This is a genomic window from Rhizobium sp. CG4, assembly GCF_023701965.1.
GTDB lineage: Bacteria > Pseudomonadota > Alphaproteobacteria > Rhizobiales > Rhizobiaceae > Agrobacterium.
In genome coordinates this window covers 301395-416737 of sequence record NZ_JABAEG010000001.1, presented here as the reverse complement: position 1 = coordinate 416737, position 115343 = coordinate 301395, and the positions used below count along the sequence as shown (strand labels likewise).

At 55.5% G+C, this 115343-nt stretch carries 100 protein-coding genes, 1 tRNA gene, 1 other RNA gene and 1 pseudogene (2 of these 103 cut by a window edge); 64 read left to right on the top strand and 39 right to left on the bottom strand.

Annotation, left to right across the window (positions count from 1 at the left end):
- On the top strand, window positions 1-14 hold the 3' end of the coding sequence (gene ypfJ, locus HGO37_RS02050) for a KPN_02809 family neutral zinc metallopeptidase (protein ID WP_250981927.1). It extends 907 nt beyond the left edge of the window; 14 of the gene's 921 nt are visible here — the last part of the coding sequence; the start codon falls outside the window, past its left edge; it ends in the stop codon at window positions 12-14.
- 3 nt (window positions 15-17) lie between these two features.
- Here the strand turns inward: ypfJ and HGO37_RS02045 are convergent, their stop codons facing one another.
- From HGO37_RS02045 to mcpU, 3 genes are all read right to left on the bottom strand, one after another.
- On the bottom strand, window positions 18-398 hold the full coding sequence (locus HGO37_RS02045; RefSeq protein ID WP_352230532.1) for an SRPBCC domain-containing protein: 381 nt from the start codon (window positions 396-398) through the stop codon (window positions 18-20).
- Between the two features lie 226 nt (window positions 399-624).
- Complete coding sequence (locus HGO37_RS02040; RefSeq protein WP_250981926.1) at window positions 625-1107, bottom strand: DUF2938 domain-containing protein; 483 nt, start codon at window positions 1105-1107, stop codon at window positions 625-627.
- Window positions 1108-1275: 168 nt separating this feature from the next.
- Window positions 1276-3366 carry a methyl-accepting chemotaxis protein McpU gene (gene mcpU / locus HGO37_RS02035; protein WP_285200440.1) on the bottom strand — a complete coding sequence of 697 codons (2091 nt, stop codon included), beginning with the start codon at window positions 3364-3366 and terminating at the stop codon, window positions 1276-1278.
- Between the two features lie 341 nt (window positions 3367-3707).
- Here mcpU and HGO37_RS02030 point away from each other — a divergent pair, with 341 nt between their 5' ends.
- Window positions 3708-5108, top strand: a complete 1401-nt coding sequence (locus HGO37_RS02030) for an MATE family efflux transporter (RefSeq protein ID WP_250981925.1) — start codon at window positions 3708-3710, stop codon at window positions 5106-5108.
- A gap of 79 nt (window positions 5109-5187) precedes the next feature.
- On the opposite strand, the gene carA is transcribed toward HGO37_RS02030, so the two are convergent.
- Complete coding sequence (gene carA, locus HGO37_RS02025) at window positions 5188-6393, bottom strand: glutamine-hydrolyzing carbamoyl-phosphate synthase small subunit (RefSeq protein ID WP_250981924.1); 1206 nt, start codon at window positions 6391-6393, stop codon at window positions 5188-5190.
- Between the two features lie 333 nt (window positions 6394-6726).
- On the opposite strand from carA, the gene HGO37_RS02020 reads away from it, so the two are divergent.
- From HGO37_RS02020 to HGO37_RS02005, 4 genes are all read left to right on the top strand, one after another.
- Window positions 6727-7176, top strand: coding sequence for a GatB/YqeY domain-containing protein (locus HGO37_RS02020; protein ID WP_192488864.1), 450 nt, complete (start codon window positions 6727-6729; stop codon window positions 7174-7176).
- A 209-nt stretch (window positions 7177-7385) separates the two neighbouring features.
- On the top strand, window positions 7386-9395 hold the full coding sequence (dnaG, locus tag HGO37_RS02015; RefSeq protein WP_250981923.1) for a DNA primase: 2010 nt from the start codon (window positions 7386-7388) through the stop codon (window positions 9393-9395).
- Window positions 9396-9793: 398 nt separating this feature from the next.
- Window positions 9794-11842, top strand: a complete 2049-nt coding sequence (rpoD, locus tag HGO37_RS02010; RefSeq protein ID WP_192488459.1) for an RNA polymerase sigma factor RpoD — start codon at window positions 9794-9796, stop codon at window positions 11840-11842.
- 159 nt (window positions 11843-12001) lie between these two features.
- Complete coding sequence (locus tag HGO37_RS02005; protein ID WP_250981922.1) at window positions 12002-13027, top strand: DUF930 domain-containing protein; 1026 nt, start codon at window positions 12002-12004, stop codon at window positions 13025-13027.
- Between the two features lie 11 nt (window positions 13028-13038).
- On the opposite strand, the gene HGO37_RS02000 is transcribed toward HGO37_RS02005, so the two are convergent.
- Window positions 13039-15594: an HWE histidine kinase domain-containing protein gene (locus tag HGO37_RS02000; RefSeq protein ID WP_250981921.1), complete on the bottom strand. Its 2556-nt coding sequence runs from the start codon at window positions 15592-15594 to the stop codon at window positions 13039-13041.
- The gene (locus HGO37_RS01995; RefSeq protein ID WP_250981920.1) at window positions 15581-15793 is read right to left on the bottom strand and encodes a hypothetical protein; all 213 of its coding nucleotides are present in this window, start codon (window positions 15791-15793) and stop codon (window positions 15581-15583) included. Before HGO37_RS01995 ends, HGO37_RS02000 begins: the two co-directional genes overlap by 14 nt.
- 86 nt (window positions 15794-15879) lie before the next feature.
- Between HGO37_RS01995 and HGO37_RS01990 the strand changes: the two genes are divergently transcribed.
- Both HGO37_RS01990 and HGO37_RS01985 read left to right on the top strand, forming a co-directional pair.
- Window positions 15880-16302, top strand: a complete 423-nt coding sequence (locus HGO37_RS01990) for a secondary thiamine-phosphate synthase enzyme YjbQ (RefSeq protein ID WP_250981919.1) — start codon at window positions 15880-15882, stop codon at window positions 16300-16302.
- 184 nt (window positions 16303-16486) lie between these two features.
- Entirely contained in the window at window positions 16487-16828 is a 342-nt protein-coding gene (locus HGO37_RS01985) for a hypothetical protein (RefSeq protein ID WP_250981918.1), read from the top strand.
- Window positions 16829-16994: 166 nt separating this feature from the next.
- Here the strand turns inward: HGO37_RS01985 and HGO37_RS01980 are convergent.
- Window positions 16995-17070: transfer RNA gene (locus tag HGO37_RS01980), tRNA-Ile, on the bottom strand.
- A 183-nt stretch (window positions 17071-17253) separates the two neighbouring features.
- On the opposite strand from HGO37_RS01980, the gene HGO37_RS01975 reads away from it, so the two are divergent.
- The 3 genes from HGO37_RS01975 to HGO37_RS01965 all read left to right on the top strand — a co-directional run bounded on the left by HGO37_RS01975 (window position 17254) and on the right by HGO37_RS01965 (window position 19306).
- Window positions 17254-18000, top strand: a complete 747-nt coding sequence (locus HGO37_RS01975; RefSeq protein WP_409515541.1) for an SIMPL domain-containing protein — start codon at window positions 17254-17256, stop codon at window positions 17998-18000.
- A gap of 205 nt (window positions 18001-18205) precedes the next feature.
- On the top strand, window positions 18206-18649 hold the full coding sequence (locus tag HGO37_RS01970) for a PACE efflux transporter (RefSeq protein WP_250981917.1): 444 nt from the start codon (window positions 18206-18208) through the stop codon (window positions 18647-18649).
- A 93-nt stretch (window positions 18650-18742) separates the two neighbouring features.
- A complete protein-coding gene (locus HGO37_RS01965; RefSeq protein ID WP_285200439.1) occupies window positions 18743-19306 on the top strand; it encodes a dual specificity protein phosphatase family protein in 564 nt (187 codons plus the stop codon).
- Window positions 19307-19368: 62 nt separating this feature from the next.
- Here the strand turns inward: HGO37_RS01965 and HGO37_RS01960 are convergent, their stop codons facing one another.
- Window positions 19369-20616, bottom strand: coding sequence for an AGE family epimerase/isomerase (locus tag HGO37_RS01960; protein WP_250981915.1), 1248 nt, complete (start codon window positions 20614-20616; stop codon window positions 19369-19371).
- A gap of 183 nt (window positions 20617-20799) precedes the next feature.
- On the opposite strand from HGO37_RS01960, the gene metH reads away from it, so the two are divergent.
- Window positions 20800-24573 (top strand): methionine synthase, encoded by a 3774-nt coding sequence (metH, locus tag HGO37_RS01955; protein WP_250981914.1) that lies wholly within the window; start codon window positions 20800-20802, stop codon window positions 24571-24573.
- Window positions 24574-24722: 149 nt separating this feature from the next.
- On the opposite strand, the gene HGO37_RS01950 is transcribed toward metH, so the two are convergent.
- The 6 genes from HGO37_RS01950 to HGO37_RS01925 form a co-directional block, all read right to left on the bottom strand.
- The gene (locus HGO37_RS01950) at window positions 24723-26054 is read right to left on the bottom strand and encodes an MFS transporter (protein ID WP_250982388.1); all 1332 of its coding nucleotides are present in this window, start codon (window positions 26052-26054) and stop codon (window positions 24723-24725) included.
- A 249-nt stretch (window positions 26055-26303) separates the two neighbouring features.
- On the bottom strand, window positions 26304-27365 hold the full coding sequence (locus HGO37_RS01945; protein WP_250981913.1) for an ABC transporter ATP-binding protein: 1062 nt from the start codon (window positions 27363-27365) through the stop codon (window positions 26304-26306).
- A 10-nt stretch (window positions 27366-27375) separates the two neighbouring features.
- On the bottom strand, window positions 27376-28158 hold the full coding sequence (locus HGO37_RS01940; RefSeq protein WP_250981912.1) for an ABC transporter permease: 783 nt from the start codon (window positions 28156-28158) through the stop codon (window positions 27376-27378).
- Entirely contained in the window at window positions 28155-29045 is an 891-nt protein-coding gene (locus tag HGO37_RS01935; RefSeq protein WP_192488472.1) for an ABC transporter permease, read from the bottom strand. The genes HGO37_RS01940 and HGO37_RS01935 overlap by 4 nt, the downstream gene beginning before the upstream one ends.
- A 97-nt stretch (window positions 29046-29142) precedes the next feature.
- Window positions 29143-30249 carry an ABC transporter substrate-binding protein gene (locus tag HGO37_RS01930; RefSeq protein WP_192488473.1) on the bottom strand — a complete coding sequence of 369 codons (1107 nt, stop codon included), beginning with the start codon at window positions 30247-30249 and terminating at the stop codon, window positions 29143-29145.
- Between the two features lie 298 nt (window positions 30250-30547).
- Window positions 30548-31426 carry a MurR/RpiR family transcriptional regulator gene (locus tag HGO37_RS01925; RefSeq protein WP_192488474.1) on the bottom strand — a complete coding sequence of 293 codons (879 nt, stop codon included), beginning with the start codon at window positions 31424-31426 and terminating at the stop codon, window positions 30548-30550.
- 178 nt (window positions 31427-31604) lie between these two features.
- Here HGO37_RS01925 and HGO37_RS01920 point away from each other — a divergent pair, with 178 nt between their 5' ends.
- The 7 genes from HGO37_RS01920 (at window position 31605) to HGO37_RS01890 (ending at window position 39623) form a co-directional block, all read left to right on the top strand.
- Window positions 31605-32396, top strand: coding sequence for an N-formylglutamate amidohydrolase (locus HGO37_RS01920; protein ID WP_250981911.1), 792 nt, complete (start codon window positions 31605-31607; stop codon window positions 32394-32396).
- A gap of 221 nt (window positions 32397-32617) precedes the next feature.
- Window positions 32618-34117, top strand: coding sequence for an amino acid permease (locus HGO37_RS01915; RefSeq protein WP_250981910.1), 1500 nt, complete (start codon window positions 32618-32620; stop codon window positions 34115-34117).
- Between the two features lie 72 nt (window positions 34118-34189).
- Window positions 34190-35560, top strand: a complete 1371-nt coding sequence (locus HGO37_RS01910; protein WP_250981909.1) for a glutamine synthetase family protein — start codon at window positions 34190-34192, stop codon at window positions 35558-35560.
- 111 nt (window positions 35561-35671) lie between these two features.
- A complete protein-coding gene (locus HGO37_RS01905; RefSeq protein ID WP_250981908.1) occupies window positions 35672-37060 on the top strand; it encodes an aldehyde dehydrogenase family protein in 1389 nt (462 codons plus the stop codon).
- A complete protein-coding gene (locus HGO37_RS01900; RefSeq protein ID WP_250981907.1) occupies window positions 37057-38202 on the top strand; it encodes an iron-containing alcohol dehydrogenase in 1146 nt (381 codons plus the stop codon). The genes HGO37_RS01905 and HGO37_RS01900 overlap by 4 nt, the downstream gene beginning before the upstream one ends.
- Window positions 38203-38216: 14 nt before the next feature.
- The gene (locus HGO37_RS01895) at window positions 38217-38597 is read left to right on the top strand and encodes a hypothetical protein (RefSeq protein WP_250981906.1); all 381 of its coding nucleotides are present in this window, start codon (window positions 38217-38219) and stop codon (window positions 38595-38597) included.
- Between the two features lie 309 nt (window positions 38598-38906).
- Window positions 38907-39623, top strand: a complete 717-nt coding sequence (locus tag HGO37_RS01890; RefSeq protein WP_250981905.1) for an AAA family ATPase — start codon at window positions 38907-38909, stop codon at window positions 39621-39623.
- A gap of 61 nt (window positions 39624-39684) precedes the next feature.
- On the opposite strand, the gene HGO37_RS01885 is transcribed toward HGO37_RS01890, so the two are convergent.
- Window positions 39685-40479 (bottom strand): AraC family transcriptional regulator, encoded by a 795-nt coding sequence (locus tag HGO37_RS01885; protein ID WP_250981904.1) that lies wholly within the window; start codon window positions 40477-40479, stop codon window positions 39685-39687.
- A gap of 105 nt (window positions 40480-40584) precedes the next feature.
- Here HGO37_RS01885 and HGO37_RS01880 point away from each other — a divergent pair, with 105 nt between their 5' ends.
- Window positions 40585-41817 (top strand): MFS transporter, encoded by a 1233-nt coding sequence (locus HGO37_RS01880; protein WP_502941365.1) that lies wholly within the window; start codon window positions 40585-40587, stop codon window positions 41815-41817.
- 82 nt (window positions 41818-41899) lie between these two features.
- On the opposite strand, the gene HGO37_RS01875 is transcribed toward HGO37_RS01880, so the two are convergent.
- Window positions 41900-43279, bottom strand: a complete 1380-nt coding sequence (locus HGO37_RS01875) for a L,D-transpeptidase family protein (protein WP_502941364.1) — start codon at window positions 43277-43279, stop codon at window positions 41900-41902.
- 155 nt (window positions 43280-43434) lie between these two features.
- Here HGO37_RS01875 and HGO37_RS01870 point away from each other — a divergent pair, with 155 nt between their 5' ends.
- The 3 genes from HGO37_RS01870 to HGO37_RS01860 all read left to right on the top strand — a co-directional run bounded on the left by HGO37_RS01870 (window position 43435) and on the right by HGO37_RS01860 (window position 45155).
- Window positions 43435-44271, top strand: a complete 837-nt coding sequence (locus tag HGO37_RS01870; protein WP_250981902.1) for an aldose 1-epimerase family protein — start codon at window positions 43435-43437, stop codon at window positions 44269-44271.
- A 138-nt stretch (window positions 44272-44409) separates the two neighbouring features.
- Window positions 44410-44748: a protein tyrosine phosphatase family protein gene (locus tag HGO37_RS01865; RefSeq protein ID WP_250981901.1), complete on the top strand. Its 339-nt coding sequence runs from the start codon at window positions 44410-44412 to the stop codon at window positions 44746-44748.
- 65 nt (window positions 44749-44813) lie between these two features.
- Complete coding sequence (locus HGO37_RS01860; protein WP_192488487.1) at window positions 44814-45155, top strand: RidA family protein; 342 nt, start codon at window positions 44814-44816, stop codon at window positions 45153-45155.
- A gap of 122 nt (window positions 45156-45277) precedes the next feature.
- On the opposite strand, the gene HGO37_RS01855 is transcribed toward HGO37_RS01860, so the two are convergent.
- From HGO37_RS01855 to HGO37_RS01835, 5 genes are all read right to left on the bottom strand, one after another.
- Window positions 45278-46042, bottom strand: coding sequence for a HugZ family pyridoxamine 5'-phosphate oxidase (locus tag HGO37_RS01855; RefSeq protein WP_250981900.1), 765 nt, complete (start codon window positions 46040-46042; stop codon window positions 45278-45280).
- Window positions 46043-46109: 67 nt separating this feature from the next.
- Window positions 46110-47762, bottom strand: coding sequence for a thiamine pyrophosphate-binding protein (locus HGO37_RS01850; protein ID WP_250981899.1), 1653 nt, complete (start codon window positions 47760-47762; stop codon window positions 46110-46112).
- Window positions 47759-48964, bottom strand: coding sequence for a succinate--glutarate CoA-transferase (gene caiB, locus HGO37_RS01845; protein ID WP_250981898.1), 1206 nt, complete (start codon window positions 48962-48964; stop codon window positions 47759-47761). Before caiB ends, HGO37_RS01850 begins: the two co-directional genes overlap by 4 nt.
- Before the next feature lie 16 nt (window positions 48965-48980).
- On the bottom strand, window positions 48981-49958 hold the full coding sequence (locus HGO37_RS01840; protein WP_250981897.1) for a DMT family transporter: 978 nt from the start codon (window positions 49956-49958) through the stop codon (window positions 48981-48983).
- A 115-nt stretch (window positions 49959-50073) separates the two neighbouring features.
- Window positions 50074-50997 carry an alpha/beta hydrolase gene (locus HGO37_RS01835; protein WP_250981896.1) on the bottom strand — a complete coding sequence of 308 codons (924 nt, stop codon included), beginning with the start codon at window positions 50995-50997 and terminating at the stop codon, window positions 50074-50076.
- Window positions 50998-51104: 107 nt separating this feature from the next.
- Here HGO37_RS01835 and HGO37_RS01830 point away from each other — a divergent pair, with 107 nt between their 5' ends.
- The 7 genes and pseudogenes from HGO37_RS01830 to metF all read left to right on the top strand — a co-directional run bounded on the left by HGO37_RS01830 (window position 51105) and on the right by metF (window position 60265).
- The gene (locus tag HGO37_RS01830) at window positions 51105-52913 is read left to right on the top strand and encodes a hypothetical protein (RefSeq protein WP_250981895.1); all 1809 of its coding nucleotides are present in this window, start codon (window positions 51105-51107) and stop codon (window positions 52911-52913) included.
- Window positions 52914-53042: 129 nt separating this feature from the next.
- Complete coding sequence (gene ettA / locus HGO37_RS01825; RefSeq protein ID WP_250981894.1) at window positions 53043-54692, top strand: energy-dependent translational throttle protein EttA; 1650 nt, start codon at window positions 53043-53045, stop codon at window positions 54690-54692.
- A 238-nt stretch (window positions 54693-54930) separates the two neighbouring features.
- On the top strand, window positions 54931-55863 hold the full coding sequence (locus tag HGO37_RS01820) for a nitrate- and nitrite sensing domain-containing protein (RefSeq protein ID WP_502941363.1): 933 nt from the start codon (window positions 54931-54933) through the stop codon (window positions 55861-55863).
- Window positions 55770-57227, top strand: a pseudogene (locus tag HGO37_RS01815) (methyl-accepting chemotaxis protein); the annotation flags it as partial. The gene HGO37_RS01820 and the pseudogene HGO37_RS01815, both read left to right, overlap by 94 nt.
- Window positions 57228-57551: 324 nt before the next feature.
- On the top strand, window positions 57552-58187 hold the full coding sequence (catB, locus tag HGO37_RS01810; protein WP_250981892.1) for a type B chloramphenicol O-acetyltransferase: 636 nt from the start codon (window positions 57552-57554) through the stop codon (window positions 58185-58187).
- Between the two features lie 168 nt (window positions 58188-58355).
- Window positions 58356-59369 (top strand): ArsR/SmtB family transcription factor, encoded by a 1014-nt coding sequence (locus tag HGO37_RS01805; protein ID WP_192488493.1) that lies wholly within the window; start codon window positions 58356-58358, stop codon window positions 59367-59369.
- Between the two features lie 2 nt (window positions 59370-59371).
- A complete protein-coding gene (gene metF / locus HGO37_RS01800) occupies window positions 59372-60265 on the top strand; it encodes a methylenetetrahydrofolate reductase [NAD(P)H] (protein WP_192488494.1) in 894 nt (297 codons plus the stop codon).
- Between the two features lie 500 nt (window positions 60266-60765).
- Here the strand turns inward: metF and HGO37_RS01795 are convergent, their stop codons facing one another.
- From HGO37_RS01795 to HGO37_RS01765, 7 genes are all read right to left on the bottom strand, one after another.
- On the bottom strand, window positions 60766-61986 hold the full coding sequence (locus HGO37_RS01795; RefSeq protein ID WP_250982386.1) for a lytic murein transglycosylase: 1221 nt from the start codon (window positions 61984-61986) through the stop codon (window positions 60766-60768).
- 145 nt (window positions 61987-62131) lie between these two features.
- On the bottom strand, window positions 62132-62917 hold the full coding sequence (locus tag HGO37_RS01790; protein ID WP_250981891.1) for a glycoside hydrolase family 25 protein: 786 nt from the start codon (window positions 62915-62917) through the stop codon (window positions 62132-62134).
- Window positions 62918-63135: 218 nt separating this feature from the next.
- Complete coding sequence (locus HGO37_RS01785) at window positions 63136-63819, bottom strand: class I SAM-dependent methyltransferase (protein ID WP_250981890.1); 684 nt, start codon at window positions 63817-63819, stop codon at window positions 63136-63138.
- Window positions 63816-65066 carry a BtaA family protein gene (locus HGO37_RS01780; RefSeq protein WP_250981889.1) on the bottom strand — a complete coding sequence of 417 codons (1251 nt, stop codon included), beginning with the start codon at window positions 65064-65066 and terminating at the stop codon, window positions 63816-63818. Before HGO37_RS01780 ends, HGO37_RS01785 begins: the two co-directional genes overlap by 4 nt.
- 77 nt (window positions 65067-65143) lie before the next feature.
- Entirely contained in the window at window positions 65144-66193 is a 1050-nt protein-coding gene (locus HGO37_RS01775; protein WP_250981888.1) for a lytic transglycosylase domain-containing protein, read from the bottom strand.
- 113 nt (window positions 66194-66306) lie between these two features.
- Window positions 66307-66942 carry a LysE family translocator gene (locus tag HGO37_RS01770; RefSeq protein WP_250981887.1) on the bottom strand — a complete coding sequence of 212 codons (636 nt, stop codon included), beginning with the start codon at window positions 66940-66942 and terminating at the stop codon, window positions 66307-66309.
- A 282-nt stretch (window positions 66943-67224) separates the two neighbouring features.
- Complete coding sequence (locus HGO37_RS01765; protein ID WP_192488499.1) at window positions 67225-68436, bottom strand: pyrophosphate--fructose-6-phosphate 1-phosphotransferase; 1212 nt, start codon at window positions 68434-68436, stop codon at window positions 67225-67227.
- 341 nt (window positions 68437-68777) lie between these two features.
- Here HGO37_RS01765 and HGO37_RS01760 point away from each other — a divergent pair, with 341 nt between their 5' ends.
- The 18 genes from HGO37_RS01760 (at window position 68778) to murB (ending at window position 88438) form a co-directional block, all read left to right on the top strand.
- Window positions 68778-69518: a J domain-containing protein gene (locus tag HGO37_RS01760; RefSeq protein WP_250982385.1), complete on the top strand. Its 741-nt coding sequence runs from the start codon at window positions 68778-68780 to the stop codon at window positions 69516-69518.
- Complete coding sequence (locus HGO37_RS01755) at window positions 69515-70282, top strand: N-acetylmuramoyl-L-alanine amidase (protein ID WP_250981886.1); 768 nt, start codon at window positions 69515-69517, stop codon at window positions 70280-70282. Before HGO37_RS01760 ends, HGO37_RS01755 begins: the two co-directional genes overlap by 4 nt.
- 248 nt (window positions 70283-70530) lie before the next feature.
- Window positions 70531-71070: a lytic transglycosylase domain-containing protein gene (locus HGO37_RS01750; RefSeq protein WP_192488501.1), complete on the top strand. Its 540-nt coding sequence runs from the start codon at window positions 70531-70533 to the stop codon at window positions 71068-71070.
- A 135-nt stretch (window positions 71071-71205) separates the two neighbouring features.
- Window positions 71206-72393, top strand: coding sequence for an NAD(P)/FAD-dependent oxidoreductase (locus HGO37_RS01745; protein ID WP_250981885.1), 1188 nt, complete (start codon window positions 71206-71208; stop codon window positions 72391-72393).
- A gap of 81 nt (window positions 72394-72474) precedes the next feature.
- The gene (locus tag HGO37_RS01740; protein ID WP_250981884.1) at window positions 72475-73671 is read left to right on the top strand and encodes an FAD-dependent oxidoreductase; all 1197 of its coding nucleotides are present in this window, start codon (window positions 72475-72477) and stop codon (window positions 73669-73671) included.
- A 94-nt stretch (window positions 73672-73765) separates the two neighbouring features.
- Window positions 73766-74162, top strand: an RNA gene (gene rnpB / locus HGO37_RS01735) — RNase P RNA component class A.
- Between the two features lie 405 nt (window positions 74163-74567).
- Window positions 74568-75008: a division/cell wall cluster transcriptional repressor MraZ gene (gene mraZ, locus HGO37_RS01730; protein ID WP_250981883.1), complete on the top strand. Its 441-nt coding sequence runs from the start codon at window positions 74568-74570 to the stop codon at window positions 75006-75008.
- A 14-nt stretch (window positions 75009-75022) separates the two neighbouring features.
- Window positions 75023-76048 (top strand): 16S rRNA (cytosine(1402)-N(4))-methyltransferase RsmH, encoded by a 1026-nt coding sequence (rsmH, locus tag HGO37_RS01725; RefSeq protein WP_250981882.1) that lies wholly within the window; start codon window positions 75023-75025, stop codon window positions 76046-76048.
- Window position 76049: 1 nt separating this feature from the next.
- Window positions 76050-76538 carry a cell division protein FtsL gene (gene ftsL, locus HGO37_RS01720; RefSeq protein ID WP_192488506.1) on the top strand — a complete coding sequence of 163 codons (489 nt, stop codon included), beginning with the start codon at window positions 76050-76052 and terminating at the stop codon, window positions 76536-76538.
- Entirely contained in the window at window positions 76538-78277 is a 1740-nt protein-coding gene (locus HGO37_RS01715) for a peptidoglycan D,D-transpeptidase FtsI family protein (protein ID WP_250981881.1), read from the top strand. The genes ftsL and HGO37_RS01715 overlap by 1 nt, the downstream gene beginning before the upstream one ends.
- Before the next feature lie 59 nt (window positions 78278-78336).
- Window positions 78337-79797: a UDP-N-acetylmuramoyl-L-alanyl-D-glutamate--2,6-diaminopimelate ligase gene (locus HGO37_RS01710; RefSeq protein ID WP_250981880.1), complete on the top strand. Its 1461-nt coding sequence runs from the start codon at window positions 78337-78339 to the stop codon at window positions 79795-79797.
- Window positions 79794-81227, top strand: coding sequence for a UDP-N-acetylmuramoylalanyl-D-glutamyl-2,6-diaminopimelate--D-alanyl-D-alanine ligase (locus HGO37_RS01705; RefSeq protein WP_250981879.1), 1434 nt, complete (start codon window positions 79794-79796; stop codon window positions 81225-81227). Before HGO37_RS01710 ends, HGO37_RS01705 begins: the two co-directional genes overlap by 4 nt.
- 24 nt (window positions 81228-81251) lie before the next feature.
- Window positions 81252-82352 carry a phospho-N-acetylmuramoyl-pentapeptide-transferase gene (gene mraY / locus HGO37_RS01700; protein ID WP_250981878.1) on the top strand — a complete coding sequence of 367 codons (1101 nt, stop codon included), beginning with the start codon at window positions 81252-81254 and terminating at the stop codon, window positions 82350-82352.
- A gap of 4 nt (window positions 82353-82356) precedes the next feature.
- Window positions 82357-83766, top strand: a complete 1410-nt coding sequence (gene murD, locus HGO37_RS01695; protein ID WP_250981877.1) for a UDP-N-acetylmuramoyl-L-alanine--D-glutamate ligase — start codon at window positions 82357-82359, stop codon at window positions 83764-83766.
- Window positions 83767-83770: 4 nt separating this feature from the next.
- The gene (gene ftsW / locus HGO37_RS01690; protein WP_192488512.1) at window positions 83771-84922 is read left to right on the top strand and encodes a putative lipid II flippase FtsW; all 1152 of its coding nucleotides are present in this window, start codon (window positions 83771-83773) and stop codon (window positions 84920-84922) included.
- Window positions 84923-84927: 5 nt separating this feature from the next.
- The gene (gene murG / locus HGO37_RS01685; RefSeq protein ID WP_250981876.1) at window positions 84928-86064 is read left to right on the top strand and encodes an undecaprenyldiphospho-muramoylpentapeptide beta-N-acetylglucosaminyltransferase; all 1137 of its coding nucleotides are present in this window, start codon (window positions 84928-84930) and stop codon (window positions 86062-86064) included.
- Entirely contained in the window at window positions 86061-87476 is a 1416-nt protein-coding gene (gene murC, locus HGO37_RS01680) for a UDP-N-acetylmuramate--L-alanine ligase (protein WP_250981875.1), read from the top strand. The genes murG and murC overlap by 4 nt, the downstream gene beginning before the upstream one ends.
- A complete protein-coding gene (gene murB, locus HGO37_RS01675) occupies window positions 87473-88438 on the top strand; it encodes a UDP-N-acetylmuramate dehydrogenase (RefSeq protein ID WP_250981874.1) in 966 nt (321 codons plus the stop codon). Before murC ends, murB begins: the two co-directional genes overlap by 4 nt.
- A 203-nt stretch (window positions 88439-88641) precedes the next feature.
- Here murB and HGO37_RS01670 read toward each other — a convergent pair whose 3' ends face one another.
- Window positions 88642-89946, bottom strand: coding sequence for an MFS transporter (locus HGO37_RS01670; protein ID WP_250981873.1), 1305 nt, complete (start codon window positions 89944-89946; stop codon window positions 88642-88644).
- Between the two features lie 624 nt (window positions 89947-90570).
- Here HGO37_RS01670 and HGO37_RS01665 point away from each other — a divergent pair.
- The 7 genes from HGO37_RS01665 (at window position 90571) to recN (ending at window position 99682) form a co-directional block, all read left to right on the top strand.
- A complete protein-coding gene (locus HGO37_RS01665) occupies window positions 90571-91497 on the top strand; it encodes a D-alanine--D-alanine ligase (RefSeq protein WP_192488518.1) in 927 nt (308 codons plus the stop codon).
- Window positions 91494-92411, top strand: coding sequence for a cell division protein FtsQ/DivIB (locus HGO37_RS01660; RefSeq protein ID WP_250982384.1), 918 nt, complete (start codon window positions 91494-91496; stop codon window positions 92409-92411). Before HGO37_RS01665 ends, HGO37_RS01660 begins: the two co-directional genes overlap by 4 nt.
- Complete coding sequence (gene ftsA, locus HGO37_RS01655; protein WP_192488519.1) at window positions 92408-93739, top strand: cell division protein FtsA; 1332 nt, start codon at window positions 92408-92410, stop codon at window positions 93737-93739. The genes HGO37_RS01660 and ftsA overlap by 4 nt, the downstream gene beginning before the upstream one ends.
- A 93-nt stretch (window positions 93740-93832) precedes the next feature.
- A complete protein-coding gene (ftsZ, locus tag HGO37_RS01650; protein ID WP_250981872.1) occupies window positions 93833-95584 on the top strand; it encodes a cell division protein FtsZ in 1752 nt (583 codons plus the stop codon).
- A gap of 263 nt (window positions 95585-95847) precedes the next feature.
- Complete coding sequence (gene lpxC / locus HGO37_RS01645; RefSeq protein WP_250981871.1) at window positions 95848-96807, top strand: UDP-3-O-acyl-N-acetylglucosamine deacetylase; 960 nt, start codon at window positions 95848-95850, stop codon at window positions 96805-96807.
- A 318-nt stretch (window positions 96808-97125) separates the two neighbouring features.
- Window positions 97126-97992: an outer membrane protein assembly factor BamD gene (locus HGO37_RS01640; protein ID WP_192488522.1), complete on the top strand. Its 867-nt coding sequence runs from the start codon at window positions 97126-97128 to the stop codon at window positions 97990-97992.
- A 16-nt stretch (window positions 97993-98008) separates the two neighbouring features.
- A complete protein-coding gene (recN, locus tag HGO37_RS01635; protein ID WP_250981870.1) occupies window positions 98009-99682 on the top strand; it encodes a DNA repair protein RecN in 1674 nt (557 codons plus the stop codon).
- Window positions 99683-99709: 27 nt separating this feature from the next.
- Here the strand turns inward: recN and HGO37_RS01630 are convergent, their stop codons facing one another.
- Both HGO37_RS01630 and HGO37_RS01625 read right to left on the bottom strand, forming a co-directional pair.
- On the bottom strand, window positions 99710-100606 hold the full coding sequence (locus tag HGO37_RS01630) for an MBL fold metallo-hydrolase (RefSeq protein ID WP_250981869.1): 897 nt from the start codon (window positions 100604-100606) through the stop codon (window positions 99710-99712).
- Window positions 100607-100622: 16 nt separating this feature from the next.
- On the bottom strand, window positions 100623-101237 hold the full coding sequence (locus HGO37_RS01625; protein WP_250981868.1) for a LysE family translocator: 615 nt from the start codon (window positions 101235-101237) through the stop codon (window positions 100623-100625).
- Between the two features lie 125 nt (window positions 101238-101362).
- On the opposite strand from HGO37_RS01625, the gene ligA reads away from it, so the two are divergent.
- Entirely contained in the window at window positions 101363-103537 is a 2175-nt protein-coding gene (gene ligA / locus HGO37_RS01620) for an NAD-dependent DNA ligase LigA (protein WP_250981867.1), read from the top strand.
- Window positions 103538-103585: 48 nt separating this feature from the next.
- On the opposite strand, the gene HGO37_RS01615 is transcribed toward ligA, so the two are convergent.
- On the bottom strand, window positions 103586-104122 hold the full coding sequence (locus HGO37_RS01615) for a GNAT family N-acetyltransferase (protein ID WP_250981866.1): 537 nt from the start codon (window positions 104120-104122) through the stop codon (window positions 103586-103588).
- Between the two features lie 258 nt (window positions 104123-104380).
- Window positions 104381-105130: an SDR family oxidoreductase gene (locus tag HGO37_RS01610; protein WP_250981865.1), complete on the bottom strand. Its 750-nt coding sequence runs from the start codon at window positions 105128-105130 to the stop codon at window positions 104381-104383.
- Between the two features lie 111 nt (window positions 105131-105241).
- Between HGO37_RS01610 and HGO37_RS01605 the strand changes: the two genes are divergently transcribed.
- Window positions 105242-106141: a LysR family transcriptional regulator gene (locus HGO37_RS01605; RefSeq protein ID WP_250981864.1), complete on the top strand. Its 900-nt coding sequence runs from the start codon at window positions 105242-105244 to the stop codon at window positions 106139-106141.
- A gap of 20 nt (window positions 106142-106161) precedes the next feature.
- Here the strand turns inward: HGO37_RS01605 and HGO37_RS01600 are convergent, their stop codons facing one another.
- Entirely contained in the window at window positions 106162-107082 is a 921-nt protein-coding gene (locus tag HGO37_RS01600) for a DMT family transporter (protein ID WP_250981863.1), read from the bottom strand.
- A gap of 182 nt (window positions 107083-107264) precedes the next feature.
- Here HGO37_RS01600 and HGO37_RS01595 point away from each other — a divergent pair, with 182 nt between their 5' ends.
- Together HGO37_RS01595 and HGO37_RS01590 are read left to right on the top strand one after the other, a co-directional pair.
- Entirely contained in the window at window positions 107265-107855 is a 591-nt protein-coding gene (locus HGO37_RS01595; RefSeq protein WP_250982383.1) for a 3'-5' exonuclease, read from the top strand.
- A 68-nt stretch (window positions 107856-107923) separates the two neighbouring features.
- Window positions 107924-108415 carry a CreA family protein gene (locus HGO37_RS01590; RefSeq protein ID WP_250981862.1) on the top strand — a complete coding sequence of 164 codons (492 nt, stop codon included), beginning with the start codon at window positions 107924-107926 and terminating at the stop codon, window positions 108413-108415.
- Window positions 108416-108451: 36 nt separating this feature from the next.
- Here HGO37_RS01590 and HGO37_RS01585 read toward each other — a convergent pair whose 3' ends face one another.
- On the bottom strand, window positions 108452-108919 hold the full coding sequence (locus HGO37_RS01585) for a chemotaxis protein CheW (RefSeq protein WP_192488531.1): 468 nt from the start codon (window positions 108917-108919) through the stop codon (window positions 108452-108454).
- 264 nt (window positions 108920-109183) lie between these two features.
- Between HGO37_RS01585 and HGO37_RS26325 the strand changes: the two genes are divergently transcribed.
- The 3 genes from HGO37_RS26325 (at window position 109184) to HGO37_RS01575 (ending at window position 111029) form a co-directional block, all read left to right on the top strand.
- Window positions 109184-109312: a hypothetical protein gene (locus HGO37_RS26325; protein ID WP_285200437.1), complete on the top strand. Its 129-nt coding sequence runs from the start codon at window positions 109184-109186 to the stop codon at window positions 109310-109312.
- A 153-nt stretch (window positions 109313-109465) separates the two neighbouring features.
- A complete protein-coding gene (locus HGO37_RS01580; RefSeq protein WP_250981861.1) occupies window positions 109466-110065 on the top strand; it encodes an SCO family protein in 600 nt (199 codons plus the stop codon).
- Between the two features lie 88 nt (window positions 110066-110153).
- Complete coding sequence (locus tag HGO37_RS01575) at window positions 110154-111029, top strand: 50S ribosomal protein L11 methyltransferase (protein ID WP_250981860.1); 876 nt, start codon at window positions 110154-110156, stop codon at window positions 111027-111029.
- 283 nt (window positions 111030-111312) lie between these two features.
- Here HGO37_RS01575 and HGO37_RS01570 read toward each other — a convergent pair whose 3' ends face one another.
- Window positions 111313-111483, bottom strand: a complete 171-nt coding sequence (locus tag HGO37_RS01570; RefSeq protein ID WP_192488534.1) for a hypothetical protein — start codon at window positions 111481-111483, stop codon at window positions 111313-111315.
- A 293-nt stretch (window positions 111484-111776) separates the two neighbouring features.
- Between HGO37_RS01570 and HGO37_RS01565 the strand changes: the two genes are divergently transcribed.
- Window positions 111777-113606 carry an aminopeptidase P family protein gene (locus HGO37_RS01565; RefSeq protein ID WP_250981859.1) on the top strand — a complete coding sequence of 610 codons (1830 nt, stop codon included), beginning with the start codon at window positions 111777-111779 and terminating at the stop codon, window positions 113604-113606.
- 11 nt (window positions 113607-113617) lie between these two features.
- Here the strand turns inward: HGO37_RS01565 and HGO37_RS01560 are convergent, their stop codons facing one another.
- Window positions 113618-113929 (bottom strand): AzlD family protein, encoded by a 312-nt coding sequence (locus HGO37_RS01560; protein ID WP_250981858.1) that lies wholly within the window; start codon window positions 113927-113929, stop codon window positions 113618-113620.
- The gene (locus tag HGO37_RS01555; RefSeq protein WP_250981857.1) at window positions 113926-114648 is read right to left on the bottom strand and encodes an AzlC family ABC transporter permease; all 723 of its coding nucleotides are present in this window, start codon (window positions 114646-114648) and stop codon (window positions 113926-113928) included. Before HGO37_RS01555 ends, HGO37_RS01560 begins: the two co-directional genes overlap by 4 nt.
- Before the next feature lie 239 nt (window positions 114649-114887).
- On the opposite strand from HGO37_RS01555, the gene HGO37_RS01550 reads away from it, so the two are divergent.
- Window positions 114888-115136 carry a DUF2164 domain-containing protein gene (locus HGO37_RS01550; protein WP_250981856.1) on the top strand — a complete coding sequence of 83 codons (249 nt, stop codon included), beginning with the start codon at window positions 114888-114890 and terminating at the stop codon, window positions 115134-115136.
- A 17-nt stretch (window positions 115137-115153) separates the two neighbouring features.
- On the opposite strand, the gene pncA is transcribed toward HGO37_RS01550, so the two are convergent.
- Window positions 115154-115343, bottom strand: the end of a protein-coding gene (gene pncA / locus HGO37_RS01545; RefSeq protein ID WP_250981855.1) for a bifunctional nicotinamidase/pyrazinamidase. The gene runs 437 nt beyond the window's last position; only the last 190 of its 627 coding nucleotides appear in the window; its start codon lies beyond the right edge, outside the window — the gene reads right to left on this strand; it ends in the stop codon at window positions 115154-115156.

The following is a 115343-nucleotide window of genomic DNA, read 5'->3' as shown; positions in this document are numbered from 1 at the left end:
ACACCAATATCTGACGGTCATTTATACATGCCTTCGCGCAGATTGATGCCGTATTCCAGATAGGCTTTCAGGGCGCACAGCATTTGTGACCAGCCCTGACAATTGCCATAGGATGCTTTCAACCCGGCTGGCGTTTCGCGCCAGCCGTTTTCTGTAATGCTGATAAGCGTCCTGTCATCACCGATCGGTTCAAAGCTGATGGTCACCGTGGTGTTGTAACTACCCGCGTCATCGATGCCCTCTTCATTGGCCTGCCATTGCAGGATGATTTGCCTGTCCTGCACGGCCCTGATGACCTCAACGGGAAATGCGCCGGGAAAATCGTGGAAATCCCAGCTGACGGTGGTACCGGTTTCAAGCCTGCCCTTGGCGCTACCCGTTGTGAAATAACCGGACAATTTCCTTGATCGGCAACTGCCTCGAAAACCTCATGAAGCGGTTTTGATATTCTTGCGGACACGGTGAATGTCAGTTCCATTCTATCCTCCCGGGTAGACACGCATTTTGCTGCAAACTCGTGAGGTGTCACCTGAGTTGCACTTTAGGGTCATGTCTCGACGGGATGACCACGTAAAAACAACCGAACCGGAATATCCGGTTCAGTTTGACGGGCCTGAGGTGTGATTACGCGGCAAGCAGCAGGGCTGACAAAAACATGCCGAGCGCAAAAATAGTATGGGCGACGAGATTCAGCACGCGCACTTTGGTCGGGTTTGGAGTTTTGGAGGCGGCCCATCCCAGGCCCAGGCCCGGTTGAAGCAGAAACCAGCCAGCACCAACGGTCACGATGCCGACGATCCACGGCTGGATGAAGTGTGGCTCAGCAAACCATAGTGGTGTCACGACCAACGCCAGAAGGATGCCATAGAGAACGCCAATGGCGTAATGCATAAACCAGCCAAGTGCCACTTCGTTTTTGTAAGGTGTCGCATTGGCGATGCTGTCGTGAAAAACCTTGCCCTTGGGCAGGTGCCAGAACCAGCGACCGGGAGGTCCCCAATTCGGAGCGGGCTGCTTGAAGACGAAATGGAGAATATAGGCCCAGATATCCATGAGGATGGTTCCGCCTATGCCCATGACCACGCCGCGCCAAATAATCTCCGACATTCCCGCTCTCCCGACTCTCTATGTCGTCTGGCAAGGTGTCGGCTTTTTTAGGGTTCGGCAAGTGCAGTTTGGAGGCTTTGCAGCTCCCGGTCATGATCTTTGAGACGAGGGTAGGAGAGCGCATAAAAAGAAGGACGTGGCCGCTTTGGGCGGCCACGTTTTGTCTGATCAGGCTGCGCGGCTGTAAGACTTGTGTTGTGTCTGCTGCATGCCCAGTCTGAACTGCGCCAACAGCTCATTGAGCGATGCCGCTTCCGAGGCAAGGCCGTGGCTGGCGGCGGTCTGTTCTTCGACCATGGCGGCATTCTGCTGTGTGCCCTGGTCGATGGTGTTGATGGCGGTGTTGATTTCCGACAGGCCGGTCGATTGTTCGCGGGTGGCAATGACAATCGCATTGATATGGAGGTTGATTTCCTGCACCTGCGTAACGATGGCTTCCAGTGCCTTGCCGGCATTATCAACCAGCGTCACACCTTCCTGTACCTGAGCGGTCGAGGTGCTGATCAGCGCCTTGATTTCCTTCGCGGCCGTCGCAGAGCGCTGCGCCAGTTCACGAACTTCCTGCGCAACCACCGCAAAACCCTTACCGGCTTCCCCGGCACGGGCGGCTTCCACACCGGCATTCAGTGCCAGCAGGTTGGTCTGGAAGGCAATCTCGTCGATGACGCCGATGATCTTGGAAATCTCGGTCGACGAATGTTCGATGCCTTCCATGGCGCGCACGGCGTCATTAACGACGTGGCCGGACTGTTCAGCATTGTTGCGGGTGCGGTCAACCAGTTTTCCAACTTCTTCGGCGCGCTGGGCAGCATCCTTGACGGTGGTTGTGATTTCCTCAAGGGCTGCTGCGGTTTGTTCAACAGACGCTGCCTGCTGTTCGGTGCGGCGGGCAAGGTCATCAGCCGAGTGGCGGATTTCCGTTGCACCGGCATCGATGGCGCGGGCATTCTGGCCAACATTGGTCAGAGCATCGTTGAGCTTGGTGATGGAGTTGTTGAAGTCTTCACGCAGACGGTCAACACGCGCAACGAATGGTGTCGAAATGCGGTATTGCAGATCGCCATTGGAGAGATGTTCAAGGCCCTTTGCCAGTGCATCAACGGCAAACTGAATGTCGGCACTGTCCTTGGCTGCAGTTCTTTCGCGCAGGTCGCGTTCTTGTTCGGACAGTGAACGGGATTCAGAGGCTTCGGTTTCCAGGCGCTGTCTTTCCAGTGCGTTGGTCCGGAACACGGCAACGGCTGCGGCCATCGAACCGATCTGGTCGGTGCGGTCCTGACCGGGAATGGTGATGGAAAGGTGGCCGGAGGCCAGGTTCTGCATGGCAGCGGTCATCTGTGTCACCGGCGTGATCACCAGTCGGCCAAGCAGGAAGGCGAGGAAACCGATCATGCCGATAACTGCAAGCGTGGTGGCAATGATTGCGGCGACACGGAACTGTGAAATCGAGGCGTAAGCAACGCCGCTATCCACAACAAAGCCGACATACCATTCAACAGATGGCAGGCCGGTGACTGGAATGAAGCTGGTGAGCTTGGCTTTGCCATCGATTGCCGTTTCGGTGATAGCAGAGGCAATGCTTGGCGTTGCTGTCGGGAACAGGTCGGTCAGCGTCTTGTTGACGAAGTTCGCGTCCGGGTGAATGAGTATCTTGCCATCCTTGCTGACCAGGAAGGCGTAACCTTCGGTGCCAACTTCAACCGACTTGATCATCGTCACCAGCGAGTTAAGCGAGAAGTCGCTGCCGGTCACACCAGCCAATTGGCCGTTGATCATGACAGGCGAGGCGGCAGTGATAATCAGGCCGCCTGTTGAGGCGTCGGAATATGGCTCTGTCAGCACGGTCTTCTGCGCTTTCACGGCATCCTGGTACCATGGGCGGGTCCGTGGATCATATCCTTCTGGCAAAGGCAGTCTCGGCCATGTGGTGAACACGCCGGTCGCGCTGTCGCCAAAATAGGTCGACATGAACTGGCCGGTCAGGACATCATTTTGCAGCACGTTCAGCTTGGCATCTTCGTCCGGTGCTTTGGCCATGGCTTTGGTGACGACATCGGTCAACATCACGCGGCCGTTCAGCCAGTTGGCGATGCTTTGCGCCGCCTGTTTGCCGGCGGCGTCAATGTTGCGGGCAACGGAAGTCGTCGTGGCTTCCCGTTGCAGCGCGTCGATATAGACGGAAAAACCGGCAAAAGCCGTCACGACAACGAGCGACGCAGCGATAATAATGCGCGTCATAAGGCTAGATTTAATAGACAAGCGCAGCTTCCCTTATAGGTATTCGCGACTTTTGGCCGGATGAACGGACCGAATTCGGAGGGGGAGACAATCATGCCGGGTAACGGCGTTGTATACACGCATCATGCGGGCCAGTTATATGTGGCTGTTTTAGCTTTTGCGTTATTTCAAAACTGTAAATGTAGTTTGACTGTAGCGTGAAATTATTTGCGAACACTCAAGACTGCTTGTCGTTTTGATTTTTGCCAGTTTTTTGTGCATTTGCATTGCTTGGTTGCATCGGTACGCCGAATATTTTATGGATTAGGCCAACGCCGTTTCCCGTTTCCGTGGAAGCGGCTTTTGTTTTGAGAAGGTGCCGCATGTCCTCGTCCGTTGTTTCAGGCAGTGTTCAAACCGGCGCGCAATCCTGGTCATCCCATCTGAGAGCCACGCTTGCGCTGGGTATCCCATTGATTGGCGCGCAGCTCGCGCAGTTGGGCATTCACACGACGGATATGGTGATTGTCGGTCAGCTTGGCGCTGAAAAACTGGCAGCCATGGTTCTGGCCGGACAGTTCTTCTTTGTGCTGTTTATCTTCGGCTCCGGTTTCTCGATTGCCGTTGTGCCAATGATTGCGCAGGCTTTCGGTCGTGGTGACGTACGTTCAACGCGCCGCTCGCTGCGCATGGGCATGTGGGTTGCCATCGTCTACTGGCTTTTGGTGCTGCCATTCTTCATGAATGCAGAGCGTATCCTGCTTGGTTTCGGTCAGAATGCCGAAGTGGCAAGGCTGGCGGGGGATTATCTCGGCATCACCAAGTACGGCCTTCTGCCGGGTCTTTTATTTTACGTGATGCGCGGTCTGGTCAGCGCCGTCGGCAAGGCCAGCGTCGTTCTTTACATCACCATCCTGACGCTCGTGGTGAATGGTATCCTCGCTTACGGTCTGGTGCTCGGGCATTTCGGCTTTCCTGCGCTTGGCATGAACGGTGCCGCAATCGTCGCCGTCATCGTGCAGACCCTCAGCTTCGTCTGCTTGGCTGCGTTTGTGCAAAGCCGCGAGGAAATGCGTCAATACGAGGTCTTTGTTCGTTTCTGGAGACCGGACTGGCAGGCGCTGCTTGAAGTGCTGCGTCTTGGTTTGCCAATCAGCGTTACCATTCTGGCCGAGGTGTCGCTGTTCAGTGCCGCGTCCATTTTGATGGGGCAGATCGGAACAACAGAGCTTGCTGCCCACGGTATCGCGCTGCAATTGGCCTCGATTGCCTTCATGATCCCGCTTGGTCTGTCACAGGCAGCAACGGTGCGGGTCGGTATTGCTTACGGGCAGGGAGATTATCCCAATCTGGTTCGGGCCGCGATCATGGTCAGCGCACTGGCATGCATCATTGCCATTGCTGGCGGCGTGCTGTTTGCCGCAGCACCGCAATATCTCAGCCGCTGGTTCCTCAATGAACACCTGCCGAATGTGCCTGCGGTTCTCGACTATGCAGCGAAGCTGGTGATCATTGCCGGTATTTTCCAGCTGATGGATGGGTTGCAGGCAATTGCCAGCGGCCTTCTGCGCGGCCTGAAAGATGCACGCGTGCCGATGATCATGGCGCTGATTTCCTATTGGCCGGTCGGCTTCCTGCTGGCCTGGGTTCTCGGTTTCCCGCTGGGGCTTGGCGGCGAGGGCGTTTGGTACGGCATTCTTGTTGGCCTGACCGTAGCTTCCATTACCCTGTCATGGCGTTTCATCGCGCTGGTGCAGCGGCAGAAACAGGCCATTGCCGTCTGAGACATCTTGAAATGCTACATAAAGAAAGGCCCGCGTGACGCGGGCCTTTTTTATATCTGTTGATTTTTAGAGAGTCGTATCAACGCTCTGCCAGAGCGGCTTCACCCTTTTTCTCGCGAACGAGATTGACGAAGCGGCGGAACAGGTAGTGGCTGTCCTGCGGGCCAGGGGATGCTTCCGGGTGGTGCTGTACCGAGAACACCGGCTTGCCAACAACGCGCAGGCCGCAGTTTGTGCCGTCGAACAGCGAAATATGAGTCTCTTCAACGCCTTCCGGCAGTGACTTCGTGTCGACTGCAAAGCCATGGTTCATGGACACGATTTCCACCTTGCCTGTGGTAAAGTCCTTGACCGGGTGGTTGGCGCCGTGGTGGCCCTGATGCATCTTTTCAGTCTTTGCACCAAGCGCCAGACCAAGCATCTGGTGGCCGAGGCAGATGCCGAAAAGCGGCAGCTCGGACTTGATCAAATCCTGAATGACAGGAACGGCATATTCTCCGGTCGCAGCCGGGTCGCCAGGACCGTTGGACAGGAACACACCGTCGGGCTTCAGAGCCAGAATGTCTTCGGCAGAGGTCTTGGCAGGAACGACAGTGACCTTGCAGTCAAGGCCGGCAAACAGGCGCAGGATGTTACGCTTTACGCCGAAGTCAACGCAGACGACGTGGTACTTGGCATCAGCTTCGCCGAGCGTGCCGTAACCTTCGTTCCATACCCAAGGTGTCTCGGTCCAGACGGAAGACTGACCGGATGTGGCTTCAATGGCGAGGTCGAGACCGACCAGACCACTCCATGCCTTGGCTTCGGTCTTCAGCGCGTCGATATCGAAAACGCCGTTCGGGTCGTGGGCGATGACGGCGTTTGGTGCACCGTTTTCACGGATCCATGCAGTCAGTGCGCGTGTGTCGATGCCGCACAGGCCGATGATGCCACGGGCCTTCAGCCACGCATCGAGATGCTTGGCGGCGCGGTAGTTGGAGGGGTCGGTGATGTCGGCCTTGAAGATAACGCCAACCGCGCCGCGGCGTGCCGCCGGTGTCAGGTCTTCGATGTCTTCATCATTGGTACCAACGTTGCCGATATGCGGGAAGGTGAACGTAACGATCTGGCCAAGGTAGGACGGATCGGTGAGGATTTCCTCGTAACCGGTCAGTGCCGTGTTGAAGCAGACTTCAGCCTGAACCTTGCCAGTTGCGCCGATGCCGAAGCCTTCAATGACTGTGCCGTCGGCAAGAACGAGCATGGCAGTTGGTTTGCGGGTGGTCCATGGAGTTGTTGCGGTCATATCCGTTCCGTTTCCGCCCTCGCGCAACCGCTCACCTCTTGAAAGGTGACGGATCAAGGGCCATCTCTGGTCGCAGGCAAGGGCGCGCGAAATCCTCGCGACAGTACCCTTGATTAAAATCTCGTGCAGGTGCCGGAAAATAGACAAAGCGACGCTGGCGGTCAACCATAGCCTTGTGGATTACGTGGAATTAAAGCCCATGAAATTCAACGGGTTGTGTAATTGATTTGCGGGGTGTTGTTCGCTCGTCTAAGAGAACGCCAAAAATAACACGGAAAAGCGGCCTGACGAGACAGGCAAAACAACGCTTTTCGAAGGAGAATTGAGACCATGATGCGCGATATTTTCGCAAATGAGCTGAAAGAATCGCTGAAGGCAAGAGATGCGCGCCGCACTGGCACCATCCGGCTTATCCAGACGGCGATCAAGGACCGTGATATCGCCAACCGTGGTGTTGGCAAAGACCCGGTCTCGGATGACGAAATCATGCAGATCCTCACCAAGATGATCAAGCAGCGTGACGAGTCTGCCACCATTTATGATGGCGCCAACCGTCCCGAGCTTGCTACGCAGGAGCGTGAGGAAATCGAGGTTATTCGCGGATTCATGCCGGAGCAGATTCCGGAAGAAAAAGTGCGTGAGCTTTGCCAGTCTGTGATCAGCGAAACCGGTGCAGCCGGTCTGCGTGACATGGGCAAATGCATGAACGTGCTGAAGGAAAAATATCCGGGCCAGATCGATTTTGCCAAGGCATCCGGCATGGTCAAGGATTTGCTGAAGTAATTTCAGCCAAAAATGTTATTGTGAAAGGCAGGGTGTGTGCCCTGCCTTTTTTATTTCCTTCCAGCAGCGTCTACCCAAGGAAATCTGCACCGTAATTTCCCTTGGTCCGAAGGAAATGTATCCCCCCTGTGAATAGTGGGCATTACCTTTCGCCATTGTTGATATAATGTCTTTGACGCGCTTATATGGAAGGCTTGCCGAGGTTTCAGATGCGCTTTTCGAATTCCTTTCTCGATGAAATACGTGACCGCGTTAACATCTCTGATGTTATCGGGCGGCGCGTGACGTGGGACAGGAAGAAGAGCAATCCGTCGCGCGGTGACTTCTGGGCCTGCTGCCCGTTCCATGGTGAAAAAAGCCCAAGCTTCCACTGCGAGGACCGCAAGGGCCGCTACCACTGCTTTGGTTGTGGCGTGTCCGGTGACCATTTCCGTTTTCTGACCGATCTGGATGGTCTCAATTTCCCAGAGGCCGTGCAACAGATTGCCGATATGGCAGGTGTTGCCATGCCGCAGCCGGATGTGCAGGCTGAGCGGCGCGAGCGTGAGCGAGCCTCACTGCAGGACGTCATGGAAATGGCGACCGTATTCTTTCAGGACCAGTTGCAGACCGCAGCAGGCGCCAAGGCGAGAGCCTATCTGCGCGACCGCGGACTGACAGGTCGCACCATTGAGACCTTTCGATTGGGTTTTGCCCCGGAAGGGCGCAATACATTGAAGGAATATCTGGCTGGCAAAGGTGTCGGCAAGGATCAGATGGAGGCCTGCGGCCTGGTGGTGCATGAAAACGTGCCGGTGTCCTATGACCGGTTTCGCGATCGCATCATGTTCCCGATCCTGTCATCACGCGAGAAGGTGATTGCCTTTGGTGGTCGTGCCATGTCGCAGGATGCCTTGGCCAAATACCTGAACTCCAATGAGACCGAGCTCTTTCACAAGGGCAATGTGCTTTACAATTTCGCCAGAGCCAGGCGCGCCAGCCAGACACCGGGACAACAGTCCGGTGGAACGGTCATTGCCGTTGAAGGGTATATGGACGTTATCGCGTTGCATCAGGCCGGTATTGAAAATGCCGTTGCACCGCTTGGCACTGCGTTGACTGAAAATCAGCTTGAACTTCTCTGGAAAATGTCACCGCAGCCGGTGTTGTGCTTCGATGGTGATGGCGCCGGTATTCGCGCGGCCAACCGCGCTGCAGATTTGGCGTTGCCGCATATCAAGCCGGGACGTTCGGTCAGTTTCGCACTGTTGCCCGATGGCAAGGACCCGGATGATCTGGTGCGTCATGAGGGGCGGGCACCTTTCGACCGCGTCATGGCTGAAGCCAAGCCGCTGGCGGCGATGATCTGGAGCCGTGAGACGGCAGCCATGAGCTTCGATACGCCGGAAAAGCGGGCCGAACTTGAAAATCGCCTGAAACAGATCGTGACTGTCATTGCCGATGAAAGCGTGCGTCGTCACTACCAGCAGGACATGCGCGACCGGTTGAACGGCTTTTTCCAGCCGCAGTTCCAGCGTGGCCCATCGCAGGGTGGGCAGATGCGCCGTAATGGCGCACAGCCACGTGCAGGTGCTGGCGGGCGTGCTGCTGGGGCTGGTGGTGCAGGACGTGGCGGTGCGGCGTCTTCCAGCTTCTCCGACCGCCTTGTGCAGTCAGGCCTGGTCAAGGGATATCAGGCAACGCCTGCGCTGCGCGAAAGCGTGCTGGCCATTACCATTGTCAATCATCCAGTGCTGCTGCTGGAGGAATATGACGAGATTGCCGCCATTGATTATGAAAACCGTGATTTGCAGCGGCTTTGGTCGCAGGTTTTGACCTACGCGGCTGAAAGTGCCGAGCGCCTGTCACGCGAAGGCATGATGGAGCGGCTGGAGGGCCAAGGCTTCGGTGTGTTGCTGAAGGCGATGGAGCAGCAGGTTCGCAACGCGCGTCTTTGGACGGCGACCGTCGATGCTGCGCCGGAAGATGCGCGCGAAGGCTATAATCAGGCGCTGGCCTTGCATAAACGCACCAAAGTGCTGCGTTGGCAGAAAATAGAACAACAGCGTGAGATTGCCGAAGCAACCGAAGCGGGCGATGGTGATCGCGTTGTTCAATTGATGCGGGCGCTTAACGAGGTTCAGCTCGAAATCACCCGAATGGAGAACCAGGAAGCGATTATTGATGGTTTCGGTGTGATGTCCGGACGGGTGAAGGGACCGGCATTTGGACGCAGTTGATAAGAGATAGGCCTTGAGTTCTTCTCTGGGGCTTGTTTTAACCCTTCTGTTTCCTAAATAGTGGATAAGTCGGTGACTGCCCGTAAAATGCCTTGTTATTATCGGCTTTTTTGACTTTTCGTGGTCTGTTGTGCCGGAAAGGCTTGACTGGATGAGAAATAGCGGGAATCACCAATTCAGGTAAATAAGGTGGAATGGCCCTTGGTGGATCAGAACGGCATTAGCGAGCACTTCTGCATGCGAACGCATTGTTTGACGCTGACGGCCGTCGTGGTTAATCGGCAATTAAATATCATTCCGTTAGGTGTGTGACAGTGATTCGCTTCACACCTGATGCCTACCAAGGCAACAGGTTTGGAGCGAACGGCATGTTAGCGTCAGGGAAAGCGACGAGATAGATGGCAACCAAAGTCAAAGAAAACGAAGAAGCAGAAAACGAACGCGACGGTGCGACGGACGGTCCGCTTCTCGATCTTTCCGATGACGCGGTCAAAAAAATGATCAAGGCCGCGAAGAAGCGCGGCTATGTCACGATGGATGAGCTGAACTCTGTTCTGCCTTCCGAAGAGGTGACGTCGGAGCAGATCGAAGACACGATGGCAATGTTGTCCGATATGGGCATCAATGTTGTCGAGGATGAAGAAGCCGAAGAAGCCAGCAACAATGATGAGGACGGCGATACCGAAGCGGAGGAATCCGAAGGCGGTGAGCTGAGCACGTCCAGTGGCACGGCACTGGCGACGGCGAAGAAGAAAGAACCGACCGATCGTACAGACGATCCGGTGCGCATGTATCTGCGCGAAATGGGTTCGGTAGAGCTTCTGTCTCGCGAAGGCGAAATTGCCATTGCCAAGCGCATCGAAGCTGGCCGCGAAACAATGATCTCCGGTCTCTGTGAGAGCCCGTTGACGTTCCAGGCGCTAATTATCTGGCGTGATGAGCTCAACGAAGGCACAACACTGCTGCGCGAAATCATCGACCTCGAAACGACCTATTCCGGTCCTGAGGCGAAGGCTGCCCCGCAGTTCCAGAGCCCTGAAAAGATCGAGGCTGATCGCAAGGCTGCCGAAGAAAAAGAAAAGACACGCCGTGCACGCGTCAGCGATGACGATGTGACCAATGTCGGCGGTGAAGGCCTGCCACTCGAGGAAGAAGAAGAGGACGATGACGAATCGAACCTTTCTCTTGCTGCGATGGAAGCTGAACTGCGTCCGCAGGTCATGGAAACGCTCGATACGATTGCTGACACCTACAAGAAGCTGCGCAAGCTTCAGGACCAGCAGGTTGAGGCACGCCTGGCCTGTACAGGCACCCTGTCCAGCGGGCAGGAGCGTCGTTACAAGGAACTTAAGGATCAGTTGATCACGGCCGTTAAGTCGCTGTCGCTGAACCAGAACCGCGTCGACAGCCTCGTTGAGCAGCTTTACGACATTTCCAAGCGTCTGATGCAGAACGAAGGCCGTCTGCTGCGTCTGGCTGAATCCTACGGCGTGAAGCGTGACAGCTTCCTTGAGCAGTATCACGGTGCCGAACTTGATCCGAACTGGATGAAGTCGATTGCCAACCTTGTTGCCAAGGGCTGGAAGGACTTCGCACGCGAAGAGAACCAGACAATCCGCGATATCCGTCTCGAAATCCAGAATCTGGCCACCGAAACCGGCATTTCCATTGCCGAGTTCCGCCGCATTGTGTCGATGGTGCAGAAGGGTGAACGCGAAGCGCGTATCGCCAAGAAGGAAATGGTTGAGGCCAACCTGCGTCTCGTTATTTCCATCGCCAAGAAGTACACAAACCGTGGTCTGCAGTTCCTCGACCTTATTCAGGAAGGCAATATCGGCCTGATGAAGGCGGTGGACAAGTTCGAATATCGTCGTGGTTACAAGTTCTCGACCTATGCGACATGGTGGATTCGTCAGGCCATTACCCGCTCGATTGCCGACCAGGCACGTACCATCCGTATTCCGGTGCATATGATCGAAACGATTAACAAGATCGTTCGTACATCGCGCCAGATGCTGCATGAAATCGGTCGCGAGCCGACACCGGAAGAACTGGCTGAAAAGCTGGCCATGCCGCTTGAAAAGGTGCGCAAGGTTCTGAAGATCGCCAAGGAGCCGATTTCGCTCGAAACGCCAGTGGGTGACGAAGAAGATTCGCATCTGGGTGACTTCATCGAAGACAAGAACGCGCTTCTGCCTATCGATGCTGCCATTCAGGCCAACCTGCGTGAAACAACCACGCGCGTTCTGGCGTCCCTGACCCCCCGTGAAGAGCGCGTTCTGCGTATGCGTTTCGGCATCGGCATGAACACCGACCACACTCTGGAAGAGGTTGGTCAGCAGTTCTCGGTGACACGCGAACGTATTCGTCAGATTGAAGCCAAGGCGCTTCGCAAGCTCAAGCACCCAAGCCGTTCGCGCAAGCTGCGTTCGTTCCTGGATAGCTAAAAGCAAAATATCGCACTTTGAAAAACCGGCCCTTGTGGCCGGTTTTTTGTTGCGCGCTTTCAAGCTCATGTGAGGCAAAGTGCGAATGGGTGGAACGCACGGTATATTGTACGAGATGCCGTCGCACTTTGGCTTTGTTTGCATTATTGATGTTGTGTGATGCAGAAGATTCCGGAAAAACAATGGTGGCAAAAAGGATGGACGATCCCGGTATCGGTCGTACTGCACCTTGCTATTGTTGGTGCGTTCTTTTTGCAGTTTCCGGATTTCCCGACCGAGATGGCGGAGCCTGAAAGCATTAGTGTCGATCTGGTGCCGCCAGAGCCAGAACCACCACTGCCGCCACCTGAGCCTGAAAAGGAACCGGAAAAGCCGGAACAACCCGCTGCACCTCCGCCTCCGCCGCCTGCCGAAGAGGCTGCGCAAAAAATGCCAGCGGCCACAATGCCAGCAATCGCAATCCGCCCTGAGCCTCAGAAGGACGATGTCGTGGATAATCCTGGCACTAGTCCCGATGACGACGCTTCCGTCGCTGAAGACCCTACGGAGCTGGAGGAAAAGCCAACCGAAACGGTAACCGAGCCAAGCGAGAATCCGGTAGAGAATGCCGCAGTGGAGACGGCCTCGGCTGCTGCCGAGGACAACCCGCCGCCAACCGCTGCCGATGGTGAGTTGGCACCGCCTGATCCTGTCAAAACCGAACCTGCTGAAAAGCCGGTAGAGGCCAAACCGGAGGAAAAACCTGTCGAGGACAAGCCGGTAGAGGAAAAGGCAGCACAGACACCGAAGACCGATGCGCCAAAGAAATTAAAGAGCGCCAAAAAGCTTTTATCAAATCGGGTGATTGATAATCCCGGCATGCGTTCCATGCTGGGCGATTTGCCACCCAAACGCCGCATCGTGCAAATGTGCAGCATTGAGGCGTTGGCGCAGATCCGTCAGGTACGCTCTGGCTCCAGTGGACCGGATGGCATTGTGCCTTTTTCAGAAAAGGGTGGCCTGATTTCCGGCAATGTGCTTGATGCGAGTGGCGGTGCCTTTAACGTTGGCAACCGCTGGTACGATGTCACATTCCGTTGCGAGGTAGACCTCGATAACTTCAACGTCACATCGTTCCAGTATGAGATTGGCAAGGCGGCAGTGCCGCAGGCCGATGTCGTGAAACGTGGTTTCCCGGTGCCTTAAAATCCGACCACTCAGGCAGTTTCCGCTTTTTGTGACAGTCTGCCAATTTCTGACATGAGGGCATCTTCATCATAAGGTTTTCGGATAACTGGCACATTGGTCAGTTCTGCCGGTACGGCCAGGCTATCAGAATAACCGGTCGCAAACATGAATGGAATCTTGCGTCTCAAGAGTTCCTGGGCGACCGGAATGGATGTGTCCGAGCCAAGATTGATATCCAAAATGGCGACATCCGGTGAGAAGCTTTTCAGCTTTTCCAGTGCCATGCCGGAGGATGTCGCTGTTTCAACGCCGAAGATACCATTGTCTTCCAGCATATTTTCAACATCCATAGCAATCAGCATCTGGTCTTCAACGAGGAGCACTTTCAACGGTTCACCCTTTTTATGATGGTGTGATGGGGCAGTGTTTTTGGTTTCGCTCGCAACCGGAGCGACGATGTTTGACGAAGAGATGTGTCGGGCAGGCAGCAGCATCTGCACCTGCAAACCATCCAGCAAATAGGTCGTCGTGCTTTTACCGCCGAGGTCGTAGGGAATGCTGCGATTGATCAGTGCCGTGCCAAACCCCGTGCGTGACGGCGCAATCATCGGCGTACGCAGCACTTCACGCCATTCCAGAGCGCAGTCGCCCACCTCGTTCAGCTTCCAGCTGACGGACAATTGTCCGCCGCTGTGGGCGAGGGCGCCATATTTCGCAGCATTGGTGGCCAGTTCGTGCAGGACCAGCGCCATGACGGAGAAGGCGCGCGAATCGAGAATGATATGCGGGCCGTCCAGGCTGATTGTGCCTTCACCAGCGCTATGCGGTGTCAGCTCGGCGTCCAGAAGGTCTTTGAGGGCACCACCGCCATCACCACGAATGATCTGGTCATGGGCGAATGACAGTGCCTGTATACGACCTTTCAGCGAGGTGATGTAGTCCTCCAGTGTGCGCCCTTGCTGTTTCGGATTGCCCACCAGTGACTTGATAATCGCCAGCACGTTTTTGACGCGGTGGTTCAGCTCCTCGTTCAGCATGCGCTGACGCACCTCGGCGCGTTTGCGCTCGCCTGCCATCAGTTCGCTATGGTGAAAGGCGATTTCCATCAGTGCAACACGTGCGGCTTCGGCAATCTGCCGGTCGGCTTCGGTCCACGGTTGCGCCTGCATTTCCACTGTTTCTTTCCAGATGGCGAAGCTCTTGCGCGGGGTCAGGCGGTCGCCCAAAGGACCTGTTTCATAGGATTTATCCGGATTTCCTCCCCAGTTCAAAGTCTGGATCAATTCCTTGCGGAAAAACAGCAGATATTTTTCTTCGACCTGCGAAAGAGGAATGGCAAGCATTCCGGCGGCAACATCGCTGTAAGCTGCGGCTTCTGGATGCTGTTGCGAGAGGCAATGACCTGCCCAGATTTTGGCGCCTTCGACCATTGAGGTCGTGAACATTATGAGCCCCGGGATCGCATCTTCTGGCGGTGTAGAGCCCTGGCTGTACCACTTGCCCTTCAACCAAAGCCCAACGCCATCACATGGCATCAACCGGGTGAAGTCATGGAAACTCTCGACGAGAAGTTGCTCAATATCCGTGTGGTGGGCTGCAACACGCAAAAACGTATCGAGTGCAGCATGTGCCTGATTAGCCGTGTCCAGTTTGCGCTTCTGTTTCAGGGCCTGGAGATGCAGGGAGAAAAACTCACCAAACATTTCTGCAGCGATGCGACCTGGCAGCGACAGCATGCGAGGCGAGTAGTGGTGGCAGGCAATAAGGCCCCAGAGCACACCATCAACAATGATGGAGATCGACATGGAGGCCGACACGCCCATGTTACGCAGGTATTCCAGGTGAATGGGCGAAACGCTGCGCAAATGGGCAAATGAGAGATCGAGCGGTTCTCCGGAAGCATCAAGAACGGGGTTTATCGCAACCCGATCGCCGTTGGCATTGGAGATGATGCGCAAGGTGTTTTTCAGGTAAAGCGCGCGAGCCTGCTGGGGAATGTCGCTGGCGGGGAAATATTGCCCAAGAAAACTTTCCAGCTCGCGTTCTTTCGCCTCGGAGATGACTTTGCCCGCGCCGTCGTCTTCAAAACGGTAGATCATTACGCGGTCATAACCGAGCGTGGCTTTTACCAGCTTGGCGGCCCGCTCCACAAATATTTCGATGTTATTGAGCGACTTGATCCGCTCGATCATCCGCTGTGCCAAGTGCAAGGGATGGACTTCATCGCTGGCCGGCTCCAGTTCGATGATTGTAGTAGATTTGTGCCGATGCACGGAAATGTCGAAAATCAGGCCATCTTTGATTTTAACGCCCGGCAGTACTGCCGGTCTTTCGCTGCGGTTCATAATGGTCAGCGCGTTGCGTAGATCATGCACCGCCTGATCGCCGAGAATGCTTTCAATCGGTTTGCCGTTCAGGTTCTCAGTTTCACGCAGCATTTCACCACAGTTTTCCGAGTGGCGAATGATGGTGTGCATGGTTTTGTCACAGGCGATCAGACAACCATGGGGCTGTACGAAGCCAGGTATATGGATTGGTTCCTTGTCGCAATTGGTCAGATTGACCTGTTTATCAGGGATATTCATATGCCATACTTTCAAAACGAACCGGAACTGAAGCAATCACGCTGCCGTACGGATATACAGTCGCAATTGATGATTTTTGATGAATTATCAGCGGGAAACGATTGAAGATGGCGTCGGTGCCAAGCGACATAGAAGACTGCCTTCGGTCAAGATTCGATTGTGTTGGGGCAAAAATTCGGTCCAAGATTTCAGTCGTCACGCGCTTGTCCCGTTATGGAAATTGCCCCTTATGGCCATCAACATTTCCGAAGCATTTAAGTTCCATTTTAAAACAGGAAAAAATACATGCCGCAGAAAACCATAGTGATCTCGACCAAAGGGCAGGGGCTTTACGAATTTACTCGTGAGGCGGCGTCTTTTATACGGGATTGCGGCGGTGAGGACGGGCTGTTGACGCTGTTCGTGCGCCACACATCCTGTTCTCTGCTGATTCAAGAAAATGCCGATCCGGATGTGCAGCGAGATTTGCGGGAGTTTTTTGCCCGCCTTGTTCCCCCATCAAACGACCCTTCCATGCGTTGGGTTGTTCATACGATGGAGGGGCCTGATGATATGCCTGCTCACATCAAATCAGCACTGACACAGGTGTCCATCGGTATCCCCGTGTCAGCAGGTCGAATGGCGTTGGGAACATGGCAGGGCATCTATCTTTTCGAGCATCGAGACCAGTCTCACCGGCGTGAAATCGTACTTCACCTATCGGCGTGACTTTTTATTTTTATATGAAAATCAGTCCGTTATTTCGAATTTTCGTCCGAGTTAATCATAATGAACTATAGCTGAACGGACGGTTCTGAATCCGTTCAGCCTGATCTTTCTATGTTCTCTTCAACCGCTTGGGAAATGCGGGATCGTTATTGGTCCAACCCTCAAGGAAATTGGAGAAAACACAATGTTGAATAGTTTTGCAAAAGCCGGTCTGGCAGCACTCATCGCTCTTGGTGGTTTCTCTGCGACCGCATCAACAGCTTCTGCCGGTGGTCCGGAAATTCGTTTCGGTATCTACAACGGCGGTGGCCACGGTGGTGGTCATGGCTGGCAGCGTGAGCGCGATCGTCGACGCGACAATTGCTCCCCTTGGTTTGCAGAAGAAAAGGCAAGCCGCATGGGCTTGCGCCGCGCCCGCGTTGTTGACGTTTCGCCGCGTCGCGTTGTTGTCGCCGGTTTTGACCGCCACGGCCGTGACCGCGTTGTCTTCGCCAATCAGCGTGGTTGCCCGGTTATCCGCCGCTAATCATTTCACAGCATCAGCCGTCTGGTCCACCCGCCCTTGACGGCCTGAAAGAAACGCCTCTTGCTTTGCTCTCACGGGCAGGCATGGGGCGTTTCAACAAATCAGCCCGAAACTTTCCGCACCCCCGTTTCGAGAATACGTGATATTGAAGTGTTCTGGAGAAATTTGGTGGGCCTGGAGAGACTCGAACTCCCAACCAAGCGGTTATGAGCCGCCGGCTCTAACCATTGAGCTACAGGCCCACTGAGCAACACGTGCTCATGTACGCCGGATGCAATGGTTCATATCGGCGCAAAAATGGCTCTAAACCAATTTGTGGGAACCTACAAGCCATTGCCGTAAAGGCTTCACAATCTATTGCCACAGGATAATGATGCGCTCAAACTTGCAACGATTTGGTGCATCCAATAATGAGGAGACATTCCATGATTGCTAAAAATGCCCGTACTGCTTTGATTCTGGCGGCATTCACGACCTTTTCGACACTGCCCATGGGCGCAAGTGCTGCCTTTGCGCAGGCCTCCACACCACGCGAAGCAGTTATCAATGTTTCGGGCGAAGGCCAGGCGGCAATTGTGCCTGACATGGCGATTCTCTCCTTCAGCGTCGTCAAGCAGGCTGACACTGCCGCGGCAGCTCTCGATGCCAACAGCAAGGCACTGGCCGAAGTCTTGAAAGCCCTGAAGGCTGACAAGATTGACGACAAGGATCTGCAGACCAGCAACTTCTCCATTCAGCCGCTCTACAAGCAGGTTGAGCCAAAGGATGGCGTTTATGTTGCGCCTGAGATCATCGGTTATCAGGTTAGCAACGGCCTGACAGTGCGGGTGCGCGATTTGGCGAAGCTTGGCGGCATCATGGATACCTCTGTCAAGCTTGGTATCAATCAGGGTGGCGATATCAGCTTCACCAATGACAAACCGGATGCGACGGTTGAGGAGGCACGCAAGGCAGCCGTTGCCAATGCGGTTGAAAAAGCCAAGACCCTTGCTGCAGCCGCTGGCGTAAAGCTTGGCCGTATCATTGAAATCAATGAAAACATGCCACGCCCGATGGCGCAGCCAATGGTGCGCGCCGCAATGATGAAAGAAATGGATGCGGGCGTACCGATCGCGGCTGGTGAAAATACCTATACCGTGACTGTAAACCTGACATTTGCGCTGGAACAGTAATCTTTTAGCGGGGAGGGGCAGCGGTTTACCGTTGCCCTTTGTCTGTTCGTGGCGCTGTTTGTCCCGCGGCTTTCTCAGACCTCTGGCCAAAGAAAAGCAGTTGCATTTACGACATCATCTCCTATTTAGGGCACAAGAGAGGACGGCCTCCCCCATAACGGGAAGATTGATCGGGACGACCCGGTAGCACCCGCAGGGGAATATCATGCGCTCCGTTCGCGACAGAATCCGTCACGCCATCAGTTTCGAAATCATCGGTCTTTTGCTGGTTACGCCTTTGGGCGCGCTGGTGTTCAACAAACCGATTGAAGACATTGGCGTTATTGCAGTTGTCGGTGCAACGCTCGCCACCCTGTGGAACTACGTTTACAATCTGTCTTTCGATATGCTGATGACGCGCTGGCGCGGCACGACCGAAAAGACCATTCCGATCCGTGTACTGCACACGGTATTGTTTGAGGCCGGTCTGCTTGTCGTGCTGTTGCCGTTCATTGCGACATATCTCGGCATCACACTCTGGGCAGCCTTTGTCATGGATGCCGCTTTCGCACTGTTTTATATGGTCTATGCCTTTGTTTTCAATTGGGGTTATGACCGCGTTTTCCCACTACCCGAGTGGAGTCAGGGCGAAAACATCACGCAATCGTGACGCCTCTACGCCGTTGAATGCAACCATGGCTTACTTGTTTTATCGCCTGTGCGCTGACAAGTAAGCGCCATTGTTGCGTGCGTATATGAGTGTATGTTTGTGCGAATTTTGAAAATTGCAAAAATTGCGGCTGTTTGTCTGGTCGCATTGCCTGTTTTGACCGGCGCCCATATGGGCATCAATCAGTTGATCGGGAATTTCCATGAAGTGCTGCCGGGTGAGCTTTATCGCTCGGCACAGCCAAGCGGCAAGGATATTACTTCCTATGCCGAAACCTACGGCATCAAGACCATCATCAATCTACGGGATGAGAAACGCGAAGCCTGGTATAACGCCGAAAGCGAAGCGGCCAAGGCACACGGCATTCGTCTGGTCGATTTTCCGCTCAGTTCCAAGGAAAAGCTGACGCAGGGTGATTCTGAGCTTCTGGTCGAGATCATGAAAAACGCCGAGAAGCCCATTCTTATTCATTGTGAGCATGGCGCCAACCGCACCGGGTTGGTGTCTGCCATGTATGTTGGTGCCGTTGCCGGTAAAAGCGAGATGTTTTCCGAATTCCAGCTGTCACCTTATTACGGTCATGTGCCGATCCCCGGCATTGGTCGTTATGCGATGTACGAATCCTGGGATGAGTTTGAAGAAAGCATCGGGTTTTAAATCTTACTCATAAAAAGTGCCGCGTTTCTAAGGAACGCGGCATTTTTTTATCCGGAATCAATTCAGAACCGGGCATCTTTCTCGGAGATAACCTTGGTCAGGCTGCCATCGGCTGGGAACAGCGGAATGAGGCAGGCCTGCAGCGCGTGGTAAATGTCGCCTTTGCCGGGGAACAGCGTATTGGCCGGAACGAGGTTTTCGGTTAGTTCCTCATGCCAGCCGCCATTTTTGTGATCGATGAAGCGGTTGGCAATGGTGCTCCAGATCTTGCGATAGCTGTCCTCATAAAATGCGTCAGCCGGCAGATTTTCATTGAGGAAGTGGGCAGCACCGGCTGCCTCACACATTGGCCACCAGAGCTTTTCCTTCTTGGCGGGAACATTGTCCCAGTCCAGCGTATAGAAGAAGCCACCTTGTTGTCTGTCCCAGCCAAGAGCCATGGACTGCACGAACAGGGATTGGGCGGCAAGGGGCATCCAGTCGTGTTTGCGGTCTCCCAGCACCCATAATTGTAGGATGAGGCGTGCCCATTCCAGCCAGTGGCCGGGTGTGGAGCCAGAAGGACGGAACATTTCGTTGCCGCGATAATCCTTGTTCAGCGTCCAGTTGTCATCGAAATGCTCAGGCACGCGGAAATCCAACGCGCGCGCGCAGTGGTTGATGATGAGGTCGGCAATGCGCTCGGCCTTGTCGAGATAGATGCGTTCGCCGGTCACCTCATAGGCCGCCATGAGCGCTTCGGTCAGGTGCATGTTGGAGTTCTGGCCGCGATAGGCTTCGATAGGTGACCAGTCGCGGTTGAACTCCTCATTGATGGCGCCGTGTTTTTCTTCCCAGAAGCGGGTCTGCAAAACCTCGGTCACATCGGCGAGCATGGCGTCTGCCAGCGGGTGGCCGACCACCTTGGCGGAGGAAGCGGCCAGCAGTACAAATGCGTGGCCGTAACCCTGCTTGCTCGAATCGACCGGACCGTTGTCATCGACCTGCCAGAAATAACCGCCATGCTGTGTGTCACGGTGGTTTTCCCATAGATAGGTCATGCCATGGTCGATGATATCGCCGCAGCCGGGGCGACCGAGCAAATGGCCAATGGCGAAACAATGCACCATGCGGGCAGAGGCGTGAATGCCGCGAACCGGGTTTTCCGGCTGCAAAGGCGCGCCACTGGCGTTCAGATCGAAGAAACCACCCTTGGGATTGACGGCACGATATTGAAAGAAATCATACAATTCATCCGCCTGTTTCAACAGCCATTGCCTGTGCAGGGGCAGGGTGCTCCAGTTCGCAGAGAGTGTTTCGGCCTTCGGCATTGTCTTCCTCCATGTTGGGGAAAGCTATATCTGCTCATCTATTGGCTGTCACGCAGAAGAGCATTCTCTTATGATGCGACATCATGTGAAACCATAGCTATGCCTTGAAGATATATTGACATAAACATATCTTTATGTGAGTTGATGCTTGCGATACCGCAAGCTGGAATGAGGAGAGTGCCCGTGTTTGACGAAGTGTTCGGCGCAGAAGGTGGTCGCCAGGATGGCGCAGAAATTCTGAAAGCCCTTCAACAGGCAGCGCGTGAGCGTATCCTCATTCTTGATGGTGCCATGGGCACGCAGATCCAGGGGCTGGGATTTGAGGAAGACGACTTCCGTGGCAACCGGTTCATTGGTTGCGCCTGCCATCAGAAGGGCAATAACGACCTTCTTATTCTGACCCAGCCAAGTGCGATCGAAGACATACATTATCGCTATGCGATTGCCGGTGCCGATATTCTGGAAACCAATACCTTCTCGTCAACCAGCATCGCGCAGGCTGACTACGAGATGGAAGGTGCTGTTTATGACCTGAACCGTGAAGGTGCAGCCGTCGTGCGCCGTGCTGCGCAGCGCGCCGAACGCGAAGATGGCAAGCGTCGTTTCGTGGCTGGTGCCATCGGCCCGACCAACCGTACCGCCTCCATTTCCCCTGATGTTAACAATCCCGGTTACCGTGCCGTGACCTTCGATGATCTGCGTCTTGCCTATGGCGAGCAGATCGATGGTCTGATCGATGGTGGTTCTGACATCATCCTGATAGAAACGATCTTCGACACGCTGAACGCGAAGGCAGCAATTTTCGCCTGCCAGGAGCGTTTTGCTGCCAAGGGCATTTATTTGCCGGTAATGATATCAGGTACGATCACCGACCTCTCGGGCCGCACGCTGTCCGGGCAGACGCCATCGGCGTTCTGGAACTCGGTGCGTCACGCAAATCCATTCACCATCGGCCTCAATTGCGCGCTGGGTGCCAATGCCATGCGCCCGCATTTGAACGAACTGTCTGACGTCGCTGATACCTTCATCTGCGCCTATCCGAATGCTGGCCTGCCAAACGAATTTGGCCAGTATGACGAAACGCCCGAGATGATGGCAAAGCAGGTTGAAGGCTTTGCACGCGACGGTCTGGTCAATATTGTCGGCGGTTGCTGTGGTTCGACGCCTGACCATATCCGCGCCATTGCCGAAGCCGTAAAGGGCCACAAGCCGCGCCAGGTGCCTGAGCACAGGTCCTTCATGTCGCTGTCTGGCCTTGAGCCTTTCGTACTGACAAAGGACATTCCGTTCGTCAACGTCGGTGAGCGTACCAACGTGACCGGCTCGGCGCGTTTCCGCAAGCTGATTACCGCTGGTGATTATACTGCAGCACTTGCCGTTGCCCGCGATCAGGTGGAAAACGGTGCACAAGTCATCGACATCAACATGGATGAAGGCCTGATCGACAGCCAGAAGGCCATGGTCGAGTTCCTGAACCTGATTGCCGCTGAACCGGATATTGCCCGCGTTCCTGTCATGATCGACTCGTCGAAATTCGAGATCATCGAAGCTGGTCTGAAGTGCGTTCAGGGCAAGTCCATCGTCAACTCCATCTCGCTGAAGGAAGGCGAGGAGAAGTTTCTCGAGCAGGCACGGTTGGTGCGCAATTACGGTGCTGCCGTAGTTGTCATGGCGTTTGACGAAGTTGGCCAGGCCGATACCTATCAGCGCAAGGTCGAGATTTGCAGCCGTGCTTACAAGTTGCTGACCGAAAAGGCTGGTCTGCTGCCGGAAGACATCATCTTCGATCCGAACGTGTTTGCGGTGGCAACCGGTATTGAAGAACACAATAATTACGGTGTCGACTTCATTCAGGCGACAGAGACCATCCGCAAGACCATGCCGCTGACACATATCTCCGGCGGTGTTTCCAACCTGTCCTTCTCGTTCCGTGGCAATGAGCCGGTGCGCGAAGCCATGCATGCGGTGTTCCTGTATCACGCAATTCAGGTTGGCATGGACATGGGTATCGTCAATGCTGGCCAGCTGGCTGTCTACGACAATATCGACGCTGAGCTGCGTGATGCCTGTGAAGACGTGGTGCTGAACCGTCGTGACGATGCCACTGAGCGACTGCTGGAAATTGCGGAACGTTTCCGTGGCTCTGGTGCCAAGGAAGCCAAGGTGCAGGACCTGTCCTGGCGTGAGCTGCCGGTTGAAAAGCGCCTGTCCCATGCGCTGGTCAATGGCATTACCGATTATATCGATGCCGATACTGAAGAAGCACGCCAGAACGCCGAGCGTCCGCTGCACGTTATCGAAGGCCCGCTGATGGCCGGCATGAATGTGGTGGGTGACCTGTTTGGTGCCGGCAAGATGTTCCTGCCGCAGGTGGTGAAATCCGCCCGCGTCATGAAACAGGCCGTGGCCGTGTTGTTGCCATACATGGAAGAAGAGAAGCGTCTGAATGGCGGTTCTGAACGCAGTGCTGCCGGCAAGGTGCTGATGGCGACCGTGAAAGGCGACGTACACGATATCGGCAAGAACATTGTCGGCGTCGTGCTGGCCTGTAACAACTACGAGATCATCGATCTTGGCGTGATGGTGCCGACCTCAAAAATTCTGGAAACGGCGATTGCCGAGAAGGTGGATGTCATCGGTCTTTCCGGTCTGATCACGCCGTCACTGGACGAGATGGTGCATGTCGCTGCCGAAATGGAGCGGCAGGGTTTTGACATTCCACTGCTGATCGGTGGCGCAACCACCAGCCGTGTGCACACGGCCGTGAAGATCCACCCGCGTTATGAGAAGGGGCAGGCGATTTACGTCACCGATGCTTCGCGTGCCGTTGGTGTGGTGTCGGCGCTGCTATCCAACGAGCAGAGGCCTGCCTATATCGATGGTATTCGCGGTGAATACGCCAAAGTTGCCGAAGCCCATGCCCGTAACGAGCGTGAGAAGCTGCGCCTACCGTTGCAGCGTGCCCGTGATAATGCCCACAAGGTTGACTGGAGCGATTACAAGCCGGTCAAACCGCAGTTCTATGGCACCAAGGTGTTCGAGAGCTACGACCTTGAGGAATTGTCGCGTTACATCGACTGGACTCCGTTCTTCCAGACGTGGGAACTGAAAGGCCGCTACCCGGCGATCCTCGACGATGAAAAGCAGGGTGAGGCCGCACGCCAGCTTTATGCTGACGCACAAGCCATGCTCAAGAAGATCATTGATGAGAAGTGGTTCCGTCCGCGGGCTGTCATCGGTTTCTGGCCTGCCAATACGGTTGGTGACGATATCCGCTTGTTTACGGATGAAAGCCGCGCGGAGGAATTGGCGACGTTCTTCACGCTGCGCCAGCAGTTGTCCAAGCGCGACGGTCGTCCGAATGTGGCGCTGTCTGACTTCGTGGCACCAAAGGACAGCGGTGTTGAAGACTATGTCGGCGGTTTCGTTGTCACGGCTGGTATCGAGGAAGTGGCGATTGCCGAACGTTTTGAGCGCGCCAATGACGACTATTCGTCCATTCTCGTAAAGGCACTGGCGGACCGTTTTGCCGAAGCCTTTGCCGAGTGCATGCATGAACGTGTGCGCAAGGAGTTCTGGGGATATGCCAAGGACGAGAGCCTTAGCAATGAAGATCTGGTCGGTGAAGCCTATGCCGGTATTCGCCCGGCACCCGGTTATCCTGCCCAGCCTGATCACACCGAAAAGAAGACGCTGTTCGAACTGCTGGACGCGACAAATGCCGCCGGTGTCGAGTTGACCGAGAGCTACGCCATGTGGCCGGGTTCGTCCGTGTCTGGCATCTATATCGGCCATCCTGAAAGCTACTATTTCGGCGTTGCCAAGGTAGAGCGCGATCAGGTTCACGACTATGCGGCGCGCAAGGGCATGCCGGTTGTCGAGGTTGAGCGTTGGCTTGGACCGGTGCTGAACTATGTGCCGACCAATGGCGACGACGACGTGGAAAATGCGGCCTGAGAGTTTGCGTCAGGCCGTTGATGATCTGAGTCCGGTTTTCTCGACAAGGCATTGAAGGAAAAGAAAAAGGCGCGAAAAACTTCGCGCCTTTTTGTTGTCTAAAAGACTGTGTTCGCCCCGCCCTTTGGGACGGCGAGGCGGCGGCCTTGTTAGGCGCGCAATGTCTCCAGTTCCTCGATGCCGACATGGCTTTCCACCTCGTCACCACGCAGATGCAGGTAGACACCAATGGCAAAGGCAAGAACGGCGATGAACACCAGATACCAGGCGTGAGCCATCGGGGTGTAAGCCAGCGCGGTCGTGACGGCGACTGGTGTCAGGCCGCCAAAGATCGCGTAGGAGACATTGTAGGCGAAGGACATGCCGGAGAAACGTACCGATGCCGGGAAGGCACGGACCATCACGTATGGTACTGCGCCGACGATGCCGACCGAGAAACCCATAACCGCGTAAAGTCCGAAAAGGGCGGTAAGCGAGGTACCGGCAAAGCTGTAGAACGTGAAAGTGGCAATACCGAAAAACACGCTGGCGCCCATGAAGAAACGACCACTGCCGATCTTGTCGACCAGTGCACCAGCCAGAATGACACCGATGATCAGGAACAGCGTTCCAAAGCTGGTGGCAGCCAGTGATTCAAGCGCCGAGTAGCCATAAAGCTTCTGCAGGAAGGTAGCGGTCATCAGTGTCGTGACGACGATTGCTGCAGACAGAACCCAGGTCAGCAGGGCAGAAATGATGACGCCGCGTCTGTGGTTCTTCAAAACGGTGCCAAGTGGCAGGTCGCGTGACAGCGACTTCGACTTCTTCATCTCGTTGAAGATCGGGGTCTCCTCGAGCCAACGGCGCAGGTAAACGGCAACGAGGCCGAAGATGCCGCCGATGAAGAACGGAATGCGCCAGGCGTAAGCGGCAACTTCCTCAGGCGTGAAAATGCTGTTGATCGCTGTCGCGATGAGCGAGCCGAGCATGATGCCGAGCGACAGGCCAGACGTCAGGAAACCGCAGGCGAGGCCAACACGGCGGAATGGCACGTGTTCAGACACGAATGTCCAGGCACCCGGTACTTCGCCACCAATGGCAGCGCCCTGCAACATGCGCAGGATAACCAGCATGATCGGTGCAGCAATGCCAATTGATGCGTAGGTTGGCATCAGCGCCATGCCGAGCGTCGAAAGCGCCATCAGCAGAATGGAGAAAGCAAACACACGCTTGCGGCCATAACGGTCACCGAAATGGGCAAGTACGATGCCACCGATCGGGCGGATGAGATAACCGGCAGCAAAAATACCGAAGGTCTGGATCATGATCACCGAGTCCGACATGTCGGCCGGGAAGAACAGGTGGCCGATGACGGTGGCGAAAAAGACGAAAATGATGAAGTCGTAAAACTCAAGCGCGCCGCCAAGGGCGGACAGGCCAAGTGTACGGTAATCCTGTGAATTCAGGGGGCGGGCAGCCGCCGGTGTCGTGGTGGGAGACATGATGATGCCGTTCTCTTCGTAGGTGACCCCACGCAACCCGCCGCTCGTTTGAATTATGTCATGGCAATGGATTGCGCATACAACATTGAGGAGACTGTCCGGCGCATGGTGGCATGGGCGGAATGTCTGAAACTCACTGTCCGGGCGGTTGAATGCGGCATCGTCAGGGGGATTACAAGCGGTTTCTGGCCGCTTTTGCTCGATGGTGAACAAAAGCGGCGCAAAGCCTGTTTAAATCGATTGTATTTCCTACTCGCGGATAACGAGAAGGTCGCGTGCGTCGAAATACAAGGTAACGACAGAATCATGTTCTGGTGGCTGCATGCCGGGATTATTGAACATGTCGAACGAGATTTTGTGGCCAGCGACATCAAGGCGCGTACGGATGACCGAGCCGAGGAAGTTGCTGCTCAGCACCTTCCCGGAAATCGACGAATCTTTGTTTTCCGATGCAGACAGCGTTCCGGCTTCCGGGCGAAGCGCGAGTGAAATCTTGTCGCCCTGTTTGTGAGTGGCAATCGGTTCTGCCAACTTCAGTGTCGTTTCGCCGATCTTGATCGTCGCGCTGGCCGGATCAACCACCGTTGCCTCAAGGATATTGAGCGTGCCAACGAAGGATGCCACGAAGCGGGTTTCCGGCTTGTTGTAAACCTCAAACGGCGTGCCGATCTGGTCTGCACGGCCGGCATTCATCACCACGATGCGGTCGGAAATGGACAAGGCCTCTTCCTGATCGTGGGTCACGAAAATGGTGGTGATGCCTAGCTGACGCTGGATCTGGCGAATTTCTTCACGCAGCGACACGCGGATCTTGGCGTCGAGAGCCGAGAGCGGTTCGTCGAGCAGCAGCACTTCCGGCTTTGGCGCAAGAGCACGGGCCAAGGCAACACGCTGCTGTTGACCACCAGACATTTGGTATGGGTAACGGTCAGCCAGATGTTCGAGGTGAATGAGCGCCAGCATTTCCTTGACGCGTGCGCCGATCTCACTCTTTGGCTTGCCAGCGACCTTGAGGCCGAATGCGACGTTTTCAAACACGTTCATGTTTGGAAACAGAGCGTAGGCCTGAAACACCATGCCAATGTTGCGCTGGTTTGGCCGCAATGTCGTCTGGTTGCGACCGTTGATAACAATGTCGCCGTCGCTCGGTGTCTCGAAACCGGCGATCATGCGCAGGATAGTGGTCTTGCCGCATCCCGATGGGCCGAGGAACGAGATGAACTCACCTTTTTCAATCGCCATGTTAAAGTCATGGACGACCTGCACCGGGCCAAAAGATTTTTTAATGTTCTGAAGTGTCAAAAAGCTCATAAAATCTTCCTCAGGCCTTTGGAGGCGCGCCCTTCTGGTAGCGTGAGACGAGTTGGATCAGACCAAGGCAACCCCATGTAATGCCGAAGGAAATCACGGCAAGGGCGGCAGGCTCATAAGCGCGGTTGGCGCCGAGCAACTGCATGTAAGGTCCGAAGGCGGGGCGGTTCAAAAGCGCTGCCATGGTGAATTCACCAATGACGATGGCGAATGTCAGGAATGCGCCTGACAGTACGGCAACCAGCACATTTGGCAGGATGATGCGCGACAGGATGGTAAACCATCCAGCGCCCAGGCTCTGGGCGGCTTCAGTCAGTGTACCGATGTCGATGGTACGCAGACCCGTATCGACGGCGCGATACATGTAGGGCAAAGCAAGTATTGCATATCCGAACATCAACAACAGGTCGGTGCCGAAGGCTGAGCCGGTCAGCGGTAGCCAGCTCGAGGTGTTGTAAAGGCGGATGTAACCGAACACGATAACGATGGCTGGAATAACCAGTGGCAGCAGCGTGACGAATTCGACGTAAGGGCGAAGCGTGGGCAGTTTAAGACGCACCCAATAGGCAGTCGGAACCACCAGCAACACGCCGAACACGATCGTGAAAAGCGCCATCATGACAGAATAGCTGAAGGTTTCCTGAAAACGCGGATCGCCAAGCACCTTGGCGTAAGCGTCGAAGGAATATTCGCCGCGTCGCATTTTCATGGAAAAGTTTGTCATGCCGATCAACGGCAGGGCAAAATATAGAATGCCGAAAACCAGCGCACCCCAGGCAAAAATACGCTTCATTTCAGCCACCTTTCGCTGCGGGCGCGCAGCCAGATATAAAGCGCGTTGGCAATGCCGGTCAGTACGATCATGCCGAATGCAAGTGCGTAACCCAGATGCGGGTTACCGAGAACGTCGCCACGGATCTGAGCAAACAGCAGAATGGGAACGATACTTAGCGATGAACCGGTCAATGCGATCGCCGTTGCAACGGCGCCAAAGGCGTTGGCAAACAGCAGCGACATGGTGCCGAGAATGGACGGAAGCAGGATGGGGAATGCCACCATGCGCCAGTATTGGAAACCGCTGGCGCCAAGGATTTCGGCGGCTTCGCGCCATTCGCGCTTCAAACCATCCAGGGCAGGGGTGATGATGAGGATCATCAGCGGGATCTGGAAAAACAGATAGGTGATGGTCAGGCCCCAGAACGACAGCAGGTTGAAGCCCATGAGGCGTAGGTCAAGACCGAGCTGTGTTTTCAGGAAAACCGTGACGAGACCAACAGGGCCGAGTGTGGCGATGAAGGCGAAGGCCAGTGGCACACCGGCGAACTGCGAAGCAACACCGGAAAAGGTCAGCAGCGGGCTACGTATCCAGTTGGGCAGGCCACCCAGCACAACGGCTGCGGCCACACCAAAACCGATCAGGCAGCCGAGAAGGGCCGAGGCGATGCTGATTTTGATGGAAATCCAGTAAGCGGCGATAATCGAGGGCGTGTAGAGCCCCTTGATATTATCCAGCGTAAAACTGCCATCAGGATTTTGAAAAGCGCCAATGACGATTTTCATCGTCGGCAAAAACAGGAAAAGAACAACGAATATAAGAAAAGGTACAACGCCCAGCCAATCAAGCGGAAGACGAGGTCGCTTGCTTGTCTGCCGGGTCGCGCCAGTGTTGGCTGATGACATGCCGTGTGCCCCAAACGCCGCAGTTGATGCGGTCTCTTGCTTCAATTTTATAAAAACCGCCCCAGCACGCAATGGCCGGGGCGGCTTGTATCAATGCTTACTGAACGTTTGCGCCGACAACGCTGTCCCAGCCAGCTGTTACAGCGGCCTTGTTGTCGTCAACTTCCTGAAGGGTCGGGAAGTATGCCTTTTCGTAAGCAGCTGCTGGTGGCAGGGCATCAAGCAGATCCTGAGGGATCTTGTTGGCCTTTGCCATCGCGTTGAAGCGGATCGGGTGGCAGAAGCCCTTCAACCAGCCGAGCTGACCTTCGTCAGAATACAGGTGTTCCATCCAAAGCTTGGCAGCGTTCGGGTGTGGCGCGTAAGCCGAGATACCCTGTACGTAAACGCCAGCCAGAACGCCCTTGGCAGGAACGACAACTTCTGTCGGAGGGTTGCCATTCAGTGTCTTTGCCCAGGACAGAGCATTGTAGTCCCACGCGATGACGATCGGGGTTGCGCCCTGTGCCAGCGTACCGGCCTTGCCGATAACTGGTACGAAGTTGCCAGCCTTGTTGAGTTCTGCAAAGTACTTCAGGCCAGCTTCGCCGGCGTCCTTGCCAGACTTGGCATCGGAAGCAAGACCAGCAGCCAGAACGCTGAGGATAGCCTGGTTGGAAGCACGTGGGTCACCAGCAAGAGCAACCTGGCCAGCATATTCCGGCTTCAGCAGATCAGCCCAGTCGGTTGGAACGTTGGATACGAGATCCTTGTTCACCATGATGGACATAACGCCGTAGTAGTCGCCGTACCAGTAACCTTCGGCATCCTTAACTTCGTTTGGAATTTCGTCCCAGGTGGAAACCTTGTAAGGCTGCAACAGCCCTTCAGCCTTTGCCTGTGGACCGAAAGCCAGACCGACGTCGATAACGTCAGGAGCCTGCGGACCCTTGTTGTCCTTGTTTGCCTTGATGGCTTCGATTTCGTCAGCGGAACCGGCGTCTGGGTTCAGTTCGTTGACGGTGATCTCTGGATACTTGGCTTTGAAGGCTGCGATGACATCGCCATAACCACACCAGTCGTGTGGCAGTGCGACCGTAGTAAGCATGCCTTCCTTCTTGGCTGCTTCGATGAGTTCTGCACTTGGCTGAGCAGATGCGACGGCCGTGGAGGCGATCACAATGGCTGTAGACAGTGCTAGCAGGCGGCGGCTGTTAGAGATCACTTTTTTCTCCTCTTCGTGTTTCTCAGGCGTCGGCGGACGCTGATACTTCCGTTACGTGAACTTAATGTGACGATCAGATTGCGTTGCCCTTATCCGGATTCCGCCGCTTTTCGCCTTTTTTCCGCCATCTTTGCGTTTTGTTGCAACCCATGGAGCGGAAAAATATTTTTTTGTTCAGTGAAAAATTTCAAGGCGTCTATTCCGGCTTATCTTCTCCCCATCACGCGCCGGAAGCGTTGTAAGGTTATCCAAGCAGCAGATGCAATTTTCGTCAAGGAATATGCATTCTGACTGATGTTCATGTTCTGTCGGGTCTGCGGAACAGACGTGTCTGCTCGAAAAGTCCTTCCAGCGCGTTCATGCGTTCCTTTGTTTCGTCCCATGAACGGCTCTGAACGGCTTCGATCAGGGCTTCAACAACGAACAGGGTAACAACGGACGAATCCCACGCGGACGGCGCTTCGATCCGCACCCTAAACGTATGCAGTGCATGTTTTGCGACAGGGGAGGTCCATTGGTCGGTAAACAGCAGAATGCTGACGCCATTGGCATGGGCAACCTCTGCAAGGGTCGCCATGTCATGTTCGTAACGCCTGATGTCGAAGATCACCAGCACGTCACCGGCGCTCATGTTCAGCATATATTGCGGCCATGAGCTGGAGTTGGACGACATCAGCGTCGTTTTCGGGCGGATGACCTGCATATGGGTGAAGAAATATTCCGCGATCGATCCTGTGATACGGCCACCCACGAAATAGAGGCTGCGCTTACGGTCGGCCAGCAGCGCAGCGGCATTGTCGAAAGAGGCGGTGTCGAGATCGCTCAACGTGTCGCGCAGGTTGCTGGTAATGGCATCAGCGAAGCGGTTGAGAATGTGCAGGCCGGGAGCATTGGATGCCCAACGGTCATGTTTGGCGATCGGCCCGGAAATCGTCGCTTCCAGCTCCTGATGCAACCTTGCCTGAAATTCCGGATATCCCTTGAAGCCAAGCTTCTGCACCATACGCACAACGGTTGGCGTGGAGACGCCAGCGTTTTCCGCGACCGTGGTTATGCTGCCCAGTCCTGAGACGGGGTAGTTAGCAAGCAAGCTTTCCGCGAGCTGTTTTTCAGCTCTCGTCAGGTTTTCATAATGGCTATGGATGACATCCGATACGGTTGCCGCTGCACTTTGCAAATTGTTCCCCCTCCGGTCTTTTTGCCGGTCTGGATTTGCAGATTAACAATGGGGATGTTGGGGGAGTCAATGGAAAACTTGAAAAGATTTTTTCAGAATTCCATTGACAGAATGTAAATGGTGAAGAATTCTTTTCTTGCTGCGTGGGGACGTGGCATGATCTGGCGGGGTTCTTTGCATGACTTTGCGTTCACGGTTTTTCACTGATGCTGAGGGTGAGACTGTCGCCGTGGAAAACGCGGATGCCGTCGGTGATGTGCTATTGATCTGCGAACATGCGTCACGGGAAATTCCGGAGTATTTTGGCACGCTGGGCTTGGATGCCAATGTGCTGTCCAGCCACATTGCCTGGGACCCAGGCGCACTGGCGGTCTCCAGACTGCTGGTGGACAAACTTGATGCAACCCTTGTTTATCAACGATATTCCCGGCTGATCTACGACTGCAACCGCCCGCCGGAATCCGTGGCAGCAATGCCGTCTTCCAGCGAGATTTATGAAATACCGGGTAATCGGCAGATTTCCGATGCCGAGCGTTTTGCCCGCACATCGGCGGTTTACATGCCGTTCCACGAGCAGGTGGATGACATTATTGCCGCCCGCCTGTCGCAGGGGCGTCAGCCTGTCATCGTGACCATTCACAGCTTCACGCCTGTTTATTACGGCCAGCTCCGTGAGGTTCAGGTCGGCATTCTTCATGACGTCGACAGCCGTCTGGCCGATGGAATGCTGGCGGCGGCAAAGAGTGATTCTCCTGAAGGGGGTAAATCCTATCAGGTGGAAAGAAACCAGCCTTACGGACCGGAAGATGGCGTGACGCACACATTGCGCCTGCACGCACTGCCGGAAGGTTTGCTCAACGTGATGATCGAAATTCGCAACGATCTCATCAGGGATGAAAAGGAGCAGGAAGCTGCCGCGGATTTTGTGGCGAGACTTGTGAAACAGGCACTGTCATCGTTGGCAAGATGAAACAATCTGGGGAGATGGCGGGCAAAGATCCGCACTCGCAATAAGAACACTGGAAATACTGCCGCACGTTCAGACAGCCGAAAAGGCGCGAAGTGCTGCAGGGGAACAGTAAATGCGCATGGGCGCTAGCGGATCAATCGTTCCGAACGCACCCGATCAACTGGGGCAAAATCGGCCATTCCGGCTGACTGCCTGTTTTTTCTTTTTCAGGAGAGAAGAGCATGGACAGTTCATCAGCAGGCGTCAGCTATAAAAAAGCAGACGCTTCCTATTTCGAAAAACGAGGACTTTCACGCTACGCCGGTGTGTGGTCACTTTGGTCACTTGGGGTTGGCGCGGTTATTTCAGGTCATTTTTCCGGCTGGAACTTCGGGTTTTCCACCGGCGGGTGGGGTGGTATGCTCGTTGCGGGCATAATTATCGCCGTCATGTATCTCGGCCTTACTCTTTCCATTGCTGAAATGAGCCCGGCACTGCCGCATACGGGTGCGGCCTATTCCTTTGCCCGCACGGCCATGGGTCCGTGGGGCGGTTTTATCACCGGCCTTTGCGAGAACGTCGAATATGTTCTCACACCCGCCGTTATCGTGACTTTCATCACGGCCTATGTGAACTCAATCCTTGGGCTCGATCCCGTCTATTCACCCTTCTTATGGGTGTTGTTCTACGTGATCTTCCTTGCTCTCAACATTTTCGGGCTTGAGCTTTCTTTCAAGGTAACGCTGGTCATCACGCTGATTTCGCTCGGTGTTCTGGTGTTCTTCTGGATCAGCGCCATTCCGAACATGGACTTTTCGCGTTGGGCATTGAACATCGGCGTCGGGCCTGATGGCGCTGCGGTTGAACTGCCAGAGGGCAATGGATCATTTTTCCCATTCGGTTTTTCCGGTGTTCTGGCCACGCTGCCGTTTGCCGTTTGGTTGTTCCTTGCCATCGAACAGTTGCCGCTGGCGGCCGAGGAATCTGTCGATCCGAAGCGTGATATGCCGAAGGGCATCATTCTCGGCATTATCACTCTGATGATTTCGGCATTCATGATCGTGCTGCTCAACCCATCGCTGCCAGGCGTGGGTGCCTTTCATCTCGGTTCGTCGCTTGAGCCGCTGCTAGATGGTTTCAAGGCCGTCTATGGTGACGGTGGCGTGGTTCTGCTCGGTCTCGTTGCCTTGACCGGTCTGATCGCCAGCTTCCACACGATCCTTTATGCGCAGGGACGCCAGATCTATTCGCTGTCGCGTGCCGGATACTTCCCGACAGCACTTTCTGTCACTCATCCGAAGTTCAAGACACCGCATGTTGCAATGCTGACCGGTGCTCTGGTTGGTCTCAGCGTCATGCTGGTAATCTGGTTCTCGCTGGGCGCAGACCAGGGTGGCAGCATCATCGGCAGCGTGCTGCTGAACATGGCGGTGTTTGGTGCGATGTTCTCCTACATCATGCAGGCGATATCGTTCATCATGCTTCGCCGCAATCTGCCGCACATTGAACGGCCATTCCGTTCTCCCGTCGGTATTCCAGGAGCCGTGCTGACCATCATCATTGCTGTCGTGACCCTGCTGTATCAGGTTCAGGACCCTAACTTTTCAAAGGGTGTTGTCTGGGTGGCCGTATGGTTTGCCATTGCCATTGCGTATTTCGCACTGGTTGGCCGGCATCGCCTGATCCTGTCTCCGGAAGAAGAGTTTGCTCTGGAGCACAAGCAGGCCGCTACGCGTGCTTGACGCACGCCAATAAAAAGAACGGACGGCCCATAATTCGGGCCGTCTCCTTTCGATTGAGGGATCAGATAAAAAATGACCGCCACCTATACATTCGATGAACTGAAAAAAGACGTGACCGAAGGGCGTATCGATACTGTGCTGGCATGTCTGGTTGATATGCAGGGTCGCCTGATGGGCAAGCGTTTTCAGGCGGAATTTTTCGTGGAAAGTGCCCATGAAGAAACGCACAGCTGCAACTACCTGTTGGCGACCGACATGGAGATGGAGACTGTTGCCGGCTACAAGGCGACAAGCTGGGAAAAGGGCTATGGCGATTATACCATGAAGCCTGACCTCTCGACGCTGCGGCGCGTGCCATGGCTGGAAGGCACGGCTCTGGTGCTGTGCGACGTACTGGATCATCACACTCATGCAGAGGTGCCGCATTCACCGCGTGCCATCCTCAAAAAGCAGGTGGCGCGACTGGCCGAGATGGGGTTGAAGCCCTTCATGGCAACGGAGCTTGAGTTTTTCCTGTTCGACCAGACCTATGATGCGGCCCGTGAAAGTGGATATCGCAATCTGCACCTCGCCAGCGGTTACAACGAGGATTACCACATCTTCCAGACCACCAAGGAGGAGGATGTGATGCGGGCCCTGCGCAAGGGGCTGCAGGGAGCAGGCATTCCGGTGGAAAATTCCAAGGGTGAGGCATCGCCCGGTCAGGAAGAAATCAACGTGCGGTATGCCGATGCGCTGACCATGGCCGACCGCCATTCGATCATCAAAAATGCTGCCAAGGAAATTGCCTGGTCCAAGGGCAAGGCCATCACCTTCCTTGCCAAGTGGAATTATAATTCCGCCGGCAGTTCGTCACATATTCATCAGTCACTGTGGAGCCTTGATGGCAAGACGCCAGCCTTCTTCGATAAGCGTGGAGAGCATGGCATGTCTGACACAATGAAGCATTACATGGCGGGTCTGTTGGCGCATGCCAGCGAGATTACCTATTTCCTTGCGCCCTATATCAACTCCTACAAGCGGTTCATGGCTGGTACGTTTGCACCAACCAAGGCTATCTGGAGCAAGGACAACCGCACGGCAGGGTATCGCCTGTGCGGTGAAGGCAGCAAGGCGATCCGTGTCGAGTGCCGGGTGGGTGGTTCCGATCTCAATCCGTATCTCGCCATGGCGGCGCTGATTGCCGCAGGCATTGATGGCATTGAGAAGAAACTTGAATTGGAGCCTGCTTTCGTAGGAGATGCTTACGGTGCGAAAGAGGTGCGGGAAATTCCACACACCCTTCGCGCAGCAACTGCGGAATTGAAATCATCTGCCATGTTGCGGTCTGCTTTTGGCGATGAAGTGATTGACCACTATGTGCGCGCTGCCGAGTGGGAACAGGAAGAATACGACCGTCGCGTGACTGACTGGGAGGTCGCACGCGGTTTCGAGCGAGCATAAGCAACACTGGGTCGAGCCGTCAGATGCGGTTTCGGTCCAGTGTTAAAAGACAAGAATATGGAGCGACGAAAACAGCGGTTTGCGTCATTCCGTTAACACAGGAAAACGATCATGGTCATGATCCAGAATATCTCCCCCATTGATGGTTCGGTGTATGCCGAACGCGAGGCGCTGTCGCTGGATGCGGCACGTGCTGCCGTTGCCAAAGCACGCAATGCACAGAAGGATTGGGCACGGCGTCCGCTTGAGGACCGTGTGCAACTGGTGCTGAAGGGCGTGGCACGCCTCAATGAAATGGTCGGTGAGGTGGTGCCGGAACTGGCGCATATGATGGGCCGCCCCGTGCGTTATGGTGGTGAGTTCAAGGGTTTCAACGAGCGCTCCAATTACGTCGCCTCGATTGCGGCTGATGCTTTGGCACCGCTGGTGATCGAAGAAAGTGGCAATTTCGAACGCCGTATCGAACGCGAACCACATGGTGTCGTGTTCGTCATCGCACCATGGAACTACCCTTACATGACTGCGATCAACACGGTTGCGCCGGCTCTGATGGCAGGCAACACGATCGTCATCAAACATGCCGCCCAGACCCTGCTGGTGGGTGAGCGCATGGTCCGTGCCTTTGTCGAGGCGGGCGTACCCGAAGACGTGTTTATCAATGTGTTTCTGGACCACGGCACCACGTCTGCCCTGATTTCCGAAGGCCTGTTCAACTTCGTCAACTTTACCGGTTCGGTTGAAGGTGGTCGTTCCATTGAGCGCGCTGCTGCCGGAACCTTTACCGGCCTTGGTCTTGAGCTTGGCGGTAAGGACCCCGGTTATGTCATGGAAGATGCCGATCTTGACGCAGCGGTCGATACGCTGATGGATGGCGCGACCTATAATTCCGGCCAATGCTGCTGCGGCATCGAACGTATCTATGTCAATGAAGCGCTTTACGATGCGTTTGTCGAAAAGTCGGTTGCCTGGGTTTCCAATTACAAACTCGGCAATCCGCTGGAGCAGGAAACGACACTGGGCCCGATGGCCAACAAGCGTTTTGCCAAGGTGGTGCGTCAGCAGATTGCCGATGCGGTTGCCAAGGGTGCAAAGCCGCTGGTCGATGCAAAGCTGTTTGCTGCCGATGATGGTGAAAGCGCCTATGTCGCGCCGCAGATCCTGGTCAATGTCGATCACTCCATGGAGTTCATGACTGAGGAGACCTTTGGTCCTGCCGTCGGCATCATGAAGGTCAAGAATGACGACGAAGCCATCGCACTGATGAATGACAGCAAATACGGACTGACCGCATCCCTGTGGACGCAAGACCCGGCACGGGCAGGGCGGATTGGTCGCGAGATTGAAACCGGCACCGTGTTCATGAACCGGGCCGACTATCTCGATCCTGCTCTGTGCTGGACCGGCGTGAAGGAAACCGGCCGTGGCGGTTCACTGTCGGTCATCGGTTTCCAGAACCTGACCCGTCCGAAATCCTACCATCTGAAGAAAGTCACGAAATGAATATTGTCGCGAACTGGAGCTATCCGACCGCTGTCAAGCTGGGCCGTGGACGGATCAAGGAACTTGCGGATGCCTGCAAGACACTTGGCATCAAGAAGCCACTGCTGGTAACCGACCGTGGTCTGGCAAGCATGGCAATTACCGGCCATGCACTGGATATTCTGGAGCAGGCAGGTCTTGGTCGTGCGATCTTTGCCGAAGTTGACCCGAACCCGAATGAAATCAACCTTGAAGCCGGTGTAAAGGCGTTTAAGGACGGTGGTCATGACGGCGTTGTTGCCTTTGGTGGCGGCTCCGGCCTCGATCTTGGCAAGGCGGTCGCCTTCATGGCTGGTCAGACCCGGCCGGTATGGGACTTCGAAGATGTTGACGACTGGTGGACACGTGCCAATGTAGACGGCATCGCCCCAATCGTTGCCGTGCCGACCACAGCAGGTACCGGTTCAGAAGTCGGCCGCGCCAGCGTTATCACCAACTCCAAGACCCATGTGAAGAAGATCATCTTCCATCCGAAGTTCTTGCCCGGCGTTGTTATCTGCGATCCGGAACTGACGGTCGGTATGCCGAAGATGATTACCGCTGGTACCGGCATGGATGCCTTTGCTCATTGCCTTGAGGCCTATTCGTCACCGTTCTTCCACCCAATGAGCCAGGGCATTGCGCTGGAAGGTCTGCGTCTGGTGAAGGAATATCTGCCACGCGCTTACAAGGATGGCAGCGATATCGAAGCCCGTACCAACATGATGGCTGCTGCTGCCATGGGCGCTGTCGCTTTCCAGAAGGGGCTTGGTGCCATCCATTCGCTGTCGCACCCGATCGGTGCTGTCTACAACACCCACCACGGCATGACCAATGCGGTGGTGATGCCGGCGGTGCTGCGCTTCAATCGCCCCGCCATTGAAGACAAGATTGCTCGCGCGGCAGCCTATCTCGGCATTGAGGGTGGCTTTGACGGTTTCTACAATTACGTTCTTGAGCTTCGCAAAGGGCTGGGTGTGCCAGAAAATCTGACGGCAATGGGCATCAAGCCAGACCGGATTGATGAGCTGACAGCCGAAGCCATCAAGGACCCAAGCTGCGGCGGTAATCCGGTGCCGATGACACTGGAAAACACCAAAAAACTGTTCGAAGACTGCTTCTGAAAGCCAAATTCATAATGTTCAAACACTCTACTTTTGCGCCACTGATTGCAGTGGCGCTTTTTTGTCTGCCAGCCGGTGCGCAAGCAGAGAGCTTCAAAAGCCTGACAGGACAGGGTTATGCAGTCGGACCACTTGCCAAAAACAAGGCAGGTATCTGGGGCTGGACCTTTATGAAAAGCGGGACGCGCTACTTCTGCGAAATGAAGGTTGGCGTGGCCTATTCCGGCAAAAAGGGTATGATCGGCTTTACTAGTAGCGGCCGCACAATCAGCATTGATCGTGCGACCTACGAGGCCAATATCGGAGGTCCGGATGCCAGCCTGCCGCAATATGAAGACCTGAAGGCCGGACGTTTACGCGCCTCAGATGTCGGCTCTTGCCGCAAGCAGGCATAAAACAGGCGAGCCCATTCTGAACCTTTAAGGCATCGATACTGCATTTCGCGGTTGGAATATGAGGGCCGTATGGGGAAACACCTATACGGTCCTCTGTCGTATTTCGTGTCAAAAAGCATTTATGCAACAATGCCTTGTGCATGAATGCCCCAGCAGTTTTTTGCGACGATCTTGCGTTTTGGCAAATTTACAATCTTTCCAAAATTTCCGGTTCATTAACCATAATCGTTAAGAGTATGGGCTGGCACCATGAGCGTGAGGTGCCTTCAGGAGCGATGAAATTAGGCTCTGCATCACTTCGAGGGCTCCATGCCAGTCATTACATTCGCAAATACCAAAGGTGGCGCCGGTAAAACCACCGCCGTGCTCCTGCTCTCAACCGAACTTGCCCGTATGGGCCATCGCGTCACCATCCTAGATGCCGATCCGCAGCACTGGATCTCCCGCTGGCACGAACTTTCCGGGCATATCCCAAACCTCTCGGTTATCTCGCATGTCACAAGTTCGTCGCTTGAGGCCCATATCCGGGAAAACAAAGCCAATACGGACTGTTTTATCATTGATATGCCTGGCACCCGCAGCCCGTTGCTGACGATGGCGCTTGGCATATCCGACCATGTCGTCATTCCCATTCAGGGCTGTGCCATGGATGCGCGCGGTGGCGCGCAGGTTCTGGAACTGATTGAATTCCTCACCGAAAAGACCGGCAGAAAGATTGATCATTCGGTTGTGCTGACGCGCGTCAATGCGATGATCACCACCCGTTCGCTGCTGCTGGTCAAAGGCCTTCTGGCGACCAAAAACGTGCGCGTGCTCGACACAGCGATTGCCGAGCGTGCGGCGTATCGAGACATTTTCGACTATGGCGGTACGCTCTTGGGTCTCGATCCACTCAAGGTCAGCAACCTCGACAAGGCAAAAGAAAACGCCCAGTCGCTTGCCAAGGAAATCCTGCGGCTTTTGCCGGTCAGGGTTGTGCGTAGCGTACCTCACGTTCCCAGCATTCTGAGACGCAAGGTTGCCTGATACGGCTCCCTGTTCAGGCACAGATATTCGCCCGCTGCATCACCAGCGGGCGTTTTTGTTTTCAGTGATTGCTGTGCGAGGTGAGGTAGGAGCGGGGAGAGGTACCGAGCATACGTTTGAACATGGTGGTGAAGGCTGGAATGCTGCCATAACCGAGATCGAGCGCCACAGTGGTTACGGCTTCACCGGCCGCAAGGCGCGGTAATGCTGCAAACAGGCAGGCCTGCTGGCGCCACACGGACAGTGACAGGCCGGTTTGCCGGCGAAAAGCGCGGGTAAAGGCACGCCTGCTCATCGACAGTTCCCTTGCCCAGACATCGATGATGAGATCCGGCGTCGGGTTGGCGATGAACCGACGGCACAAGGCAGCAAGGCGCGGATCCTCTGGGAATGGCAGGCCGAGCGAAATGTCAGGCAGTTTGGCCACGACATTCAACAGCAGCGGCAGGATCAGGTCGGCGCGTTCGCGGCTGTTGTCGTCCGATGGCGGTTGCACGGCTTCGATGATCAGCTCTCGTGCTAGACCGGTTATGCTAACCACGCGCACGAAGGCGGGGAGGTCAGGCACGGCACTGGCATCAATATAAAGCGACAGCATGGTTACGGCACCTAACATCTCCACGGAATGTTCGACACCCGGTGGTATCCACAAGGCGTGTTCAGGTGGCACCATCCAGCGACCCTGATCGGTGGTGACAAGCACCACGCCGGAGCGCGCATAAAGCAATTGTGTTCTCTTGTGGCTGTGGCGTTCAACCAGATCGCCGGCACTGTAATGGTTGGGTGAGGTGTGAACCGGACCCGCCGCAGTCTCTATCGCCCACAGTCTGTCATAGTGCTTGCTGCGGGGTCCCATTATTTCTTGTGGCTTCTTTTGCTGCATTTGGCCCACTCGCGTAATAAATGGACCAAAACACGAAAGCGGGGGTGCCACAATCCTCTTATTGGATTATGTCAAATAATGGAGACGAAAGTGGCCAATAACTCAGTAGGTCTGGAAACACACAAAGCGGAAGAAACGGTCTTCGGCATCATCATGGCTGTCAGCTTCTGTCATTTGCTGAATGACACGATGCAGTCGCTTATTCCGGCGCTTTATCCCATGCTCAAGGACGGATATGCGCTCGACTTCACGCAGATCGGTCTACTTGGACTGGTGTTTCAGGTCACTGCGTCGCTGCTTCAGCCGTTGATCGGTATTTACACCGATAAACGTCCGCTGCCGTATTCACTGTCGGTCGGCATGGGCTTTTCGCTCATCGGCCTGTTGTTGATGGCCTATGCGCATTCCTATGCGGTCCTGCTGCTGGGAGCCGGTGTGTTGGGTCTGGGATCTGCGGTATTCCATCCGGAATCCTCGCGTGTTGCACGTCTTGCCTCAGGTGGCCGCCATGGTTTGGCGCAGTCACTGTTTCAGGTGGGCGGCAATTTTGGCTCGGCACTTGGACCGTTGCTTGCTGCATTCATCGTGCTGCCGCGTGGACAGGAAAGCGTTGCGTGGTTCTCTGCTGCGGCATTGGCTGGCATGATCATTCTGTTCCAGGTGGGCAGATGGTATTCGCAGCACCGTGTTGCCACCGCAAAGCGTATGGCTGCTGCACCAGCTATCGTGTTGCCCCGCGCAAAGGTCATGAAGGCCATTGCCGTTCTGGCACTGCTGGTATTGTCGAAGTACCTCTACATGACCAGCCTTTCGAGCTATTACACCTTCTACATGATCGAGCGTTTCGATGTGTCGGTGCAATATGCACAGATCCTGCTGTTCGTGTTCCTCGGCGCCGTCGCCATCGGTACGGTTGCTGGTGGACCAGTTGTTGACTGGTTCGGCACGAAATTCGTGATCTGGTTCTCGATCCTTGGTGCGCTGCCCTTTACGCTGGTGCTGCCTTACGTCGGCTACAACACAACGATTGTCCTGACATTTATCATCGGTGTGATCATGGCGTCGGCCTTCTCGGCAATCGTGGTGTTTGCACAGGAATTGGTGCCGGGCCGCGTTGGCATGATTGCAGGACTGTTCTTCGGTTTCGCTTTCGGTATTGGCGGTATCGGTGCTGCGGCACTTGGCGTGGTGGCGGACCACAAGGGCATCGTCTACGTCTACCAGGTGTGCTCGTTCCTGCCTCTGCTTGGATTGCTGACAGTGCTGCTGCCGGATATCGGCAAGGGTCGCAGACACAAGATCAAGGTCTGACGGCCTCCACGAAGACAAACGAAAAGGCGCGACACCTAACAAGTGTCGCGCCTTTTTTATGTCGTGAGAATGGTTGGAGGCCTTATTCGGCAAACTCCACAACCACGCCGGGCTTGACCATCTTGGCCAATTCGGTGGCATCCCAGTTGGTCAGGCGAATACAGCCGTGGCTGTTGGTCTTGCCGATCTTGGATGGCTCCGGTGTGCCATGAATGCCGTAGGTCGGTTTCGACAGGGCAATCCAGACGGTGCCAACCGGACCGTTCGGGCCTGGCGGGATCTGCAGGATCTGAGTGTTCTGACCCTGCTGGAAGTTGATTTTCGGATTGTAGGTATAACCGGGGTTCAGCGCGATACGTTCAACGGTGTGAATGCCGCTTGGCGACGGTGTGTCAGAAGAACCGATGGTGGCCGGATAGGCAGCGACCAGCGTGCCGGTTTCGTCATAGGCGAATACCTGTTTGATGCCCTTGTGGGCGACGATGCGCGCAACCGAGCTGGCCTTCGGTTTGCCGGGATCGATGACCTTGATGATCGAGCCGGGCACCGTGAAGTCAATGCCGGGGTTCAGCTCTTTCAGATAGGTTTCATCCATGTGGAAACGTTCGGCCAGCGATTCCGTGACCGAGGTAAACGACATGGCAGGAAGCTGCGCCTTCTGGCTGTAGTCGTCAGGAATGGCTGCAACATACGGACCGGCAGCATCGGCTGCGGTGATCGTGTAGTTGACGATGGCCATGCCACCGGACATGCGCAAGCGCTCCAGAATGTCTTCCGAATTGTTCGGGTCCAGTGTTTCGCCAGTCATGTCCTGCCAGGCCGAAATGGCCTTGGTGACGTTGGAGCCCATCTTGCCGTCGATGACGCCGGGCGAGATGCCTTCACGGTCGAGGAATGTCTGAAGTGCGACGATTTCCTGACGCGAACGATTGGTCGGTGCGGTAACCGGCGCGTGGCGCTCGATCAGGCGATCCGGCTGCGGAACGGCGGCTGTCGTGCTTTCACCGGGCATTGGCTGTTCCAGCGGTGCGCTTTCAATGGCGCCAGGTGCGGGCACGGAACCGGTGTAGACGTCACGGTCTGTGCCATCATTGCGATATTCGCGGTAATCACGAACGCTACCATTGTCGTAATAGCCGATATCGCGATGGGAGTGGCCAGGTGCTGGCGGATAATAGGTCTCGCGGGAAGGCTGCTGCCTGCGCACAGCCTCCGGCGGCATTTCCGTGGCCAGCAGGTTGCCATAGCTATCATAGAAAACGGTGCGGCCCATGCGGTCGCGGCTGATGACCATGTCACTGCGTTGCGGAATGAAATCAAGCACGCGTCCATCCGGCGTCACCAGCAGTGGCTGTTCCTGAGTGGCATAGCTATAGCGGTCCTGCGCGTCAGCAAAACTGAACGGCAAGACGGACAAAGTGGTAACAGCCACGAAAAAAGTTGTTTTAAGAAACTGTTTCACGATTCCGCTTTTCCTCACTCTTTTCATCCACCTACACATCACAATATTGACCCTATTGTGAAAAAGATGAATTCGAAGTGAACGTTACGTTAATTTCATCATGTCTCAGTGCACGTTCACGGTAAAATATAGTTCAACTGCCAGTGAGAGGCCGTATGCGACACATTCAACTTGGTAAATCGCCAGTTATTCATCTGGATGAAACGTCGGTTCTGGACATCGGTTCCTGCATTGTAGAGGGAATCAATATAGCACCGGGCAGGGCTATTCCTGATGATGGCGACCCGCGCATCGATCACTCGCTGGAAGGTTTTCTGTTCACCTGTGGCCCTGACCACATTCGCCATCCGCAGCCGATTGAGGGCGATGCCGAGGGCCGCAAATATCCGCTGCATGGCTCGTTCTCGTCCCACTCGGCTGAGATAACCGCTTGGGACGTCGGCGAGAAAAATGCAAGGATCGCAGCGGATATTCCGGTGCGGCTTGCCACTGGTGGCGCGGCCTTGTTGCAGCGTGTCTGGACGATTGACGGGGCAACCGGTGAAGTGGCGCTGGACGACACGATCACCAATACCAGTGACACGGTGCAACCGGTATTTCTGATGTACCACATGAATGTCGGCGCACGGTTGTTCGATGACAATGTGCAGCTCGAAGGCGATATGCTGGAGGGTGGTGGCTTCAACTGGCGGTTTGGCGAGGAGCCGGGCAGCGTGTTCTGTGTGCCAGCCCCTGGCAATGAGACATGGGCAACGCTTCGTCTGGGGCCGATTGCCTCGCTTGGCGGCAAGAGCCTGACAGTGCAGTTCCGCACCGATACTCTGCCTTATCTACAAATGTGGCGTAACCAGAAGGCGCCTGCCCATGTCCTTGGCATCGAGCCGGTTTCGCACCGCTGGGTCAGCCGTGAGGAGCTTGCCGACAGTGGCGAGTTCAACATGTTGCAGCCGGGCGAAACGCGGAATTACGGTTTGCGTTTCCACATTGCCTGATGCGGTTTTAAACCCGGTGCTGGCAGTTGCTTGTCGATTGACGCACCGGCCAATTCGCCTTACACCCTTGGCACTTCAATTTTAGAGGCGAAGGGCCGAAAGGCTTGCCGAGCCAAGGCATTTCAGGAGGATTTGAAGATGGATATCCGACGTATTGACGATGAATATTCAGTGACCGGCCAGATCAGCGTTGCCGATCTGGATCAGATCAAGGCGCTCGGCTTTAAATCCATCGTTTGCCACCGCCCAGACGGTGAAGAAGAGGGCCAGCCTCTGTTTGCCGATATTGCCGAGCGGGCGGAAGAACTGGGTCTGACCATTGCACATGTGCCGGTTGGTCGTAACGGTGTCGATGGTGAAGCTGTTTCCGGAATGGTGGATGCGCTTGACGAGTTGCAGCGTCCGATGCTGGGCTACTGCCGCTCTGGCGCGCGCTCGACTGCCATCTACGACAAGACCCACCATCTGCGCGGCTAAGTCGTTTTTGCACGTTGCCCGAAATGGGGCAGGAAATTTCATAAGCTTATAACAGGAGCATTTTCATGAGCATCAAGCGTATCGAACCCGGCAAGCGTATGAGCGGTGCAGTCGTTCACGGCAATACTGTTTATCTGGCTGGTCAGGTTGGTGAAGGTTCGTCGGTTGCCGAGCAGAGCAAGTCTGCACTGGCTGAAGTTGATCGTCTGCTGGCTGCTGCCGGTTCTGACAAATCCAAGATCCTTCAGACCATCATCTACCTCTCCGACATGTCGACCTTCGGTGAAATGAATGCTGTCTGGGAAGGCTGGATTGACCCGGCAAACCCGCCAGCACGCGCCACCAGCGAAGCTGCTCTGGCAACGCCTGACTACAAGGTTGAGTTCATCGTGACGGCAGCGCTCTAAGTCGCCGATCGCAACGAACAAACAGAAAAGGCCGGTCAGTGTCATGCTGACCGGCCTTTTTTATGAGGTTATCAAGGGGGTTCGCTCAGGGATTGTCGTTGTTTGTGAATCCCTTGTTACTGTTACTTCGAATCCTGATTCAACGCCTTTGCAAGTTGATTCAATGTTTCGACACGGTCCGCAAACCACAGCCGCGCCAGATCGGACGAGGCTGCGAGGTTGATACCTTCGGGATCAATCGACGTGATGTTCCAGGTTCTTTCTTTTTTGCCGGCGAGCGACGCCAGCCGAGTGGCCTCACCCCTGATGGCGTTGAGGCGTTTGATTTCGTCGGCAGCGCCAGCCATCAGCGCGTCGGCTCCGGAGAGGTTGGTCCGGAGGTCATCCGGTGTAATGTTGCTGGCATTGCGTGCTGGCCCGCCATTGATCTGCACGCCCTCAACCTGCAGCCGGAACAGCAACGTGTCGGGAAGTGACAGATAGAGCTTGGATTTCGGGTAACGAGCGAGATAGGCGGCCTTTGCCGTTTCAAATTCATCCGCGCCGATCAAGACAGCACGACCGACCAGTGTCAGGCGAGGTTCCGTCAGCGCATCACCTTTGCCAAACGGGGCAAGCGTCAGGGAAATGCGGTTATCGGCTTCGATGTTGCGGGCGTGAAGTGTCAGACGTGCTGCAAAAAAGAATGGCGTGCCGTCAGGCTCAATCGCGATATTGGTGACAGTGGTATAGGGATAACCGCTGACGGGATCGATGGTCGCCAGCGCTGCAAACCGGCAGGTATGAAGAACGGTTTTAGAAACCCGCACCGCTTCAAAAGGGGCGCCAGCGCTGGGCTCGATCTTCATTCCTCTTGGAGTGATCACTGGGGACTGTGCTTCCGGCATGGCGCTTCCTGTTGGTTTATTTGACCGCAGGAATTGCACCATTCCGGAAACCTGTCCATGCCAAGTATCAGGTTTTTTCGCGAATTTGCGTCAGTGTGCGGGTGGGCGTGATGGCTTCCGCATCCAGCTTGATTTCGATGATTGCCGGTTTGCCGCTGGCGCGTGCGCGCTCGAACGCCGGTGCAAACTGATCGGTGGTTTCGACAAGCTCACCATGGCCGCCATAGGCCTTGGCGAAAGCCACGAAATCCGGATTGACCAGATCCGTGCCACTGACGCGACCGGGATATTCCCGCTCCTGATGCATGCGGATGGTGCCATAGGTGCCATTGTTGACCAGCAGCGTGATGATGGGCAGGCCGTAACGCACGGCCGTGATGAATTCTTGGCCATGCATCATGAAACAACCATCACCGGCAAAGCAGATGACCTCGCGCTCCGGGAACAGATGTTTGGCGGCAACCGCAGCCGGCAGACCGTAACCCATCGAGCCCGATGTTGGCGCAGACTGGGTGTTGAAGCGCTGGAAGCGATGGAAACGGTGAAGCCATGTGGCGTAGTTGCCAGCACCATTGGTGAAAATGGCATCCTTCGGGGCGTTTTCCTCAATCCATTCCATGATCGGGCCCATGTGAACCGAACCGGGGCCTGTCTTGGGTGGGGTCGACCACTTGAGGTAGGTTTCGTGCATGGCAACGGTACGTTGTTCCCAGACGGGATTGGACGGTGCCTCAAGCTTAGCTAGGGCCGCCACAAAATCCTTCGGGCTGGCACAGATGGCCAGATCCGGGCGGTAGACACGACCGAGTTCATCCGGGTCCGGATAGACATGCACCAGCTTCTGCGCAGGATATGGAATATCAAGCAAAGTGTAGCCGGAGGACGGCATTTCGGAGAAACGTCCACCGAGCAGCACGATGAGGTCTGATTCCTTGACCTCCTTGCCAAGTGCTGGATTAACGCCGATGCCGATGTCGCCGACGTAAGATGGGTGCAGGTGGTCAAACAGCATCTGGCGGCGGAAAGAGCAGCCGACCGGCAGTTTGAACTTTTCAGCGAAAGCCTGGAACTGTGCCACGCTTTCTTCCGTCCAACGGGTGCCACCAAGAATGACCAGAGGACGTTTGGCGTCCTTCAGTATCTCGGCAAAGTCAGCAATTTGTGCTGCACCCGGATGCGCCTCGACCGGGGTCGATGGCTTCGCCTGCGGTGCGTCAAATTCCTCGACCAGCACATCCTCAGGCAGGGTGAGAACAACAGGGCCGGGACGGCCGGAGGTGGCAACGGCAAAGGCGCGGCTTACAAATTCGGGAATGCGCCTGACGTCATCAATCTCACCCACCCATTTGGCGAATTCGGTAAAGGCGCGGCGATATTCGACTTCCTGAAAGGCTTCACGTTCACGCGCATCGCGCTGCACCTGGCCGATGAACAGGATCATCGGAATGGAATCCTGCATGGCGATATGCAGGCCGGCTGAGGCGTTGGTTGCCCCGGGACCACGGGTTACCATGCAGATACCGGGTTGGCCCGTCAGACGACCCCAGGTGTCGGCCATCATTGCGGCGCCACCTTCCTGACGGCAGACAATGGTTTCAATGCCGCTTTCATAGAGTGCATCGAGAACGGCGAGATAGCTTTCGCCGGGAACGCAGGAAACGCGTGTTACGCCATTGGCCTTCAGTGCCTCGACAATCAATTGTCCGCCGGTTCTTTTCATGGCGTCATGTTCCTTTCGATCTCTTCCAGTTCAGCCAGCACATCAGCCTGATGTTCGCCAAGACGCGGGCTGGGGCGTTCGTATTGCAATGGTGTTTCGGACAGCACGATGGGGGTGCGGACACCGGGAATAGTGGTGCCGTCTGCAGCCTGCAGATCAACCCGCAATCCTCGCGCCTCTACCTGCGGGTCGGCAAACATTTCCTCGATCGAGTTGATCGGGCCGGCCGGCACCGCATTGCTTTCGCAGGCGGTCAGCAGATCGCGCTTTTGCCACTTCAAGGTTTCGGTGGAGATGATGCGCCGTACGTCTGCCTTGTGGGCGACACGCGCCTTGTTGGTCGCGTAACGCTCGTCACTGGCGATGTCGGCAAGCCCAAGAATTTTGCACAGGCGGCTGAACTGGCCATCATTGCCAACGGCCAGAATAAGGAAACCATCGGCTGTTGGTACCACCTCGTAAGGGGATATGTTGGGATGGGCATTACCAAGACGCACCGGAGGCTTGCCAGAAATGAGATAGTTCATGTTCTGGTTGGCCAGCACGGCCGACTGAACATCCAGCAGGGCCATGTCGATATGCTGGCCCTGTCCGGTGCGCATCGCGTGGATGATGGCTGCCTGAATGGCGGTCACCGAATAAATGCCGGTGAAGATGTCCGCAACGGCAACGCCCGCCTTCATAGGCTGGCCATCCGGTTCACCGGTGATTGACATGAAACCTGACATGCCCTGCACGATGTAATCGTAACCGGCGAAATCCGCATAGGGGCCAGTTTGGCCGAAACCGGTAATTGAGCAATAGATCAGCTTCGGATTAAGCGCTTTCAGGCTTTGATAGTCTAGCCCATATTTGACAAGCCCGCCACGCTTGAAATTTTCGATGACCACATCTGCGGTTGCAATCAGACGGCGAACGAGATCGCAGCCTTCGACGGTACGCAGATCAGCGGTTATCGACCGTTTGCCGCGGTTGGTGGCGTGATAATAGGCGGCCGAGAGATTGTCGCCATCAACACTTTCCACGAAGGGTGGTCCCCATGCGCGGGTATCATCACCGCCATCGGGGTTTTCAATCTTGATGACATCGGCGCCCATATCCGCCAGCATCTGTCCCGCCCATGGCCCTGCCAGAACACGGGCCAGTTCGATAACGCGGATGCCTTTAAGTGGTGGCTGTCTGTCATGTGTCTGCTGGGTCATGTCTAGGGTCATTATCTCATGGGGTCAGCGGTGTGGTCTCGACATTGGAGACTGGCTTTGAAGCAAAGCGGCGTTCCCGCCAGATGATGTAGAGGCCCGACGCTACGATGATGCCGATGCCAAGCCATTTGATGGCATCCGGGAAGTGGTTGAACACCAGCCAGCCGAAGATCGTCGCAGAAACAATTTCCAGATATTGCAACGGGGCCAGCATCGAGGCCGGGGCTGCGCGATAGGCGTAAACGCCGAGAATGCCTGATAGAGTGGCTGAAACACCAACACCCAAGAGATAAAGCAGGATCGTGGTATCGGCCGAGGTAAAGGCAATCCCGGGCATTCCAAGCATGTCACTGAACAACATTGGCAAAACGCAGAACAGGAAACCCCACATGCCGGATTGAAGCTGCATGCTCCACGGATCTTCCTTCTGCGAACCGATGCGGGTCAGAATGGCGAAAATGGCAATGCAGAATGCCGAAAGAACCGGCAGAAGCGCAACGTAACCGACTTCGGCAAAACTGGGCTGGATGACCAGCAACGCGCCCAAAAAACCGACGGCGCATGCGGTGTAACGCCGCCAGCCAATCGCTTCCTTCAGAATGATGCTGCTAAGGATGGTGAGAATGATTGGCTCAACGAAAAAGATGGCAATTGCGTCTGCCACTTCCATGAATTCCACCGTGGCAACGAAACTGATCATCGACAGGGCAAGGATGCCACCACGAACGATGTGAAAGCCTGTTGAGCGCCAGGACATCGAGAACAGATGCGGTCGCATGATGAGAAAAGGCACGGCTGCAAGCGATTGGATCAGGAAACGCGCTGCACTGATTTCAATCGCTGGAACGGTCGTGATGGCCAGCTTGGCGAAAATGTCGATAATCGGGGAAATCATCACCGCGGCAAACATCATGAACAGCCCGGTGGATACACTGCCGGATGCCAGAGCTGTCGCTTGAGTTGCTGTTTTTCCGCGGGCCATTTTCAATGTCATTGGTGTTTCTTTCAACGTGCGAATGCGCAACGGTGTCCTGACTATAGAACACCCTTTTTGAGGGAACGCATTCGATATTATCTCATGATGATATTCCGTTTCGGCACAGGAGCGGTCAGTCCTCGACGACCTTTGTGCACCATGCCGCGAAATCGGCTGCGGGCACTTCCCAGCCTTTTTCATTCAATGTTTCGTGGCGCATGCCCTTGTAAATAATGTCCTTGATGTCAGTGAAGCCGGCATTTCGGAACTGGTCTGCAAGCCAGACGATTTCCTTGCCGTCATTGGTGGCGGCATCCTCGTCTCCGCTGACCAGCAGGATCGGCATGTCTTTTGGTAATCGGCTGATCAGTTTTGGGCCACGATAGGACATTTCAAACACGTCCTGCCAGAGAGAGACACTTGCCTCGAAACTGCAGAGCGGATCTTCGACATAGGCGTCGACAGCAGCCTTGTCGTGGCTCAGCCAGTCGGCGGTGGTGCGCTTTTCCGGCATACGGGCATTCCATGTCCGGAATGTTGCCTTGGGCAGAATACCGCTCGGCACATCCGAACCCTTCAGCCATTTCTCGATGCGCAGCACCACCTGAGCGGCACGGCCCGAAAGACCGGGGTTAAAGTTGGAGTTCCATATGGACAGGGCAGCAAAGGATTGCGGATGGCTGACGGCGGTGTTCAGTGCGACAAGTCCACCCATTGAATGTCCAAACAGGACAACCGGCAGGCCGGGATGACGCTCGCCAACCAGATTGCGCACAGCCATCACATCCTTGATCGCCTTGTCGACGCCATCTTTCCACGCAAAACGGCCAAGCGGCGCGTCATCGGCTTTTGTCCGCCCGTGGCCTCGGTGGTCATGGGCGTAAACTTCAAAACCCTGTTTTGCCATTACATCGGCAAAGCGGGCATAACGACCGGCATGTTCAACAAGGCCGTGGCAGATCATCAGCACGCCGCGCGCCTCGTTTTCGGCGGGCATGTGGCGATAGGCAACAGACGCGCCAGACGGACTCTCAAGGCGGTTGATCTGTGAGAACATGGTTTGCCCTTTCGTTCAGAGCATCTTAGTGCTTTTGCAACTTTAGGTATTGCAAAATCAATGCTTCATCCTTTACGGATGTGAGGTTGATCTTGCAGGGTTTGGTTATGATATCCATTTCAGCCAATACAATGAAACCGTTACAGAAAAACGGTCAATTACCCATCTTCCACGTATCCTTGCTGATTTATACCGTCGCCATGATCCTGATCTTCCTGAGCATGACCGAAGGTGTTGCTCAGGTGAGTGATGTTGACGACCGGATGCGAGAACTGCAAATCCGTCATTTGCTGTCGCCCAAAGGGCAATGGTTTGATTTTCAGTTGCCGTTCATCGCCATGCCGGAACCGTATTTCTCGCCGTGGTCGCGGCTGGTTGACTTGCCATATGTCATTGTAACTGCAAGTGCGGAAATGCTTTTCGCACCTGAAGTGGCCTTGAATATTGCGCTCTTCATCGTTCCACTTCTTCTGCTTGTGCCCTTCAGTTTTCTGGCGGCGTTGCTTTTGACGCGCATGGTGCCGCTCGAAACATTTTCTACGCGCATGCAGATCATTCTGATTGTTTGCATGGTGTGCTTTCTGGCAAGCGTAGTGCAGGAATTTTCGCCAGGTCGCATCGATCATCATAATGTGCAGATCCTGGCAATGATGATGATTGCTTGCGGGTTGATGCTGTGGAGCTTCAATGGTGGTGTGCTGATCGGTTCCGGCGCCGCCATATCTCTGGTAACAGGCCTTGAAGTCTTGCCGCTTGTCGTGGTCGTCTGGGCGGGTCTTATACTTTCCTATCTTGTCGGTACTAAAGAGAGCAGGCGGGTGCTGCTTGGTGCCTGTATGGCAATGTTTATTGCCACCATTGTTTGTGCATTTGCGTTTCTTGGACCTGCCTCGATACGGTCGGTTCAGTGCGATGCGTTTTCGGCACCTTATATATTGCCGATGATTTTGGTGCCGCTGAGTGTATGTGGCAGCCTCTATTTTACACCGCGTGCTGCGCAGCAGTCTATCAAGGCGGCGGCTTTCATTGTCCCGCTGCTGATTATCGTTGCTGTTACGGCCTGTTTGTTTCCGCAATGCCTGCAAGGTCCATATGGGATGTTGGGGCCGCTGGAGCACGCGCTTTGGTTTGATCGCCTTTTGCAGGAGAAGAACCTCCTGCAGCTTTATAGTGTCGATACGAGTGGTGTCGTGCCTCTTCTTGGCGCGGTAACCGGACTTGTGTTTTTTGCACTTATTCCTGTCATCAGGAAAGGCTTTCAGCAGAATACCAAATATCTGATCCTCTACGCGGTCATGGCGTGTGCGCTTATTCTGGCGTTGTTGATGGCTCGTTATTTGAAATTCGCGCTGTTATTTATGCCGTTTTTCCTTTTCTTCTCCGTGCACTGGTGGCGGCAGGCGAGAGCAGACGGCGCCTCCATCCTGCCAGCGGTGTTTAGTTCTGCTGCAAGCGTGCTTGTTTTTGCAGGATCGCTTCTGATGTTCTCCAAAGGCGAATTTGCCTTTCACCCCACTGATTTAATGCAATATGACCAGTGCCAAGGGCAGGATATGTCAGTCTTGGCAACGCTTTCGCCGGGCCGTATCATCTCGCCGCAAGGATTGGCGATGCCACTCGCAGCAACCATGCCGGATGGTTTTTCGATTGCATCGGCGCCGTTTCATCGCACAGCACCCGGTATGCGTCGGGTCTTTACGGCATTTCTCTCCAATGACGTTGAAGCCAGAAAACAGGCGCTTGCACCTTTTGACTATGTTGTCGTATGCCGCCTGGGATTTGAGCTGAGCGACAAGGACGCTGTGCTTTACACGGCGCTGGCAACAGGCCAAGACTGGCCAGGGCTGGAAAGAATTATCACAGACAACGCGTCCGACTTGCAGGTTTTCCGCATCGATCACAGCCGCTTACGATAGGATTTTGACGGGGCGTTGTATGCCGTTTGCATTTGCGACGTAGGATAATTCCCGTTTCGACATTGCCCCACACGGTCATTTCGCCTACATAGCGGCAAACCTCATTTCATGGCGCGGAGCATTCCTTTAATGGCACGTCAGTTCATTTATCATATGTCTGGTCTTAACAAGTCCTACGGGGCGAAGAAGATCCTCGAAAACGTTAACCTGTCGTTCTACCCGGATGCCAAGATTGGTATTCTCGGTCCAAACGGTGCCGGTAAATCTACTGTGCTGCGCATCATTGCCGGTCAGGACAAGGAATTTACCGGTGAAGCCTGGCTCGCCGAAGGCGCGACCGTTGGTTACCTAGAGCAGGAACCAAAGCTTGATCCTGCCAAGACCGCTTTTGAAAACGTCATGGAAGGCGTTGCCGATAAGAAGGCCGTTATCGATCGTTACAACGAATTGATGATGAATTATTCCGATGAAACTGCGGATGAGGGTGCCAAGCTTCAGGACATCATCGACAGCCAGAACCTGTGGGATCTGGAACAGCAGGTCGAAATGGCGATGGAAGCACTGCGCTGCCCGCCAAAGGACGCCAATGTTGAAACGCTGTCGGGTGGTGAGCGCCGTCGTATCGCGCTGTGCCGTCTGCTGTTGTCGCAGCCTGACCTGCTGCTGCTCGACGAACCGACCAACCATCTTGACGCCGAAACCATTGCATGGCTCGAAAAGCACCTGCGTGACTATCCGGGCGCCGTTATGATGATCACCCACGATCGCTACTTCCTGGACAACGTCACCGGCTGGATTCTTGAACTCGACCGTGGTCGTGGCATTCCTTACGAAGGCAACTACTCTGCCTACCTGCAGGCCAAAGCAAAGCGCATGCAGCAGGAATCCCGCGAAGAAGCCGGCCGCCAGAAGGCACTGTCGCGCGAACAGGAATGGATTGCATCCAGCCCGAAAGCCCGTCAGGCCAAGTCGAAGGCCCGTATCAAGGCTTACGAACAGCTGGTGGATGCCGCTGAAAACATCCGTCCAGGCGACGCGCAGATCATCATTCCTGTCTCCGAGCGTCTTGGCCAGGTCGTTATCGAGCTGGAAGGCCTCAACAAGGGCTTTGAAGGCCGCACGCTGATCAACGACCTGTCGATCAAGCTGCCACCGGGTGGTATCGTTGGTATCATCGGCCCGAACGGTGCCGGTAAGTCGACGCTGTTCAAGATGATCACCGGCCAGGAAAAGCCGGACGCCGGTTCGATCCGCGTCGGTGAGACGGTTCACCTTGGTTATGTTGACCAGAGCCGCGATGCGCTGGATGGCAACAAGACCGTTTGGGAAGAAATTTCTGGCGGTGCGGAAGTGATCAAGCTTGGCAAGTTCGACATGAACTCCAGAGCCTATTGCGGCGCGTTCAACTTCAAGGGCGGCGATCAGCAGCAGAAGGTTGGCAATCTCTCGGGTGGTCAGCGTAACCGCGTTCACCTTGCAAAGATGCTGAAGGCTGGCGGCAACGTGCTGCTGCTCGACGAACCGACCAACGACCTTGATACGGAAACACTCGGTGCGCTGGAAAGCGCGCTGGAAGCCTTCGCAGGCTGCGCCATCATCATCAGCCACGATCGCATGTTCCTTGACCGTCTGGCGACACACATCCTCGCTTTTGAGGGTGATGGCCACGTCGAATGGTTCGAAGGCAACTTCGAAGACTACGAAGAAGACAAGGTTCGTCGCCTTGGTCCTGACGCCCTCAATCCGGGCAGCCAGGCCTACAAGCGCCTGACCCGCTAAGACCTGTCCAAATAACGGACAATTTCATGAAGCCTCTGCACGCTATGTGTGCAGAGGCTTTTATTTTGTGCGGAAAATCTTGCCGATTTCTAAAAATTTAGTGCCTGCGACATATGTGTGCACCTTGATGATCGTCATTTTAAGCCATTGTTTTGACTATTACTTTCAGTTTTTCTTAAGGTGGTTTCCGTAGATTTTTCTAGTGCATGATCGGCACAATTTTAGATGGCATGAGGCCATGCTTCAGGAGTGTCTCATGAGATTGGTCGATATTTCAATCAGCAAGCGGCTGTGGACCGCAGTCACCTTGCCCATGCTTGCTGCCGGTTATCTTGCCTACGTCCAGATATCGGATCGTTTGGTTATCTATAATGACATGCAGCAGATTACGGTCGCCAGTGAACAGTTGAAAAAGCTGAGTGACATGGTGCATGCCCTGCAGGTGGAGCGTGGCCTGACTGCCGGGTTTATCGCCTCCAAAGGCAATCAGAATGCGTCCCAGCTTGCCAGCTCCCGTTCGCAGACCGATGCAGCGGTCGGAGAGTTTCAGACGGTGTCGCAGGAACTGGCGAAAGCGGTTGATTTTGATCTGGCCGGTCCCAAGCAATCAATCAGCAGCGGTATTGGCGAAATTGCAGTTCTACGTAGATCCGTCGACAGCCTGTCAACGACCGGTGCGCAATCGTTCAGTTTCTACACGGGCGTCGTTGGCAAGATTGTCGGTCTTTCCGGCAATATCGCCGCTACTGCGCAAGACGCCGGCATTGCCCAGCAGATGTCTGGCTATGTGCAACTGATGCAGGCCAAGGAAATTGCCGGTCAGGAACGCGCAATTGGCAATGGCTTTATTACAGCAAAACGAGTGGACCCAAGCCGCTTCGCAGAGTTTGCAGCCATGGCCGGCGGTCAGACCGCGCTCCTCAATTCTTCGCTGTCGGTTCTGGATGAAAACCAGCGCAGCAAATATCAGGCGAAGACGTTGTCGCGATCCGCACGCTCATTCTTGCCAATGGCGAAAATGCCGAGTTGGGCAATCTCGACAGCGGCAAATGGTTCGCTGTTTCCACCAAACGTATTGAAACGCTCAAACAGATCGAAAATGAGGATCTGCACCGCATCGCGGCATTGGCGCAGGCGCATGCCGATGGTGCTTTCAGCAATCTTGTTGTGATTGCCGTGCTTTGCCTTATCGGCGGCCTCATCATGGTGGTGTTTTCCGGCCTGATGGCGATGACGGTTGTGCGGCCCATTGCACGCATGGTTCAGATCATGGGGCGCTTGGCGCATGGCGATATCGACAACAATGATGTCGCCACCGGCCGCAAGGACGAAATAGGCGACATGGAACAGGCCGTTGAGGTGTTCCGTCAGGCTGCTATTCGTAATCGTGAACTGGAAGCTGCAGAGGAAGAGGCAAGGGGCCGTGCAGAGCGCGAGCGGCTGGAAATGCAACGGGTTGCGGAGGCGGAAGCAGAAGCGCGACTGGTTGAGGCCACAAGCACCTTTGCCAGCAGCATGAAACGTCTGGCCGCTGGTGATCTGCTGTGCGAGTTGCACGAACCACTGTCCTCGCAGTTTGAAGCATTGCGGCAGGACTTCAACAGTTCGGTTCGTCAGTTGCGTGAGACGCTGGCAAGTGTTGGCCATTCCGTTTCCACGGTGACTGGTGGATCGAAGGAGGTTTCGTCTGCGTCCGATGATCTCTCACGTCGTACCGAGCAGCAGGCCGCATCACTTGAGGAAACCGCCGCAGCGCTTGAACAGATCACCGCCAATGTGACTTCAACATTCAGACGGGCAGGCGAGGCGCGTGATGTGGTGCGTAACGCCCGTGACCGTGCCGATAACTCCGGCAATGTCGTGCGCAACGCCGTTTCTGCCATGGAGAAGATTGAAAACTCCTCCAAGCAGATCAGCCAGATCATCGGTGTTATCGATGAGATCGCCTTCCAGACCAATCTGCTGGCCCTGAATGCCGGTGTCGAGGCCGCCCGTGCGGGTGAGGCAGGCAAAGGCTTTGCTGTCGTTGCACAGGAGGTGCGTGAACTGGCGCAGCGTTCTGCCAATGCCGCCAAGGAAATCAAATCACTGATCGGAAATTCTGAAATTGCCGTTAGCGAAGGTGTGCGCCTCGTCAACGATACCGGTACAGGTCTGGCTGAAATTGCCGGTCTGGTTCAGTCGATCAATGTCCATATGGAAGCCATTGCGACCGCAGCACATGAACAGTCCGCTGGACTGGCGCAGGTCAATACGGCCGTCAATCACATGGATCAGTCGACGCAGCAGAATGCGGCGATGGTGGAGGAGATGAATGCGGCTGGTGCAGCGCTTGCGCAAGAAAGCGTCAATCTGAACTCACTGCTGTCGCAGTTCCAGCTTGGCCAGCAGGTTGGGCAGTTGCAGGCGGCGGCGGATGTTATGCGTCGTGTGGCAGCACCTGTGTCGACAGCTCCTAGACAGGCGCCGGCTCGCCGTTCTGCTGCGGTTGCGCATGGCAATGCGGCCGTTGCCGAGGATTGGACCGAGTTCTGATCTCATAGGCCAATGGCAGAGGGCTGACCTCCAGCCTGACTTCAATACAAGCGGCCGCATAAGGGGAAGCCTTTTGCGGCCGCTATCAAATTGCACTCTGTTTTATCGTTCGGTTACCGCCTTGGTCTTGAGTGCCGCGCAGCGGGTTTCCTCCAGATGGGAAACAGGCTAAAAGCGTCCTATGAAATCTGCACCGTGTACCATCTGCATAATGCTCCCGCGCATCTGACGTGAGGAGCTGTGGCGACAAGACCTCTGGTCTTTCGCAAGGATGCCGCGTGCCTGCAAGTGCGCCGCGGCGAAACACATGCAGAGAGAACTTCAATGCAGAACTATTTTGAAAGCCCTTTCAGGGGCATTACGCTCGACAAGCAGATAACCAACCCCAACATCGTTGTTGGTCGCTACAGCTATTATTCCGGTTATTATCACGGTCACAGTTTCGATGATTGTGCCCGGTATCTTCTGCCGGATGAAGGTGCCGACAGGCTGATCATTGGTAGCTTCTGCTCGATTGGATCAGGTGCTTCCTTCATCATGGCTGGTAATCAGGGTCACAGAAACGACTGGATCAGCACCTTTCCATTCTACTGGATGTCGGAGGTGCCGGCATTCGCAGGAGCGCGGAACGGTTACAAACCGGCCGGTGATACCGTCATCGGCAATGATGTGTGGATCGGTTCCGAGGCCGTTATCATGCCGGGTGTCAAAGTCGGGGATGGTGCGGTGATCGGTACACGCGCGCTGGTAACCCGTGATGTTGAGCCTTACGCAATTATCGGCGGCAATCCCGCCCGTAACATTCGTCTACGTTTCGATGAACGCCTGATTGCTATGTTGCTGGAAATGCAGTGGTGGAACTGGCCCGATGAACAATTGCATCAGGTGATGCCTTTGCTGACCAGTGGCGACATCGAAACGCTTTATGAGCATTGGCAGGCGGGAATCAACGTCGTTTGACCTTTATTGCTCACCTCAGGGCGGCCGGAGCGTCGCGCAAACGGCCGCCCTGGGACCTGTCGTGACCTGACAAAATGCGTTAACAGTTTTGGGATTATCGCTTGCAACCGCTTATCAAATCACATAAAGATATCTTTATGTCTTGATTGGGTCTTGGCGAGGCGTGTTGTGCAGTTTGAATTGAACAATCTTGTGGATTTGTTGAAGGCGGCAGGTGAGCCGACGCGGTTGCGTCTGCTGGCTTTGTTGTCGGCTGGCGATCTGACTGTCACCGATCTTACCGAAATTCTCGGTCAATCCCAACCACGTGTGTCCCGACATCTGAAGCTTTTGACGGAAGAAGATCTAATCGACCGTTATCAGGAAGGTGCATGGGCTTATTTCCGTCTGAAACAGGATGGAAACGCCGCTTCGCTGGTTCGTCAGTTGCTGGACGCAACTGCCAAGGATGATGCCGTTTTACTGCGTGATAGCGAGCGTCTAGCCGATGTGAAGCGGGTCCGCTCTGAGCGCGCGCAGGATTATTTCAGCCGCAACGCGGCCGCCTGGGACGAATTGCGCAAGCTGCATGTCAGCGACGAATTGATCGAAGAGCAACTTCTTGGCCTGATTGGTACGACGCCGATCGACTCGATGCTGGATCTTGGCACGGGCACCGGCCGTATCCTGCAGTTGCTCAGCGGTGTCTACCGCCGTGCGATTGGCGTGGATGCCAGCCGTGACATGCTTGCCGTGGCGCGGTCCAATCTCGACAAGTCGGGCATTAGCAATGCGTCCGTCCGGCACGGCGATATTTTCAACCTGCCGCTTGAAGGTCAGGATTTCGATCTGATCGTTATCCATCAGGTTTTGCATTTCCTGGATGAGCCTGACCGGGCCATTGCCGAAGCTGCGCGTTTGTTGCGTCCCGGTGGCCGTCTGGTCATCATCGATCTGGCACCGCATTCATTTGATTATCTGCGGGAAGACCATGCCCATGTGCGGCTCGGATTTTCTCACCAAACGCTTGAGGACTGGCTGAAGAAGTCTGAACTCGAGCTTCTTAAGGCGGTTGATCTGCGCTCCGGCAAAGCCGGCAGCCAGTCACTGGATGTTACAATCTGGATTGCAAAGGACCAACGTTTGCTGATTGCAAACGAGGCAGCAGCATCCACTCCGTTTGTTGCCTCGGGGAGGGCATGACAATGGCCACGACAGAACAAAATCGCGCCAATGGCCATATTCATCTGTCCTTTGAGTTCTTTCCGCCGAAATCGCCGGAAATGGACAAACAATTGTGGGAAACCGTGGCCGAGCTTTCGCGCTGGAACCCGGACTTCGTGTCGGTGACCTATGGCGCTGGTGGCACGACCAAGGCACCGACGCTTGAGGCTGTGCGACGGATGATTGGCGATGCCAAGCTGCATACGGCAGCGCATCTGACCTGCGTTGATGCCAGCCGGGAGGACGTGCATAAGGTTGTGGACGAATTTCGTGCTGCCGGTGTACGCCATTTCGTGGCGCTGCGTGGTGATCCGTCAACCGGTATCGGCACGGCATATAAGCCGCACCCGGACGGTTATGCCAATGCATCGGAACTGGTGAAGGGGCTGCGCGAGATCAGCGATTTCGAAATCTCTGTGTCCGCCTATCCGGAAAAACACCCTGAGAGCACCGACGAAGCGGCTGACATCGACATGCTGAAGCGCAAGTTCGACAATGGCGCAACGCGTGCCCTGACGCAGTTCTTTTTCGATAACGACGTCTATGAGCGTTACATGGAGCGTGTAACGGCTGCTGGCATCACCATTCCCGTAGTGCCGGGCATCATGCCGATCCAGAACCTGACGCAGCTTAAGCGTTTTGCTGGCCGTTGCGGCACAAGCGTACCTTCATTCCTGGATACTCGCTTTGAAGGTCTGGATGACAACCCGACAGACCGTGCCAAGGTGGCCGCCGACGTGGCCGCTGAGCAGATCGAGGATTTGCAGCGACGCGGCTTCAGCGAATTTCACCTTTACACCATGAACCGTGCGCCACTGGTCAATGCTGTTTTGGAAAATCTTGGCCTGTCGCGTGAAAGACGCTCGGCAGCCTGAACCGACTTAAGTTCTTACAAATACGGAAAAAGCGCAGATCCTCCCGAATCTGCGCTTTTAAATTTTTTTAAGTCATCAACTGTTTTGGATGCTTGATCGAGCCTTGAAGTCCTCGTCAGATAAAAAGCATTGCTCCGACGAACACAAACGCCATACCGACTACCAAGGCATTAAGAGAGTTCGTGAGTCCCATGGTCTGCCTCCTTCTGTTGACTGGAGGATAATATGACCGTTTTGTGTCGCTTGAAAAGCGTATTTTATGCCGCAGCGCAGTGCAATTGTTCAGTTTTTAGGAATGAATTTCCTCAATCCATTGAAAATCAAATAATATTTCAATATTAGAAATTAATTGTTTTATTGAGAAAAAGTAAATCCAGGCCGCTTATCCCCAGTCGTTTTGTCGAGATTAGGACATAATCCTTAAGCGGGATGGTAAATGCGGCCCCAGATTCGAACAGGGGCCGCTTGGTTCAATTGGTGCCAAATGTGGCAGTTTTGCCTTAAAGCGCGTCGAGAAGCTCGCGGGTAGGCCAACCATCGGCTGCCATACCAAGACGCTTCTGCTCGCGCTGGACGGCAACACGGGTCCCTGAACCGAGAATGCCGTCGATCTTGCCAACGTCATGGGTCATGTTATCGAGCTTGGTTTGCAGCTCGCGCATCGCCGCGTCATCCAGGCCCTGATCGGGGTTACCCTTGTTGTAAACAGGAGCGCCCATCAGACGTGTGGCGAAATAGGCCGCAGACGTCGTGTAGATGAAGGACTGGTTCCACTCCAGATAGACATTGAAGTTGGGGTAGGTGATGAAGGTTGGGCCTTTGCGACCCTGTGGCAGCACCAGTGCGGCCGGCAGGTTTGCGAAATTCTTGTTGCCATCACGCGGGGTCACGCCGAGCGCAAACCACTCGCCAGCCGTCAACGGACCACCGAGACCGGATTTCTCCCAAGGCAGGTTTTCTGGAACACTGACTTCCTGAATCCATGGCTGGCCCTTGCGGAAGCCAAGGCTCTGGATGAACTTCGCGGCAGTCAGGATGGCGTCGGCAGCGCTGGTCTTGACGTTGATGTGGTTGTCGCCGTCACCATCGACACCAAAGGCGATAATGTCCTTAGGTAGCATCTGGACCTGGCCGATTTCGCCAGCCCATGCACCGGTGTTGGTGGCAGGGTCGAGATCGCCATGCTGCACCATCTCAATTAGGGCAAGCAGCTGCGGACGGAACAGTTCCGGACGGCGGCAGTCATGCGACAGGGTCACAAGTGCGTTGCGGGTGTTGAAATCACCTTGAACGGCACCAAAATCGGTTTCCATGGCCCAGAAGGCAGCGATGACGCCAGCTGGAACACCAAATTCCTGCTCGGCGCGCTGGAAGGTGCTGGACAGCTGCTGGATCTTCTTGCGGCCAATATCAAGGCGAGCCTGGCTGACGGTGCGCTGCGAGAACTCAAGGAAGGTCTGTTTGAAAACGCCCTGGGCGCGGTCTCTCGACAGAACCTTCTGGTCAATCTCCGCGCCTGCCAGAGCCTTGTCGATGGCGTCAGCCGGGATGCCCTTTGCCAATGCGTCTGTTTTTACACCCTGCAGGAAGGCTGAAAGATCACCGCCGCAAGCTGCGGCCTGTGCGGGTGCCTGTGTTGTTGTCTGCGCCTGCGCAAAAACAGTACCGGAAGTCAGAAGGCAGGTGGCAGCGACGAGAACCGCGCTGCGGACGGATGGCATGAACATCGTGTGGTTCCTTGGTAATGAAGTTTTCCTGCTTTCGACAAGCTTTGTGACGAAAGCATGAGGCCTGGTATAAAAACACCCCAAAACCGGGCTGAACACCCGGTTTGATGGCTGCTTCGTTAACGAAGGCCTTTCAGCATTACTTGCTAGCGGTTGTAACCCAGCTTTTCCAGTTCTTTTCGCTGCCCGAGAACACGTTGATATCCGTCGGTCCGGTCACGCCGGGCACAACGCCGGTTGCGGTATATTGCCAGAACGCCCAGCGGCGATCCTCATAGATCTTGGCTGGATGAGCAGCCACCGAGCGAACCCAGAAATGGTAGTCCTTGAACTGGCCAACCAGATTGTCACGATGGAAGTCCACCGAGGTGTAGATGATCGGACGTTTGCCGTAGTGTTTCTCGAGACGGTCGAGGAAACGCTGCATCTCGGCACGCACGACCATCGGGGCAGGGCGTGTCTTGCAGGTCGGGGAAGACGGGTTCCACTCGACATCAAGAACCGGCGGCAGGGTTACGGCTTCCTTCGGCACGTTCTGCATGAACCAGTCGGCCTGCGCATCCGCCGTCGAGCAGAAATAGTAGAAATGGTAGGGTGCATGCAGAATGTCCGCTTTCGCGGCGAGGCGCCAGTGGTCATTGAATTTCGGGTCGATGCGGTCGGAACCTTCGGTGGCCTTGATAAAGACGAAGGAGACGCCTGACTTGCGCACTTGCTGCCAATCGACATCGCCGTTCCACTTGGACACATCGATGCCATGGATATCATGGCGGTGCGGATTGTTGACGCCAAAGTCCTGCGGATCGGTGTCCTGAAAGCGTGGTTTGGCAACGGATGCCGTTTCCAGCAGGTCATAGCTGGCGGAAGTGCAGCCACTGACCAGCATCAATGTGGAAAGAACCACCGGTAAAAGCCGTCGCCCCATGTCTGTCTCGTCTAAAAAAGGAAATCTACCCCCACACCACCTCGGTTTCGAAGCAGTTCGGATATTCTTAATTCAGCATATCGTGGTAAACAACCGGTTATGACAAGGGGCAAAACACTGTTTTGCTTGGTATTTAAGCAAGGCTTTGCAGCGAGATGTCCTCATCCCCGTTTTGTTAACCGAGGATGATGCTGGATGTTAGGGGGCGTTTGTGCCGTTTATCCCTGCTGGACTTTGGTAATCACCGCCCGCCAGGCGTAGCCACCGCCAATGGTTTCAAAGCGCAAGGTCGCGTTATGCTGTGCAAGGCGCTGCTCGAGAACATCTCGCAGATCAGCTCTCGGCGTGACATGAAAGCGGGTAAGCCACCCCCGCAACAGGCGCCTGAACAGCAAGGGCAGTTTTTCCTGCTGGCCGAAATCGACGATATGCAGGCTGCCTGCCGGTGCCAGTGCTGACAATGACGCATCGATTGCGCCGTGCCAGTCGGGGATCATCGACAGCGCATAGGAAATCATGATCCGGTCGAAACCGCCGTCCTGTCCGAAATCTGCAGCGTCAAAGGCCGTGGCATCGGCCACTTTGAAAACCGGTTTTGTCGATTCCGATCTGAAGTTTGCGGCAGCTGTTTCAAGCATTTGTGCAGAAATATCCAGACCGAACAAACGGGCGGCAGGAAATGTCTTGCGTGTCAGCAGCAGATTGCGACCTGTGCCGCAACCGACTTCCAGCATGGTGCCGTCGGCTGGGATATTCAGGCCAGCAATGGTGCCATCGCGCCCCAGCAGATAATATTTGCGAGTCAGGTCGTAAATGTACCGCTGGTAGCGGTACATATCATCCATCAGGCCGGCGTGGTCATTGCTATCAAGGGACTGAAACCCTTTGCTTTGACCACTCATGCCGAGGTCTTTTCGTAGATGTGGAAGCCGCCGTAAATTGCCGAACGATCCTTGCGGTTCAGTTCGTGCGACCGTTCTTCCAAATAGACCCAATTGGTGCGGACTTCCGGCGACAGGCGGCCTTCGATGACGCTTTTTTCCGCAGCGGTACGGAAGATGACGCGTGCGCCCTGGGCGGCGGTGCGGGTCATCTGGCTCCACAGGTCGTTGAGCTGTGTGTCGTTCATCCAGTCCTGCGCATCCAATAGCACATAGCGGTCAAGGCTGGCGGCCTGTTTGCCAGCCAAAAGCTCCGTGAAGGTCGCGTGGTGCACCGAAACCTTGAGTGCGTTGTTACGAATGGCTTCGTAATATTCCGGTTTCAGGTAGGCTGGCAGATCGCCCTCATGCGGCTCTGGATACCGGCGGGCAAATGCCTGCCAGGCGAAATAATTGTCTTTCAACGGGAAGTCGCATGCCAGCTTTTCAAGGCGGGCACGCAGAACCGGGGTAATGGTGTTGCCATCCGAGAGGCTTGCCAGTTCGTCATACTGACGTGGCGGAATGCCAAGGCCAAACAGCGAGCTTTTGCGTTTGGTGAGCCAGCGGATCATTGGCTTGTCAAACAGCGGTGCTACCTTCTCATCAAAGAAGCGGCGCTGCTCATCCATGGTGCGGGCGTGGGTCATCTCGGTCAATTTGACGCCGTGCAGGCGGGCAATGACGTGACCTGCGCCGATAAAGCGGCCGAGCAGGCCGGTGCGGTAGATATTGCGATTGAACACCGAAATGCGGCGACGGCCGGTCATCGTGCGCTTCGACCAATAAGCGCGGGTCTGATGGTCGAGGTGAGGGGCGATGAAGCGGTCATAGCCTTCACTGTTGCTGCGGATGTTGGACTGGCCGAACTGGCGAACAACATCTCCGTGGCCGGGCAGGTGGTGGAAAGCGGTCAGCTTAAGCTTGTTGAGGGCGATGTGATGCGGATTGAGATCGACGACATCAATGCTTTCAGGATTACGCGAGAGATATGCCAGTACATTGCAGCCACCGGAACCGATGGTGACAATGCGGTGCCCGTCCCGCAATTCCATGGCTTCCATGTCGACTTCCGGATCTTCCCATATTTGCGGGTAAACCAGACCGGAAAACAGCACGCCGAACAGACGCTCGGAAAAGCCGTCCGTGGAAAGTGTCTTGTGCTGGAGGAGGGCATTCTTCAGCTTTCCATTGTTACGAAAGCTGGTTTTGTGTGTGGCGCTCGTCATATGATTCCACCTCTACATTGGGTTAGAGGCGTTTATCTCTGATACGCTACAGTTTGATGACGTGCTGTGGATAGCGCCTATTTGCGCAGGACGTGCAACATGCCCTTACGCTTGGCATCGTAGTAGTAACCACGTGCATAAAGACGTACGGCATTGTCACGGTCGTTGTCAGCCACCAGCCATGCGCCGCGCAGATATTTGACGGCATATTTCAGGTTGGTCTCTGCATCGAACAGACCGGACGCAGGGCCATCAAAGCCCATGGAACGGGCGGTGGCGTGTTTGATCTGCATGAGGCCGTAATGTCCACGGTTGAAGGCAGACGGAACGTAACGGCTTTCGCGTTGTACGACACGGTGCACCAGATCTTCCGGCACATCATACATCTGCGAGTATTTGGAAATCAGCGTGCTGAGCTTTTCGCGTCCGACAGGAGAAGTTTCCATGCCTTCGCGGGTGTTGATGGCAGCGATGGCCGAGTTCTGCGGGGCGGAGGCATACGCCATCATCACGCCCTGCGGTTTTTGAGAGGGAACAGCTGTCTGCGCGGAAATGGCGGCCTGGGCGGCCTTGCCATCGTCAAACGGCTGCATGGCCATGGAAATGCGCATGGCCGCAGATTCGGATTGTTTGCTTGGGAACGAACCCTTTACGGCGGCAACCTGTGTGAAAGTGGCCGTGTTGCCTGCTGTGGCAACAGTATTTGCGGCTGCAGCAGGTGTGGCCTGTGCGGTTGTTGCCTGCTCTGCTGCCGGAGTGGTTGCCTGCGCCACCATTTGTGCTTCTACCTGGCCGTCAGTCGGCGCTTGGGCGGCAGCTGCAGCAATTTCTGCGGCTGGTGGAAGAACGAGTTTGCCGGCAGCATCAACGGCGACGCTTGCTGTCGCGGGTGCTGCTGCGGCCTGTGCAGCAACTTCTGTGCCTGCAACTACAGTTGCGGCGGCCGGTGCCGTGCCATCTGCAGCAGGCGCTGTCGTTGCCTGCGCCTGCAAGGTCGGCTGGGTGGTTTCAAGCTGCGGCTTGGAAGCAATTTCTACGCTGGTGCAACCTGCCAAAGTGGCTGCGATACCAAAAGTGGTCGATATCAGGAGCGCCGTTCTCCGGCTTGCACTCAGGCGTTTTGTCATGTTGCCGCTCTCGTTTTGCCTGTCTTTCGACGCCCTCGTCGCGAACGAAGCAGGCCACTACATGTGACGTCCATTAACCTATTGTGAACCGGGCGGCAAGCAGGCCTGCAACGTCAGGCGGCAATGCGGCGGTATCCTGCTGTTACGGCGCGACCGCTGATGAAGTAGCTACGACGTTGATAAGGCTTGCGTTTTTGGTTGCTCATCTGCCGCGCAAGTGACAGGCTCTTTTCGGCAAAAACAGCGTGTCCGAGGGCCAGAACAAGCGACATCAGAAGGGCCAGCGCCTGCATTTCTGCCAGCAAGGTAATGTTGTCTGCACCTGCTGTCACGAACTGCGGCAACAAGGCCAGAAAGACAGCGATGAAACGTGGTGTCAGCGCAAGGCAATAACAGTCGGTGAAAACACCGCTGGCTGTCTTGAAAGGAAGGTTGTCATTGTCGGCCTTGGCAAGCCGCACAGCCGGGCTGGCAAACACCCACAGCATGAACAGCAACAGCCAGCCGATGCCGGCCCATTGCACGATTTCCAGCAGGGATGCGGAGAGATAGGCAAAGCCGAGCGTTGGCACCGCGGCGGCCGTCATGGCGGTTACAATGCCAATCGATGCGCCTGTAATGGCCGGGAAAATGGTTTTTTTTCCTCTGATGGCACGATAGGATGCTACCCGGTGTGAAAGCGGCGAGGGAAGTGAAAACAAAATGGCGCAAGCTGCGGCAAATGTGATCCATAGCTCGGCGTTCATCATTTCGGCTCCCTTTCCTCCCAAAGCGCAACGGATCAGCAGATAGGCCGGTCGCGCCTTAAGTCTTTCTTATCGCATGTTCTTATCTCAAAACCGCTACACAGTTTTGTGTGCCATGCTTTAATTTAGCAAGATCAGAAGCATGATGCCATGCTCCTGACGTCTTGCAAGGGAATTTACCCTGAAAAAGCATCGGCTCGTCAATCAAAAAGAAATTTTCCTGACATGACGATGCAAAAATTCAAATGGTTAGGGCACCTGCAGGTTGCACTGCGCCCTTATGCGTCATGCTGACACAGCCTTCTGGCCGATGTGATCCATCACGTCGGTGAACCATTTTGCCGAGATATCGAAGTGCTTTCCACCCTTGATGCGCGGGAATTCGATGGTGCGCAGCTTGCCACCCTGTTCCTCGTCGTGGCCGGTGACACCGGACACCTTGTTGAGCGCGCTTTCGACAGCAAGATCGACCATGCTCTGGATCAGGCGCAGGTCATCCTGATTGGCCGGGGCGGAGCGGGCATAATAACCAGACTTCTGAACCATCGAGCGTTCCGCGCCGATCAGCGATGCGAACTGCTTCTGGAACCAGCCGCCGACATTGATGGTATCGATCTTGACGTGGCCAAACGCGTCGCGCTTGACGCTTTCGCCAGCCGCTTCGCGTTCGGCAACGATGGTATCGAGGCCGGCACCTTCCGACACGAACAGCGTGACATAACCTGATTTGTCCATGATGGCACGCAGACGCTCAGATTCTGCCTCCAGGTCGAACGCCATTTCCGGCAGGAAAAGGCCGTCGATGTTCTTCATCGCGGCGTTCATCATGAAGCCGTCGACATATTCATTGGCGCTGGTCTTCTGAATGTAGGAACGGGCGGTTGCGGCCGTCAGCCAACCGCAGTGGCGGCCCATGACTTCATGGATCACCAATGTGCGAGGTGCGGCACTCTGTTCATTGCTGACATTGTCAAAGAAGTTTGCGCCGACTTCGGCGGCCGTCCATGCGCCAAGCGACTGCTTGATTGGAACGACGTCATTGTCGACCGTCTTTGGAAGGCCAACCACAGTGAGGTTGTAACCATTGGCGCCAAGATAGGCTGCGAGATCGGCGGCGGTGGTGTTGGTGTCATCTCCACCAATGGTGTGGAGGATGGTGACGCCGTCATTGGCCAGGCGCTCAGCTGCAACGCGCAACGGGTTTTCGCCTTCCTTGACGAGGCCGCGCTTCACACAGTCGGCAGCATTGGTCAGCTTGACGCGGCTGTTGCCGATTGGCGAGCCGCCATAACGGTGCAGCAGGTGCGCCTTTTCGCGCATGTCCTTGTTGATTTCGATACGGTCACCCAGAAGAACGCCCTGATAACCGGAGCGGTAGGCCACGATGTCGAGCTCCGGTGCGATGTCCGTGTATCTGCCAATCAGGCCGCCAACAGCGGAAGAGAGGCAGGGAGCAAGTCCACCGGCGGTCAGCATTGCGACTTTCTGTTTGGCCATAACGGCACTCCTTTTAGGTCATGAAAATCTGGTCTGTGGGCAAATGGATGCGACAGCAGGCATCGGCTGTAAAGTGAATTTATCAAGAAAAACGGGTGTTTCGCCCGGTTTTTGGAGGCGATTGCGGCCAAGGGCAAATATAATCGTTTCAATTGATCACGGTGATGTGGCGCCATTTGGCGGGCTGTGGATAACCTTGTCCGTGCTGCGTCTTGTGGCAGGTTGCGCATGTGTGCCAGTTTCGATCATCACTTCCATCGCGACCAAAGATGAATAAAACTTAATACTGGCGGGTTGCTGTACACCTTGATTTTTCGCGCATTATCTGGTGAATCTGCATGATGATTATAGATTTCGCCTGTCTGCAACTTTCATCTCTGTGGGAACGGCTGCTCGGTGCAATCGGCGACGTGGCGGGAAATACGCTCGGTCGCGTGGTGGAAGCCATCCGCACGCTGTTTGAAGGCGACCCGGAAACCCGTCGTAAAGTATCATTTTCTGTGGCGATCATCGCGCTCTCTGCCAAGATGGCCAAGGCTGATGGTGTCGTCAACGATGCCGAGGTGAACGCCTTCAGGCAGATTTTCGATTTTCCGGAAGAAGAAGCTCAAAACGTTGCCCGTCTTTATAATCTCGCCCGTCAGGACGTGGCCGGTTATGAAGCCTATGCCGAGCGTCTGGCTGGCCTTTGTGGGTCGGGGCAGGACAATTGCCAGATGCTGGAAAGCGTCATCGACGGTCTTTTCCATATCGCCAAGGCGGATGGTCTGATCCATGAGCGCGAACTGGCATTCCTTGGCCGTATCGCGGAAATCTTCCACATTACCGAAGACCATTTCGAAACGATCATGGCCCGCCACGTTCATCTCGATGGTCGTGACCCTTACAGGGTGCTTGGTGTTTCGCGCTCTGACGCATTTACTGAAATCCGCAAGCGTTACCGCAGTCTGGTGGCAGAACACCATCCGGACCGTTTGATTGCTCGTGGCGTGCCGATGGAGTTGCATGCCGCTGCCAATGAACGTATGGCTGCACTCAATGCCGCTTATGCGGCGATTGAGAAAGAACGCCGCGCTGCATGACTGCTTTTACACCGGATTACATGGGTGCATCCGTCGCACCTTCGCCTAACCATGGCGAGCGGGTAGATAACTGTCCGCCTGATATGATCATTCTTCATTACACGGGTATGCCGAGCGCAGATGGTGCCTTGTCCTGGCTGTGCAATCCGGAAAGCGAAGTTTCCAGCCATTACTTTGTCCACGAAGACGGCCGTGTGGTGCAGCTTGTGCCAGAGGCGCGCCGTGCATGGCATGCCGGCAAAAGTTTCTGGGCTGGTGCCACCGATATCAATTCACGCTCCATCGGCATTGAAATTGCCAATCCTGGCCACACCGGCGGCTTGCCCGCATTTCCTGCCGAACAGATCAAAGCGGTTTTCGAATTGTGTAGAGATTGTGGCGAGCGCTGGTCTATCGCGCCTGAAAGGGTGTTGGCGCACTCTGATATCGCGCCGGTTCGCAAGGTTGACCCAGGCGAAAACTTCCCCTGGAAAGTCCTGCATGAAAACGGGGTCGGGCACTGGGTGGAGCCGGGTGCGGTAACTGGCGGACGCTTTTTCCAGCGCGGTGATGCTGGCCAACCGGTCGAGGCCCTGCAATCCATGCTGTCCTTCTACGGATACAATGTTGAAATTACAGGGTCTTTCTGTGAAAAAACAGAAGGTGTCGTTGCTGCATTCCAGCGCCATTTTCGTCCGCTGCGGGTGGATGGTATCGCCGATTTCTCGACAATCGACACGCTGCACAGGCTTTTAACAGAACTTCCAAAATACCGCTCTGTTTAAGTTTTTTTCAGTTGTTTTGTTCCTGAATTGGCGGCTTTGAAGATCAGTTTTTCCGAGTTGCCACAGTATATCCTTAATAGGCTGTTTAAACGTCACCATTGAACTGCGGTGGGACGCTCATTTAAGCAACTGTCGTGAATATCAACAAGTAAGACTTTTTTAGCCGGAGTATCCGTGATGGACTCCGCAAGGTGAGTTGTTGCGCTGTGGCGCCGTTCCCGTCTTACGTCTGGAGAATTTTTCTAAATATGAAAAGAGTTGTTGTTGCCGGTGCAGCATGTATTGCCATGCTCGTTGCACAGGGTGGATCTGCGTTTGCCCGTGATGAGAAGGTGAAAACCAAAACCGTTACACTTGAAACCATGATCCGTAAGCCCGGTTATCCAATGCCGGAAAAGGCAGTTCCTTCGGCTCTTACCAATTCTTACTCTCCGATCATCGTCAAATACGCCAAGAAATATGGTGTGCCTGTTGGTCTTGCTCATGCTGTTGTCAGCGTCGAGAGCAAGTTCAATCCAAAGGCCCGCGGCAGTGCCGGTGAAGTTGGACTGATGCAGATTAAGCCGGCAACAGCGCGTATGCTTGGTTATCGCGGTACGGCAAAGGGCCTTTACGACCCTGAGACCAACATCCGCTGGGGTATGGAATATCTCGCGCGGGCACATCAGCTTGGCGGCGGCCAGACCTGCGGCACCATTTTGCGTTACAATGCAGGCCATGGCGCAAAACGCATGAACCCGGTTTCCAAGCGTTACTGTGGTAAGGTGCAGGCACTTCTGGAAGGTTGATTGTCCTTTCACGTTCGTGTCAATCAAACGGTCGTGTTCTTGCCGTTTGAGTTCACCTGTGGCGTACACATCATGTGTTGACAGGCGGACTGCCGATCATGGTAGCTCTGTTTCCGGAATATGGAGCAGAATGCAGTGACGGACTTTAAATACATAATCATAGGTGCGGGCATGATGGGCGCAGCCGCAGCCCGCCACCTTTCTCAAGTGACCGATGGCATTGCGCTGGTTGGTCCAGAAGAACCAGCAAACCGTAAAAACCATTCCGGTGTTTTTGCCAGCCATTATGATGAAGCCCGTATCACGCGCGGTTTCGATGGCGACCCGATTTGGGGAACGCTCGCGGTCCGATCTCTTGCCCGGTATTCCGAAATCGAAGTGGCCAGCGGTATTTCCTTCTACAGTGAAGTCGGCTGCCTGTTCTCGGGCGAAGAACCAATCTCCGATACCGATTATGTGCGTCGTGCATTTGCCACAGCTTCCAGGCTTGATCTTGATATTGAGACGGTCAAGCCGGACGCCATGCCGGCGCGTTTTCCGATGTTTACGCTGCCGCCAGCTCATAACGGATATTTCGAAGCGCAGAATGCCGGTTATGTGAACCCGCGCGCCTTGGTGAAGGCGCAGGTGACTGTCGCGCAAAAGCAGGGTGTTTCGGTGCTGCGGGACACGGCAATCCGCGTCAATGACATGTCTTCGCATGTGCTGGTCGAAACGGCCGATGGCAACAGCTATACGGCAGAAAAGGTGCTAGTGGCGGCCGGTGGTTTTACCAATATGGCCGATATCTTGCCGCGCCCGGTCGACATGGCGGCGACTGGCCGAACCATCGTGTTCTTTGAGCTTGATGAGGCAAAACAGGCGCTGTTCAAGAATATGCCGTCCACCATCGTGCTGGCCGATAATGACGACGATATCGTCTATATCCTGCCGCCGGTGCGCTACCCGGATGGCAAGGTCTATCTGAAGATCGGCGGCGAGGGGGAAAAGAGCGCGCTTTCTTCGCACAGTGATGCGGTCTCCTGGTTTCAGTCGGACGGAAACCTTGCGGAGGTCGACTATCTGACCAAGCGTGCGCTTTCGTTAATGCCTAATCTTGCTGGTGCGCCGGTCACATCAGGCTCCTGTGTCGCATCGATTACCAAAACCGGATATCCCTATATCGGTTACACGGATGCTCCCAATATCGCGGTGCTGACGGGTGGCAATTTTGTTGCGGCAAAATCCTCAGATGAAATTGGCAGGCTCGGTGCGCAGCTGTTATTTGACGGAGCGCTGCAGGAGCGTGAATTCGCCGCGGCAATGGCGCCGGTTTTCGTCTGACTTTGATTCAGCGGATCGCTAGAACGTATTGATCCTGAATCCAAAAAGCGGGACGCATATTTAAAATAATTAGGGAACAGCATGTCAGCACATTTCAAGCATATCGTCATTGGTCGCGGCATGATGGGGGCCGCCGCTGCCAAATATCTGGCACGGCAGACCGACGGCGTTGCGGTGATTGGTCCCGATGAGCCTCAGGACGCCAAGACCCATCAGGGCGTGTTTGCCAGTCACTATGATGAAGCGCGCATAACCCGCACCATCGATCCCGATGCCGATTGGGCGTTGATGGCAAATCGCTCTATCGCCCGTTACGGTGACATTGCACGGGAAAGCGGTGTTGAATTTTACGCTCCTGTTGGATGCCTCGTCGTTGGGCCGAAGCGTGGCGGCGGCAATTCATTTATCCAGAATATCTGCAATGCCGCTGCCAAACTGAATGTCGAAACGCAGCTGTTGAGCAATGTTGCTCTGGCAAAGGACTTTTCCTATTTCGCCTTTGAGGCGGGTTGCGAGGGGGTGTTTGAGGCCAAAAATGCCGGATACGTCAATCCTCGCGCGCTGGTGAAGGCGCAGAGCGCTCTGGCGGAAAAGGCTGGCGCTACTGTTCTGCGCGAAGTGGCTGTGTCTGTTCGTGACGAAGGCACTTTCGCCGTGGTGACAACGGCCGAAGGCAACGAATATCGCGCTGATAATGTGCTGGTGGCTGCCGGTGGGTTCTCGATCATGGAAGGTCTGCTGCCGCAGCCTGTGAAGCTCAATGTCTACAAAAGAACGGTGACGTTTTTTGAAATTCCCGAAGACGAACTGGATGCTTATTCCGGCATGCCATCGCTGATTTATGAGCCGAGCGATCCGTCAAAGCACATCTATATGTTACCGCCGGTGCGTTATCCAGACGGCAAGGTTTACATCAAAATAGGCGGTGACCCTGACGATAAGCTGGTTTCCGGTGATGCCGACATGCGTGAGTGGTTCCGTTCTGGCGGGCGACAGGTTGCGCAGGATCATCTGACGGCAATTGTTGCGAGCCTTGTGCCATCGGTTGATTTGTCACGTGTTTCAACAGGTGCCTGCGTGGTGTCGAAAACGCCGGGTGGGTATCCGGCAATCGGCTTTACGTCGTCCCCCCGTATTGCCGTGCTGACGGGTGGGTGTGGAACGGCCGCCAAGAGCTCGGACGAGATTGGGCGGCTGGGTGCGACCTTGGTCCGTGAGGGGCAGATCGATGATGCTGCCTATGTCACGGACTTTAAACCCGCCTTTGCAACGATGTGATGCTAACCGGCGACGTCAAGTGATTGCCGGTTTTACAGCCTTTTCGTGTTTTTCACTGTGGCTTTCCTGCCGAAAGCCGTTTAAGGAGCCGATGCCAGTTGGCCGGGCAGCCGCGCTTTACCAATGTCGAAAGACGGTAAGGTGAGGAAAGTCCGGGCTCCACGGAAACACGGTGCCGGATAACGTCCGGCGGGGGCGACCCCAGGGAAAGTGCCACAGAGAGCAAACCGCCACGCATGCGTGGTAAGGGTGAAAGGGTGGGGTAAGAGCCCACCGCGCGACTGGTAACAGAAGCGGCAAGGTAAACCCCACCGGGAGCAAGACCGAATAGGGATGACGCGGGGCGCGCAAGCGCCTACAGCCGGTTTTCGGGCCAGTCATCCGGGTGGGTTGCGAGAGGCGGTGTGCAAACATCGTCCCAGATGAATGGCTGCCACGTTCCGGGTCAAACCGGTGCCATACAAAACCCGGCTTATAGGCCAACTGGCGATTTTCCTCCTGATGAGGGCCTTTGCGGATTTGATTCCGCTTTTCCTGTTATTGCACTGAAATGTATGAATAAATCGTGGTTTATGGCTCGATTTTGTGCGCCGTTTCGATTGCGCTTTCGTAAGCCGCATAAACCATTCATTAAACTTAACGGTCTATGAATATACGATGCGGAAGACGGTATTGTGCTGGCTTCTCCCATTGACGCCCATAGTGTCCCATGGTATCCCAAATGCACATCGCAAAGGGTCGTGTTTCTGGCCCGCAATCGCTGAAATCTTCGGAAGGCCTCCTTGGGGCTGCTGTGGAACATGCTGTTCTAACGGCTGGCGTGTTGTCGTGTGTATCGGTGTGGCCTGCGGGGCGGTTGGTCCGTCCTTCGGGTGGTGTTTTAAACGAGACGGGCAATGAACCGCTTTCTATCGAACGTCACGAACAAGATCGATACAAAGGGACGGGTCTCCGTTCCCTCGGTATTTCGTTCCGTTCTGGCCGTGCGCGGTATTCAAGAATTGTATTGTCTGCAGGATTTCGCGTTTCCGGCGATCAGTGTCGGTGGGCCGGATTTGCTGGATCGTTACGAGCGGCAAATCTCGGCGATGGATGCTTTTTCGCCGGAGGCCAACATGATGTCGTTGCTGGTTCACGGCGGCGGCGTTTTTATGAAGCTCGATTCCGAAGGGCGGCTTATGGTGACGGATTTCATCCGGGAGTTTACCGGGATTTCCTCCGAGGTCACATTTGTCGGTCGAGCAGACCATTTTCAGCTTTGGCAACCGGATGCTTTTCAGGAAGCGCAGGTGGCCGCAAGATCCGGGCGCAGTTTTGCGGTAACGCGTCCGGTTTGATACGGGGAAACAAGATGACAGTGAATTCCGACGAAGGCATTGATGATGCCGGTGGCGAAACCGTTCGTCATATTCCTGTTTTGTTGAAGGAAGTGCTGGTCGCTCTCGATCCGCAACCCGGCAAGATTATTCTCGATGGTACATTCGGGGCAGGCGGCTACACCCAAGCGATTATAGATCAAGGCGCAGAGGTGATCGCACTTGATCGCGATCCGAATGCCATTGCTGCCGGTCAGGTAAAAGTTGCAGCCAATGGCGGACGCCTCACTCTTATTCAGTCACGGTTTTCAGACCTTGCTCACCATGCTCCGGAAGGTGGTCTTGACGGCGTGGTTCTGGATATCGGCGTGTCTTCCATGCAGATCGATGAGGCCGACCGTGGTTTCTCCTTTCAGAAAAACGGCCCACTCGACATGCGTATGTCATCGTCAGGCGTATCAGCTGCTGACGTGGTCAATCGCTGCAAGCCAGGTGATCTGGCGCGTATCTTCGGTTTTCTCGGAGAGGAAAAGCAGGCGGGTCGCATTGCGCGCGCCATCGAAAAGAAGCGTGCCGAAGAACCTTTCCGCACCACGCGCGATCTGGCCGGGCTGATTGAAATCGTTACCCCGCGCAAGGCCAAGGACAAGATCCATCCTGCCACGCGGGTGTTTCAGGCGCTGCGTGTATTCGTCAATGATGAGCTTGGTGAACTTGCCTCGGCGCTGTTTGCTGCCGAACGGGCGTTGAAGCCTGGCGGCCGACTGGTGGTGGTGACGTTCCATTCGCTGGAAGACCGTATCGTCAAGAAGTTCTTTGCCGATCGTTCCGGTCGTGCTTCCGGCTCCCGTCACATGCCGATGGTTGAAGAGAAGTCTCCAATATTTGATGCGCTGGGCAAGCCGATGGTTGCAGCCACCGAAGAAGAAGCCGCATTGAACCCACGTGCCCGTTCCGCAAAGCTGCGAGCCGGTGTGCGCACCGCAGCCAAGGCGCCAAAGGCGGATGTCTCGATATTCGAGTTGCCCGATCTGGCAAGCCTCGAAAAACTGGGAGGCTGACATGCTGCGTACTTTTGATCTCGTTCTGGTCGGCGTCATGATTTCCGCAGCGGTCGTTACCTATACGATCAAACATCGTGCGGATGAAAAACTGGCCGAGGTTCGCAAGCTCGAAACCGAAATCAAGCTGGAGAAGGACACGATTGACCTTCTGCGCGCGGACTGGGCCTTGCTGACGCAGCCAAATCGTCTGCACCGCCTCGTGACGGTTTATGGTGACGAGTTGAAGCTGGTTCCGACATTGTCGACCCAGCTTGCACAGCCGAGTGAACTGCCGATGTTGCGCTCGCAGTTGCCGCAGCCGCCAGAGCCGGAAGGCATGAGTGTCGAGGATGCGATTGCCTCGGCGACTGCCGGCTCCAACGATACCAAACTTGCTTCGCGTGGCGCGACAACCGGCGGGCTGGCCTCTAAGGGCATTCCCGTTCCGCAGCCGCGTGCTTCCGTACTTGGTGTAGATACAACGACAACAGGATCGGTGAACCGCTGATGTCATTTCTTTCCCGTATCATGGTTCACAAAAGCCGGGCACATTACTCCGTATCAACTGGAGGTGTGACCGATCATGCAGCCTTTGAAGGCGCACGCAAAAAACGGGCAGGGCAGGCCAAAAGCCGCGTTGGTATCATCGCGCTGAGCTTTACGGCCTTTTACTGTGTTATCGGTGGACGTCTGGTGCAGTACGGCATGGAAAAGCCGGAAATCGTTTCCAGCATTGCACCGGCCGACCGGCTTATGGCATCACGTCCTGACCTCCTGGACCGTAACGGCGAAGTGCTAGCAACCGACATCAGGACCGTTTCGCTGTTTGCCGAACCGCACCGTATTGTTGATGTCGATGAAGCCATTGAAAAGCTGAGAACGGTTCTGCCTGATCTCGATGCGCGTGGCACCTACCAGAAGCTCTCTTCCAATTCGCGCTTCCAGTGGCTGCGCCGTCAGCTGACACCAAAGCAGCAGAGCCAGATTTTGGCACTCGGTATTCCCGGCATCGGTTTCCGTCCTGAAAAGCGTCGCTTCTATCCGGGTGGCGCAACGGCCTCGCACATTGTCGGACACGTCAATATCGACAACCGTGGTGTTGCCGGCATGGAGCGTTACGTCGACAGCCAGGGTCTGGCTGATCTGACAGCGCTTGGCATGACGACCGACCAGCCGCTTGAGCCGGTCAAACTGTCCATCGATTTGCGCGTCCAGGCAATCCTGCGCGAAGTCATTTACAGCTGGATCGCAAAAACCGAAGCAATTGGTGCCGGTGCCGTGGTGCTGGATGTCCATACCGGCGAAGTTCTCGGCATGGCATCCGCCCCGGATTATGATCCGAACAATCCGGCTGAAGGCGCCAAGGAAGGTTGGCTGAACCGCATGTCGAACGGTACGTTCGAAATGGGTTCGACATTTAAATCCTTCACTACAGCCATGGCGCTGGACACCGGCAAGGTGCGGATTACCGACAGCTTTGATGCGTCGGCGCCGATCCGTATCGGTGGCTTCACCATCAAGGACTTCCACGGCAAGGGACGTGTTCTCTCGGTGCCTGAGATTTTCCAGTATTCGTCCAACATCGGCACGGCCAAGATGGCTGACGTTGTGGGTATTCAGGGCCATAAGGACTTCCTGACCAAGCTTGGTCTGTTGACGCGTATGAAGACGGAATTGCCTGAGGTGGCGATGCCAACCCAGCCGCGTGAATGGAAGAAGATCAATTCGATCACGATTTCCTTTGGTCACGGTGTGTCGACAACGCCGTTGCAGACGGCGGTTGCCGGTGCAGCACTGGTCAATGGTGGCAAGCTGATCGAGCCGACATTCCTGCCAAGAAGCCGCGCCGATGCCGATGCTGTGGCAACACAGGTCATTCAGCCATCGACCAGCAAGGACATGCGCTTCCTGTTTGACTGGAATGGCACGAAGGGTTCCGGCCGCAATGCGCGTGTCGACGGTTTTGACGTGGGCGGTAAGACCGGCACGGCCGACAAGGTCGTCAACGGCCGTTACGCGCATGACAAGAACTTCAACGCGTTCCTTGCGGCATTCCCGATCAGCGATCCGCAATATGTGGTGCTGACATTTATTGATGAACCAAGGACAGACAAGGGCAACGGGGCGGCGCTTGCCGGTAACACTGCGGCACCAATGGTCAAAGAGATTATCAGCCGTTCTGCAGCCATACTCGGTGTGAAACCAAAGTTCGGTGAGGATGGCTCGGCCTTGCTCGTGTCTTATTGATTGTTAGAGCTTACTATAAACCGACGATTCGAGTCGGGGGACAAGACGGAAAACAGTCGATGAAATTGCGAGATCTGTCCGGAACAGAGTTTCCGGAACTGAACGAAGTTATGCGCTCCACTCTCGGAGAGCTTGAAATCAAATCCCTCACGGCCGACAGCCGTAAGATGGAGCCGGGCGGCTTATTTGTCGCTCTTGCCGGCTCCAAGGCAGATGGCGCAGCCTTTATCAATGATGCTGTTGCCAAGGGTGCATCCCTCATTTTGTCCGGTCATCCGGCTGATGCGCCCGTGCCGGTTCTAGCCGTTTCCAATCCTCGCCGCTATTTGTCGCTGGCAGCCTCCCGTTTTTACGGTGCGCAGCCGCAGACCATGGTGGCTGTTACCGGCACTGCGGGTAAAACCTCCGTTGCGTCCTTCACGCGCCAGATCTGGGCAGCAGCCGGTTATGCGGCAGCGCAGATCGGCACGACCGGCGTTATTTCGCCTAGCCGTTCCGACTATGGTTCGCTGACAACGCCGGATCCGGTATCGCTGCATGCGCTGCTGGCTGAACTGGCTGGCGAAGGTGTAACCCACGCTGCTATGGAAGCATCCAGCCATGGTCTCGACCAGCACCGTCTCGACGGCGTGAAGCTGGTTGCCGGTGCCTTCACCAATCTCGGCCGTGATCATATGGATTACCATCCGACGATGGAAAACTATATGGCCGCCAAGATGCGGCTGTTTAGCGATTTGCTCGAAAAGGGCCAGCCTGCGGTTATTTTCTCTGACGATCCTTGGTCGCAACATGCCATCAAGGCTGCTGAAAGTGCGGGTCTTGATGTGCGCACCGTTGGCCGCAAGGGTAACTTCCTGACGTTGAAGCGCGTTGAACATTTCCGCCACAAGCAGATGATCGAAATTCATCATCAGGGCGAAATTTTCGAAGTCGATATTCCGCTGGCCGGTGATTTTCAGGTCGCCAATGCGCTGGTGTCGGCTGGTCTGGCGATCTCGACCGGCGTTCCGGTTGCTGTTGCGCTGCGCGCGCTGGAGAAGCTGGTGGGTGCGGCTGGTCGCCTTGAGTTGGTCGGTCATGCAAAAAATGGTGCGCTTGCTTACGTGGATTATGCCCATAAGCCCGACGCGCTTGAAAACGTGCTGACCTCGGTGCGGCCGTTCACCTCTGGCCGCATTGTCGTGGTGTTTGGTTGCGGTGGTGACCGCGACAAGGGCAAGCGCCCGATCATGGGGGAGGTTGCCTCACGTCTTTCGGATGTGGTGATCGTGACCGACGATAACCCGCGCTCGGAAGTGCCCGAAACAATTCGTTCCGAAATCATGGCAGCGGCTCCCGGCGCGCTGGAAATTGCTGACCGCGCGCAGGCCATTCGCCATGCGGTGGCGATGCTGGAAAGCGGCGACACGTTGATCGTTGCTGGCAAGGGTCATGAAGAGGGACAGATCGTCGGAACGACGGTCCTACCATTCTCGGACCATCAACAGGTGCGCAGTGCATTGGAGGAGACGTCGCTTTGAACTGGTTATGGACAGTGCAGGAATTGATTTCGGTCATGTCGGGACGGCCGGTCGGCAATTTGCCACTCGGCATAACCGGCATTTCCATCGACAGCCGCACGGTCAAACCCGGTGAAGCCTTCTTTGCGATCAAGGGCGACCGGGTAGACGGGCATGATTATGCCAGCTTTGCGGTTGCCAATGGCGCCGGATTGCTTGTTATCAGCGAGGCGAAGCTGCCGGCGCTCGGCCGTCTGACTGTGCCAATGATCGTGGTGGAAGACGTACTGGCTGCTTTGGTCAAGCTCGGCATTGCGGCACGTGCCAGAAGCCAGGCCAAGATCATTGCTGTGACCGGTTCGGTCGGCAAGACCACAACCAAGGAAATCCTGCGCCAGATACTTGAGCCATCGGGCAAGGTGCATGCCGCCGTTGCCTCGTTCAACAATCACTGGGGCGTGCCTTTGACCTTGGCGCGTATGCCAGCCGATTGTGATTTCGGTGTATTTGAAGTCGGCATGAATCATCCTGGCGAAATTCGTCCGCTGGTAAAGTTAGTGCGTCCGCATGTGGCAACCATCACCACCATTGCTGCGGCCCATTTGGGCAACTTCCGTGACCTCGAAGAAATTGCGGCCGCCAAGGCCGAAATTTTTGAGGGCGTTGAGCCCGGTGGCGCGGTTGTTCTCAACCGTGACAACTCGCAGTTCGATTTTCTTGAGGAAGCCGCCCAGAGGGCTGGTGTCGAACACATCTACACATTCGGTCAGCACGCCAAGGCGGATTTCCGTCTGGCCGATTATGAAAACACCCCTAGCGGTTCGACGTTATGGGCCATCATCAATGGCGAAACCCGCGAATTGCGCATCGGTGCGCCGGGTCGCCATATTGCCGACAACGCCATGGCGGCACTGGGTGTGGCGCTGTTGTGTGGCGCTGATCTCGAAAATGCCGTTTCTGCGCTTCGTCGCCTAGAAGCCGTCAAGGGTCGTGGACAGCGCCACCGCCTGACGGTTGGTGATGGTTCCTTCGTGTTGATTGACGAGAGCTACAATGCTAACCCCGCTTCGATGAGGGCAGCCATTGCGGTTCTTGCAACCGTCGACGCCAAGGCGCAGGGCAGACGTGTTGCCGTGTTGGGCGACATGCTGGAAATGGGCGAGTTTTCTGCGCAGGTGCATGAAGATCTTGCTGGTCCCTTGCTTGCGGCAGGCATTGAAAATGTCTGGCTGGCTGGCGAAGCCATGGCGCATCTGCGCGACGCACTGCCTGACAGTGTCAACGTCTTCTGGTTTGAGACCACGCAGGAATTGAATGAATTCGTCGCCACTGCGGTGCAGCCGGGCGACATTCTGATGCTAAAATCGTCTCTTGGTATTGGTTTCGGCAAGATCGTTGCAGCTTTGCTTGACAAGCATTCGCCATTCCCCGACACGGAACCCCAAAACTAAAACTGCCTTGCTGAAAGGGCAATTATGCTGATCTGGCTTGTCGAACTGGCTGACCATATTCAAATTTTCAACCTGTTCAGGTACATCACCTTCCGTGCCGGTGCGGCCATGTTTACCTCCGCACTGATCGTCTTCATTTTCGGACCTTCGATCATCGCCTCGTTGCGTGTCAGGCAGGGCAAGGGTCAGCCGATCCGCGCCGATGGTCCGCAGACCCATTTCAAGAAGGCGGGAACGCCGACCATGGGCGGCCTGATGATCCTGGCCGGTATTCTCGGCGGCTCTCTGCTGTGGGGTGACCTGTCCAACGTTTACGTGGTCAGTGTGTTGATGGTGACGCTTGGATTTGGCGCCATCGGTTTCTACGACGATTACCTGAAGGTGACCAAGCAGAGCGACAAGGGTTTTTCCGGCAAGGCGCGTCTGGGCATTGAATTTGTCATCGCAGCGATTGCCGTGTTCTTCATGATGAAAATGTCGCTGGCATCCAGCCCGCACAACCCGACACTCGGTACCTCGATCGCGTTTCCGTTCTTCAAGGAATTCGTGCTCAACATCGGCTACTTCTTTGTGCTGTTTGGTGCATTCGTGATTGTTGGCGCCGGTAACGCGGTCAACCTGACCGATGGTCTCGATGGTCTCGCCATCGTGCCGGTAATGATTGCTGCTGCAACCTTCGGCGTGATTGCCTATCTGGTTGGTAATGCGGTTTTTGCAAACTACCTGCAGATCAATTTCGTGCCAGGCACGGGTGAGCTTGGCGTTATCGTTGGTGCGGTTATTGGTGCCGGTCTCGGCTTCTTGTGGTTCAACGCACCACCTGCCGCTATCTTCATGGGTGACACCGGTTCGCTGGCACTGGGTGGCTTGATCGGTTCTGTGGCCGTTGCCACCAAACACGAGATTGTCATGGTCATCGTCGGTGGCCTGTTTGTTATGGAAACCCTGTCGGTCATCATCCAGGTATTCTGGTTCAAGCAGACCGGCCGTCGTGTGTTCCTGATGGCACCAATCCACCACCACTTCGAAAAAAAGGGCTGGACCGAAAGTCAGGTCGTTATTCGCTTCTGGATCATTGCCGTTGGCCTTGCCATGCTCGGCCTTGCCACACTGAAGTTGAGGTGATGGCATGATCCCTGTTACGGTTTTTAAGGGTCGCAAGGTCGCTCTGTTCGGTCTGGGCGGTTCCGGCCTTGCCACCGCAAAGGCGCTGGTTGCTGGCGGGGCTGATGTCGTTGCCTATGACGACAATCCCGACAGCACAGCCAAGGCGGCGGCCGAAGGCATAACCGTTGCGGATCTCAGAACTGTTCATTGGCCGTCTTTGGCGGCCTTTGTTCTTGCTCCCGGCGTGCCGTTGACACACCCCAAACCGCACTGGACGGTTGAGCTGGCGCGCGCCGCCGGTGTCGAAATCATTGGCGACGTGGAACTGTTCGTGCGTGAGCGCCGGGCGCATTCGCCCGATTGCCCATTCATTGCCATCACCGGTACCAATGGCAAATCGACCACCACGGCATTGATCGCCCATATTCTGCGTGCGAGCGGCCGTGACACGCAGCTTGGCGGCAATATCGGGACCGCCGTGCTGACGCTCGATCCGCCAAAGGCAGAACGTTACTACGTCGTGGAGTGCTCGTCCTACCAGATCGATCTTACTCCGACGCTAAACCCGACGGCCGGTCTTCTCCTCAACCTGACACCCGATCACCTCGACCGTCATGGCACCATCCAGCATTATGGTGAAGTAAAGGAGCGGCTGGTTGCTGGCAGCAATACTGCCGTCATCGGGGTTGATGACAGTTACTGCGCATTGATAGCCGACCGGGTTGAACGGGCTGGTGTCAAGGTGCAGCGCATTTCCAAACGCAATGTGGTGGCCGAAGGGCTTTATGCGCAGGACAGCCAGATCATGCTGGCGCAGGGTGGAACGTCGTCGCTGTTTGTCGATCTTGATGGCGTTCAGACATTGCGCGGCAGTCACAATGCGCAGAATGCGGCAGCTGCGATTGCGGCCTGCCTTGCCGTCGGCGTCAGTGCCGATGACATTCGTGCAGGCTTGAAGACATTCCCCGGCCTCAAACATCGCATGCAGCCGGTGGCGCGCCGCGGGTCCGTTTCCTTTATCAATGACAGCAAGGCAACCAATGCCGATGCGGCAGCACCAGCACTGTCGAGCTATGATCGCATCTATTGGATTGCCGGTGGCCTGCCGAAATCCGGTGGCATCTCCAGCCTGTCCAGCCTGTTTCCGCGCATCGCAAAAGCCTACCTGATTGGTGAGGCGGCGGCCGAATTTGCCGCGACGCTAGGCGATACGGTTCCTTATGAAATTTCAGGCACTCTGGATAAAGCTGTCGAACACGCTGCTTCAGATGCGCAAAAAGACGAAAATACCGGCAATGTCGTGATGTTATCACCGGCTTGCGCAAGCTTCGACCAGTATAAGAACTTTGAAGTGCGTGGTGATGCGTTCGTTGCACATGTCGCTGCTCTTGACGGTGTGACAATGCTGATTGGTTCTGGAAAGGGAAACTGACGCTATGGTAAGCCGTATTGACCGAGGTCCGGTTGCCGAATGGTTCTGGACCATTGACCGATTTTTCCTGGCCGCGTTCATTGCGCTGATGGGTATCGGCCTGATGCTTTCCTTCGCCGCATCTCCGGCGGTGGCTGAGCGTATCGGTCTCACCAGCTTTTTTTTCGTTGAACGACACGCGGTATTCATCCTGCCGTCAATTGCAATCATGGTCGGCCTGTCCTTCCTGTCGCCGCGTCAAATCCGCCGCGTCGCGATCATCATGTTGATCGCGTCGCTGCTGATGATGATTTTTGCGCTGTTCTTTGGCATGGAAGTGAAGGGTGCGCGCCGCTGGATTTCCGTAGGCACATTTTCGATCCAGCCGTCCGAATTCATGAAGCCGGCCTTTGTGGTGGTCTGCGCATGGCTGTTTGCTGAACGGGCACGCCATCCGGAAATTCCAGGCAACCTGTTTGCCATCATCACCTTCGGTGTTGTTGCAGCTCTTCTGATTGCCCAGCCTGACTTTGGTCAGACGATCCTGACCAGCGCGGTGTGGGGCGGCATGTTCTTCATGGCCGGCGTTCCATGGCTGTGGATCATCCTGCTTGGCGGTCTGGGTGTTGCTGGTTTCATATCGGCCTATTTCGTTTTCCCGCACGTGGCCGGTCGTATCGACCGCTTTTTGACCGGTGAGGGTGACACGTTCCAGGTGGATACCGCCCGTGAGGCGATCATTCGCGGGAACTGGTTCGGTCAGGGCCCGGGTGAAGGCGTGGTTAAGCGCATCATCCCGGACAGCCATACCGACTTTATCTTTTCCGTTGCAGCGGAAGAATTCGGTATTCTGTTCTGCATGGTTCTGGTGGTAATTTTTGCCTTCATCGTGCTGCGCGGTCTGTCGCATGCCTTTAAGGAAAAAGACGATTTCGCCCGCTTTGCGGTGGCTGGTCTTGTCTTGCAGATCGGCATTCAGTCGATGATCAACATCGGCGTTAATCTTGAACTCATGCCTGCAAAGGGTATGACATTGCCGCTGATCTCCTATGGTGGTTCATCGATGATGGCAATCAGCGTCACCGCCGGTTTCCTTCTGGCATTGACGCGCCACAGGCCGGAAAAGCGTGCGCAGGAGCGCAGCTTTTTCCGCGTAGGGGCAGTGCCCGCGGAGTAATATGAATGAACAAAGGTATTGTGCTGCTTGCCGCCGGGGGAACCGGCGGTCATGTGTTTCCGGCAGAGGCTCTGGCTTATGAGCTGAAAGCGCGTGGCTATCAGGTGCATCTGGTCACCGACAGCCGCGCTGAACGCTATGCCGGCAAGTTTCCAGCCGATGAAATCCATGTCGTGCCATCTGCGACGATCGGTTCGAAAAATCCGATTGCGGTGGCACGTTCACTGTTGAAGCTGTGGACCGGTCTTCGCGCGGCACGCCGCCTCATCACGAAACTGAAGCCTGTGGCCGTGGTTGGCTTTGGTGGTTACCCCACCGTTCCGCCACTGCTCGCCTCTACCGGCCTTGGCGTTCCATCGATGCTGCATGAGCAGAATGCCGTGATGGGCCGCGCCAACAAGGCGCTGGCAAAACGCGTTAAGGCAATTGCCGGTGGTTTCCTGCCGTCGGATCGTGGGGAATATGCCAACAAGACCGTAGCAACCGGTAATCCGGTTCGTCCGGCGGTGCTTGAGGCTGCCAATGTTGCCTATGACCCTTCAGAAAACACCGAGCCGTTCAAGCTTGTTGTGTTTGGCGGAAGCCAGGGTGCGCAGTTTTTCTCTGCCGCCATTCCGGCTGCCATTTGCCTATTGGGGGATGAGAAGCGTTCACGCCTTTCAGTGACCCAGCAGGCACGCCCGGAAGACAAGGACAACGTCATTGCCGCCTATGCCAAGCTTGGCGTGCAGGCGGATGTCTCGCCATTTTTCGGCGACATGGCCGAAAGGATCGGCGCTGCCCATCTGGTGATCAGCCGGTCAGGTGCTTCAACCGTATCGGAACTGTCGGTGATTGGCCGGCCTTCGGTGCTGGTGCCTTATCCGCATGCGCTTGATCATGACCAGGCCGCCAATGCTGCCGCCCTTGCTGGTGCCGGTGGTGCAAGTGTCATCAAGCAATCCGAACTTTCTCCGCAGAAGCTGTCGACCATTTTGGCAGACGCGCTGATACAACCGGAGCGGCTGGCTACGACGGCCGCTGCTGCCAAGGCAACCGGCAAACCGCATGCGGCCTCGGTTCTCGCCGATATGGTGGAAACGCTTGCGCAGGGTGGTTCCATTGCCGAATTTAAAAAGAAAATTGAAGGAGAGCATCCATGAAGATGCCAAAAGCCATAGGTCTTGTTCATTTCATCGGTATCGGTGGCATTGGCATGAGCGGCATTGCCGAGGTGCTGCATAATCTCGGCCACAAGGTTCAGGGTTCTGACCAGTCAGACAGCGCCAATGTGCAGCGTCTGCGCGAAAAGGGCATCGATGTGTTTGTCGGCCACACCGCTGAAAATCTTGGCGAAGCCGAAGTTGTCGTGGTTTCCACGGCGATTAAGAAAAACAATCCGGAACTGATTGCTGCCCGCGAAAAGCATTTGCCGATCGTACGCCGTGCAGAAATGCTGGCCGAACTGATGCGCTTCCGCAATGCAATTGCCATTGGCGGCACGCATGGCAAGACCACGACCACATCAATGGTCGCGACGCTGCTGGAAGCCGGTGAGCTGGACCCGACCGTTATCAATGGCGGAATCATCAATGCTTACGGCACCAATGCCCGCATGGGTGAGGGTGAGTGGATGGTTGTCGAGGCTGACGAGTCTGACGGCACCTTCCTGAAACTGCCGGCAGATGTGGCCGTGGTGACCAATATCGACCCTGAGCATCTCGATCACTACGGTGATTTTGATGCCGTGCGTGCGGCGTTCCGCCAGTTCGTGGAAAATGTGCCGTTTTACGGTTTTGGCGTCATGTGCCTCGACCATCCAGAGGTTCAGGTGCTGGTGGGTAGGATCGAAGACCGCAAGGTTGTCACCTATGGTGAAAACCCGCAGGCCGACGTGCGTTTCTCGAATGTCCGCATTGATGGCACGCGTTCGATTTTCGACGTTGAAATCCGCCGTCGCCGTACCGGCAAGATCTTTTCCTTCAAGGATCTCGTTCTGCCAATGCCAGGCCGTCACAATGTGTCGAATGCCTGCGCGGCCATTGCCGTGGCCAACCGTCTCGGCATCTCGGAAGAAAACATCAAGAAGGGTCTTGCCTCGTTCGGCGGCGTCAAGCGTCGCTTCACGCTGACCGGCACCTGGAACGACGTTCAGGTATTCGATGACTACGGTCATCACCCGGTGGAAATCAAGGCAGTGCTCAGAGCTGCGCGTGAAGCCTGCAAGGGCCGTATCATTGCCGTGCACCAGCCGCACCGCTACAGCCGTCTTTCCAGCCTGTTTGACGACTTTGCGCATTGCTTCAATGATGCAGACACGATTATCCTTGCACCGGTTTATGCGGCGGGCGAAGATCCAATCGAAGGCGCAAACTCCGAAGCTCTGATTTCGGCCATCAAGGCGGCAGGACATCGTGATGCGCGGTTTTTGCCTTCCAAGGACGAACTTGCCAAATTGATCGCAGGCATTGCGAATCCCGGTGATTTCGTGGTTCTGTTGGGTGCTGGTAATATTACGCAATGGGCGGCGTCGCTGCCTTCTGAACTGGAAAGCATATCAGGAAAGTCTGCATGAAACAGGTGGATGGGGTTAAGCTGCTGGGAAGGCTCGGCGAGGGAGTGAATGAACTGCGTGGACGCCTGACGCCGGATGCGCCGATGGACCGCGTTACGTGGTTCCGGGCAGGTGGTCTTGCGGAGCTTATGTTCCAGCCTCACGATGTGGATGATCTCGTTACCTTCCTGAAACTGCTGCCGGAAGATGTGCCGCTGACGGTTGTTGGCGTTGGCTCCAACCTGTTGGTGCGTGACGGCGGCATTCCTGGTGTTGTCGTGCGTCTTTCCGCCAAGGGTTTTGGTGATCTTGAACTGGCTGGCGAAAACCGCATTCGCGCTGGTGCTATTTGCCCGGACAAGCATATTGCCGCGATGGCCATGGACAATGGCATCGGTGGTTTCCACTTCTATTATGGCATTCCCGGTTCAATCGGTGGCGCGCTGCGCATGAATGCTGGTGCCAATGGCGGCGAAACCCGCGAGCGCGTTGTGGAAGTGCGTGCGGTTGACCGTCAGGGCAATATCCACACGCTGTCGAATGAGGAGATGGGTTACACCTATCGCCACTCCAGCGCATCGGAAGGCCTGATCTTTGTGGATGCGCTTTTCGAAGGCTATCCTGAAGACAGAGCAAAAATTCGTGCAGACATGGATGCTGTGCGTCTTCATCGTGAGACTGTTCAGCCGATCCGCGAAAAGACTGGTGGTTCGACCTTCAAAAACCCAGAAGGCCATTCCGCATGGGAGTTGATTGACGAGGCTGGTGGCCGTGGCTTGGTAATTGGTGGCGCGCAGATGTCGTCGCTGCACTGCAACTTCATGATCAATACCGGCAACGCGACCGGCTATGATCTGGAATATCTCGGCGAGACCATTCGCCGCCGCGTGCGTGAGCACTCCGGCATTCAGCTGGAATGGGAAATCAAGCGCCTTGGCCTGTTCATGCCGGGCCGTGAAGTCGAGCCCTTCCTCGGTGGCTGATGCCGCCTGACGCAAAAGCTTTCAATATTTTAAGAACGGCCGGGTTTATCACCCGGCCGTTTTGTTTGTGGGGAGAGGGGTGTCGTGCCAGTGCCGTGTATTGATGTTGTCGTGACATCGCTCTGGCTCACGCGATGAATAGGCAAAGAAAAAGCCCGCGGAGTCAGCGACTTCGCGGGCTTTGTTGTCAGTTTGATTCAGGATCAGACTTCGTTCTTGCGTGACAGCAAAATGCAGGCCAGCGTGATAACCGCTGCGGCGCAGAGGTAATAACCGACATAGGCCATGCCGTAGTTCACCTGCAGCCATGTGGCGATGTATGGTGCCAGCGAGGCGCCGAAGATGCCGGCCATGTTGAAGGTGATCGACGAGCCTGTGTAGCGCACGGTTGTCGGGAACGGTGCTGCAAGTGCAGTGCCGATCAGACCGTAGGTCATGCCCATCAGTGCCATGGCGAGAGCTGCAAAGAGGAAGATCGAGCCTTCGCCACCGCTCATTAGACCGGGCAGCAGGAACGAGAATGCGCCAATCAGCACGGTGGTCAGGATCAGGATTTCACGACGGCCGAAACGCTCTGCGAGCTTTCCAGCGAACGGAATGAAGATACCAAACACGATAGAGCCGAGGATCTGCACTTCCAGAGCGTCGAGGAACGGGATTTTCAAAACCTTGACGTTGTAGGACAGCAGGTAGGCGGTACCGATGTAGAACAGCACGAATGTTGCCAGAGCAACGAATGTGCCGAGCACCAGGCTGCGCTTGTGGTGGCGGAACAGTTCAGCAACCGGAACGGCAACGCGCTCTTCTTGATCGATCGCCTTCTGGAAGGCCGGTGTTTCGGTGATCGACAGGCGAACCCACAGACCAACAGCAATCAAAATGATCGATGCAACGAACGGAATGCGCCAACCCCAGCTCAGCAGGGCTTCCTGCGACATGAAGTGCAGCAGAATCCAGAACACGCCGGAGGAGAGCAGCAGGCCGATTGGCGCCCCAAGCTGCGGGAACATGCCGTACCAGCTACGCTTGCCAGGAGGTGCATTTTCCGTTGCCAGAAGCACGGCACCACCCCATTCACCGCCAAGACCAAAGCCCTGACCGAAACGGCACAGCGCCAGAAGCAACGGCGCAATGATGCCAGCAGTCTCATAGGATGGCAGCAAGCCGATAATGACGGTGGAGATACCCATGGTCAGAAGTGCGGCAACAAGCGTTGTCTTACGGCCGACACGGTCGCCGTAGTGGCCGAATACAACGGCGCCCAACGGACGTGCGAAAAACGCGATGGAAAACGTGGCAAAAGAAGCCAGCAGTGCCGTCATCGGGTCATTGTTCGGGAAGAATAGCGTTGGAAACACGAGAACTGCGGCTGTCGCATAGACGTAAAAGTCGAAGAACTCGATGGTCGTGCCGACCACGCTGGCAGTAAGAACTCGTGCAGGCGAATTTGTCTTTACATCGTTCGGAGTGTCAGCGGTCGGCGATACACGGGATATCGCGTCGGTCATTGTGTTGGTTCCATTGTATCAAGCGCCGTGCGGCCTTGCGGGCACAGACACATACGCTTCAAGTGTTGAGATCGCCTTGAACGGCGAGATTGCGTTAACGCAATTTTTGCAAATATGGAATGCTGCAAGCGCAATAAAGTTTAAAATAGCATTCTTTTTCGATCATATAAGAGTTTTTATCCAGCTTTTATGGGTTTTTGCCGGCGATTTGTGGTCGGAAAAGCACGTTTGAAAGGCGAAAATAACGCCTCAATGTTGCGCTGCAAAATTTCCGGATGCTGTCGGGTTCATCCATGAGTTGTGGATAAGCCTGAATCTTAACGGTTTGAGGCTTGCCTGTTAACGATTGTCCTGAAGCGAAACACGGTCTCATTTTTGCTTTTTTTGACCCAGACATATTGCATTTAGTGCAACTCTCTGATTCTAAGGCATTAATCCGAACATTGAATGATTCATGTTTAAAAAACCGCATGGAAGGTGCGCTGGTTAACGAAAGTAAACGCTTCATTAACCTTAATGGCTCTTAAGTGGTTCAGTGGATGGTGCTGAGAGAATCAGTGCCGGAATTTGGGCGTAAGGCGGTCGTTAGTGGCGTCAGAGAAACGTTTGATGTCGGGGATTTAAATGAGCGGCAAACATATCGCTGTCCTTATGGGTGGTTTTTCATCGGAGCGGCCGGTGAGCCTGTCTTCAGGTGAGGCCTGTGCGCTTGCTCTTGAGGCCGAAGGCTACGAGGTCACTCGCGTCGATGTCGATCGTGATGTATCGGCCGTGCTGTCGCGCCTTAATCCTGATGTTGTCTTTAATGCTCTTCACGGCCCGTTCGGCGAAGACGGCACCATTCAGGGCATTCTTGAATATCTGCAAATTCCTTACACCGGTTCCGGTGTCCTTGCGTCCGCGCTTGCCATGGACAAGGGGCAGGCCAAGAAGGTTGCTGCTGCTGCTGGCGTGCCGGTAGCCGAAGCGCGCCTGATGAACCGTTTCGATTTCACCAATGAACACCCGCTGGCGCCGCCTTATGTCGTCAAGCCTGTTCGTGAAGGCTCCAGTTTCGGAGTTGTGATCGTCAAAGAGGATCAATCCCATCCTCCGCAGGTCCTGACGTCATCGGAATGGCGTTACAGCGACGCGGTGATGGTTGAACGTTATATTCCCGGCCGTGAGCTGACCTGCGGTGTCATGGGTGATCGTGCGCTCGGTGTCACCGAGGTGGTTCCGGTTGGACACAGCTTCTACGATTATGATGCAAAGTATGCAGCGGGTGGCTCGAAACATGTCATCCCTGCAGAAATTTCACCGAAAATTTACCAAAAAATACAATCATTGGCTCTTATGGCGCACCGGGCAATCGGGTGTCGTGGAGTGAGCCGGTCAGACTTTCGTTACGATGACCGTCTGTCTGAGGATGGTGAGATTATCTGGCTTGAGGTCAATACTCAGCCTGGCATGACGCCAACCTCTCTCGTGCCGGAAATGGCAGCTCATGATGGTTTAACGTTTGGTCAATTCGTCCGCTGGATGGTGGAGGACGCTTCGTGTTCGCGATGATCGGTGGCAAAAAAGCAAACAGACGCCGGGTGGAGCAGTTCGCTCCTGCCGCTGACGAGCGCATCGTGCTGCCTCGTCCGCTGCGTCGCGTCGTGCGCTTTTGTGTAAGCCTCGCAACGGGCCGCGTCAACATTCCCGCACACACAGGCACGATTTCCGCAATCGCATTTTTTGCAGCCACCGGTCTCTACGGCATGTCGCTTGGTGGCCACACGCAGACCGTTGCGCAGGCAACCACATCTGCAGCCGGTTTTGCCATCGAAGACGTCAAGGTGTCCGGCAATGCGCAGACCTCTGAAATCGATATTCTGCAACTGCTCGGCCTCGACGGTACGACCTCGCTTGTTGCTATGGATGTCAACACGGCGCGCCGCCGCCTAGCTGATCTGCCTTGGGTAGAAGATGTTGATGTGCGCAAGGTCTATCCGCGCACCATCGAAATCCGTCTCAAGGAACGTGATGCGTTCGGTATCTGGCAGCACGGTTCCGAGCTGTCGCTTATCGAAAAGAACGGCAGCGTGATTGCACCGCTGCGCGATAACAAATTTGCAGCCCTGCCGCTGTTCGTTGGTCGTGACGCTGAAACCGGCGCTGCAAGCTTCATGGAGCAGCTGGACGCCTGGCCGGAAATTCGCAGCAAGGTCAAAGCCTATGTTCGCATCTCCGGTCGTCGCTGGGACCTGCACCTGAACAACGGCATCATCATCAAGCTGCCAGAAGTCAATGTCGCCAAGGCCCTGCATTTGCTGTCGCGTCTTGATGCTGAACAGCAGGTTATGTCACGCGACATCGCAGCAATCGATTTGCGGCTTTCCGACCGCACCACCATTCAGTTGACGCAAGCCGCAACCGAGCGCCGTGAGGCCGCCGTTACGGCACGTGAAAAGGCGCTCAAGAAAGCGGGGAACATATGAGCTTTTTCGGTTCTTCCCATTTTGGACTGCCGCGCCTTAAACCGCTTTCTTCCAAGCGGTCACATGTCGTTTCCGTGCTGGATATCGGCTCGACCAAGATCGTCTGCATGATCGGTCGTCTGACGCCACGTCAGGAAACCGAAGTGTTGCCGGGTCGTACCCACAAGGTTGAGATCATCGGTATTGGCCACCAGCGTTCGCGCGGTGTGAAGTCCGGTGTCATCGCCGATCTGGATGCCGTTGAAGGCGTCGTTCGTCTGGCTGTCGATGCAGCCGAGCGTATGGCAGGCCTGACAGTCGACAGCCTGATCGTCAACGTATCGGCCGGCCGTCTGGCCAGCGACATCTATACCGCAAGCATTGATCTGGGTGGCCAGGAAGTTGAAGCGGGCGATCTGCGCAAGGTTCTCATTGCCGCCAGCCAGCAGTCGCTGCGTCAGGACCGGGCAATCCTGCACTCCCTGCCAACGGGTTATTCGCTAGATGGCGAGCGTGGCATCCGTGATCCGTTGTCGATGTATGGTGATCTTCTCGGCGTCGACATGCATGTTGTCACCGCAGAACGTTCGGCGTTGAAAAATCTCGAGCTGTGCGTCAACCGCGCTCATCTGTCGGTTGAGGGCATGGTTGCGACCCCATATGCAAGTGGTCTCGCTGCGCTGGTTGACGATGAAGTCGAACTGGGTTGCGCAGCCATCGATATGGGCGGCGGCACCACAACGATTTCTGTTTTTGCTGAAGGCCGTCTCATTCACACCGACGCGATCGGTCTTGGTGGCCACCACGTGACCACCGATCTGGCGCGCGGCCTGTCGACCCGCATCGAGGACGCCGAGCGTCTGAAGGTGGTTCACGGTTCGGCTCTGGCCAATGGTGCAGACGAACGTGACATGATTTCGATCCCGCCAATCGGTGAGGATGACCGTGACCAGCCGTCACAGGTTTCCCGCGCTCTGGTCACGCGTATCGTGCGTGCCCGTATCGAAGAAACCCTGGAACTGATCCGTGATCGTATCCAGAAGTCCGGCTTCAGCCCGATTGTCGGCAAGCGCGTGGTTCTGACCGGTGGTGCAAGCCAGCTAACCGGCCTGCCGGAGACGGCGCGCCGCATTCTGGCCCGTAACGTGCGTATTGGTCGTCCGCTTGGTGTTTCCGGTCTGCCGGTTGCAGCCAAGGGTCCGGCATTTTCGACGGCGGTTGGCCTGATGATTTATCCGCAGATCGCGGACGCGGAAGTACATGCCTCTCAAGGCGGGCTGTTTTCTCCGTTCGGCACAAGTGGCGGACGGATTGCCCGGGTAGGGCAGTGGTTGAAAGAAAGTTTTTGACCTGAACCGGCGTGGTGCCGGAGCAGGTGTGTAACGAGTTGTAATGAATCGGCCAGCGTGGCGATGCGGCCTAGACAAAGAAGGAATGTGACAATGACGATACAGCTGCATAAGCCTGATATCACCGAGTTGAAGCCTCGCATCACCGTATTCGGTGTTGGTGGCGGTGGTGGCAACGCCGTAAACAACATGATCTCGGCTGGTCTTCAGGGCGTTGATTTTGTTGTGGCTAACACGGACGCACAGGCCCTGACGATGACCAAGGCCGAACGCATCATTCAGATGGGCGTTCAGGTTACCGAAGGTCTCGGCGCTGGTTCGCAGCCGGAAGTCGGTCGCGCTGCTGCTGAAGAGTGCATCGATGAAATCGTCGATCACCTCAACGGAACACACATGTGCTTTGTTACTGCCGGTATGGGCGGTGGCACCGGTACGGGTGCTGCTCCTGTCGTCGCACAGGCTGCCCGCAACAAGGGCATTCTGACGGTTGGTGTTGTTACCAAGCCGTTCCACTTTGAAGGCCAGCGCCGTATGCGCCTTGCCGAACAGGGTATTCAGGAGCTTCAGAAGTCGGTCGACACGCTGATCGTCATTCCAAACCAGAACCTGTTTCGCATCGCCAACGACAAGACCACCTTTGCGGATGCCTTCGCAATGGCCGACCAGGTTCTCTATTCGGGCGTTGCCTGCATCACCGACCTGATGGTGAAGGAAGGTCTTATCAACCTCGACTTCGCTGACGTTCGTTCTGTCATGCGCGAAATGGGCCGCGCGATGATGGGTACGGGTGAAGCTTCCGGCGAAGGTCGCGCAATGCAGGCTGCTGAAGCCGCTATTGCCAACCCGCTGCTGGACGAAACCTCCATGAAGGGTGCACAGGGCCTGCTGATCTCCATCACCGGTGGTCGCGACATGACCCTGTTCGAAGTGGACGAAGCTGCGACCCGTATTCGCGAAGAAGTCGATCCGGATGCAAACATCATCCTCGGCGCGACCTTCGACGAAGCGCTCGAAGGCCTCATCCGCGTGTCTGTTGTTGCGACCGGTATCGACCGTGTTGCAGGCCAGAACGACCAGTACCTGGCGCAGGCCGCTGCTGCAAAGCCACTTATCCGTCCTTCGGCGGCCGTTGCTTCGGCTCCGGCCGCAGTTCAGCCTGCCCCCGTCATGCAGGCCCCTAAGGCGATTGACCCAATCGCACAGACCATCCGTACGGCTGAAGTCGAAATGGAACGCGAATTGGCTCTGGCTGCTGCTGAACAGCAGCTGCGCCAGGCACAGGCAGAAGCTGAATTCCGCCCGCAGAGCAAGCTGTTTGCTTCTGCTCCGGTTGAAGCTCCAGCACCGGCACCTGTTCGTCAGGCTCCAGTTCAGGCCGCACCTGCACCACAGGCCCACTACGCACCTGAGCCAGTTGCTGCACCACGCATGCAGCAGCCACAGGCACCTGTGCACCATGAACCAGTTGCAGCGGCACCTCGCCATGTAGAGCCGGTTCGCATGCCAAAGATCGAGGACTTTCCTCCGGTCGTGAAGGCTGAGATGGACCACCGCACTGCGCATCCGGCATCGACTGTTCCGGAAGAGCGTGGCCCGATGGGTCTGTTGAAGCGCATCACCAACTCGCTGGGACGTCGTGAAGAAGACGACAACGTTCCTTCCGAGTTGATGGACGCACCATCGCTTGCTCCACAGCAGCGCCGTCAGCTTTCCGCTGAGGCAAGTCTGTACGCACCGCGTCGTGGCCAGCTCGACAATCAGGGTCGTGTCACACCGCAGGCTGCAAGCTCGCACGAAGACGACCAGTTGGAAATTCCGGCGTTCCTGCGCCGTCAGTCGAACTGATTAGATGCGATTCTTCTGAACACCAAACCCGGACCGAAAGGCCCGGGTTTTTTGTTACAAACTGTTTCCAAATGTGAAGAAAGATGTTGATTTATCAATTTCTTAAACTTGTAACAATGCGAAAGAAACAGTGATTTGTTATGTGGCCTGACCATACGTATGTATGACTGCAAGTTGTGAGGAAAACCGTATGTTTCCTCAATTTCGAATTGGGGAGCCGAACCCCTGACGTTTTCGGTTCCTGTTAGACAAGGCACATGTGAATGAGTATCGAATTGCTTGGATTTCAAACGACTATCGCCGCTGCTGCGCAGATTTCCGGTATTGGCGTACATTCGGGCAATCCGGTTTCCATGACCTTCCATCCGGCTGAAGCCGGTACCGGCATTGTTTTCCAGCGTCATCACGACAACGGCAATATCACCGAGATCAAGGCTGTTTCCGCCAATGTCGGCAACACCGATCTCTGCACGGTGCTTGGCCGATCGCAGACACAGTCCATTGCCACCATCGAACACGTCATGGCCGCGATCTATGCGCTTGGCCTCGACAATCTGGTTGTTGAAGTTGATGGTCCCGAAGCGCCGATCATGGATGGCAGCTCGTTCCCGTTCATCGAAGCTATCGAGCAGGTTGGCATCGTCAATCTCGGCGTGAAGCGCCGTTATATCCGCGTTTTGAAGCCGGTTCGTATCGATGCCGGTTCCTCCTGGGCTGAGTTCCGTCCATACAACGGCACACGGTTCGAAGTTGAGATCGACTTTGATACGCCGCTGATCGGCCGTCAGACTTGGGCTGGTGATCTGACTGTAGAAACCTTTACCAAGGAATTGTCTCGCGCCCGTACCTTCGGTTTCATGCGTGATGTGGAGCGCCTGTGGGCGGCCGGTTATGCACTCGGTTCGTCGCTTGAGAACTCCGTTGTGATTTCCGATGACCACACTGTCATCAACATGGAAGGCCTGCGTTACGAGAAGGACGAGTTCGTTCGTCACAAGACGCTGGACGCTGTTGGCGATCTGGCACTGGCCGGTGCGCAGTTCATTGGCTGCTACCGTTCCTACCGTGGTGGCCACAAGGTCAACGCCAATGCGCTCAAGGCGCTGCTCAGCGATCCGACCGCCTATGAAATTGTCGAGGCTCCGGTTTCCCGCAGCCAGCGCGTGCGCGCAGCCGAGTTTGTCCGCGTCAATGTTGCTGACGTGTCGCCTTGGTCTGCCTGATTTCGTGATTGAAGATTTTGAAAGCCGCATCCTCTGGATGCGGCTTTTTTCTATGAAAATGCATGGCACTGTTCACATTTTCTCCGCTTGCTGGAACCAGTCGCGACTCACAAGCGATGACAGGAAAATGTGCAGCTGAGAGAATAAAACACGGCGTCTTTTGACCTGAAAAACAGGAAATATTCGTCCTCTTCAAAGTGGTACGCCATAAAAATGCGTTAATGCGTCATCATTGCGTTGCTCTACCGACGCTTTTATGGCTAGAAACGCCAGTGCAAAGCTGATGTTGATGTATTTGCGCGAAATGGGATCTGTATAATGAAGCATGTAGGGTCTGGTGCAATGAATAGAACGGTTCGGGTCGCGCTTGTATCGATGTTGCTGGCCGGGGCTGCAACGCTCGTGACCGCATGCCAGTCGGACCCAGATATCGACATCACCAAACTTGGTTTCGAAAGCGAATCGGCTGAGACACTCTACAAGCAGGGTCTCGCCAACATGAACTCCGGCAACATGACCGAAGCATCGCGCAAGTTCGAAGCGATCGACAAACAACATCCGTTTACGGAGTGGGGCCGCAAGGCTCTGGTGATGCAGACATTCGTCAGCACCCGTATGAATCGTAACGAGCAGGCCATCGCAGCTGGCAACCGTTACCTCAAGCAATATCCGCGTTCTGAAGATTCCGCTTACGTTCAGTATCTGGTCGGCCTGGCTTATTCCAAGCAGATCGTTGACGTAACGCAGGACCAGCGCGCTGCTGCCCGCACCATCGAAGCGATGTCCAAGGTGGTCAATGATTATCCGAATTCGGAATATGTCAGCGATGCGCAGGCGAAGATCCGCTTTGCACGCGACCAGCTGGCAGGCAAGGAAATGCAGGTCGGTCGTTATTACCTTGAGCGCAAGGAATATCTGGCTGCCATCAAGCGCTTCCGCGTTGTGGTCGAGACATATCCAAATACCAACCAGATCGAAGAAGCCTTGGCGCGTCTGACCGAATCCTATTATGCAATGGGTCTGACGGACGAAGCACAGACCGCCGCTGCGGTTCTGGGCAACAACTATCCGGACAGCCAATGGTATGCCGATTCGTTCAAGCTGTTGCAGTCCGGCGGACTTCAGCCACGCGAGAACAAGGGATCGTGGATTTCCAAGGCTGGCCTCAAGCTTCTTGGCGTTTGATCTGAGGGTGTAACCCATGCTCACGCAGTTATCGATCCGGGATATCGTCCTGATTGAACGGCTCGATCTTGCGTTCGAGGCGGGCCTGTCGGTGCTAACAGGTGAAACGGGCGCCGGTAAATCTATTCTTCTTGACAGTTTGTCTCTTGCACTTGGTGGGCGAGGGGACGGTGGCCTTGTGCGTCATGGTGAGGATAAGGGCCAGGTGACTGCCACCTTCGAACTGGCAAACGACCATCCGGCACGCCTTCTGTTGCGTGAAAACGGCCTTGATGATGACGGCGATCTGATTTTCCGCCGCGTACAATCCGCTGATGGCCGCACCAAGGCCTATGTCAATGATCAGGCAGTCAGCGTGCAGATGATGCGCCAGTTGGGCGTGCTGCTGGTCGAGATACACGGCCAACATGATGACCGCGCCCTTGTCGATACCGATGCGCATCGCGCACTTCTCGACGCCTTTGCAGGCTTGAGTGACGAGGCCTTGTCGCTGCAGGGACTTTACCGCAAATGGAAAGATGCCGAGCGCGGCTTGAAAGTGCACCGCGCCAAGGTGGAAGCGGCGGCCCGTGAGGCTGAATTCTTGCGATCTTCTGTCGAAGAGCTTGAAAAGCTTTCACCGCAGGACGGTGAGGAAGACGAACTGGCGGAACGCCGCGCCGTCATGCAGAAGTCTGAGCGCATCGCCGGTGATATTGCCGAAGCCAGCGAATTTTTGAATGGCAACGCGTCGCCTGTGCCGATGATTGCATCGATGATGCGTCGTCTGGAGCGCAAGAGCCACGAAGCACCCGGTCTTTTGGAAGATACGGTGCAGTTGCTGGATGCAGCGCTGGACAACCTTTCCAATGCGCAGACTGAAGTGGAAGCCGCGCTGCGCCGTACGGAATTTGATCCGCGTGAGCTGGAGCGTGTTGAAGAGCGGTTGTTTTCACTGCGTGCAGCGGGTCGCAAATATTCCGTGCCGGTGATCGAGCTGCCTGCCTTGGCCGAAAAGATGGTGGCTGACCTTGCCGAGCTTGATGCCGGTGAAGAAACCCTGGCGAAGCTTGAAGCAAATCTGCATCTGGTAAAGGCCGATTTCGATCAGGCTGCCGTTGCACTGTCGCACAAGCGGCACACTGCAGCCAGCGCATTGTCGGACGCTGTCATGGCGGAACTACCAGCCCTTAAGCTGGAACGCGCCCGTTTTACCGTTGAAGTCACGACCGATGCCGATGCGGCGACGGCCGAGGGGATCGACGTGGTTGAATTCCACGTGCAGACCAACCCCGGCACACGTCCAGGGCCGATCATGAAGGTGGCGTCGGGCGGTGAGCTTTCGCGCTTCCTGCTGGCTCTCAAGGTTGCTCTGGCAGATCGTGGTTCCGCGCCGACACTGGTGTTCGACGAAATCGATACCGGGGTGGGCGGTGCAGTTGCCGATGCAATCGGCCAGCGGCTTCGCAGATTGTCAAAGACCGTTCAGGTTCTGTCAGTGACCCATGCCCCGCAGGTGGCGGCACGTGCGGCGACGCATCTGCTGATCTCCAAGGGGCCGACTGGTGATGGCACCGAGCGGATTGCCACCAAGGTGGCAACGATGGAGCCGCAGCACCGCACCGAGGAAATCGCCCGTATGCTGGCGGGTGCCTCTGTTACGGATGAGGCGAGGGCTGCTGCAGCCCGTCTTCTGGCTGCCAAGGACTAAACAGCGACTAGCGTTATCAAACGGGCCCTACAAGGCCCGTATCTTCCTGAGCGCATCGATATTGTGACGGTGAACCTCTTCGTAATCGGCGTGATAGACAATTGCGCCGCTCGCCACTTCCGGTGCCACAAATTCTTCAAGCGTCTGCTTGTCGGCCAGTGCCAGGCCGTGCGGGCCGGTCAGGCGTTCCAGATAGGCTCGGTTGGCGTCAATCAGCTCCGGTGCATAACCGCCTTCGGCGATACGCTGCTCAAGGCCATGATTGGGAAGAATTCTGGCAATTTGCCATTGGCGCATACGCTTCAGTTCTTCGATATGGGTGGTGATATGTTCGGGCTCTGAGACATAGGTCACGGTGTCTTCAAGCGTGTCGCCCGCAAACAGGATTTTTTCGTGCGGTAGCCACAGCACATTGCCATCGGCGCTGTGAATATCGAAGTGGTGCATCTCCACGAGCCGTTTGCCGATCTGAAGGCTGAGCGTGGTCTCAAAGGTGCGTGTCGGCATGATGACCGGCGAGATCGGTGGATTGCGCTTGGCAAGCGCCTCACGGTTTTTCGCCATGGTGTCTGCGGTAAAGGCCAGCGCAATGATCTCGCAATCGGCAAACACCTCGTTTCCTGCAATATGGTCGGTGTGCCAGTGGCTGAGCACGACCGTGATTTTGCTGACATCAAGGCTTTGCAGATGGTTGCGGATGAAACGGGCGTGATCAAGCGACATATGCGTATCATAAACCAGCGCATGGCCTTCTGAGACGATGGCATAGGAGGCGGTGCCCAGCGTGTAGGCGCCGTCATCTAGCCAGTTCGGCTCCGGCGAATAAAGGCGCTTGTTCATTCGGCCATCGTAATAGGCATAGATGTCTGGATAGGGTTGCAGGATGCGCATCGTGTCCGTGCTGATGGTCATCGTCTTGCTCATGCTGAAATTACCCTTGTTAACGTGCTGTCGCGACGACGATGCCTGAGCCGATCATGACGCCGCCAGCGGTGCGATTGACCCGCCGTACGATGTGAGGTTGGCGTAACAGGCTGCGAGCCCGCACGGCAAGTGCCACATGGCCACTGATCACGACAATCTCTACCGCAATGACGATGGCTGCAAGTGCCGCAAGGTGATCCAGCGTCAGGGATGCGCCAACCACGTTGGGAAGCAGAGCCACATAAAACAGCGGCATTTTCGGGTTGCCGAGGTTTAGGGCAATACCGGCCATGAAAACCGGCAGCAGGCCACGCTGGCTGGCTGTTGGCTGCAACTGTGGAACGACAGGCTCTGCTGTCCACAGTCTGATGCCCATCCACACCAGATAGGCGGCACCAGCATAACGCAGAACGGTCATCACCATGCTCATTTCACTGGCAATGATGGAAAGGCCAAAGGCGGCCAAAGTCAAAAACATCAGAATGCCGACAACGGTGCCTGCACCATAGGCGAAACCGGATGCCGCGCCATGGGTGATGGTGCGAGCGATGATGGTCATATTGTCGGGGCCGGGACTAGCTGCAAACACAAAAAATGCGGCGGCGAAGGCGAGAAGCGTGGTAAATTCCATTGGTGTCTCCGGTTCTGTATCGATCCGGATTTTCAGGATAATCTATTCCTGTGTTTTGCAAAGCGATGGTTTTGCATGCCGAAATAATTCGCTAAAAGCGTTGCAGATTCATGCGCGAGGCATCCATGGCAAACGAACTGACCCCGGTTGATAAATTGACCGAACTTGAGGCTTCTTCCGAGCTTGCCTATCTCGCCGCAGAGCTCGCGCGGCATGATGCGCTTTATCATGGCAAGGATGCGCCGGAGATTTCCGATGCGGACTATGATGCACTCAAGCGACGTAACGATGCGATAGAGGTGGCGTTTCCAACACTGGTGCGGGCTGACAGTCCATCGAGAAAGGTCGGTTTTGCGCCACTGCCGACATTTGCGCCGATTGTGCATGCGCGGCCGATGCTGTCGCTCGACAACGTGTTTTCCGACGAAGATGTGCAGGACTTTATTGCTTCGGTTTATCGTTTTCTCGGCAGGCTGCCGGATAACTCGATTGCTTTTACCGCTGAGCCAAAGATCGACGGGCTGTCCATGTCGATCCGGTATGAAAACGGCAGGCTGAAATCGGCGGCCACCCGTGGTGACGGCACGACCGGTGAAAATGTCACTGCCAACATTCTGACCATTTCAGAAATTCCCAATACGCTTCCTGCTGGTGCACCTGATGTGGTTGAGGTGCGTGGCGAAGTTTATATGGCCAAGAGCGACTTTCTGGCGCTCAACGCCCAGATGGAGGCCGAAGGCAAACAGACCTATGTGAACCCGCGCAACACGGCGTCCGGATCACTGCGCCAGCTTGATGCGAAGGTGACTGCGGCACGCAAGTTGCGGTTCTTTGCCTACGCGCTGGGTGAGGTGTCCAATGGTGGGCAGGCGACGCGTTTGTCCGACACACAATATGGCATCGTGGAAAAATTCCGCGAGTGGAAATTCCCCGTCAATCCGCTGATGCGTCGAATCAATTCCATTGAGGAACTGCTTGAGCATTATCGTGAAATCGGCGTTGAACGCCCCAATCTCGATTATGATATCGATGGTGTGGTCTACAAGGTAGACAGTCTGGATCTGCAGGAGCGTTTGGGCTTTCGCTCACGCAGTCCACGCTGGGCAACCGCCCACAAATTCCCGGCAGAACAGGCCTTCACCATTGTCGAGGGCATCGATATCCAGGTTGGTCGCACAGGTGCGTTGACGCCGGTGGCGCGTCTGACGCCTGTAACGGTGGGTGGTGTGGTGGTGACCAACGCCACGCTGCACAACGCGGATTACATCGAAGGTATCGGCAATAGCGGCGAGCGTATTCGCCCGGTCGGGCATGATATCCGTGTCGGCGACACCGTTATCGTGCAGCGCGCCGGCGATGTCATTCCGCAGGTGCTGGACATCATCCCTGAGAAACGGGCTGCGGATGCGGCGCCTTACGAGTTTCCGCAGACCTGCCCGGTGTGCAAAAGCCACGCGGTGCGGGAACGCAATGAAAAGACTGGCAAGCTCGATTCGGTGACCCGTTGTACCGGCGGTTTCGTTTGCCGCGCGCAGGCGGTGGAGCATCTGAAACATTTCGTGTCACGCAACGCTTTCGACATTGAAGGGCTTGGCACCAAGCAGATCGATTTCTTCTTTGAAAGCGAAGACCCGATGCTGTGGATCAAAACGGCGCCTGACATTTTCACACTGAAAAAACGTCAGGAAGGGTCTCACCTGACCAAGCTAGAGAATATCGACGGTTTCGGCAAGGTCAGCGTCAAGAAGCTGTTCGATGCCATTGATGCGCGTCGTGAAATCGACCTGCACCGCCTGATCTTTGCGCTTGGCATTCGCCATGTCGGTGAAACCACGGCAAAGCTGCTAGCGCGGTCTTACGGCACTTACCAACACTTTGAAGATGCGATGAAGGCCGCGGCTTCGCTGACGGGTGAGGCTTGGGCCGAGCTCAACAGCATTGATGGTATTGGCGAGGTTGTCGCCCGTTCGATTGTCGAGTTCTATAAGGAGCCGCGCAATCTGAAGGTGATCGACGAGCTGATTGCCGAACTGCAGCCCAAGGAGGCCGAAAAGCCATCGACCGAGGGCAGTCCGGTGGCCGGCAAGACGGTGGTGTTTACCGGCTCGCTGGAGAAATTCACCCGCGATGAGGCCAAAGCCCGCGCGGAAAGCCTTGGTGCGAAGGTGGCAGGTTCGGTATCGAAAAAGACCGATATTCTGGTGGCTGGTCCCGGTGCCGGTTCCAAGCTCGCAAAGGCTGTCGAGCTTGGTATCCAGACCATGGATGAGGATGAGTGGCTGGCGCTGATTGGTGGCTGAGCGGCGGGTGCCGCTGCGACCATGTCAGTCAGGGCAGCGGTATGGTCCTCAACCGCGTAGACGCGCCATCATATAGGCATCGACATATTCGCCGTTGCGAAAGGCGTATTGTCTAAGGATGCCCTCGTGCTGAAAGCCGAATTTTTCGTAGAGATGAATTCCGGCCGTATTGTCAGTGAAGACGCTGAGTTCAATACGGCGGATATCATGCCAGTTGTCGGCAGCGTCAATCAGGGCTGATAACAGGACCGAGCCGACGCCCTTGCCAGCGAAATCATCGTGAATGCCAATGCCAAGCGAAGCTGCGTGCAGCTGCCGGCCCACCTTGCGGTGAAGGCCGGCATTGCCAATGATCCTGCCGCGCCATTCTGCCAGAACCGTGATGTCGTTAGGAGAGGCGCTTTCAATGAATTTGCGGGTTTTCTCAACGCTTTGAAATGGTTGCCGCAAGGTGCCATGGCGAACGCCGGGCAGGTTCATGATTTCGGTGATCGCAGCCGCATCATCCAGACGGGTTGCCCGTACGGTGATGTCGGAACGGTCGAAATCAGCATAGTCAAGGTTTTGGTTTTGGGCTGGCGGCATGCCTGTTCTCCTATTTTGGGACCGGAGAGCAGGTGTTTCATCAACCCTGCTCTTTTTGGCAGGGCTGGATGGATGATCGGTTTAACGCGTCAACAATCCTTTGCCCGCCGGGGTACCGGTGGTCACGATGTTGAGCATCACGATGGTTGCGTTTTTGATCATGGCGTGAAAATGCGTGGCATATGCCTTGATGTCAATGCTGTTTCCCGGAGTGGTTTCATCCGCTCCGGGAAAATCAGGGCTGAGAGGGGCCTAGCGTTACAGGGTAATCATGCCACCATCGATAATCAGTTCAGCGCCAACCGTAAAACTTGCCTCATCGGATGCCAGGAAAACAACGGCCTTGGCAATTTCTGCAACATGGCCAAATCGTCCCAGAGGGATTTGCGCGACAATCGCGTCGGCCATGGCTTTTTTACCGGCATCATCCAGTCCGAATTTTTCATGCAACGGGGTTTCAACCGGACCGGGGCTAACGGCATTGACGCGGATGCCACGGCCAAGCAGTTCACCCGACAATGTCTTGGACAGCGACAGCAGGGCTGCTTTGGTCAGCGCATAGAGGCTGGAATTTGGCATGCCGATATGGGCGTTGACCGAGGTATTAAGCACGATGGAGGCCTTGTTGCTGAAAACAGGCAGCAGCGCCTGCACCAGGAAGAACGGGCCTTTGACATTGACCGAAACCGAGCGGTCAAAGGCAGCTTCATCCCATTGATCCATGGTGCGGAATTCAGCCACGCCTGCGTTGACGAAGAGGATGTCGAGTTTGCCGAACTTTGCGGCGATCTGGTCAGCAATTTCTTTCTGTGATGCAACGTTTCCGGCATCGGCACGGATGTAAAGCACATCATCACCCAACACAGCTTTCGCCTTTTCGATGGTGGCAGGGTTGGTGCCGGTGACGGCGACGCGTGCGCCTTCGCTAATAAATTGGCGGGCCGTTTCAAGGCCGATGCCGCTGGTGCCGCCAGTGATGAGTGCTGTCTTGTTCTGCAAGCGTGTCATGATCATTTTCCTTTGTTTGGAGTGGCGTGTTTGCCTGCAGCGAATATGGCTTTTCTCAATCGTTCTGATTAGTCTGCAAGTATTTGCTCAGCTTTCCGGAAAAACCGAACAATGATGAAACTTGAAGGAATAACCGCATTTGTGGCCGTTGCAGAATCCGGGTCGATCAGCGAGGCATCGCGCCGCCTCAATCTTTCGAAATCTGTGGTGAGCGACCGGTTGTCGGAACTCGAGCGTGTTTTGGGCACGACCCTGCTGCACAGAACCACCCGCAGCCTCAGCCTGACGGAAGACGGCAGTGCCTTTTTGGAAAGGGCAGTGCGCATCGTCAATGAAGTGCGGGATGCCACGGATGACATGGCCGAGCGGCGTGGTGATCTGAAAGGCGCGCTCAGCCTGTCTGCGCCTGTGACCTTTGGTCGGCTGCATCTTGGCCCTGCGCTTTATCCATTTCTGTTGCAGAACCCGGCGCTCGAGGTCAGTCTGGATATGGATGACCGGCGTGTCGATGTGTCGTCGGCCGGATTTGATGCGGTGGTGCGGCATGGGCCGATTGTTGATTCACGATTGATGGCATGGAAGCTGGCGCCCAGCCGACGTCTGCTGGTGGCATCAACTGACTATCTGAAACAGCATGGAACACCCCATAATGCCGCTGAACTGGAGGGACATCGCGGAATTTTTTACACCAATCGTGGTGTCGCGGACTGGCGGTTTGTCGGCCCAAACGGTGCCGTCATCGTCAGGGCAAAAGTCGCACTGCGGGTCAATCATGGCGATATGATCCGCGACGCAGCGGTGGCAGGTCTTGGCATCGCGCTGTTGCCAACCTTTATTGCCGGCCCTGCCATCAGGGATGGCAGCTTGACCGTGATCGATGTCGGCATACAGGCGGAAGATGAATTTATCTACATTGCCCATCCGGAGGGACGGCGTCCGTCTGCCAAGCTGAGAGCGCTTGCTGATCATTTGCGTAAGGCGTTTGGTTCACCGCCCTATTGGGAGCCGTGATAGAGCGCGTCGGGTCTGGATCAGCCCGCCGCTTTCACGCGGCGCAACAAGCGGCCATCAATGGCGACAAGACCGGCGGCAATCATCGCCATGCCAACAAAATGTTTCATTTCCAGCTGTTCACCGAGAACCAGCGAGCCGAGCAAAATGGCGCTGACTGGAATGAGGAAGGTGACAAGCGCAAGATTGGTGGCCCCGGCGGTGGAGAGAATGCGGAAGAACAGCAGATAAGCAAGCGCGGTGGAGAGCAGGGCGATGCCGAGCAAGGCGCCCCAGGTGGCAGTACTTGGCATGGCCAGTGTCCACGGCTGATCGATCAGTAGAGCAACCGGAATCAACATCAGGGTCGACGATGAAATCTGGCCGGTTGCTGTCATCAGTGGTGCAACACCCATGGTCTTGAAACGGCGGCCGAAGATACCGGCAAAGGCGTAGGACGTGGCTGCACCCAAAATGGCAAGCTGGCCCCAAAGATTTGATCCGCTGCCGCCAAGGGCAGATGGGCCGATCATGGTGGCGACGCCAACAAAGCCGATCAGCACGCCAGCCAGTTTGTTGGGTGAGAGCTTTTCATCAATCGTCAGAAAATGCGCGACAATGACGGTAAACAACGGCGTTGTGGCGTTGAGAATGGAGGCAACGCCACTGGCAATATGGGTCTGGCCCCAGACGATCAGGCAAAAGGGGATAATGTTGTTGAGAATGCCCATGGCAAAGAAGGCGCGCCAGATGCGGCCTTCTCTTGGCAGCTTCAACCCCATGACACGGCAGACGATAAGCAGCGCAATGGCCGCCAATCCGACACGGAGTGTGACGATGGTCAACGGTGGCAGTTCCTTCACCGCAACGCCGATGAAGAAAAAGGAACCGCCCCACAGGACCGACAGGGCAATGAGCATGGCCCATTCGCTGGCGTTCATTTGCCGTTGTATCGCTGCCATTGCCGTGCCCCGACGAAATATGTGTGATGGATACTGGTGTATCGAGATTTGTGAGTCGTGCCACCCGAAACTTGCTTTTAAACAAGGCGTTTGTTGTTCTGGCCGACGGGCGGGCGTCAAGCGGTTCTATTTCAGGTGAAATTGTATTATGCGGTCCCCAAGAACCAATCGGGAATCGCCCTTTGAAGACCATCGCCATCGACTTTGAAACTGCCAATGAAGAGCGCGGCAGCGCCTGTTCTGTCGGTCTGGCATGGGTGGAAAATGGTCAGGTGGTGCGGGTCGAGGAAAGATTGATCCGTCCGCGTGAGATGCGCTTTTCATCGTTCAATATCTCCATTCACGGCATTCGGCCGGAAACGGTTGAAGATGCGCCGGAATTTCCGGAGGTGATGGACGAGTTTATCGATGATTTTCAGGGTGCGACGATGATTGCCCATAATGCGGCCTTCGACTTTAGCGTGCTGCGCGCCTGCTTCGACAAGTACCGGCAGAGCTATCCGACGTTTTCCTATCTGTGCAGCGTGAAAATGTCCCAGAAGATCTGGCCGCAATTGCCCTCACATAAACTCAACATCATCGCCGGGCACCTGGGCCTGCGCTTTGTGCACCACAATGCCGCCGAAGACGCTCTGGTGTGTGCCTCTGCGGCCATCGAAATGGCCAAATCGATCGAAGTGCCAGAGATCAGGGATATTCCCGGCAAGATCGGCATGGTGGCTGGTAAGGTCCATTCCGGCGGTTATGAGCCCTGCACCATGCGGCGGCGTTAAAACGCACGCCTTTCAACTTGCCATCCTTCACCGTGATCCTATCTTTGGGATATCAAATGGAGGCTGGAATGGCATTATCCCTGTTACGGAAACTGATGGTTGGCGTGCTTGTTGCGGTTCCGGTCACCGCTGCGCATGCGCAGGTGGTTGGTGAAGTCGGCGTCGACTGGATTGGCAACGACATTATCGTTGAGGCGGTAGCCGATCCGGAAGTGAAGGGCGTGACCTGCCACGTCACCTATTTTGAGCGTGGTGTCATTGACCGGCTGAAAAACGGCAACTGGTTTGAAGACCCGTCCAACAATGCCATTTCCTGCAACCAGACCGGGCCGGTCGAGATCGGTGATATCGATCTTTCCAAGGATGGTGAGGAAGTGTTCCGTCAGGGCATGTCGCTGGTGTGGAAGAAGCTTTTGGTGACCCGCATTTACGACAAGCAGAATGATACGTTGATCTATCTGGTGCACACCCGCGAATTGACCGATGGTTCGGCCAAGATGGCAATTTCAACCGTGCCGCTCTACGGGCAGAACCCGACATGGAAAAACGGCAAGCCGTAAGGCCTGCCGTTTCGAAAATCTCAGTAATGTAAAGTCTTAAGCGGCTTCGCGGGACAGTTCTTCCGCGATGACCGTATCGAGGTTGAGGAAGCAGACCATGCTCTTCTCAAGCGCGACGATGCCGTGCGAGAAGCTGCGCTGGGTCTCAGGAATGATTTCCGGTGTCGGCTGCAGGTCTTCCGAACGGATGGTCATCATGTCGGAAACCTGTTCCACCAGCAGACCAACCAGCTTGCCGCCGATATCGGTGACGATGATGGCAGAGCGTTCCGAAGGTTCGGTCATTTTCATACCGAGGCGGCAGGCCATGTCGATGACAGGAATAACGGCGCCACGCAGGTTGATAAGACCGAGAACGTAAGGAGGCGTGTGCGGCATAGGCGTAACCGGTGCCCAGCCACGAATTTCACGGATTGCCATGATGTCGATGCAGAATTCCTGATCGCCAAGATGGAAGGAAACGATTTCGAGATGAGAACCCGATTGCTTGATTGCATTCGTCATGGTCTGAATTCTTCCTGGCGGTTCTGGACGCGCTAAAGTCCGGATGTTCATAATGGCAGGTAATGCGGAAGACCGGCTTTTTGGAAAACCCGGCAGACGTCATGTCGCTATCTTGGAAGACCGCATGACGATCATGCACTGTAACCGTTTAACCTTTTACTAACGGCGCCTTTTCTCAGGCTTTCAGTTTTTGGTCCTGTTGTTGGTGAGGGGCATCGATGTTATCATCAAGGCATGTCGACGTTACTGCGAAACACAAATCACATGCTGCTGATGGCTGTGGCCATCTTGAGCTTTCTGGGTGTCAGCCTGCTGGCATTTCAGGGCTGGATGACGCATGGCGTCGATATTTTCCTCACCCTGTCGCAGACAGGTCTTTCCTGGTGCCTTTGACCTGACGACGTAGGCGAGGGCGGCAAATCCGCGCAGTACCTTTAATCAACTGGTTGTTGATTTGCGGTCAGGGGCAAGTTTGATTATCTGCTGTCGAGACTGGGATGCTGCCGCATTGGTGGTCATCAAATTTGGTGTGAAGGCTGATCTGGCATGAAAAAAGTCCGTATCGTTCTCTGGTGTGTTGTTGTCCTTCTGGGCGGTGTTGTTACCTGGCTGGCATTTGCGTTGTCTGAGTCAAAGCAGCATATGACGGAAGGCCCTTATGGCGCGCCGTTTCAGCTTGTTGCCCAAAACGGCCAGCCGATTACCGAAAAGGCCTTCCAGGGCAAACCGACGGCGTTGTTTTTCGGATTTACCCATTGCCCTGAAGTCTGCCCGACAACCCTTTTCGAGCTGAATGGCTGGATGGAGAAGGTCGATCCGGCCGGCGACAAGATGCAGGGCTATTTCGTTACGGTTGATCCCGAGCGTGATACGCCGGAAATCCTTGGTCAGTATATTTCCAACGTCACCAGCCGTATCACTGGTATTGCCGGCGAGCCGGACAAGATTGCCGAAATGATCAAGAGCTTCCGCGTTTACGCCAAGCGCGTTCCGGTGGATGAAAAAGATCCGAACGGTGAATACACCATGGATCATACTGCGTCGGTTTTCCTGCTGGATTCGCAGGGACGTTTCGTCAGCACCATTGCCTACGGCGAAAACCCTGATGTTGCGGTACAGAAACTGCAAAATCTCCTGAAGGGTTAATGCCGGTTTCTTCTCTGGTGGTATTGGACTGCGCCTGCTTTTGTGGCAAAGGCAGGCAAGTTCGATATTTTCCGAAAGAGATGCTGCCGTGAGCGAGATCCGCCTCTATGTGACGACCACTGAAATCGAGGCCGGTCAGGTACTGGATGTCATGACCGAGGTGTTCGAGGAAGATGGCATTGCCATCGCCACTACCGAGGTCGATGAAAAGAAGGACATCTGGGAAGCCTCCGTCTATCTGCTTCTTGAAGAAGAAGACGAAGTCCGCGAGCGTCTCGACACACTTCTGAAAAGCGCTTTCCCGCATCTTGCCGTCCAGCGTGAGGTCATTCCCGACATCGACTGGATTGCCAAGTCGCTGGAAGGTTTGAAACCGGTCAGGGCAGGGCGTTTTCTGGTTCACGGCTCCCATGACCGCGACAAGGTTCGCGTCAACGATATCTCGATTGAAATCGAAGCCGGGCAGGCCTTCGGAACCGGTCATCACGGCACGACAGCCGGCTGCCTTGAAATGATTGAATCGGTTGTGCGGGCCCGTACCGTGCGCAATGCGCTTGATCTGGGCACCGGCAGTGGCGTTCTGGCAATTGCCGTTGCCAAGATGCGCCGCATTCCGGTTCTTGCCACCGATATCGATCCGATTGCTGTGCGCGTCGCCAAGGAAAATGTGCGCCTCAACGGTATTGTCCAGGGTGTGTCTCTGGAAACAGCCCCCGGTTTCCATTCGGATGCCTTTGCCAAACATGGCCCGTTTGATCTGATCATCGCCAATATTCTGGCGCGGCCACTGATCAAGATGGCGCCGCAGCTAGTTGCACATCTCGCTCCGGGTGGTTCGGTAATCCTCTCAGGTATTCTGTCATCGCAGCGCTGGAAGGTTCTGGCTGCCTATAATGGCGAACATCTCAGCCATGTTCGCACCATCTGGCGCAATGGCTGGGTGACGATTCACCTGCGTAAGTAATGGTCACCTGTGCAAGTAAGCGCGCTTTTGCTTGATATCTGAGGTCTTTGAGCGAGCGGGTGTATCCGCCGTCGATACGTCATTGGATTTTTTTAAGCAATGCAGCAAATGCAGAGATTTTTTCCGCCATTTTGGCACCTAGCCAATAAAAAAGGCGACGCTTTCGCGTCGCCTTTCGATCAGTCATGCTGATCGCCCGCGAGCTGGGAGGGTGCTCGAGCGGGAAACGTATTCCGATGCCAGGCCACTTCGGGAGGAGGAGAAAGCAAGCCGGGCGTAACAGTCAGAATACGTAGCTGGTGCCCTTGCGGCGAAGTTCTTCGCGGCTGGTGCCAAGAGCCTTGAGAGACTGGTCGTCAAGGTTCAGGAGCGCGCCGTTTACGTAACGGCCGACCTGACGCTCGCGAGCTTCAATAACGCGATCGAAAGCTGTGCGGAAGAAAGATTTTGCCATTGCCGTGTTCCTTACATACGGAAGGAAACCTCGTGTTCCCTTCGATGATTAGAACATAAGTTATACTTTTCAGTTCAGGTAGGTGGCTGACTACAATGGTGTTATGCGTTTGATGCATGGCTAGGGGTGGTTCGTATGCAGATTGCGGCTTTTTTGCGCAAAACATATGCAAATGCCGCGGTTTCCTGATGGTTTTTTAGGTGTTGCCAGTTTCACGCCGTTCTTTCGGCTGGACCCATTAGCAGCGCGGCTATAAATTCGCGGCCACAATGGAATCTTTTGGAAAGCAGTTCATGTTTCAGTCGTTCGAAACCACTTCCGCCCCGCAATATGGCCGTGAGCGGGTTGAGGCCTTGAGGGCTTCGTTTGATGCTCTTGGTATCGACGGTTTTCTGGTGCCGCGCGCGGATGACTATCAGGGCGAATATGTACCGGCCTCGGCCGAGCGCATGTCGTGGCTCAGCGGTTTTACCGGTTCGGCGGGCGTCATTCTGGTAACCCGCACGCAAGCCATCGTGTTTGTGGACGGACGCTACACCACGCAGCTGGTTGAGCAAGTGGATGGTGATGTCTTCACCGGTGGCGATCTGGTCAATGCCCCGCCGCCAATCTGGCTGAAGAAAAATGCCCCGAAGGGTTTCCGGTTGGGTCTTGATCCATGGCTGCATACCGGTGCTGAACTGCGCCGACTTGAGGCTTCGCTAAAAGATGCTGGTGGTGAGATCGTTCTCCTGCAGCACAATCCGCTCGATGCCGTGTGGAAAGACCGCCCGTCCGAACCTCTCGGTGCTGTTACCATCCAGACGGAAATGCATGCCGGCGTTCTGGCGCGTGAAAAGATTGCCACCATTGCTCAGGATCTGACCGCTGCAAACCTGCAGGCTGTGCTGATCGGTGAGCCGTCTTCCGTGGCTTGGATTTTCAACATCCGCGGCAATGACGTGCCGCACACGCCGCATCCTTTGGCACGCGCATTGGTTTTTGCCGATGGCACGGCCGAAATCTTTCTCGACAAGCGCAAGACCGGCATCGAAGTAGAGGCCTATCTGGCGCAGCTGGCCGTGCAGCTGCCGCCATCCGAAATTGAGACACGTCTGCGCCGGCACGCCAAGGACGGTGCACGGATTGCCGTTGACGCCGATCTTGCGCCGGTTGCCCTGCGCAATGCCATTACGCTTGCCGGTGGTGAGTTGGTTGAGGTTGTTGATCCTGCCAAGCTGCCACGTGCCTGCAAAAATACAGCAGAGCTGAACGGCAGTGTTGCCGCCCATCTACAGGATGGCGCAGCCATGGTGGAGTTTCTCTATTGGCTGGACAATGCCAAGCCGGGCAGTGTCAGCGAAATCGAAGCGGTCAAAATGCTTGAGCGTACTCGGTCTCATGTCGGGTCGCGCATGCAGAACCCGCTCAAGGATATTTCCTTCGATACTATTTCCGGTGCCGGTGAGCATGCGGCGATCATTCACTACCGCGTTACGACGCCAACTGACCGCATGTTGAATGCTGGCGAAATGTTCCTTGTCGATTCCGGCGCTCAATATGTGAATGGTACAACAGACATTACGCGCACGGTTGCAATTGGTGATGTGCCCTTTGAGCAGAAGAAGTTCTTCACGCTTGTTCTGAAAGGCATGATTGCCATCAGTGCGGCGCGCTTCCCCAAGGGAACCCGTGGCTGCGATCTCGATCCGTTGGCGCGTATTGCCCTTTGGAAAGCCGGTGTCGATTACGGACATGGTACAGGCCACGGCGTGGGCTCTTATCTCTCTGTGCATGAGGGGCCGCAGCGCATTGCCCGTCTTGCCACACAAGAGTTTCTGCCAGGCATGATCCTGTCCAATGAGCCGGGATATTATCGTCCTGGTCAGTTTGGCATTCGTATCGAGAACCTGATCTATGTGACGGAGCCGGAACAGATTGAGGGCGGTGATCTGCCGATGTTTGCTTTTGAGACGCTGACATGGTGCCCGATTGATCGCCGTCTGGTGGTGGCAGAGCTGCTGACGGCGGAGGAGCGTGACTGGCTGAATGCCTACCACGCCAATGTCCGGGAAAAAATCTCGCCGCTATTGAGCGACGAGGCAGTTCTGGCATGGCTTGATCAGGCCACTGCCGCAGTTTGAGGCATTAGGCCTTAACCGACAAAATGCCGGGTGGTAACGACAAGTAACCATCCGGCAAACAGCATGGTAAGACCGGGAAAGCGCAAACCAACGATCATGGCGACGATCATGCCGGCCTTGACCTCGTAACCACCGTCAAAAAAGGTGGGCGTGACCAGAGTGGTCAAAACCGCGACCGGTACCGCATTCAATCCGGCCTCGACACGTGGCGGAATGGATTTCATGCGGGTCATCAGAAGATAACCGCCAATGCGCGTCATATAGGTGGCGATTGCACCAGCGATGATAAGCCAGAGCGTGTAGGTGTTGAAAAGATCGCTCACAGGCTCTGCTCCCCGGCTTCTTCAATATTGTTTATGTGGCTCGGTGCCGGAGGCAGCAGCACAGCCACCAGAATACCGGCAAAGGCACCGAGGCTGACGTGCCAGGGTGAGCCGACCACATGGAAAGCGACGATGGCGCCGATGCCACTTGCGAGCATGACGGGATAGAAATTCTGTCTTTTGCGGAAGCCGAGCACCATGCCCATAAAATAGATCGGTAACAGCACATCAAATCCGAGTGCGCGTGGATCACCGATCAGCTTTCCGAACATCACGCCGAGAACGGTGGTGATCAGCCATGGGAAATAGATGGCAAGGGCAAATCCCATGTACCAGGAGAAGGAAATCTTTTCACCGTTTTCATTGCGGCGTACAGATTCGGCAAATTGTGGATCGACCAGGAAAAAGAAGGCGATCAGCTTGCGACCGAGCGACCAGTGGGCGAGGGGGCGCACCATGGCTGCCGAATAAAGGATGTGTCGGAAGTTGACGGCAAAGATTGACAGGATGACCAGCCAGGCCTCGATCTTTTGTCCAAACAGTTCAATCCCCACCAGCTGGCTGGCGCCGGCATAGAGAGTTGCGCTCATCAGCACCGCTTCGAACATGGTCAGACCGTTGTCCACCGCAACGGCGCCAAACAGCAAGCCGAAGGGTGCCGCTGACAATGCGATGAGAAAACCGCCCTTGAGGCCAGTTTTAAAGTCTGCGTGTGCCATTGATGGGTATTCTCCTTGCACGCTGCAGGCGCGTTTCCTGACTAAACCGGATATGTGTTGGATGGTTCGGTGCAAATGACCGCAGCAGATCAATTAGTCTGGCAACGCTCTAGAGCGGTGATCCTGCGGATGCAATGCAATTGCTTTGATCGATAAATTGAATTTTGTGAAGCATTGCCTGCGGTACGCCATTTTTGGTATCGAAACCGCAGAAGTCGAGAGTCGGGAAGGACGCTACATTGAGTATTATCGAGTTTAGCAGACAGGAAAAAACCGATCTCGTCAGCCGTATCCGCAAACATCTGATTGAAGAGCTGGATTGTGAGATCAGCGGGCTTCAGGGGGAAATGTTGCTGGACTTTTTGTCTGCGGAGCTGGGTCCACGTTTTTACAATCGCGGGCTGAATGATGCGCTGACCGCCGTGACGCGGCGTATGGAAGACGCTGCGTCCGATATCGATATTCTGGAAAAGACCGTTCCTAAGTAATAGGGTAAAGCGTCGCCTCAGGCGGCCAGAATATCTTTGCTGGTGATGATATCAGCACCCTTGGCGCGCATGGCGGCAATGGCTGCCTTGACGCCTTCTGGATCAATGCCGCGGCTGGCGTCTTCAATGAAACGCACCTTGACGTCAGGCAGCATATCCACCGCATCCTGTACGGAAAAGTTGACACAATAATCGGTGGCCAATCCG

What these genes read in the sequence shown, in the direction of transcription:
- HGO37_RS02040 (WP_250981926.1), bottom strand. Translation starts at nt 1,107, where the DNA reads ATGTCGGAGATTATTTGGCGCGGCGTGGTCATGGGCATAGGCGGAACC.
- HGO37_RS02030 (WP_250981925.1), top strand. Translation starts at nt 3,708, where the DNA reads ATGTCCTCGTCCGTTGTTTCAGGCAGTGTTCAAACCGGCGCGCAATCC.
- carA (WP_250981924.1), bottom strand. Translation starts at nt 6,393, where the DNA reads ATGACCGCAACAACTCCATGGACCACCCGCAAACCAACTGCCATGCTC.
- HGO37_RS02020 (WP_192488864.1), top strand. Translation starts at nt 6,727, where the DNA reads ATGCGCGATATTTTCGCAAATGAGCTGAAAGAATCGCTGAAGGCAAGA.
- dnaG (WP_250981923.1), top strand. Translation starts at nt 7,386, where the DNA reads ATGCGCTTTTCGAATTCCTTTCTCGATGAAATACGTGACCGCGTTAAC.
- rpoD (WP_192488459.1), top strand. Translation starts at nt 9,794, where the DNA reads ATGGCAACCAAAGTCAAAGAAAACGAAGAAGCAGAAAACGAACGCGAC.
- HGO37_RS02005 (WP_250981922.1), top strand. Translation starts at nt 12,002, where the DNA reads ATGCAGAAGATTCCGGAAAAACAATGGTGGCAAAAAGGATGGACGATC.
- HGO37_RS02000 (WP_250981921.1), bottom strand. Translation starts at nt 15,594, where the DNA reads ATGAATATCCCTGATAAACAGGTCAATCTGACCAATTGCGACAAGGAA.
- HGO37_RS01990 (WP_250981919.1), top strand. Translation starts at nt 15,880, where the DNA reads ATGCCGCAGAAAACCATAGTGATCTCGACCAAAGGGCAGGGGCTTTAC.
- HGO37_RS01985 (WP_250981918.1), top strand. Translation starts at nt 16,487, where the DNA reads ATGTTGAATAGTTTTGCAAAAGCCGGTCTGGCAGCACTCATCGCTCTT.
- HGO37_RS01975 (WP_409515541.1), top strand. Translation starts at nt 17,254, where the DNA reads ATGATTGCTAAAAATGCCCGTACTGCTTTGATTCTGGCGGCATTCACG.
- HGO37_RS01970 (WP_250981917.1), top strand. Translation starts at nt 18,206, where the DNA reads ATGCGCTCCGTTCGCGACAGAATCCGTCACGCCATCAGTTTCGAAATC.
- HGO37_RS01965 (WP_285200439.1), top strand. Translation starts at nt 18,743, where the DNA reads ATGTTTGTGCGAATTTTGAAAATTGCAAAAATTGCGGCTGTTTGTCTG.
- HGO37_RS01960 (WP_250981915.1), bottom strand. Translation starts at nt 20,616, where the DNA reads ATGCCGAAGGCCGAAACACTCTCTGCGAACTGGAGCACCCTGCCCCTG.
- HGO37_RS01950 (WP_250982388.1), bottom strand. Translation starts at nt 26,054, where the DNA reads ATGTCTCCCACCACGACACCGGCGGCTGCCCGCCCCCTGAATTCACAG.
- HGO37_RS01945 (WP_250981913.1), bottom strand. Translation starts at nt 27,365, where the DNA reads ATGAGCTTTTTGACACTTCAGAACATTAAAAAATCTTTTGGCCCGGTG.
- HGO37_RS01940 (WP_250981912.1), bottom strand. Translation starts at nt 28,158, where the DNA reads ATGAAGCGTATTTTTGCCTGGGGTGCGCTGGTTTTCGGCATTCTATAT.
- HGO37_RS01935 (WP_192488472.1), bottom strand. Translation starts at nt 29,045, where the DNA reads ATGTCATCAGCCAACACTGGCGCGACCCGGCAGACAAGCAAGCGACCT.
- HGO37_RS01920 (WP_250981911.1), top strand. Translation starts at nt 31,605, where the DNA reads ATGACTTTGCGTTCACGGTTTTTCACTGATGCTGAGGGTGAGACTGTC.
- HGO37_RS01915 (WP_250981910.1), top strand. Translation starts at nt 32,618, where the DNA reads ATGGACAGTTCATCAGCAGGCGTCAGCTATAAAAAAGCAGACGCTTCC.
- HGO37_RS01910 (WP_250981909.1), top strand. Translation starts at nt 34,190, where the DNA reads ATGACCGCCACCTATACATTCGATGAACTGAAAAAAGACGTGACCGAA.
- HGO37_RS01905 (WP_250981908.1), top strand. Translation starts at nt 35,672, where the DNA reads ATGGTCATGATCCAGAATATCTCCCCCATTGATGGTTCGGTGTATGCC.
- HGO37_RS01900 (WP_250981907.1), top strand. Translation starts at nt 37,057, where the DNA reads ATGAATATTGTCGCGAACTGGAGCTATCCGACCGCTGTCAAGCTGGGC.
- HGO37_RS01895 (WP_250981906.1), top strand. Translation starts at nt 38,217, where the DNA reads ATGTTCAAACACTCTACTTTTGCGCCACTGATTGCAGTGGCGCTTTTT.
- HGO37_RS01890 (WP_250981905.1), top strand. Translation starts at nt 38,907, where the DNA reads ATGCCAGTCATTACATTCGCAAATACCAAAGGTGGCGCCGGTAAAACC.
- HGO37_RS01885 (WP_250981904.1), bottom strand. Translation starts at nt 40,479, where the DNA reads ATGGGACCCCGCAGCAAGCACTATGACAGACTGTGGGCGATAGAGACT.
- HGO37_RS01880 (WP_502941365.1), top strand. Translation starts at nt 40,585, where the DNA reads ATGGAGACGAAAGTGGCCAATAACTCAGTAGGTCTGGAAACACACAAA.
- HGO37_RS01870 (WP_250981902.1), top strand. Translation starts at nt 43,435, where the DNA reads ATGCGACACATTCAACTTGGTAAATCGCCAGTTATTCATCTGGATGAA.
- HGO37_RS01865 (WP_250981901.1), top strand. Translation starts at nt 44,410, where the DNA reads ATGGATATCCGACGTATTGACGATGAATATTCAGTGACCGGCCAGATC.
- HGO37_RS01860 (WP_192488487.1), top strand. Translation starts at nt 44,814, where the DNA reads ATGAGCATCAAGCGTATCGAACCCGGCAAGCGTATGAGCGGTGCAGTC.
- HGO37_RS01855 (WP_250981900.1), bottom strand. Translation starts at nt 46,042, where the DNA reads ATGCCGGAAGCACAGTCCCCAGTGATCACTCCAAGAGGAATGAAGATC.
- HGO37_RS01850 (WP_250981899.1), bottom strand. Translation starts at nt 47,762, where the DNA reads ATGAAAAGAACCGGCGGACAATTGATTGTCGAGGCACTGAAGGCCAAT.
- caiB (WP_250981898.1), bottom strand. Translation starts at nt 48,964, where the DNA reads ATGACCCAGCAGACACATGACAGACAGCCACCACTTAAAGGCATCCGC.
- HGO37_RS01840 (WP_250981897.1), bottom strand. Translation starts at nt 49,958, where the DNA reads ATGACATTGAAAATGGCCCGCGGAAAAACAGCAACTCAAGCGACAGCT.
- HGO37_RS01835 (WP_250981896.1), bottom strand. Translation starts at nt 50,997, where the DNA reads ATGTTCTCACAGATCAACCGCCTTGAGAGTCCGTCTGGCGCGTCTGTT.
- HGO37_RS01830 (WP_250981895.1), top strand. Translation starts at nt 51,105, where the DNA reads ATGATATCCATTTCAGCCAATACAATGAAACCGTTACAGAAAAACGGT.
- ettA (WP_250981894.1), top strand. Translation starts at nt 53,043, where the DNA reads ATGGCACGTCAGTTCATTTATCATATGTCTGGTCTTAACAAGTCCTAC.
- HGO37_RS01820 (WP_502941363.1), top strand. Translation starts at nt 54,931, where the DNA reads ATGCTTCAGGAGTGTCTCATGAGATTGGTCGATATTTCAATCAGCAAG.
- catB (WP_250981892.1), top strand. Translation starts at nt 57,552, where the DNA reads ATGCAGAACTATTTTGAAAGCCCTTTCAGGGGCATTACGCTCGACAAG.
- metF (WP_192488494.1), top strand. Translation starts at nt 59,372, where the DNA reads ATGGCCACGACAGAACAAAATCGCGCCAATGGCCATATTCATCTGTCC.
- HGO37_RS01795 (WP_250982386.1), bottom strand. Translation starts at nt 61,986, where the DNA reads ATGCCATCCGTCCGCAGCGCGGTTCTCGTCGCTGCCACCTGCCTTCTG.
- HGO37_RS01790 (WP_250981891.1), bottom strand. Translation starts at nt 62,917, where the DNA reads ATGGGGCGACGGCTTTTACCGGTGGTTCTTTCCACATTGATGCTGGTC.
- HGO37_RS01785 (WP_250981890.1), bottom strand. Translation starts at nt 63,819, where the DNA reads ATGAGTGGTCAAAGCAAAGGGTTTCAGTCCCTTGATAGCAATGACCAC.
- HGO37_RS01780 (WP_250981889.1), bottom strand. Translation starts at nt 65,066, where the DNA reads ATGACGAGCGCCACACACAAAACCAGCTTTCGTAACAATGGAAAGCTG.
- HGO37_RS01775 (WP_250981888.1), bottom strand. Translation starts at nt 66,193, where the DNA reads ATGACAAAACGCCTGAGTGCAAGCCGGAGAACGGCGCTCCTGATATCG.
- HGO37_RS01770 (WP_250981887.1), bottom strand. Translation starts at nt 66,942, where the DNA reads ATGATGAACGCCGAGCTATGGATCACATTTGCCGCAGCTTGCGCCATT.
- HGO37_RS01765 (WP_192488499.1), bottom strand. Translation starts at nt 68,436, where the DNA reads ATGGCCAAACAGAAAGTCGCAATGCTGACCGCCGGTGGACTTGCTCCC.
- HGO37_RS01760 (WP_250982385.1), top strand. Translation starts at nt 68,778, where the DNA reads ATGATTATAGATTTCGCCTGTCTGCAACTTTCATCTCTGTGGGAACGG.
- HGO37_RS01755 (WP_250981886.1), top strand. Translation starts at nt 69,515, where the DNA reads ATGACTGCTTTTACACCGGATTACATGGGTGCATCCGTCGCACCTTCG.
- HGO37_RS01750 (WP_192488501.1), top strand. Translation starts at nt 70,531, where the DNA reads ATGAAAAGAGTTGTTGTTGCCGGTGCAGCATGTATTGCCATGCTCGTT.
- HGO37_RS01740 (WP_250981884.1), top strand. Translation starts at nt 72,475, where the DNA reads ATGTCAGCACATTTCAAGCATATCGTCATTGGTCGCGGCATGATGGGG.
- mraZ (WP_250981883.1), top strand. Translation starts at nt 74,568, where the DNA reads ATGAACCGCTTTCTATCGAACGTCACGAACAAGATCGATACAAAGGGA.
- rsmH (WP_250981882.1), top strand. Translation starts at nt 75,023, where the DNA reads ATGACAGTGAATTCCGACGAAGGCATTGATGATGCCGGTGGCGAAACC.
- ftsL (WP_192488506.1), top strand. Translation starts at nt 76,050, where the DNA reads ATGCTGCGTACTTTTGATCTCGTTCTGGTCGGCGTCATGATTTCCGCA.
- HGO37_RS01715 (WP_250981881.1), top strand. Translation starts at nt 76,538, where the DNA reads ATGTCATTTCTTTCCCGTATCATGGTTCACAAAAGCCGGGCACATTAC.
- HGO37_RS01710 (WP_250981880.1), top strand. Translation starts at nt 78,337, where the DNA reads ATGAAATTGCGAGATCTGTCCGGAACAGAGTTTCCGGAACTGAACGAA.
- mraY (WP_250981878.1), top strand. Translation starts at nt 81,252, where the DNA reads ATGCTGATCTGGCTTGTCGAACTGGCTGACCATATTCAAATTTTCAAC.
- murD (WP_250981877.1), top strand. Translation starts at nt 82,357, where the DNA reads ATGATCCCTGTTACGGTTTTTAAGGGTCGCAAGGTCGCTCTGTTCGGT.
- ftsW (WP_192488512.1), top strand. Translation starts at nt 83,771, where the DNA reads ATGGTAAGCCGTATTGACCGAGGTCCGGTTGCCGAATGGTTCTGGACC.
- murG (WP_250981876.1), top strand. Translation starts at nt 84,928, where the DNA reads ATGAACAAAGGTATTGTGCTGCTTGCCGCCGGGGGAACCGGCGGTCAT.
- murC (WP_250981875.1), top strand. Translation starts at nt 86,061, where the DNA reads ATGAAGATGCCAAAAGCCATAGGTCTTGTTCATTTCATCGGTATCGGT.
- murB (WP_250981874.1), top strand. Translation starts at nt 87,473, where the DNA reads ATGAAACAGGTGGATGGGGTTAAGCTGCTGGGAAGGCTCGGCGAGGGA.
- HGO37_RS01670 (WP_250981873.1), bottom strand. Translation starts at nt 89,946, where the DNA reads ATGACCGACGCGATATCCCGTGTATCGCCGACCGCTGACACTCCGAAC.
- HGO37_RS01665 (WP_192488518.1), top strand. Translation starts at nt 90,571, where the DNA reads ATGAGCGGCAAACATATCGCTGTCCTTATGGGTGGTTTTTCATCGGAG.
- HGO37_RS01660 (WP_250982384.1), top strand. Translation starts at nt 91,494, where the DNA reads ATGATCGGTGGCAAAAAAGCAAACAGACGCCGGGTGGAGCAGTTCGCT.
- ftsA (WP_192488519.1), top strand. Translation starts at nt 92,408, where the DNA reads ATGAGCTTTTTCGGTTCTTCCCATTTTGGACTGCCGCGCCTTAAACCG.
- ftsZ (WP_250981872.1), top strand. Translation starts at nt 93,833, where the DNA reads ATGACGATACAGCTGCATAAGCCTGATATCACCGAGTTGAAGCCTCGC.
- lpxC (WP_250981871.1), top strand. Translation starts at nt 95,848, where the DNA reads ATGAGTATCGAATTGCTTGGATTTCAAACGACTATCGCCGCTGCTGCG.
- HGO37_RS01640 (WP_192488522.1), top strand. Translation starts at nt 97,126, where the DNA reads ATGAAGCATGTAGGGTCTGGTGCAATGAATAGAACGGTTCGGGTCGCG.
- recN (WP_250981870.1), top strand. Translation starts at nt 98,009, where the DNA reads ATGCTCACGCAGTTATCGATCCGGGATATCGTCCTGATTGAACGGCTC.
- HGO37_RS01630 (WP_250981869.1), bottom strand. Translation starts at nt 100,606, where the DNA reads ATGAGCAAGACGATGACCATCAGCACGGACACGATGCGCATCCTGCAA.
- HGO37_RS01625 (WP_250981868.1), bottom strand. Translation starts at nt 101,237, where the DNA reads ATGGAATTTACCACGCTTCTCGCCTTCGCCGCCGCATTTTTTGTGTTT.
- ligA (WP_250981867.1), top strand. Translation starts at nt 101,363, where the DNA reads ATGGCAAACGAACTGACCCCGGTTGATAAATTGACCGAACTTGAGGCT.
- HGO37_RS01615 (WP_250981866.1), bottom strand. Translation starts at nt 104,122, where the DNA reads ATGCCGCCAGCCCAAAACCAAAACCTTGACTATGCTGATTTCGACCGT.
- HGO37_RS01610 (WP_250981865.1), bottom strand. Translation starts at nt 105,130, where the DNA reads ATGACACGCTTGCAGAACAAGACAGCACTCATCACTGGCGGCACCAGC.
- HGO37_RS01605 (WP_250981864.1), top strand. Translation starts at nt 105,242, where the DNA reads ATGATGAAACTTGAAGGAATAACCGCATTTGTGGCCGTTGCAGAATCC.
- HGO37_RS01600 (WP_250981863.1), bottom strand. Translation starts at nt 107,082, where the DNA reads ATGGCAGCGATACAACGGCAAATGAACGCCAGCGAATGGGCCATGCTC.
- HGO37_RS01590 (WP_250981862.1), top strand. Translation starts at nt 107,924, where the DNA reads ATGGCATTATCCCTGTTACGGAAACTGATGGTTGGCGTGCTTGTTGCG.
- HGO37_RS01585 (WP_192488531.1), bottom strand. Translation starts at nt 108,919, where the DNA reads ATGACGAATGCAATCAAGCAATCGGGTTCTCATCTCGAAATCGTTTCC.
- HGO37_RS26325 (WP_285200437.1), top strand. Translation starts at nt 109,184, where the DNA reads ATGCTGCTGATGGCTGTGGCCATCTTGAGCTTTCTGGGTGTCAGCCTG.
- HGO37_RS01580 (WP_250981861.1), top strand. Translation starts at nt 109,466, where the DNA reads ATGAAAAAAGTCCGTATCGTTCTCTGGTGTGTTGTTGTCCTTCTGGGC.
- HGO37_RS01570 (WP_192488534.1), bottom strand. Translation starts at nt 111,483, where the DNA reads ATGGCAAAATCTTTCTTCCGCACAGCTTTCGATCGCGTTATTGAAGCT.
- HGO37_RS01565 (WP_250981859.1), top strand. Translation starts at nt 111,777, where the DNA reads ATGTTTCAGTCGTTCGAAACCACTTCCGCCCCGCAATATGGCCGTGAG.
- HGO37_RS01555 (WP_250981857.1), bottom strand. Translation starts at nt 114,648, where the DNA reads ATGGCACACGCAGACTTTAAAACTGGCCTCAAGGGCGGTTTTCTCATC.